Annotated in this window: 107 protein-coding genes, 1 tRNA gene, 1 other RNA gene and 3 pseudogenes (2 of these 112 running past the window's edge); 53 read left to right on the forward strand and 59 right to left on the reverse strand. The window is 64.9% G+C overall.

Annotated features, from left to right (window positions below; all coding sequences use genetic code 11):
• The 3 genes and pseudogenes from GGD61_RS15245 to GGD61_RS15255 form a co-directional block, all read right to left on the reverse strand.
• A protein-coding gene (locus tag GGD61_RS15245) for a methyl-accepting chemotaxis protein (protein WP_183230873.1) crosses the window boundary here: on the reverse strand, positions 1–980 show its start. 1102 nt of this gene lie to the left of the window's left edge; only the first 980 of its 2082 coding nucleotides appear in the window; its start codon is at positions 978–980; its stop codon lies off the left edge, out of view.
• 119 nt (positions 981–1099) lie between these two features.
• A pseudogene (locus tag GGD61_RS15250) lies at positions 1100–1870 on the reverse strand (enoyl-CoA hydratase).
• A 12-nt stretch (positions 1871–1882) separates the two neighbouring features.
• Positions 1883–2362, reverse strand: a complete 480-nt coding sequence (locus tag GGD61_RS15255) for a MarR family winged helix-turn-helix transcriptional regulator (RefSeq protein ID WP_092251857.1) — start codon at positions 2360–2362, stop codon at positions 1883–1885.
• A gap of 110 nt (positions 2363–2472) precedes the next feature.
• Here GGD61_RS15255 and GGD61_RS15260 point away from each other — a divergent pair, with 110 nt between their 5' ends.
• A complete protein-coding gene (locus tag GGD61_RS15260; protein WP_312012648.1) occupies positions 2473–3852 on the forward strand; it encodes an ATP-binding protein in 1380 nt (459 codons plus the stop codon).
• 31 nt (positions 3853–3883) lie between these two features.
• Here GGD61_RS15260 and GGD61_RS15265 read toward each other — a convergent pair whose 3' ends face one another.
• The 8 genes from GGD61_RS15265 to GGD61_RS15300 form a co-directional block, all read right to left on the reverse strand.
• Positions 3884–5545 (reverse strand): tannase/feruloyl esterase family alpha/beta hydrolase, encoded by a 1662-nt coding sequence (locus GGD61_RS15265; RefSeq protein WP_177236876.1) that lies wholly within the window; start codon positions 5543–5545, stop codon positions 3884–3886.
• 95 nt (positions 5546–5640) lie between these two features.
• A complete protein-coding gene (locus GGD61_RS15270; protein WP_092251853.1) occupies positions 5641–7095 on the reverse strand; it encodes a GntP family permease in 1455 nt (484 codons plus the stop codon).
• Between the two features lie 3 nt (positions 7096–7098).
• The gene (locus GGD61_RS15275) at positions 7099–8118 is read right to left on the reverse strand and encodes a patatin-like phospholipase family protein (RefSeq protein WP_026202509.1); all 1020 of its coding nucleotides are present in this window, start codon (positions 8116–8118) and stop codon (positions 7099–7101) included.
• 223 nt (positions 8119–8341) lie between these two features.
• Positions 8342–9586 (reverse strand): phosphoglycerate dehydrogenase, encoded by a 1245-nt coding sequence (serA, locus tag GGD61_RS15280; RefSeq protein ID WP_092251851.1) that lies wholly within the window; start codon positions 9584–9586, stop codon positions 8342–8344.
• Positions 9587–9869: 283 nt separating this feature from the next.
• Positions 9870–11102 carry a rhodanese-like domain-containing protein gene (locus tag GGD61_RS15285; RefSeq protein ID WP_183230874.1) on the reverse strand — a complete coding sequence of 411 codons (1233 nt, stop codon included), beginning with the start codon at positions 11100–11102 and terminating at the stop codon, positions 9870–9872.
• A gap of 69 nt (positions 11103–11171) precedes the next feature.
• Entirely contained in the window at positions 11172–12350 is a 1179-nt protein-coding gene (locus GGD61_RS15290) for a PepSY domain-containing protein (RefSeq protein ID WP_092251847.1), read from the reverse strand.
• A 2-nt stretch (positions 12351–12352) separates the two neighbouring features.
• Positions 12353–14677: a TonB-dependent siderophore receptor gene (locus GGD61_RS15295; RefSeq protein ID WP_092251845.1), complete on the reverse strand. Its 2325-nt coding sequence runs from the start codon at positions 14675–14677 to the stop codon at positions 12353–12355.
• A 208-nt stretch (positions 14678–14885) separates the two neighbouring features.
• Positions 14886–15770 (reverse strand): dihydrodipicolinate synthase family protein, encoded by an 885-nt coding sequence (locus tag GGD61_RS15300; protein ID WP_026202508.1) that lies wholly within the window; start codon positions 15768–15770, stop codon positions 14886–14888.
• A gap of 180 nt (positions 15771–15950) precedes the next feature.
• Between GGD61_RS15300 and GGD61_RS15305 the strand changes: the two genes are divergently transcribed.
• On the forward strand, positions 15951–17363 hold the full coding sequence (locus GGD61_RS15305) for an FAD-binding oxidoreductase (RefSeq protein WP_092251843.1): 1413 nt from the start codon (positions 15951–15953) through the stop codon (positions 17361–17363).
• Positions 17364–17372: 9 nt separating this feature from the next.
• Positions 17373–18053 (forward strand): GntR family transcriptional regulator, encoded by a 681-nt coding sequence (locus GGD61_RS15310; protein WP_092251841.1) that lies wholly within the window; start codon positions 17373–17375, stop codon positions 18051–18053.
• A 6-nt stretch (positions 18054–18059) separates the two neighbouring features.
• On the opposite strand, the gene GGD61_RS15315 is transcribed toward GGD61_RS15310, so the two are convergent.
• From GGD61_RS15315 to GGD61_RS40485, 3 genes and pseudogenes are all read right to left on the reverse strand, one after another.
• Positions 18060–18224, reverse strand: a complete 165-nt coding sequence (locus GGD61_RS15315; protein WP_177236875.1) for a hypothetical protein — start codon at positions 18222–18224, stop codon at positions 18060–18062.
• A 125-nt stretch (positions 18225–18349) separates the two neighbouring features.
• A complete protein-coding gene (locus tag GGD61_RS40480) occupies positions 18350–18859 on the reverse strand; it encodes a DMT family transporter (RefSeq protein WP_246785949.1) in 510 nt (169 codons plus the stop codon).
• Positions 18860–18873: 14 nt separating this feature from the next.
• Positions 18874–19296: pseudogene (locus GGD61_RS40485) on the reverse strand (EamA family transporter); the annotation flags it as partial.
• A 129-nt stretch (positions 19297–19425) separates the two neighbouring features.
• Between GGD61_RS40485 and GGD61_RS15325 the strand changes: the two are divergent.
• The gene (locus tag GGD61_RS15325) at positions 19426–21447 is read left to right on the forward strand and encodes a YgiQ family radical SAM protein (RefSeq protein WP_092251834.1); all 2022 of its coding nucleotides are present in this window, start codon (positions 19426–19428) and stop codon (positions 21445–21447) included.
• 18 nt (positions 21448–21465) lie between these two features.
• Here the strand turns inward: GGD61_RS15325 and GGD61_RS15330 are convergent, their stop codons facing one another.
• The gene (locus GGD61_RS15330; RefSeq protein ID WP_092251832.1) at positions 21466–21759 is read right to left on the reverse strand and encodes a DUF718 domain-containing protein; all 294 of its coding nucleotides are present in this window, start codon (positions 21757–21759) and stop codon (positions 21466–21468) included.
• 362 nt (positions 21760–22121) lie between these two features.
• Complete coding sequence (locus tag GGD61_RS15335; RefSeq protein WP_092252005.1) at positions 22122–23360, reverse strand: MFS transporter; 1239 nt, start codon at positions 23358–23360, stop codon at positions 22122–22124.
• Positions 23361–23502: 142 nt separating this feature from the next.
• On the opposite strand from GGD61_RS15335, the gene GGD61_RS15340 reads away from it, so the two are divergent.
• Together GGD61_RS15340 and GGD61_RS15345 are read left to right on the forward strand one after the other, a co-directional pair.
• On the forward strand, positions 23503–23961 hold the full coding sequence (locus tag GGD61_RS15340) for an Rrf2 family transcriptional regulator (protein ID WP_183230875.1): 459 nt from the start codon (positions 23503–23505) through the stop codon (positions 23959–23961).
• A 26-nt stretch (positions 23962–23987) separates the two neighbouring features.
• Positions 23988–24671 (forward strand): class I SAM-dependent methyltransferase, encoded by a 684-nt coding sequence (locus GGD61_RS15345; protein ID WP_177236874.1) that lies wholly within the window; start codon positions 23988–23990, stop codon positions 24669–24671.
• A 34-nt stretch (positions 24672–24705) separates the two neighbouring features.
• Here GGD61_RS15345 and GGD61_RS15350 read toward each other — a convergent pair whose 3' ends face one another.
• Positions 24706–25266, reverse strand: coding sequence for a group 1 truncated hemoglobin (locus tag GGD61_RS15350; RefSeq protein ID WP_183230876.1), 561 nt, complete (start codon positions 25264–25266; stop codon positions 24706–24708).
• Positions 25267–25922: 656 nt separating this feature from the next.
• Between GGD61_RS15350 and GGD61_RS15355 the strand changes: the two genes are divergently transcribed.
• The gene (locus GGD61_RS15355) at positions 25923–26387 is read left to right on the forward strand and encodes a hypothetical protein (protein WP_092251826.1); all 465 of its coding nucleotides are present in this window, start codon (positions 25923–25925) and stop codon (positions 26385–26387) included.
• Positions 26388–26549: 162 nt separating this feature from the next.
• On the forward strand, positions 26550–27572 hold the full coding sequence (locus tag GGD61_RS15360) for an LLM class flavin-dependent oxidoreductase (protein ID WP_092251824.1): 1023 nt from the start codon (positions 26550–26552) through the stop codon (positions 27570–27572).
• Between the two features lie 145 nt (positions 27573–27717).
• Here the strand turns inward: GGD61_RS15360 and GGD61_RS15365 are convergent, their stop codons facing one another.
• Positions 27718–29481 (reverse strand): phospholipase D-like domain-containing protein, encoded by a 1764-nt coding sequence (locus tag GGD61_RS15365; protein ID WP_092251822.1) that lies wholly within the window; start codon positions 29479–29481, stop codon positions 27718–27720.
• Between the two features lie 158 nt (positions 29482–29639).
• Between GGD61_RS15365 and GGD61_RS15370 the strand changes: the two genes are divergently transcribed.
• Positions 29640–30038: a VOC family protein gene (locus GGD61_RS15370; RefSeq protein ID WP_183230877.1), complete on the forward strand. Its 399-nt coding sequence runs from the start codon at positions 29640–29642 to the stop codon at positions 30036–30038.
• A 28-nt stretch (positions 30039–30066) separates the two neighbouring features.
• On the opposite strand, the gene GGD61_RS15375 is transcribed toward GGD61_RS15370, so the two are convergent.
• From GGD61_RS15375 to GGD61_RS41255, 7 genes are all read right to left on the reverse strand, one after another.
• Positions 30067–31386 carry an aminotransferase class V-fold PLP-dependent enzyme gene (locus GGD61_RS15375; RefSeq protein WP_092251818.1) on the reverse strand — a complete coding sequence of 440 codons (1320 nt, stop codon included), beginning with the start codon at positions 31384–31386 and terminating at the stop codon, positions 30067–30069.
• Between the two features lie 244 nt (positions 31387–31630).
• The gene (locus GGD61_RS15380) at positions 31631–32089 is read right to left on the reverse strand and encodes a hypothetical protein (RefSeq protein ID WP_092251816.1); all 459 of its coding nucleotides are present in this window, start codon (positions 32087–32089) and stop codon (positions 31631–31633) included.
• Between the two features lie 10 nt (positions 32090–32099).
• On the reverse strand, positions 32100–32270 hold the full coding sequence (locus GGD61_RS15385; protein WP_409362465.1) for a hypothetical protein: 171 nt from the start codon (positions 32268–32270) through the stop codon (positions 32100–32102).
• Positions 32271–32416: 146 nt separating this feature from the next.
• The gene (locus GGD61_RS15390; protein ID WP_246785939.1) at positions 32417–33961 is read right to left on the reverse strand and encodes a hypothetical protein; all 1545 of its coding nucleotides are present in this window, start codon (positions 33959–33961) and stop codon (positions 32417–32419) included.
• Between the two features lie 98 nt (positions 33962–34059).
• Entirely contained in the window at positions 34060–35166 is a 1107-nt protein-coding gene (locus GGD61_RS15395; RefSeq protein ID WP_092251999.1) for a glycoside hydrolase family 5 protein, read from the reverse strand.
• A 38-nt stretch (positions 35167–35204) separates the two neighbouring features.
• On the reverse strand, positions 35205–37376 hold the full coding sequence (locus GGD61_RS15400) for an exopolysaccharide transport family protein (RefSeq protein WP_183230879.1): 2172 nt from the start codon (positions 37374–37376) through the stop codon (positions 35205–35207).
• Positions 37377–37503: 127 nt separating this feature from the next.
• Complete coding sequence (locus GGD61_RS41255) at positions 37504–38160, reverse strand: LysR family transcriptional regulator (protein WP_092251812.1); 657 nt, start codon at positions 38158–38160, stop codon at positions 37504–37506.
• 151 nt (positions 38161–38311) lie between these two features.
• Here GGD61_RS41255 and GGD61_RS15410 point away from each other — a divergent pair, with 151 nt between their 5' ends.
• Positions 38312–39529: an MFS transporter gene (locus tag GGD61_RS15410; RefSeq protein ID WP_177236890.1), complete on the forward strand. Its 1218-nt coding sequence runs from the start codon at positions 38312–38314 to the stop codon at positions 39527–39529.
• On the opposite strand, the gene GGD61_RS15415 is transcribed toward GGD61_RS15410, so the two are convergent.
• Complete coding sequence (locus GGD61_RS15415; protein ID WP_092251808.1) at positions 39526–40569, reverse strand: zinc-binding dehydrogenase; 1044 nt, start codon at positions 40567–40569, stop codon at positions 39526–39528. The two genes, GGD61_RS15410 and GGD61_RS15415, sit on opposite strands and share 4 nt — an antisense overlap.
• Positions 40570–40582: 13 nt before the next feature.
• On the reverse strand, positions 40583–41248 hold the full coding sequence (locus tag GGD61_RS15420) for a class I SAM-dependent methyltransferase (RefSeq protein ID WP_177236872.1): 666 nt from the start codon (positions 41246–41248) through the stop codon (positions 40583–40585).
• A gap of 236 nt (positions 41249–41484) precedes the next feature.
• Between GGD61_RS15420 and GGD61_RS15425 the strand changes: the two genes are divergently transcribed.
• From GGD61_RS15425 to rnk, 3 genes are all read left to right on the forward strand, one after another.
• Positions 41485–41811 carry a hypothetical protein gene (locus tag GGD61_RS15425; protein WP_092251804.1) on the forward strand — a complete coding sequence of 109 codons (327 nt, stop codon included), beginning with the start codon at positions 41485–41487 and terminating at the stop codon, positions 41809–41811.
• A gap of 271 nt (positions 41812–42082) precedes the next feature.
• Positions 42083–42565 carry a GreA/GreB family elongation factor gene (locus GGD61_RS15430; protein WP_092251803.1) on the forward strand — a complete coding sequence of 161 codons (483 nt, stop codon included), beginning with the start codon at positions 42083–42085 and terminating at the stop codon, positions 42563–42565.
• Positions 42566–42575: 10 nt separating this feature from the next.
• Positions 42576–42989: a nucleoside diphosphate kinase regulator gene (gene rnk / locus GGD61_RS15435; protein WP_018321175.1), complete on the forward strand. Its 414-nt coding sequence runs from the start codon at positions 42576–42578 to the stop codon at positions 42987–42989.
• Between the two features lie 97 nt (positions 42990–43086).
• Here rnk and GGD61_RS15440 read toward each other — a convergent pair whose 3' ends face one another.
• Genes GGD61_RS15440 through GGD61_RS15450 form a run of 3 tightly spaced genes read right to left on the reverse strand, consistent with a single transcriptional unit; the run spans position 43087 to position 47017 of the window.
• Positions 43087–44112, reverse strand: coding sequence for a tripartite tricarboxylate transporter substrate binding protein (locus GGD61_RS15440; RefSeq protein ID WP_183230880.1), 1026 nt, complete (start codon positions 44110–44112; stop codon positions 43087–43089).
• 22 nt (positions 44113–44134) lie between these two features.
• On the reverse strand, positions 44135–46222 hold the full coding sequence (locus GGD61_RS15445) for an acetate--CoA ligase family protein (protein WP_092251801.1): 2088 nt from the start codon (positions 46220–46222) through the stop codon (positions 44135–44137).
• 3 nt (positions 46223–46225) lie between these two features.
• Entirely contained in the window at positions 46226–47017 is a 792-nt protein-coding gene (locus GGD61_RS15450; RefSeq protein WP_092251997.1) for an enoyl-CoA hydratase/isomerase family protein, read from the reverse strand.
• A 193-nt stretch (positions 47018–47210) separates the two neighbouring features.
• Here GGD61_RS15450 and GGD61_RS40495 point away from each other — a divergent pair, with 193 nt between their 5' ends.
• The 3 genes from GGD61_RS40495 (at position 47211) to GGD61_RS15460 (ending at position 48725) form a co-directional block, all read left to right on the forward strand.
• Positions 47211–47651: a helix-turn-helix domain-containing protein gene (locus tag GGD61_RS40495; protein ID WP_312012649.1), complete on the forward strand. Its 441-nt coding sequence runs from the start codon at positions 47211–47213 to the stop codon at positions 47649–47651.
• Positions 47642–47986 carry an IclR family transcriptional regulator C-terminal domain-containing protein gene (locus tag GGD61_RS40500; protein ID WP_246785941.1) on the forward strand — a complete coding sequence of 115 codons (345 nt, stop codon included), beginning with the start codon at positions 47642–47644 and terminating at the stop codon, positions 47984–47986. The genes GGD61_RS40495 and GGD61_RS40500 overlap by 10 nt, the downstream gene beginning before the upstream one ends.
• 307 nt (positions 47987–48293) lie before the next feature.
• Positions 48294–48725 carry a hypothetical protein gene (locus GGD61_RS15460; RefSeq protein WP_092251995.1) on the forward strand — a complete coding sequence of 144 codons (432 nt, stop codon included), beginning with the start codon at positions 48294–48296 and terminating at the stop codon, positions 48723–48725.
• A 79-nt stretch (positions 48726–48804) separates the two neighbouring features.
• Here the strand turns inward: GGD61_RS15460 and GGD61_RS15465 are convergent, their stop codons facing one another.
• The 4 genes from GGD61_RS15465 to GGD61_RS15480 all read right to left on the reverse strand — a co-directional run bounded on the left by GGD61_RS15465 (position 48805) and on the right by GGD61_RS15480 (position 52109).
• Complete coding sequence (locus tag GGD61_RS15465) at positions 48805–49707, reverse strand: hypothetical protein (RefSeq protein ID WP_092251797.1); 903 nt, start codon at positions 49705–49707, stop codon at positions 48805–48807.
• A gap of 124 nt (positions 49708–49831) precedes the next feature.
• Complete coding sequence (gene queD / locus GGD61_RS15470) at positions 49832–50188, reverse strand: 6-carboxytetrahydropterin synthase QueD (RefSeq protein WP_018321167.1); 357 nt, start codon at positions 50186–50188, stop codon at positions 49832–49834.
• An 84-nt stretch (positions 50189–50272) separates the two neighbouring features.
• Positions 50273–50349: transfer RNA gene (locus tag GGD61_RS15475), tRNA-Arg, on the reverse strand.
• Between the two features lie 260 nt (positions 50350–50609).
• Positions 50610–52109, reverse strand: a complete 1500-nt coding sequence (locus GGD61_RS15480; RefSeq protein WP_092251795.1) for a HAMP domain-containing sensor histidine kinase — start codon at positions 52107–52109, stop codon at positions 50610–50612.
• A gap of 364 nt (positions 52110–52473) precedes the next feature.
• On the opposite strand from GGD61_RS15480, the gene rpmH reads away from it, so the two are divergent.
• From rpmH to dapE, 11 genes and pseudogenes are all read left to right on the forward strand, one after another.
• Positions 52474–52608, forward strand: coding sequence for a 50S ribosomal protein L34 (gene rpmH, locus GGD61_RS15485; RefSeq protein ID WP_008542748.1), 135 nt, complete (start codon positions 52474–52476; stop codon positions 52606–52608).
• A gap of 28 nt (positions 52609–52636) precedes the next feature.
• Positions 52637–53050, forward strand: a complete 414-nt coding sequence (gene rnpA, locus GGD61_RS15490; protein WP_092251793.1) for a ribonuclease P protein component — start codon at positions 52637–52639, stop codon at positions 53048–53050.
• 16 nt (positions 53051–53066) lie between these two features.
• Entirely contained in the window at positions 53067–54920 is a 1854-nt protein-coding gene (gene yidC / locus GGD61_RS15495) for a membrane protein insertase YidC (RefSeq protein ID WP_183230881.1), read from the forward strand.
• 132 nt (positions 54921–55052) lie between these two features.
• Positions 55053–55706, forward strand: coding sequence for a ribosome biogenesis GTP-binding protein YihA/YsxC (yihA, locus tag GGD61_RS15500; protein ID WP_092251791.1), 654 nt, complete (start codon positions 55053–55055; stop codon positions 55704–55706).
• Complete coding sequence (locus GGD61_RS15505) at positions 55706–56071, forward strand: DUF423 domain-containing protein (RefSeq protein ID WP_177236889.1); 366 nt, start codon at positions 55706–55708, stop codon at positions 56069–56071. The genes yihA and GGD61_RS15505 overlap by 1 nt, the downstream gene beginning before the upstream one ends.
• Before the next feature lie 243 nt (positions 56072–56314).
• Entirely contained in the window at positions 56315–57202 is an 888-nt protein-coding gene (argB, locus tag GGD61_RS15510; protein WP_018320775.1) for an acetylglutamate kinase, read from the forward strand.
• A 155-nt stretch (positions 57203–57357) separates the two neighbouring features.
• Complete coding sequence (locus GGD61_RS15515; protein ID WP_092251993.1) at positions 57358–58344, forward strand: DUF1036 domain-containing protein; 987 nt, start codon at positions 57358–57360, stop codon at positions 58342–58344.
• 188 nt (positions 58345–58532) lie between these two features.
• Positions 58533–59225 (forward strand): annotated as a pseudogene (locus GGD61_RS15520) (pyrimidine 5'-nucleotidase).
• Positions 59226–59353: 128 nt separating this feature from the next.
• Entirely contained in the window at positions 59354–60199 is an 846-nt protein-coding gene (gene dapD / locus GGD61_RS15525; protein ID WP_092251785.1) for a 2,3,4,5-tetrahydropyridine-2,6-dicarboxylate N-succinyltransferase, read from the forward strand.
• Positions 60200–60471: 272 nt separating this feature from the next.
• A complete protein-coding gene (locus GGD61_RS15530) occupies positions 60472–61122 on the forward strand; it encodes a DUF805 domain-containing protein (protein WP_183230882.1) in 651 nt (216 codons plus the stop codon).
• The gene (gene dapE, locus GGD61_RS15535) at positions 61119–62285 is read left to right on the forward strand and encodes a succinyl-diaminopimelate desuccinylase (protein ID WP_092251782.1); all 1167 of its coding nucleotides are present in this window, start codon (positions 61119–61121) and stop codon (positions 62283–62285) included. Before GGD61_RS15530 ends, dapE begins: the two co-directional genes overlap by 4 nt.
• Positions 62286–62461: 176 nt before the next feature.
• On the opposite strand, the gene truA is transcribed toward dapE, so the two are convergent.
• From truA to def, 3 genes are all read right to left on the reverse strand, one after another.
• A complete protein-coding gene (truA, locus tag GGD61_RS15540; RefSeq protein WP_092251780.1) occupies positions 62462–63199 on the reverse strand; it encodes a tRNA pseudouridine(38-40) synthase TruA in 738 nt (245 codons plus the stop codon).
• A 6-nt stretch (positions 63200–63205) separates the two neighbouring features.
• A complete protein-coding gene (gene fmt / locus GGD61_RS15545) occupies positions 63206–64141 on the reverse strand; it encodes a methionyl-tRNA formyltransferase (RefSeq protein WP_092251779.1) in 936 nt (311 codons plus the stop codon).
• A gap of 201 nt (positions 64142–64342) precedes the next feature.
• Positions 64343–64867, reverse strand: coding sequence for a peptide deformylase (def, locus tag GGD61_RS15550; protein WP_092251777.1), 525 nt, complete (start codon positions 64865–64867; stop codon positions 64343–64345).
• A gap of 170 nt (positions 64868–65037) precedes the next feature.
• Between def and GGD61_RS15555 the strand changes: the two genes are divergently transcribed.
• The 3 genes from GGD61_RS15555 to GGD61_RS15565 all read left to right on the forward strand — a co-directional run bounded on the left by GGD61_RS15555 (position 65038) and on the right by GGD61_RS15565 (position 68076).
• Positions 65038–66234 (forward strand): DNA recombination protein RmuC, encoded by a 1197-nt coding sequence (locus GGD61_RS15555; protein ID WP_092251775.1) that lies wholly within the window; start codon positions 65038–65040, stop codon positions 66232–66234.
• A gap of 88 nt (positions 66235–66322) precedes the next feature.
• Complete coding sequence (locus GGD61_RS15560; protein ID WP_018320785.1) at positions 66323–66625, forward strand: GIY-YIG nuclease family protein; 303 nt, start codon at positions 66323–66325, stop codon at positions 66623–66625.
• 86 nt (positions 66626–66711) lie between these two features.
• Positions 66712–68076 (forward strand): AmpG family muropeptide MFS transporter, encoded by a 1365-nt coding sequence (locus GGD61_RS15565; protein ID WP_018320786.1) that lies wholly within the window; start codon positions 66712–66714, stop codon positions 68074–68076.
• A 134-nt stretch (positions 68077–68210) separates the two neighbouring features.
• Here the strand turns inward: GGD61_RS15565 and GGD61_RS15570 are convergent, their stop codons facing one another.
• From GGD61_RS15570 to ffs, 5 genes are all read right to left on the reverse strand, one after another.
• Positions 68211–68648, reverse strand: coding sequence for a hypothetical protein (locus tag GGD61_RS15570; RefSeq protein ID WP_018320787.1), 438 nt, complete (start codon positions 68646–68648; stop codon positions 68211–68213).
• A 27-nt stretch (positions 68649–68675) separates the two neighbouring features.
• Positions 68676–69278, reverse strand: a complete 603-nt coding sequence (recR, locus tag GGD61_RS15575) for a recombination mediator RecR (protein ID WP_018320788.1) — start codon at positions 69276–69278, stop codon at positions 68676–68678.
• A gap of 1 nt (position 69279) precedes the next feature.
• Positions 69280–69600 (reverse strand): YbaB/EbfC family nucleoid-associated protein, encoded by a 321-nt coding sequence (locus tag GGD61_RS15580; protein ID WP_018320789.1) that lies wholly within the window; start codon positions 69598–69600, stop codon positions 69280–69282.
• Positions 69601–69628: 28 nt separating this feature from the next.
• Positions 69629–71443 carry a DNA polymerase III subunit gamma/tau gene (locus tag GGD61_RS15585; RefSeq protein WP_092251773.1) on the reverse strand — a complete coding sequence of 605 codons (1815 nt, stop codon included), beginning with the start codon at positions 71441–71443 and terminating at the stop codon, positions 69629–69631.
• A 95-nt stretch (positions 71444–71538) separates the two neighbouring features.
• Positions 71539–71635, reverse strand: an RNA gene (gene ffs, locus GGD61_RS15590) — signal recognition particle sRNA small type.
• A 182-nt stretch (positions 71636–71817) separates the two neighbouring features.
• On the opposite strand from ffs, the gene GGD61_RS15595 reads away from it, so the two are divergent.
• The 9 genes from GGD61_RS15595 (at position 71818) to GGD61_RS15635 (ending at position 79382) form a co-directional block, all read left to right on the forward strand.
• The gene (locus tag GGD61_RS15595) at positions 71818–72663 is read left to right on the forward strand and encodes a transporter substrate-binding domain-containing protein (protein ID WP_028140845.1); all 846 of its coding nucleotides are present in this window, start codon (positions 71818–71820) and stop codon (positions 72661–72663) included.
• Between the two features lie 260 nt (positions 72664–72923).
• Positions 72924–73586 carry an amino acid ABC transporter permease gene (locus tag GGD61_RS15600; RefSeq protein WP_028140846.1) on the forward strand — a complete coding sequence of 221 codons (663 nt, stop codon included), beginning with the start codon at positions 72924–72926 and terminating at the stop codon, positions 73584–73586.
• On the forward strand, positions 73583–74377 hold the full coding sequence (locus GGD61_RS15605; protein ID WP_092251771.1) for an amino acid ABC transporter ATP-binding protein: 795 nt from the start codon (positions 73583–73585) through the stop codon (positions 74375–74377). Before GGD61_RS15600 ends, GGD61_RS15605 begins: the two co-directional genes overlap by 4 nt.
• On the forward strand, positions 74377–75132 hold the full coding sequence (locus tag GGD61_RS15610; protein ID WP_092251769.1) for an SDR family NAD(P)-dependent oxidoreductase: 756 nt from the start codon (positions 74377–74379) through the stop codon (positions 75130–75132). The genes GGD61_RS15605 and GGD61_RS15610 overlap by 1 nt, the downstream gene beginning before the upstream one ends.
• Positions 75129–76256: a muconate cycloisomerase family protein gene (locus GGD61_RS15615; protein ID WP_092251767.1), complete on the forward strand. Its 1128-nt coding sequence runs from the start codon at positions 75129–75131 to the stop codon at positions 76254–76256. Before GGD61_RS15610 ends, GGD61_RS15615 begins: the two co-directional genes overlap by 4 nt.
• Positions 76257–76476: 220 nt before the next feature.
• Positions 76477–76896 (forward strand): HIT domain-containing protein, encoded by a 420-nt coding sequence (locus tag GGD61_RS15620; RefSeq protein WP_177236871.1) that lies wholly within the window; start codon positions 76477–76479, stop codon positions 76894–76896.
• Positions 76897–76906: 10 nt separating this feature from the next.
• Positions 76907–77845: an NAD(+) diphosphatase gene (nudC, locus tag GGD61_RS15625; protein WP_092251765.1), complete on the forward strand. Its 939-nt coding sequence runs from the start codon at positions 76907–76909 to the stop codon at positions 77843–77845.
• A 6-nt stretch (positions 77846–77851) separates the two neighbouring features.
• A complete protein-coding gene (locus GGD61_RS15630) occupies positions 77852–78775 on the forward strand; it encodes a sugar kinase (protein WP_092251763.1) in 924 nt (307 codons plus the stop codon).
• 97 nt (positions 78776–78872) lie between these two features.
• Positions 78873–79382, forward strand: coding sequence for an Lrp/AsnC family transcriptional regulator (locus tag GGD61_RS15635; protein WP_018320799.1), 510 nt, complete (start codon positions 78873–78875; stop codon positions 79380–79382).
• Positions 79383–79544: 162 nt separating this feature from the next.
• Here GGD61_RS15635 and GGD61_RS15640 read toward each other — a convergent pair whose 3' ends face one another.
• The 4 genes from GGD61_RS15640 to GGD61_RS15655 all read right to left on the reverse strand — a co-directional run bounded on the left by GGD61_RS15640 (position 79545) and on the right by GGD61_RS15655 (position 85788).
• Positions 79545–81044 (reverse strand): phosphomannomutase/phosphoglucomutase, encoded by a 1500-nt coding sequence (locus GGD61_RS15640; protein ID WP_092251761.1) that lies wholly within the window; start codon positions 81042–81044, stop codon positions 79545–79547.
• Positions 81045–81234: 190 nt separating this feature from the next.
• Positions 81235–81747, reverse strand: coding sequence for a TIGR02281 family clan AA aspartic protease (locus tag GGD61_RS15645; RefSeq protein ID WP_183230883.1), 513 nt, complete (start codon positions 81745–81747; stop codon positions 81235–81237).
• A 119-nt stretch (positions 81748–81866) separates the two neighbouring features.
• Entirely contained in the window at positions 81867–84341 is a 2475-nt protein-coding gene (gene hrpB, locus GGD61_RS15650; protein ID WP_177236869.1) for an ATP-dependent helicase HrpB, read from the reverse strand.
• 130 nt (positions 84342–84471) lie between these two features.
• The gene (locus GGD61_RS15655; protein ID WP_018320803.1) at positions 84472–85788 is read right to left on the reverse strand and encodes a UDP-glucose/GDP-mannose dehydrogenase family protein; all 1317 of its coding nucleotides are present in this window, start codon (positions 85786–85788) and stop codon (positions 84472–84474) included.
• A 194-nt stretch (positions 85789–85982) separates the two neighbouring features.
• Here GGD61_RS15655 and GGD61_RS15660 point away from each other — a divergent pair, with 194 nt between their 5' ends.
• The 3 genes from GGD61_RS15660 to GGD61_RS15670 all read left to right on the forward strand — a co-directional run bounded on the left by GGD61_RS15660 (position 85983) and on the right by GGD61_RS15670 (position 91143).
• A complete protein-coding gene (locus GGD61_RS15660; RefSeq protein ID WP_092251757.1) occupies positions 85983–87050 on the forward strand; it encodes an acyltransferase family protein in 1068 nt (355 codons plus the stop codon).
• Positions 87051–87245: 195 nt separating this feature from the next.
• Complete coding sequence (gene polA / locus GGD61_RS15665; protein ID WP_092251755.1) at positions 87246–90326, forward strand: DNA polymerase I; 3081 nt, start codon at positions 87246–87248, stop codon at positions 90324–90326.
• 181 nt (positions 90327–90507) lie between these two features.
• The gene (locus tag GGD61_RS15670; RefSeq protein WP_092251753.1) at positions 90508–91143 is read left to right on the forward strand and encodes a LysE family translocator; all 636 of its coding nucleotides are present in this window, start codon (positions 90508–90510) and stop codon (positions 91141–91143) included.
• Positions 91144–91323: 180 nt separating this feature from the next.
• Here GGD61_RS15670 and GGD61_RS15675 read toward each other — a convergent pair whose 3' ends face one another.
• Positions 91324–91950, reverse strand: coding sequence for a glutathione S-transferase family protein (locus GGD61_RS15675; protein ID WP_183230884.1), 627 nt, complete (start codon positions 91948–91950; stop codon positions 91324–91326).
• A gap of 171 nt (positions 91951–92121) precedes the next feature.
• Between GGD61_RS15675 and pyrE the strand changes: the two genes are divergently transcribed.
• The gene (gene pyrE, locus GGD61_RS15680; protein WP_018320808.1) at positions 92122–92685 is read left to right on the forward strand and encodes an orotate phosphoribosyltransferase; all 564 of its coding nucleotides are present in this window, start codon (positions 92122–92124) and stop codon (positions 92683–92685) included.
• A gap of 250 nt (positions 92686–92935) precedes the next feature.
• Positions 92936–93709, forward strand: coding sequence for a DUF2865 domain-containing protein (locus GGD61_RS15685; protein ID WP_177236868.1), 774 nt, complete (start codon positions 92936–92938; stop codon positions 93707–93709).
• Between the two features lie 163 nt (positions 93710–93872).
• Here GGD61_RS15685 and GGD61_RS15690 read toward each other — a convergent pair whose 3' ends face one another.
• From GGD61_RS15690 to GGD61_RS15720, 7 genes are all read right to left on the reverse strand, one after another.
• Positions 93873–94304 (reverse strand): hypothetical protein, encoded by a 432-nt coding sequence (locus GGD61_RS15690; protein WP_092251749.1) that lies wholly within the window; start codon positions 94302–94304, stop codon positions 93873–93875.
• A gap of 301 nt (positions 94305–94605) precedes the next feature.
• The gene (pdeM, locus tag GGD61_RS15695; RefSeq protein ID WP_049815010.1) at positions 94606–95277 is read right to left on the reverse strand and encodes a ligase-associated DNA damage response endonuclease PdeM; all 672 of its coding nucleotides are present in this window, start codon (positions 95275–95277) and stop codon (positions 94606–94608) included.
• 42 nt (positions 95278–95319) lie between these two features.
• A complete protein-coding gene (locus GGD61_RS15700) occupies positions 95320–97905 on the reverse strand; it encodes a ligase-associated DNA damage response DEXH box helicase (RefSeq protein ID WP_092251747.1) in 2586 nt (861 codons plus the stop codon).
• 78 nt (positions 97906–97983) lie between these two features.
• A complete protein-coding gene (locus GGD61_RS15705) occupies positions 97984–98349 on the reverse strand; it encodes a nuclear transport factor 2 family protein (protein ID WP_092251985.1) in 366 nt (121 codons plus the stop codon).
• Between the two features lie 216 nt (positions 98350–98565).
• A complete protein-coding gene (locus tag GGD61_RS15710; RefSeq protein WP_018320814.1) occupies positions 98566–98916 on the reverse strand; it encodes a RidA family protein in 351 nt (116 codons plus the stop codon).
• Positions 98917–99050: 134 nt separating this feature from the next.
• The gene (locus GGD61_RS15715) at positions 99051–99971 is read right to left on the reverse strand and encodes a PHB depolymerase family esterase (RefSeq protein ID WP_092251745.1); all 921 of its coding nucleotides are present in this window, start codon (positions 99969–99971) and stop codon (positions 99051–99053) included.
• A 3-nt stretch (positions 99972–99974) separates the two neighbouring features.
• On the reverse strand, positions 99975–101633 hold the full coding sequence (locus GGD61_RS15720) for an FAD-binding dehydrogenase (protein WP_092251743.1): 1659 nt from the start codon (positions 101631–101633) through the stop codon (positions 99975–99977).
• A 279-nt stretch (positions 101634–101912) separates the two neighbouring features.
• On the opposite strand from GGD61_RS15720, the gene GGD61_RS15725 reads away from it, so the two are divergent.
• The 5 genes from GGD61_RS15725 (at position 101913) to GGD61_RS15745 (ending at position 106479) form a co-directional block, all read left to right on the forward strand.
• Entirely contained in the window at positions 101913–102383 is a 471-nt protein-coding gene (locus GGD61_RS15725) for a hypothetical protein (RefSeq protein WP_177236867.1), read from the forward strand.
• Between the two features lie 274 nt (positions 102384–102657).
• Positions 102658–102852, forward strand: a complete 195-nt coding sequence (locus tag GGD61_RS15730; protein ID WP_183230885.1) for a hypothetical protein — start codon at positions 102658–102660, stop codon at positions 102850–102852.
• A gap of 24 nt (positions 102853–102876) precedes the next feature.
• Positions 102877–103467, forward strand: coding sequence for an SCO family protein (locus GGD61_RS15735; RefSeq protein WP_018320819.1), 591 nt, complete (start codon positions 102877–102879; stop codon positions 103465–103467).
• Between the two features lie 249 nt (positions 103468–103716).
• Positions 103717–104652 (forward strand): transporter substrate-binding domain-containing protein, encoded by a 936-nt coding sequence (locus tag GGD61_RS15740; RefSeq protein WP_092251981.1) that lies wholly within the window; start codon positions 103717–103719, stop codon positions 104650–104652.
• A 183-nt stretch (positions 104653–104835) separates the two neighbouring features.
• Positions 104836–106479, forward strand: a complete 1644-nt coding sequence (locus GGD61_RS15745) for a lysine--tRNA ligase (protein ID WP_092251739.1) — start codon at positions 104836–104838, stop codon at positions 106477–106479.
• Between the two features lie 111 nt (positions 106480–106590).
• Here GGD61_RS15745 and GGD61_RS15750 read toward each other — a convergent pair whose 3' ends face one another.
• Positions 106591–107343: a carbonic anhydrase gene (locus GGD61_RS15750; RefSeq protein ID WP_092251737.1), complete on the reverse strand. Its 753-nt coding sequence runs from the start codon at positions 107341–107343 to the stop codon at positions 106591–106593.
• A gap of 106 nt (positions 107344–107449) precedes the next feature.
• Positions 107450–108061: a TetR/AcrR family transcriptional regulator gene (locus tag GGD61_RS15755; RefSeq protein ID WP_177236866.1), complete on the reverse strand. Its 612-nt coding sequence runs from the start codon at positions 108059–108061 to the stop codon at positions 107450–107452.
• A 115-nt stretch (positions 108062–108176) separates the two neighbouring features.
• Here GGD61_RS15755 and GGD61_RS15760 point away from each other — a divergent pair, with 115 nt between their 5' ends.
• Both GGD61_RS15760 and GGD61_RS15765 read left to right on the forward strand, forming a co-directional pair.
• Positions 108177–108620, forward strand: a complete 444-nt coding sequence (locus GGD61_RS15760) for an ester cyclase (protein WP_183230886.1) — start codon at positions 108177–108179, stop codon at positions 108618–108620.
• Between the two features lie 29 nt (positions 108621–108649).
• On the forward strand, positions 108650–109141 hold the full coding sequence (locus tag GGD61_RS15765) for a DUF3237 domain-containing protein (protein WP_092251731.1): 492 nt from the start codon (positions 108650–108652) through the stop codon (positions 109139–109141).
• Between the two features lie 51 nt (positions 109142–109192).
• On the opposite strand, the gene GGD61_RS15770 is transcribed toward GGD61_RS15765, so the two are convergent.
• Positions 109193–109843: a helix-turn-helix transcriptional regulator gene (locus GGD61_RS15770; RefSeq protein ID WP_018320826.1), complete on the reverse strand. Its 651-nt coding sequence runs from the start codon at positions 109841–109843 to the stop codon at positions 109193–109195.
• A gap of 319 nt (positions 109844–110162) precedes the next feature.
• On the opposite strand from GGD61_RS15770, the gene GGD61_RS15775 reads away from it, so the two are divergent.
• Both GGD61_RS15775 and GGD61_RS15780 read left to right on the forward strand, forming a co-directional pair.
• Entirely contained in the window at positions 110163–110507 is a 345-nt protein-coding gene (locus GGD61_RS15775) for a DUF952 domain-containing protein (RefSeq protein ID WP_018320827.1), read from the forward strand.
• A complete protein-coding gene (locus tag GGD61_RS15780; protein WP_092251729.1) occupies positions 110504–111601 on the forward strand; it encodes a quinone-dependent dihydroorotate dehydrogenase in 1098 nt (365 codons plus the stop codon). The genes GGD61_RS15775 and GGD61_RS15780 overlap by 4 nt, the downstream gene beginning before the upstream one ends.
• 47 nt (positions 111602–111648) lie before the next feature.
• Here the strand turns inward: GGD61_RS15780 and GGD61_RS15785 are convergent, their stop codons facing one another.
• The gene (locus GGD61_RS15785) at positions 111649–112974 is read right to left on the reverse strand and encodes an MATE family efflux transporter (protein WP_092251727.1); all 1326 of its coding nucleotides are present in this window, start codon (positions 112972–112974) and stop codon (positions 111649–111651) included.
• A gap of 3 nt (positions 112975–112977) precedes the next feature.
• Positions 112978–113164: the end of an MBL fold metallo-hydrolase gene (locus GGD61_RS15790; protein WP_092251725.1), read on the reverse strand. Its footprint extends 548 nt past the window's final position; 187 of the gene's 735 nt are visible here — the last part of the coding sequence; its start codon lies off the right edge, out of view; the stop codon is at positions 112978–112980.

Below are 113164 nucleotides of genomic sequence, written 5' to 3' on the forward strand. Positions count from 1 at the left end.
GCGAGCGACTGTACCATGAGGTTGGTGAGAGCCTTGGCCTGAACGGCCTCGGCACGCGCGATCGACTGATCCAGCGCCTTGGTCGCGACGCCGACAATGAGCGCGAACGGTGACTGGCAGAGCGTATTCCATTCTGCCGCAGGGAGCGCCGGTTTGCCGCTGCCGTCAAAATTTTTGGTGAGCTCGTTGATCTGCTTGAGGACGCCATCGGTCTTGGCCTTCGCGTCCGTCGCTGCCGTGACCAGCTCCGCCGACACACCGGGCGCAGCCAGCAGCTCGGCCATGCCGGCCCATGCGGAGGTGATGATGCCGTCCCATTGCGCCACCGACCGCTTCTGGGCGTCGTCGAGCGGCTTGCTGCTGTTGACGTTCGAGCGCAGCGACGAACAATGGATGCCATAGCGGTCGCGCACCTGCCAGGCGAAGCGGCGGACCTGGATCATGCGTGCGATATAGGGATCGTTCATCCAGGCGCGGTTCGACACCGCCGTGGAGGCGAGGTTCGCGGTGTCGATGACCTTGGTGACGGAATCGTACCAGGAGTTGGTTCGCTCAAGCTTGCGCTCGGCGCGCGGACGCTTGGCCTCGTCGTAGAACAGCTGGAATTGCGGCGCGGTCTCGCTCCAGCGCTGCTTCAGCGTGCCGGCGAGCTCGTCGCGGCGGGCGAAGTCGACGGTCGAAAGCGCAGCGCCGACGGCCTCATAGCCGACCTGCTCGGCCTTCTCCGCCGCTTCGAGCTTGGCGCGCGGATCGTCCTCGCCGAGCAACGCACTCTGGGCATCGCCGCGATTGGTCCGCAGCGACAGCACGCCCTGGAAGATCGCCTTATCGGCAGCGGCAAGCCGCTCGGTCTCGAGACTTTCGCTGTAGCGGCCAAAAGCCCCGGCCATCTGGAACGCCGTCGAGGCCAGCGCGCCGGCAGCAAGGAGGGCCATCAGCGTCAGGAGAAGCGAGCTTACCGATTTCTTAAACATTGCCATGGGTCGGGGGCCTACTCTTCACGAGCGGCCACCTTGCATCGCGACATGCCAAGGTTTGGTTAAGACTTTAATCAAGTGCCTGCGGTTGTGCACCGCGCCTCCTAGCGGGCCGCGTCCCCTCACGCGACCTTGGTGAAATCCGGCGGACGGCGCTCGGCAAAAGCCGTAAACGCCTCGCGCGCCTCGGCGGTGCGCAGGCGCTGCGCGAACTGCTCGCCTTCGGCCTACATCTGCGCGACCAGTGCTTCGCCGTTGCGCATCAGCTTCTTGGTCGCCGTGAGCGCACCGGCCGGCTGGCGGGCAAGGCGCTGCGCCAGCGCGAGCGCCTCGGCATCGAGCTTGTCGAGCGGCACCACGCGGTTGGCGAGGCCCCATTCCAGCGCGGCCTTCGCCGGTACGGTCTCGCCCAGCGCGAACATCTCGTAGGCGCGGGCATGGCCGATACGCGCCGGCATCAGCAGGCTCGATGCGGCCTCCGGCACCAATGCGAGGCTGACGAAAGGCGTCGACAATTGCGCGTTGTCGGCGAGCACGACGAGATCGCAATGCAGCAGCATCGTGGTGCCGACGCCGACGGCGCGGCCCTGCACGGCGGCGACCAGCGGCCGGGTGCAGCGCGCCAGCGACTGGATGAAGCGCACGACGTTGCGGCTGCCTTCGGACTTGCCGGCCGCGACCGCGGCGAATTCGCCGACGTCGTTGCCGGCGGTGAACATGTCGCCCTCGCCACGGATCAGGATCACGCGGGTCGACGGATCGAACTCGGCGGATTCGATGCTGTCAGCAAGCTTGCCGTACATCGCATCGGTCAGCGCGTTCTTCTTGTCGGGACGCGCCAGCGTGAGGGTGAGAATTCCGCCATTGTTCTCGATCCGGACGTGCTCGGTCATCGCTCTCTCCTTTTATTCGTCTGAATGTCTTGTTTCTGAAGATCTTGTATCTGAAGGCCTTGGAAACTTGTCCTGAATGCTCGTCAGCCAGCGCGCGACGATGTCGATCTCCGCCGCCGTGAATCCATCCGTCAGGGCGGCGTTGACCTCGGCCGCCCCGGCTTTCGCCTGCGCCAGGGCGGTGCGCCCCTTCGGCGTCAGAAAGATGCGCCAGGCGCGCCCGTCCTCGCGATCGGCCCGCCGCTCGATCAATTTCGCCGCCTCGGTGCGGTCGACGAGGCCGGAAATGCCCGCCGGCCCCATGTCGAGCGCCGCGCCCGCCTCGCCCATCAGCACGCCATCCTGCTTGCCGAGGATGAACAGCAGCCCTGCCTGCGCCGGCGTCACCGCGTTCTCCGGCCGCGCCGCCATCCAGCGCTGCAGCCGGCGCTGCGCGACGCTCAGCAGGTAGATCAGCCGATGATGCCGCGCGTCGGCCGGTTTATTTCGCATGCGAAGCAAATAGCGCCTGTCGGTCTCTTTGTCAAAGCGCTTGACGTTCTCGCGCGTTCATGTTCCTTATTTGTTCCAAACTCGTTCTAGTTGCAACAGAAAGGTGAGCCGTGGCGCAGAAGCTGGAGCAAGCGGAAGAGCAAGACCAAGAACACGAAACGGAAGGCGAACTCGCCTATGCGTTCGGGGTTCTGGACGCGTACTTCCATGGCGTTCCGCTCAGCAAGCTCGTCACGACCACCCGGCAGTTTCCCGGCCACATGCGAGTGGACGTCCAAGCCGCCCTCGACAAGCTGCTTGCAGCGCACGTCGACTTGTTCGGACTTGCCGAGGAACACTACGAAACGCTGTCGTTTGCGCGCCTGCTCCGCGACGATCGGAGCGCCGTGGCGATCGCCCCGCTGCAATATTCCGACGTCGATGTCGGCGAGAGCAGTCCGTCGCGGTGCCTCGACAACGGCTTGTGGCTCTGCGAGCACGACGGCGTGCGCCATGCCGTCCTGCTCTGCGCCGACCGCGACCCCCGTCGCGAGCCCGGCATCCGGATCGAAATCATGGTGTCCGCGGGAAGCACGGGGGCGGCCGTGGTGCAGCATTGCTTCGGCGCGCTCGAAGACGCCGTGCAGGCCGCGCGCACCTATCGCGGCAAGATCCTGTCGCTCGAGGAATCTTCCGACTACCGCGGCCAATCCCGCGGCATCAATGTGCACCGGCTACCGACCGTTCGACGCGACGAGGTGATCCTGCCGGAGCGGACTCTGCGGCTGCTCGATCGCAACGTGCTGAATTTCGTTGGGACGCGCGAGCAACTGCGGCGGCTCGGACAATCGACGCGCAAAGGCATCCTGCTTTACGGACCGCCCGGCACAGGCAAGACCCATACGATCCGCTATCTCGCAACGCATCTGCCTGGACATACGACCCTGATCATCACGGCCGGGCAGATCGGCCTTCTCAGCGCCTATATGGGCCTGGCACGGCTGCTGCAGCCCGCGATGGTGGTGATCGAGGACGTCGACCTGATCGCGCGCGACCGCCGCAACATGGGGCCGTGCGAAGAAACCATGCTCAACAGGCTGCTCAACGAGATGGACGGATTGAAGCCGGATGCCGACATCCTTTTCGTTCTCACCACCAATCGGCCACAGGACCTGGAAGCTGCCCTGGCCGGTCGCCCCGGTCGCGTCGACCAGGCCATCGAAGTGCCGCTCCCGGATGAAAATGGCCGCAGCAAGCTGGTGCGCCTCTATGGCAAGGGATTGCCGCTCGACGACGCGATCGTCATCGAGGCTGCCCGCCGCAGCGAGGGGACGAGTTGCGCCTTCATCAAGGAACTGATGCGGCGGCTGGCGCAAGCCAGCTTGGCGCGCGACGGCGGCAAGTCGATCGTCTCGGCCGATATCGACGAAGCCCTCGACGACATGCTGTTCTCTGGCGGCCGGCTCAATGCGCGTCTGCTCGGCGGGGCGCAGGCGATGGCAGCGGAGTGACTTCGCGGTCATCCATCCGGCCTGTGCCGCCTTACGGCGCGCAGGTGAAGCTTGCCGCCTCCGTTACCGGTCCCGCTTTGTAGTGCGGCCAGGCCGGCCAGCGGCACAGCGGCAGCGCGCGCAGCGTCGCGAATGAGGGCGCCTCGATCTTCGGCTCGCTGACTTCGAGATCGCCGGGCGCCTTGCCTTTCTCGACCCAGTCGACCAGCACGCTCAGCATGTCGACATTGGCCGGCGCACCGGAGCCGACGTGGTCAACGCCGGGTGCGGTGTAGAGCCGCGCGAACTCCGCCGTCTCGGTCTTGCCGAGCTTGCGCTCGACGCTCTCGAAATAACGGATGCCGGCATAGGGGCTCTGCGCGTAGTCGGCCATGTGCTCGAGCATGATCAGACGGCCGCCGCGGGCGTGGAAGCGGCTGAGATCGGGATCGGTCGAATCCATCAGCTTCGAAACCTCGAGCAGCCGCGCCTTGTGCTCCTCAACCTTGTAGCTGGTGACATCGAGCTTGGGATCGCGCGCAAAGACATATTGAATGCCGCCGGCGCCATAGATCCAGGCGATGCCGTTGTTGGGCGCAGGCGGCTGCGCCGGCGGCGCGGTGCCGAGCCACCACGCCACCCAGCCGCCGGTCGGGCCGATCGCCGGCGTATCCTCACCCGACACGCCCCAGCCGGGATAATCGTCGAGACCGTTGGCGAGCGCGAACGGGAATTTGTAGGTCCCGTGCAGGGTATCGATCGCCTTGATCTGTGCATCGGTCAGGCACTGATCGCCGCTCTTTCCGGCCTCACAGCGCAGCGTCTCGACCTTGAAGGCCGCCTTGCAGGCGACGGGATCCTGCACCAGCGCATCGTCGGAGCCATCGGCCTTGTCGCAAGCCGCCCGCACGGCATCGCCGACGAGCTTCACCTGCGCCGGATTGATCCAGCCCGCGCCCATGGTGACGAGGCCCGAACGCGTGCCGGCATGCTGCAGGCCGACCCAGTTGATCACGGGCACGCGTGCGAAGATCCCATCGAAGTCATCCGGGTAGCGCTGCGCCATGGTCAGGCCTTCACGGCCGCCCTCGGACGAACCCATAAAGTACAGCTTCTCAGGTCTCTTGCCGTAGGCGCGCTCCATCAGCCCAACGGCCACATCGCGCACCTTCTTGTAGGCGCGGTGAGCAAAATTCTCGAAGGCTTCGTCGTTGAGCGCGAAGACCTGTGGCGGCTCGCCTTGCTTGGTCTCGTGACCCGAGTCGGTGCCATAGGTGACGAAGCCGCGCGCCAGCGGCGACGGCTTGTCGAAGGGATAGGCCGGCGGCAGCGCAAGGCCGGTGATCAGCACACCATTGAAACCGCCGCCGCCATATTGCAGCGAGCGGCCGTTCCATTCGACGGGAAGGTTAACCTGGAATCTGATCGGCGGCGCCTTGGGATCGACAGGGTCGATATGGCCGAGCACCTTGCAGAAGGCCGGATTGGCCGGCGTGACGCGCCCTGACGGCGTCGGTCCGCGTTCGGCAACGGCGATCGGCGAGGGCGCCTGCAAGGTTGCAGAGTCGATCTTCACGGCATCGGCCCCGCCGACGAGACCCTTGCAGACCGCATCGGCGTCTTCCGCCAGCGTTGCCGCCGACGCCGTGCCCGTCCCCAGTGTCGCCACCGCGCTTACAAGCAACGCACACAGCTTCGCTCTCTTTCGCGTCATCGTTTCCACCCGGCTTTCTCGATTTGTTGCGTCGACGGCTGGCCGCATTCAATGCAACCTTCGTCCTCCCGTCAATCGCTCACGCCGAGCCGCCATCAGAATGATCCGAGCGCACTCCCTAAGGCGATCACGGCCACCAGCGCCAATAGCGACGTCACGATGCCCACCATCACAATGTCGAGATAGCTGTCGCGATGGGTCAGGCCGCAGATCGCGAGCAGGCTGACCACCGCACCGTTGTGCGGCAGGATGTCCAGCGTCCCCGAACCGATCACCGCGACGCGATGCATCAGCGCAAGGTCGATGCCGTTGCGCGCGGCGATCTCGACATAGGTCTGGCCGAGCGCGTCGAGCGCGATCGTCAAGCCGCCGGATGCCGAGCCGGTCAGCGCGGCCAGAATATTGGTCGCAACCGCGAGCGAGACCAACGGGCCACCTTCGATCGCAAGCACCCAGTCGCGCACCGTTTCGAAAGCCGGTAGCGCCGCGATGACCGCGCCGAATCCGACGAGGCTGGCGACGCTGAGCGCCGGCAGAACCGATGCATTGGCACCGGCGTCCATGGTCTGCCGCAGAGAGGGAAGCCGGGCCCAATTGAGGAAGATGGTCGTGACGATGGCGGCACCCAGCGCGGTGCTGACCGACCACACACCAGCGACCGCCGCCAACGATGTACCGCCGAAGCGCTGCTCGCTCAGATACGAGACATCGAGCCGCGGCAGCACCAGCAGCGACATCACGAGATTGACAGCAACGACGACGGCCAGCGGCAGGAGGGCACTCACCACCGGAGCAGACATTTCACCGCGCCGTCCATGCCGGATCTCGGCCGGATCGAATTCCCGTGCGGTGGTCGCGTATTCGCGGACCAGTTCGTCGTCGACGGCACGTTCGGCCGCACCCTCCATGTCCTCGCCATAGCCTTCCCCCGCTCGTCGAGCCGCGGCTTCGGCGCGGCGCAACCACCACAATCCCGCGCCAACCATGATCAGGGAGGCGATGATGCCGAGTCCGGGCGCGGCAAAAGGCGTCGTGCCGAAGAACGGCATCGGGATCGCGTTCTGGATCGATGGCGTGCCCGGCAAGGCCGACATCGTGAAGGTGGATGTGCCCAGCACGATCGCGGCCGGAATCAATCGCCGCGGAATCGCGGCGGCACGAAACAGCGAGCGGGCCATGGGGACGATCACGAAGAACGCAACGAACAGGCTGACGCCGCCATAGGTGACCATCGCACCGGCGAGCACGACCGCCAGGATCACGCGGCGCTGGCCGAGACGTCTCGCCATGAAGGCGGCAACCGAGGTGACCGCCCCGCTGTCGTCCATCAGTTTCCCGAATACGGCGCCAAGCAGAAAGATCGGGAAGAACTGCGCCAGGAATGCAGCAGCATTCACCATGAAGATCTGCGTCAGGTTCGCAAGCAGCGGCTCGCCGCCGAACAGCGCCGCGACGAGCGCGGCGAACGGCGCCAGCAGGAGGACGCTCCAGCCGCGAAAGGCGAATAGGACGAGAAGGCCAAGCCCGACGAGAATGCCGAGAAGCCCCACCTCTCAGCACTCCGACAGCAGGATGTCGAGATCGGCGGTCGAGCGCCGACCGATATCCGGGCCGTGCTCGTCGAGGAACGTTTCGGCCGCCCGACGTCCTTCGCCGTGCAGCATCGAGACGAACTCCCATTCGGCGTTGAGCTTGGACGAGGCGCCGAACTTCGCCAGCATGTCGCTCTTGACGCGGTGGGTCCGCATCTTCGCCCAGCGCGCGCCCTCGCCGCTTCCCGGGTCGGCCGCCTGACGCAGCAACGCGATCATACGCAACTCCTTCATCAACGGCGAGTTGAACGAAATCTCGTTCAGCCGATTGAGTATCTCCGCAGCCGTCCGCGGCTCTTCCGGCTTTTCAGTCGGATTGATCTGCACCAGGATGGTGTCGTGCGCGTCGCTTTCGCGAATGAGCGGTGTGATGGTCGGGTTGCCGGCATAGCCGCCATCCCAATACGGTTCGCCATCGATCTCGATCGCGCGGAACATGGTTGGCAGGCAGGCCGACGCGAGCAACACGTCAGCCGTGATCTCCGCGTTGCGGAAGATGCGTCCTCGCCCGGTGCGCACCCGCGTCGCAGTGATGAACAGCTTGATCGGCGAGCGCGCGAGGCGCTCGAAATCGATGCTCTCAGCCAGCACCGCATGCAGCGGATTGTAGCCGGTCGGATTGAGGTCGTAGGGAGAGAGCACCCGCGACATCAGGTCGGTCAGGATGTAGGCCGGCGAGGTATCAAGCGTCCAGCGCCCCATCAGCCGGTCGAGCGGCGAGCGCTGGAGCGGGCTGAAGGCCGCCGCTTTGGAAACGCGGCGCCAGTATCGTTCGAGCGCGTCACGCGCACCCTCGGCGCCACCGGCCGTCCACCCATCCGCCAGCACCGCTGCGTTCATCGCGCCCGCGGACGTCCCGGAGATCGCGGCGATCGTAAGCCGCTTCTCTTCCAGCAGGCGATCGAGCACGCCCCAGGTGAAGGCGCCATGCGAACCGCCGCCTTGAAGCGCGAGATCAATCAGTACGGTGTCCGGTTCCATCGCGGCACTCACGCAACTGAAGCTCAAATCCGACGCGATTAGTCACGTGCGCGTCGAAGTCGATGGCGTAGTGTAGAGAGCCTTGGCGAAGAAATGCAACCGGAACGTGGGCCCCGCGCCGTCTAGAGCGCGATGCGATGAGGATGAATCGTCATCGCGCTTTAGGTCGTTGTTTAAGCATGATCTTTTCGGAAAACCGCTGCGCGCTTCTCCGGATCACGCTTTAGTGCTCGAACACCAGCCGCGCGCCGACCGTGCCGTCGAGGGCGCGGATCTGCTGGAGCAACGCCGCGGAATCCTGCCCGCCGAGATCGGCATCGAGCACGACGTAACCGAGATCGCCTGATGTCTCCAGATATTGCGCGGCGATGTTGATGTCGCGCTGGAGGAAGACCTCGTTGAGCCGGCGCAACATGCCGGGGACGTTGCGATGGACATGGCTGAAGCGCGCGCCGGAGGGGCGCAAATGCAGCTGCACTTCCGGGAAATTCACCGCGCCCATGGTCGAGCCCGTGATGAAATAGTCGACCAGCTTGCGCGCGACCTCGCCGCCGATGCGCTCCTGCGCCTCCTCGGTCGAGCCGCCGATATGGGGGGTGAGGATGACGTTCTCGAGGCCCTGAATGGGGCTCTTGAAGCGATCGGAATTCGACGACGGCTCGACCGGAAACACGTCGACGGCCGCGCCGGCAAGATGGCCGTCGCGCAAAGAGCGCGCGAGCGCGTCGAGATCGACCACGGTGCCGCGGCTGTTGTTGATCAGGAACGAGCCAGGCTTCATCGCCCGCAGCTCCTTCTCGCCGATCATGCCCGCGGTCTCCGGCGTCTCCGGCACGTGCAGGCTGACGACGTCGCTCTGCGCGAGCAGCTCTTCGAGCCTCTCGACCGGCTCGGTGTTGCCGTGGCGGAGCTTGTCGGTGCGATCGAAATAGATCACGCGCATGCCGATGGCTTCGGCGAGCGTCGACAGCTGCGAGCCGATATTGCCGTAGCCGACGATGCCGAGCGTGCGACCGCGCACCTCGCGGCTGCCGGTCGCGGACTTGTCCCAGCCGCCGTCATGGGCCGACACCGAGCGCGGGAAGATGCGCCTCAGCAGCATCACGATCTCGCCTATCACGAGCTCGGCGACGCTGCGCGTGTTGGAGAACGGCGCGTTGAAGACGGGAATGCCGCGCTTGCGCGCCGCCATGAGATCCACTTGGTTGGTGCCGACGCTGAAGCAGCCGACCGCGAGAAGCTGGTCGGCGGCCGCGAGCACGTCATCGGTGATCTGGGTGCGCGAGCGGATGCCGAGCAGCGACACGCCTTTGAGCGCGCGCCGCAGATCCTCGCCGTCCAGCGCCTTGGTCAGCCGCTCGACATTGGTGAAGCCCGCGCTCTTGAAAAGGTCGACAGCGCTGTCATTGACGCCTTCGAGCAGCAGCGCCTTGGCACTCCGCTCAGGGCTTTGGCCTGGGGCTGGCATGGTATCTCCATAGATGATGAGCTTTGTCGCAGCTCATAGACCGCGGACGGTGCGCGGCACAATAGGGGTCGGATACGGGGAGAAAATGGCGGGTGGCCCATCATGCTCGCATCAGCCACTCCGTCATCCTGAGGCGTGAGCCCTGCGGTGCGAATGCACCGCTGGGCGAGCCTCGAAGAATGCACGGCCCCGATGCAGCCGCGCGGAGAGGTTGGGCCGTCGCCCTTCGAGGGCCGCTAAGAAGCGGCCACCTCAGGGTGACGGATAATCCACCCGTTCAAGGTCAAATCACAAAAAACCCGTGCGTGCCGTCGCGGCGGAGTTGCTCGACCAGCCCATATTCCCAATCGAGATAGGCCTGCATCGCGCGCTCGGCAACGTCAGTGCCTTCATAGGGGCGGCGGTAACGGTGGGCCGGATCGGGCTTGGGCAGCACGCGCGGCGGGCCGATTTCGAGCGCGGCGTCATAGCCCCCTTCCAGCACATAGACCTCCCAGCCCAATTGGGCGAGCCATGATGCGGTCATGTCGGCACGGACACCCTTGTCATCGCTCAGGAGAATGCGCGCACCACGCACGGGCGCGGCCATGTCGGTCTCCTGGACGAGCTGGCCGCCGGGATAATGGCGAAAACCCGGGAGATGGCCTCCCGCATATTCCTCGGCATCGCGCACGTCGAAACGGTAGAGCGTGCGATCGGTCCGCGCGACGAGCGCGGCCATCTCGCTTGCGCCGATATGGCGAACACCGGCGCGATAGGCGACGTCGCGCGCATTGGCCGGGCCGCTCTCGAACGAGCTGATCGCGCCACGCCTGTCGGCGCCGTGGTCGAGCGTGTGCCGCGCCAGCGTCCAGCCGATGGTGCCGTTGCGCAGCGCCCGCACCTTGTTGGGCACGCCGGCATTGATCAGCGACTGCGTGCCGATGATCGAGCGGGTGCGGCCGGCGCAATTGACGATGATGGTGGTTTCAGGGTCGGGCGCGGCCTGCCCCGCCCGCAGCACCAGCTCCGCGCCGGGCACGCTGATCGAGCCCGGAATGTTCATGGTGGCATATTCGTCGAAACGGCGGACGTCGAGGATGGCGATGTTGGCCTTGTCCGCGATGAGCTTTGCCACCTCGTCGGCGCTGAACGACGGCGTGTGCCGCCGCGCTTCGACCAGCTCGCCGAACGCCTTCGAATAGGAGTTGACGTCTTCGAACACCTGATAGCCCGCCTCGCGCCAGGCCTTCAGGCCGCCATCGAGCGCGCTGATATGGGTGTAGCCGAGCGCGGCGAGACGTTCGGCGCCGGCCTCGACCAGCCCCTCGCCGTCATCGTAAAGCACGATCGCCACGTCCTTGCGCGGCAGCCGCACCTCGGCTTCGACCTCGATCCGATCCACGGCCATGTTGGCTGCGAACAGCGGATGTCCGGTCGCAAAACCTGCCTCGTATCGGAGATCGAGCAGCGCGATTTCTTCGCGCAGCAGCAGTGTGCGGCGGATATCGGCGGGGGTGACGGTCGGAAGCTTCATGGCACGGACCTTGAGAAGAGGGCCAGAAGCTTTTGACCGATTAGAAGCGCGTTGGCTAGCCTCGTCCGCTCACTCGCCAGGAACGAGCCGCCCGAGCGGCTGCTGTGCCGGACGGCGCAGTTTGCGGCGCGACAGGTAGAGCAGGATGCCGGTGATCGCGAACAACGGCATCGACATCGCGGCAATCATGAACGCGAGCTTGCCCGGCCAGCCCAGGATCTCGCCGCGATGGATGTCGTAGATGGCCGCGATGATCTTTTCGCCGAACGTCTTGTCAGCAAAGCGCTCCGCAGAGACCAGCTGCCCGGTCACGGCGTCGATGCGGAATTCGTCGCGCGTGGTCTCCAGCAACGAGGCTTTCCCCCACGACCGGATCCGCAACGTCGTACCCTGCGCCGGCAGCGTCAGCAAAGCCCTGGAGAACCGATCGCCCTCCTCACGCTGGAACGTCATCCAGGCCTGATCGAATCCAATTGGCGCCGCCGGTTCGGAGTTGGCCGCACGCGGCAGCTTTGCGGGCATTTTCGCTGCTGTGACGTGCGGACGCGCGAGCAGCCAGGTCACGCCGTCCTTGTACCATTCGAAGGAGAAATACAGACCGGTGAGCGTCATCGTCAGATAGACCGGAAGGACCCAGGTGCCGATCACGGTGTGCAACGACCGGTGCAGAGCGCGGCCACCGAGCCCAAGATTCGGCTTCAGCCACATCTTCACGCTGCCTGCACGGCGCGGCCAGCGCAGCACGAGGCCCGAGACCAGCATGACGATCAGGCCGAGCGCGACCGTGCCGGTGATCGGACGTCCCCAGCCCTTGCCATCGCCGGGAATGAGCAGCCAGCGATGCAGCCGGCGCACAGTCGCGAAAAACGCTTCGCCGCGCGGCGAGCCGAGCACGCTAGCGTCATAGGGATCGACATAGAGCGAAGTCGGCCGGTCGCCCCGGCCGTCACGCGCAAAGCGGACATGAACCGCCGCAGACGGATCGCTCGACAGTGTGACGGCGGCGACCTTGCCGAGATCCTGCGAAGCCTTCAGCCGCGCAACCAGCTCATCAGGCATCAGCACCGGCGCCTGACGCGGCGCGACCTGCATGATGCCGGCGTTGAGATGATCGACGATCTCGTCCTCGAAACTCATGATCGCGCCGGTCAGCGCGATCAGGGACACCAGCAGAGCAAGGACCAGACCCGCGATGGAATGGACCTGGAACAGGACCGCCTTGATGGTGTGTCCGAGCCGCGCTGCCATGGCTAGAACTTCACCGTGGCAGACAGCGAGACGCGCCGCGCATCGCCGATCGCGACGTTCAGGGCGTTTCCGGTGGTGGATGTATAGTAGACCTTGTCGAACAGGTTCTTGACGTTGAACTGATAGGTCACCGGCAGATTATCGACCTTCGTGTCGTAAGTCGCAAAGATGTCTGCGACGGTATAGGCCGGCATGAAGAACGTGTTGGCGGCGTCGCCCGGCCGGTCACCGACATAGCGCGCGCCGCCGCCGAGTCGCAGACGTCCAGCGAGCGCGTCGCCGAAATCGTAGACGAGATAGAGTGAGGCCGTGTTCATCGCGACATTCAGCAATTTTGCGTTGCCGACGACGGGATCATTGATCAGGCGCGCATCCGTATAGCCGTAACTTCCGATCATGCTCCACTGGTCGGTCAGCTTGCCGGTCACGTCCAATTCGACGCCGCGCGACCGGGCCGCGCCGGAGGTGCGCGCCGCCGACTTGCCGTTGCCGATGTCATCGAGCACCAGCACGTTCTTCTTCTCGATGTCGTAGACCGCCAGGGTGCCTGACAGCCGCTTGTTGACATCGAACTTCAGCCCGGTCTCCCACTGTGTTCCCTCTTCGGGCGCAATGGTGGAGTCGACGACGAATCCGGTGGTGAAAGCCGCGATGGTCGAGGTCGGCTTCAACGACTGCGTATAGCTCACGTAATAGGAGAGCTGCTCGTTCAGCTTGACGATGACGCCGCCGAGCGGCAGCACCTTGTCGCCTGCGAGATTGGTGTTCGTGACGAAGACAGGCCGGCCCTTTCCTGCGAGCTGCTCGTATTCCATCCAGCGCACGCCCCCAACCACGGACAGCCAGTTGGTCAGATGGAAGGTGTCCTGAGCAAAGAAGCCGCGGGTGCCGAGCTTGTCGGTCTGCTCGCTGTCGGTTGCCGAAACGGTCGTTCCCGGCACGATCAGTCCGTAGACCGGGTTGTAGAAATTGAAGCTCGGCGTCGCCTGCCGAATCAAGTCGTGGCGATCGATCGTGCGATACAGCGCTTCGCCTCCGAACAGGATCTCGTGGCGGAAGCCGCCCATCCAGACGTCGCCCTGCAAATAGGCGGTGCCGTAACTGGCGTTGCTCAGCGAGTTACGGGTGCCGTCGTTGCTGCGCGTCTCGACGCCGGTCGTGGCGTTGACGTTGGTGATGCGGAGCTGATTGGCGCTGAAGGTCTCGGTATTGTAGCTGTAAGCCGCGGTGACCTTCCAATTGTCGTCGAGTTTCTGCTCGACCGAAGCCTGCATCAGGTCGGAGGTGCCCCACATATTGTTGAAGGGCTCGTCGAGCCGGCGCGTAGCCGGGATCGCCAGCGGCGCCCCCTTGACGAAGGACGTGCCGCGGTCGAACGGAGTGATGAACTCACGGTGCTCATAGGTGAGCTGAACCGTCGTGGTGTCGCCGTACCAGGCCAGCGACGGGTTCACCAGCATTTCCCTGTGGCGGCCGAAATTGCGCCAATAGTCCTCGCTGACGCCGTAGCCGATGAAGCGATAAGCGAGACCGCCGTCGCCGATCGGGCCCGTGATGTCGAGCGTGCCGTCGGCGCCTGTCTTGGACGAGCTGTAGGCCGAGCCGAGCAGCGTGATCGAACCGTGCTGATAGAGCTCCGGACGCTTGCTGATGGTGTTGACGATGCCGCCGGGGTCCATGATGCCATAGAGCAGCGAGGCCGGTCCCTTCAGCACCTCGACGCTTTCGACGGCGGCATTGAGGCTGCGCCCCTGCACCAGCGGCATGCCGTTGCGCATGATCGAGCCGTCGCGATTGTCGCCGAAGCCACGGCGGATCACGGCATCCTGGGTGCCGGCAAGCGTGTTGGTCTGGGTGATGCCGCTGATATTAATCAGCGCGTCGTCGATGTTGCGCGGCAATTGGTCCTTCAACACCTGCTCGGGCACGACGTTGACGGACTGCGAGGTGTCGAGTGGCGAGGCGCCGCTGCGCAGCGTCGTCGCGCTCGGCATCGCGCGGTAGCCGAGCTTTGCGGCCTGCTGCGCGGCGGCTTCCGCGGCCGCGCGCTCCGAGAGTGTCGGTACGGCGGGCGCAGGGTTACGATTGCGCTGGCGCGCGGCGGTCTGCGTGCGGCGTGACGCCTGATCCGACGCGCGCGCCGGCTTCGGCCGCTGCGCCGGCGCCTCCACCGTCACCGGGGGCAGGGCCGATTGCGCCTGCGCGGTCGTCATGATGGAGGGGCATTCGGCGAGCAGCACGGCCGCTCCGATGAGAAGACCTGCACGGCTCTTGCCGGCATGAGTTCGATGGCCGCAGACACGCTGGCCATCCAGATGGGCACGCACGTTCGATTCACTTCCAGGTCAGACGCAGCATTGAAGCTGGCGCGTCTAACAGCCGCGGTGCCCGAAGAGAACCGCAGGCAGAGTTGAATCGCTCTAGTGTTGAATCGTTCTAAGAAGGAGCGACATCGAACGGCAATCTCCAATTGCCGTCGTGCCGGTCGCAACACGCAACACGCGAATTCGCGGCGTGTCACGATTCTGTGCGGTCTCAGGCGATGGCAGGAGCCGTCAACTCGTCGAGCTTCCGCTTGAACGCGGAGCCGTCGGACGAGGCGCGGAGCGGCGGGCGCACGCGCTGCCAGGCCGCATCGCCGGTCTGTGCCGCCAGGATTGCTTTCAGCGTCGCAGTGAACGAGGGCGTCTTCAGCACGACGTCGATCGCAGCCTGCATGCGCGCTTCGACATCCTTGCCCTCGACCATGCCTTTGACCAGCTCGGGCACGACATTGGCCATGCCGCAGATGGTGCCGGCACCGCCGGCGGCGATCGCTCGGGTGATATCGGCTTCATTGCCGACGGTGATGGCGAGCTCGGGAGCCGCGGCACGGAACGCCTGGAACTGCTTGAAGTCGCCGCTGGAGTCCTTCAGGCCGGCAATCACCTTGCCGTAACGCTTGCGCAAGTTCGCGGCGACGGCGGTTGGGATCGCAACGCCCGACGTCTGCGGGATGTGATAGAGATAGGCGCGCAGCCGATCGTCGGCGACGCCGTCGATGATCGCGGCAAAGGCATCCTCGATGCCTTCGGGCGCGACGCTGCGGTCGAAGTAAGGCGGCAGCACCAGCACGTGGCGCAGGCCGAGGCCGAGCGCGGCGCGCGTCAGCGCGATGCCGTCGGTGATGGCGGGGAAGCCGCCGCCGATGCCGATGCGTTCCGGCGCGACACCGGCCTTGAGCACGGCTTCGATGGTCGCGATGCGCTCGGCGACATTGAAGGAGGTGCCTTCGCCGGTGGTGCCGAACAGCACGACGCCGTCGACACCTTTGCCGAAGAGCTGCTTGGCGTGAGCCGCCAGCTTGGCGGAGTCCACGCTGCCGTCGGCCGCCAGCGGCGTCGCCGATGCCACCCAGAACCCGCGAATTGCCTCTGTCATCACACCGCCCTCTAAGCTGCGATCTCGGACCAAGCCCCTGATCTCCCAATGGTCTTTAAGGAGGCTTCCGAGCCTTGTTTTTGCTTTACTTGCCGCCTTGTACCTTACATACAAGAAAGAGGCAAATCCTTTCCACCGTCACGGCGCGCATGGGCGCAGCCAGATTCAGGAAGGTCTCGCATGATCATGGTGACCCCGGTGAAGCGTCCCGACCAATTGCTCGGCGCCCTGCGCGACAAGCTCGGCGCAGCCGCCGTCCTGATCGGCACCGACGTGCCGGCGCGCAATTGCAACGACTGGAGCGCGAGCCTGCCGCAGACGCCGCTTGCGGTGATCCGTCCCGTCCATGCGCAGGGCGTGGCCGATGCGATTGCGACCTGCCGGCAGGCGCAGCTGCCGTTCGTGCCGCAGGGCGGACTGACCGGGCTGTGCCGCGGCGCTTCGCCCGAAGCCGGCTGGGTCGCGATCTCGCTCGAGCGCATGAGCGGCATCGAGGAGATCGACCGCGCTTCCGCGACGATGACGGTGAAAGCAGGCACGCCGCTGGAGACGATCCAGAAGGCCGCGGACGAAGCCGGCTTCTTCTTTCCGCTCGATCTTGGCTCGCGCGGCTCCTGCGCCATCGGCGGCAACCTCTCGACCAATGCCGGCGGCAACCGCGTGATCCGCTACGGCATGACGCGCGAGCTGGTGCTCGGTCTCGAAGTCGTGCTGCCCGACGGCACCATCATCACCAGCCTCAACAAGCTGATGAAGAACAATGCCGGCTACGATCTGAAGCATCTGTTCATCGGCTCGGAAGGCACGCTCGGCATCATCACCCGCGTGGTGCTGAGACTGTTCCCGAAGCCGCGCTCGACCATGGCGGCGCTCTGCGCGCTGAAGGATTACGCCGCGGTGATCGCGCTGCTCGATGCGGCGCGCAGCGGGCTCGGGCCGCTGCTGTCGGCGTTCGAGGTGATGTGGCCGGACTATTGGGACGTGATCACGACTCGCGCCGGCGTGAAGCCGCCGGTCGCCGCAGGTCACGGCCTCTATGTGCTGGTCGAGGCGCAAGGCACCGACGAGAGCCTGGACGCGCCGCGCTTCCAGGCCTGGCTCGAAGAGCTGATGGAGCGCGGGCTGCTGGCGGATGCCGCCGTGGCGCAATCGCTGGCGCAGACGCAAAGCTTCTGGCGGGTGCGCGACATCTGCGCCGAGTTCGGCCAGGTGCTGGGCCCGCACATCTCCCACGATATCGGCCTTGCGGTTGCGCGGATGGACGAGTTCGTCACGCGCTGCAAGGCGGCGCTTGCTTCCGGCATCGCGGGCTGCGAGAGCGTCTATTACGGCCATATCGGCGACGGCAATCTGCATCTGGTCTCCTGGGTCACCGGCCTTTCCGTCGAGCAGCAGCCGAAGGAAGAGATGGACACGATCATCTACGGCCTGGTCCGCGAGCTCGGCGGCAGCATCTCGGCCGAGCACGGCATCGGCACGCTCAAGAAGAAGTGGCTGGGCCACGCCAGGAGCGACGCCGAGATCGCGCTGATGCGGACGCTGAAAGCGGCGCTCGATCCCGACCATCTGCTCAATCCCGGCAAGGTGGTCTGAGAAACGCCAATGCGCTCGCTCAAGCTCGATACGCCGAAATCGCTGTCGCAGCGGGTGATGCAGCGGCTGCGGCAGGCGATCATCGACGGCGAGTTCGTGCTCGGCGCCGCCATCTCCGAGGAGATGGTGGCCAATTCCTTCGGCGTCAGCCGCACGCCGGTGCGCGAGGCGATGGGCCAGCTGCAGGCGCAAGGCCTCGTGGTGATCCGGCCGCAGGTTGGCAGCTTTGTCTTCACGCCGAGCGCGGACGACATCAACGCGCTCTGCACCTTCCGCATCGCGCTCGAACCCAAGGCTGCCGAGCTCGCCTATCGTCACGATCGTGACGGTGCAATCGCCACAATGAGCGAGGCCATCGCGGCGATGGAGCCGGCGGTTGCGGCAAAGGACAACATCGCCTATGGCCGCGCCGATGCCGCGTTTCACGAGGCGCTGTTCACCCATTGCGGCAACCGCTACCTCGCCGAATCCTATCAGCTGGTCTCCGGCCGCGTCGCCGCGCTCCGCACCAATCTGACCTCGCCGATCGACGTGCGCACCCGCACCTCGTTCGACGAGCATCGCAGGCTGCTCGATTTGTTCGCGCGCGGCGCGTTCGCCGCCTTCGAAGAATTGATGACCACGCATATCACCAATTCAGGCGTGGTCTATGCCAAGGCCTTGAAGGTGGAGGCGCTGAAGGTGGAATGAGCGCCTCTAGCGCCCTTCCCTCGGTCCCGGCCTGTCCAGAAAATCCAGCGCGGTATTGATCTGCTCGAGCTGGTGCTCGATCCTGTCGCGGTCCTCGACCGATGGCGCCTCTTCGAGCTGCTCCACGAGCTTCTGCTTTCGCAACAGCAGGTTCTCTATGACTGTACTCACAGCTCCCCCATCGCCAGAGGCGAACATCGCGAGTGCGCGCGAGCCGGGCTCGCGGCAACCCCTCATCAGAATGTCCGCGAAGGCCGATGGTTCCTGCGGGTGAACCCGGACCCATGCGGATGGAACTAGCGGCGCAAACTGGCCCAGACGCCGCTCAAAATCAGCAAACCACCGAAAAGATGGATCAGCTGCGGCGGTTCGCCGAGGATGGCGAAAGACAGCAGCGCGCTGGCGATCGGCCCGAGATAGAGCACGAGCGAGGTCCGCACCGAGCCGAACTTGCCGCCGAGCCAGGCAAAGCCGGCATAGGCGAGCAGACCGGGAACGATCCCGGCGAAGACATAGGCGCCGACAGCGCCTTGGTGCTGAAGACCTGTCCCGGCGTCGCCCACATCTCCATGGCCGCGAGCGGCAGCGAGAACAGGGCGCCGGCGCCCGAGAACAGGCTGATGCGTGCCAGCAGCGACGCCTTCGGCGCGGCGCGCGATTGCAGCAGCGTGTAGCCGGACCAGCCGAGCATCGCGATCACGACGAGGCCGTCGCCGGCCGCAGTCTGAAGTTCGATCAGTGTCTGCGGATGGCCGCCGGAGATGATGAGCAGCGCGCCTGCGAGCGCCAGCGCCGTGCCGAGCCATTGCAGCGGGCCGACATGCTCCATGCCGCGCAGGGCGGAGATCAGCAGCACCGTGATCGGCGACAGCGCCATGATCAGCGCGATGTGGATCGCCGTCGTCGAGACGCCCGCGGCATAGACCGGACCGCCGCACAGGAACATGCCCATGAAGCCGGCGGCGAGGATCGGCCAGACGTTTCGGCCGAGCGGCACGCGGCCGCCCTGGATCTCCTTGAGCGCGATCGGCGCGAGCCCGATTGCGACGATGCTCCAGCGGAAGAAGGCGAGCGCGAAGGGCGGGACGGAGCCTGCGAGCCCGCGCGCCAGAATCTGATTGGAGGCCTGCGCGGTCGCCACCAGGATGAAGCCGACCAGCGCAATCACGCCAAGCCAGGCATTCGCGGACGGCGATACGCTGCCCACTGCGTCATGACCGCCGTCGGAGGTTTCCTTGCCCATGGAGCAACCGGATATCCGATGTCGGCCGCGGTGAGAACCCTGACGACGCCCCGGCTGCGGCCCGGGAACCTCAACTTTCACGCGCCCGTCGGTTGAATTCGGAGGCGTGGGGACTTATCCCTTGGCGCCATGGACACCCAGATGATCACCGCCGCAAAGCCGCTGATGGCCCGGGCGCAGCCGCACAAGCCGGCACCTTTCCTCCCGATGAGCCGCGCCGAGATGGACGCGCTCGGCTGGGACGCCTGCGACATCGTGCTGGTGACCGGGGACGCCTATGTCGACCATCCGAGTTTTGGCATGGCCATCATCGGCCGGCTACTGGAGGCGCAGGGCTTTCGGGTCGGCATCATCTCGCAGCCGGACTGGCATTCGGCCGAGCCGTTCAAGGCATTAGGCAAGCCAAAAGTGTTCTTCGGCGTCACCGGCGGCAACATGGACTCCATGGTGAACCGCTACACCGCGGACCGGCGCATCCGCAGCGACGATGCCTATACGGCCGGCGGCGAAGGCGGCAAGCGGCCGGACCGCTGCACGGTCGTCTATGCGCAACGCTGCCGCGAGGCGTTCAAGGACGTGCCGATCGTGCTCGGCGGCATCGAGGCCTCGCTGCGCCGGATCGCGCATTACGATTACTGGTCGGACAAGGTGCGCCGCTCGGTGCTGGCCGACGCCAAGGCCGACCTGCTGCTCTACGGCAATGCCGAGCGCGCCGTCGTCGAGGTGGCGCAGCGGCTCGCCGCCGGCGAAGCGCCGCGCGCGCTGGACGACATCAGGGGCGTCGCGCTGTTCCGCAAGGTCCCCGAGGATTACACCGAGCTGCACGCCGACGATCTCGATTCCGCCGACGAAGGCGCGACCCGCCAGAAGGGTGCGACCGTCATCCGCCTGCCGGCGCTGGAGCAGGTCGAGCAGGACAAGGAAGCTTATGCCCGCGCATCGCGCGTGCTGCACCGGGAGAGCAATCCCGGCAATGCGCGGCCGCTGGTGCAGCGTCATGGCGACCGCGATCTCTGGCTCAACCCGCCGCCGATCCCGCTGACCAGCGACGAGATGGACGCGGTCTACGACCTGCCCTACGCGCGCGCGCCGCATCCGTCCTACGGCGAAGCAAAGATCCCGGCCTGGGACATGATCAAGTTTTCGGTGACGATCATGCGCGGCTGCTTTGGCGGCTGCACCTTCTGCTCGATCACCGAGCACGAAGGCCGCATCATCCAGAACCGCTCGGAAGGCTCGATCCTGCGCGAGATCGAAAAGATCCGCGACAAGACGCCGGGCTTCACCGGCGTGATCTCCGACATCGGCGGCCCTACCGCCAACATGTACCGGATGGCGTGCAAGGACCCGAAGGTCGAGGCGGCATGCCGGCGGCCGTCCTGCGTCTTCCCCGAGATCTGCCCGAACCTCAACACCTCGCATGACGACCTCATCAGGCTCTATCGCAAGGTGCGCGAGACCAAGGGGATCAAGAAGGTGATGGTGGCTTCCGGCGTGCGCTATGACCTTGCGGTGGAGAGCCCGGAATACATCAAGGAGCTGGTCACCCATCACGTCGGCGGCTATCTCAAGATTGCGCCCGAACACACCGAGCGCGGCCCGCTCGACAAGATGATGAAGCCGGGCATCGGCGCCTACAACAAGTTCAAGCGGATGTTCGACGAAGCGGCCGAACGGGCCGGCAAGAAATATTACCTGATCCCCTATTTCATCGCGGCGCATCCGGGCACGACCGACGAGGACATGATGAACCTCGCGCTGTGGCTCAAGAAGAACCGCTATCGCGCCGATCAGGTGCAGACCTTCCTGCCCTCGCCGATGGCGACGGCCACTGCGATGTACCACACCGGCGTCAATCCGCTGCGCGGCGTGCGCCATGGCGGCAGCGACAAGGTCGAGGCGATCAAGGGCCTGCGCCAGCGCCGCCTGCACAAGGCCTTCCTGCGCTATCACGATCCCGACAATTGGCCGGTGCTGCGCGAGGCCCTGATCGAGATGGGCCGCCGCGACCTGATCGGCTCGCAGCCGCACCAGCTCGTTCCCGCCCACCAGCCCCCCGGCACCGGTAAGGCCGCCGGCACGCGGCGACCGGTGCGGCCGGGCGAGAAGACCCAGCGGTTCACGACCAAGGGGCTGCGGGTGATGAAGTGAGCGCGCGCCGCAGCGTTGCTAGAGATCGAGCACCACCGCCCCTGAAACGGCGTCGGTCACCCCGCGTCCATTGCCCTGGTCCTCGAGCACCGACCGGAAACTGTCGAGGGTCTTGAGCATCGCGGGTCGCGCCGCGACCATCGCGTCCTGGCTGGCCCATGTGCCGATGAGGCAAAAGGTCTGCTCGCCGGTCTTGATGATGACGCCGTGCTCCAGCCCCGGCCATTTGGCCTTGCCGTTCCGATGCGCGTCGAGGAAGGCAGCTTCCTCGCCCGACTTCACCTTGAACCTGACCACATTATAAACCTGCATGATGCGCCTCCGAAAAATGGACTGATGAAAAACGGGCGCCGCGCGAGGTGAGGACGAAAAGTCTGTCCTTACGGTCGCCCTGGCTGATTGTTGTCCCCGCGCGCGGCGGCGTCACCGTGACAAATCAGCATGGTCTATCCCGGCCTTCCTGATCGCAGGACAGAATTGTGCGAAAACAACCCCATGCACAGTAGCCGGGGACAGCAAAATCAACAGCATAGGACGCGGCAAGAGAGCATGATCCTTTCGGAATTCGCGGCGAGAATTCCTGATTTTACGAGACGATCATTGATCCGTCGGGCAAAACAGGAACAGGATGACATCATCGGCGCGCCCGGTGTTGCGTGTCGGACCTGACGGCTTCAGCGCGGCGCACGGCGCCCCGCCCAGAAAGCGTAGATCGCCAATCCCTGCACCAACGCCGTGGCGACATAGAAGCCTGGCGCGGCACCAGAGGCGGCGGCCGAAAACCATTCGCGGATCAAGCCAAAGACCGCCGGCGCGAATGAATAGGCGCCTTGCGACATCGCAACGATCAGCGCGACGACACGCGGTACGTCCTCTGGTGCAAATTCGACCTGGGCGATCAACGGCGGCAGGAACGTGCCGTTGCCGAATCCGACACCGAACAGGACGACGCCAAGAATCAACAGCGGAACGTTCGTTCCAGCCGCGGCGATGAAGATCATCGAGCCCATGATTTGAACCGTGTAGCTGGCGCAGGCAATCAGCCGCCGGTCGGTGCGCTCCGGCATGAGCCAGCCCAGCAGCGTTCGACCCATGATCGCCATAGCGCCGATCAACCCGACCACCAGTCCGGCCCATTGCGTGCCGAGCGCGGGCAGCAGCAGCGAGAACAGGTGCGCGGTCAGGCCGATCTGCGCAAACAGCCCGAGGCTCATGCCGGCCGCGAGCGTCAGGAATTTTCGGTCTCGCCAGATCAGCGATCCCGGGAGCCGCCGCGCAGCGTCCGCAGGCCCGGTCGCCGCGGCTGGCTCCGCTCCGTCCGGCAGCGATCCGATCTGCGCAGGCGTGCGTGACAGCACGGTGCTTGCGAGCATCCACACCAGGATAACCATGATCACGCCGAGGACGGCCGCTGCGATGGCGAAGCCGTACATTGCAATGGCCGCGGCCCAGAGCGGCGGAAAGATGATCCCTCCGACGTTCGCGCCGTTATACGCGACGGCGAGCGCCGCAGGGCGGTGGCGGACGAACCAGGGCGACACGATGGCGTTGACGGCGGCGACGCCCATCGTCACCCAGCCCGCGCCGCTCAGCAACGTCGCGCCGAACAGCTGCCACGGCGTTGTTGCACTCGCCCATCCCAAGATGCCGACGGCCAGCGCGAGGGCGCCGGCCTTCGTCACGGCTGCAATGCCGAAGCGCCGATAAAGCGCCGGCAGATTGGCGGTCACGGTCGATCCAATCAGGAAGTGCACGGTGACGGCCATCGAGACCAACGCCAGCGGCCAACCCCTGGCTTCACAAACCGCGTTCAGGAAGATCGGCGGACCATAGAAGCCGAAACCAAGGCCGAGAACGGCGAGACCAAAGCTCGCCGCGACGACTCGCCAACCATAAAACGTGCCGTTCTGCATCTTTGTCGACAGCCTGCGCCCCGCGGCGCGATTGTGCACAAGCCTGACGGCGGGTCCTTCGCTCGCGGTCGAATTATGGGATCGGAAAGACCTGCGTGGGGCCCGCTTGACGCCGCCGCCATCATGTAACATATAAAGTTACATGAAACGAGATTCCCGACTCTCCGGCGTTCTGCACGTGCTGTTGCACATGGCGCAGCAGCCTGGGCCGTTCACGTCCGAGACGCTGGCCAAGGCCATGGACACCAACCCGGTGGTGATCCGCCGCATCATGGCGGGCCTGCGGGAGATCGGTTACGTGCGCTCCGAGAAGGGGCACGGCGGCGGCTGGACCATCGCCTGCGACCTGTCGAAGGTGACGCTGCGCGACGTCTATGCCGCGCTCGGCAATCCCCCGCTTCTGGCCATGGGCAACCGGACCGAGGCGCCCGGCTGTCTGGTCGAGCAGGCCGTCAATGCCGCCCTCGATCAGGCCTTTGACGATGCGGAGGCGCTGCTGCTGGCGCAGCTCGGCGAGGTGACGCTGGCGATGCTGGGCGAGGACCTGCGCAAGCGGCTCGGGTCCCGAAAGATCCACGACATCAGCGCGCATCGCGCGTGAACGGCTCCATTCACGGGGACAACATCATGACCGACATGCAAGCCGCATTTTCCGATCCGCAATTCGTGGCGAGATACACCGAGGGGCCGCGGCGCTTCGTGCCGGGCTATGACGCCATGCAGTCCATGACGGCGATTCTGCTCGCCGAAAGCGTCCCAAACGATGGGCAGGTGCTCGTCCTCGGCGCGGGTGGCGGCCTGGAGCTCAAAGCGTTTGCGCAAGCGCATCCCGGCTGGCGCTTCGACGGCGTCGATCCGTCCGCGGCGATGCTGGCGCTGGCCGGGCAAACCCTGGGATCGCTCGCATCCCGTGCACGCCTTCATCAAGGCTATATCGATGATGCCCCGGAGGGACCGTTCGACGGTGCCACCTGCCTCTTGACCCTGCACTTCGTCGGCGTCGAGGAGCGGCGCCGCATCGCCTCGGAGGTCCGTCGCCGCCTCAAGCCGCGCGCGCCGTTCGTGGTCGCGCATTTGAGCGCGCCCAATGGCGAGCAGGAGCGCCCGCTGTGGCTGTCGCGGTACTCGGCGTTCCTGGCCGCCTCCGGCGTCGAGCCCGAGCAGGCGGCAGCCGCGCGGAATGCCGTCACCAACCATCTGGAGATTCTGGCGCCCGCGCAGGATGAGGTGATCTTGCGCGAGGCCGGCTTCTCCGACCCAACCCTGTTCTATACCGGCTTCGCCTTCCGCGGCTGGGTCGCCTATGCGTGAGGTCGCAATTCGTCGTTCGGCATCACGGGATGCTTCAACCGCGCTTGGCTCTCGATACGTAACCGGCGGTCACCTCATCTTTGAGGCTGGCGAACGCAGCTAGTACTTCGGTCTTCTCGCGCTTCGGGACCTTGGCGAAGTCAAGTGTCCGTCCGAGTTCAGCGGCGACCTCGTCGAATTCCGCCGGAGAGATCCGCAATGTCCGGTGCGCCTCCTCAAGGCCAAGGGGCGTCGTCCCCGGCCTGGTGGCTTTGAACTGGAACGGCCCACCCGAAACGTCACAGACCCAAAGTGTTCGCATGAACTTGAGACCAGGCAAGCGTTTCAGATTTTTGGTGTGCCATTCCCTCAACTGCGGATTTTTTGACTTCTGACCGACGACGGCGTTCTTTACGACAGCGTCGCTGAAGTGATCCACGACCGCTGCAATGGCGAAGACGCCGCCAAGTCGTTCATACAGGCTTTGATCCGGAGTGGTTTGCTGGGCCTGCGCACGCGCTTGATTGGCTCCGGCCAAAGCCACGGGGGCGGCGGTCAGCGCCAGTCCTGCGACCACACTTCGTCTGCTGATGGAAGTCGAACGAGGCCTTGCCATGGGCACCTCCTTACATCGGTTTCCTGAGGCATTGCAGCCAGCATATCCCGTGCAACGGCCGCCGTGCGCGTTGCCGTCCGGAGGCCTGTCGGTGATTGCCGCGCACCCCTTGGATGGTTCGGAACGGAAATGGTTCCTGGAAATTTTTGAGCTGGACGTCGACCCATGCCCGCCGAACTGCGAAGAAACTTGGTATGAGATAATCTAGTCCGCCATGCCCTGAGAGCTGGCGTCGAGCCAAGCGTCGAACGCGGACGAAAAGGGCCAGGCCCGTGGGTTGGACCCTCTGCGATGAACTGGCTGACCGCCGATGCAACACGGCGGATCAAAATCTCGCCGGAGACTCTGGTAGAAGGGTTTACCAGCCAACGATCGATCTGACCTCGTGCCCTGCGGTCAACTAAGCTCCGCGACGAGAGGGACTTGGCGAGGCTTCGCTGCCGTCGAAGGGGAGCTTGTCTGCATTGGGTCAAAAGCAGCGGTCGCCCAATCGGTCAGGCGGTGCCCAGCTGTACGGTCTATTCTCAGCGGCCGCAGAAGCAGCACCGACGTTAACCCTGTCGGCAAATGATTCGCCGTAGGTCGGCAATCGCCGACAAGTTGCCTTATTGGCGCGGAGAATTTTCAGCGGCACTAACTTAGGTTAGAGGCGCTTTATGCTGAAAATGGCGTTGTTGGGCCTCCTCATCCTGTTGAGCGCAGGCGTGCTTTCGGCAATGGAGCTGAGCGCTCCACCGCGTCGCGCCGTCGCGATCGCTCAGCCGCTTGCCGAGCAGAGCGCTAGCGTCTCTGCGTCACATGACGCGTTGCCGAAGGCCGATCGCCTCGAGGTTGCCGCTGTGAGCAGCGCGATGCCGACACAGGACGCTCCGGTCGAGAACCCTGTTGCTCCGCAAGACATCCAAGTCGGTTCGACCGTACCGGAACCAATCGTCCGTCATCGGCGCGATACGAAGAAGATCGCGACCGCTGAACGTCCCAGGCCGAAACCAAAGGCAATTGTTGCCAAGCGAACTGCCAATGCTCAGCGTGCAAAGGCCGCCAGCGAGACCGAGCCCTGTCGACTCAAGGCGTTCGGCGGCCTGCTCAAGGCATTGAATTTGACCGGTTGCGAAATCTGAGGCCGCTTTCCGGGCACGACGGATCAAAGTCGAACGACCTGACGTCGTGGTGCGAACCCGGGCCTGCTTCCTCCTGGAGGCACTTACGGGCACACGCCTTGCCGCCACTTTTCCCTCGGCCAACGTCTCGCAAATTCTTCCGGTCATGCATACCTAGCCCTCATGAAAAAGATCGGCTTCCTCTCCTTCGGACACTGGACCCCCTCACCGCAATCGCAGACCCGCTCGGCGGCGGACACGCTGCTGCAATCGATCGAGCTTGCGGTCGCGGCCGAGCAGTTAGGGGCCGACGGCGCCTATTTCCGCGTGCATCATTTCGCGCGCCAGCTCGCCTCGCCGTTTCCGCTGCTCGCGGCGGTCGGCGCCAGAACCAGCACAATCGAGATCGGCACGGCCGTGATCGACATGCGCTACGAGAACCCCCTCTACATGGTGGAGGACGCCGGAAGCGCCGATCTCATCGCCGGCGGCCGGCTGCAGCTCGGCATCAGCCGCGGCTCGCCCGAGCAGGTGATCGACGGCTGGCGCTATTTTGGTTATCGCCCGGCCGAGGGCCAGAGCGATGCGGACATGGGCCGGCGCCATGCGGAGGTGTTTCTCGACCTGCTCCGGGGCGAAGGCTTTGCCGAGCCCAATCCGCAGCCGATGTTTCCCAATCCGCCGGGCCTCTTGCGCATCGAGCCGCACGCGCAAGGCCTGCGCGAGCGGATCTGGTGGGGCGCCGGCTCCAACGCCACCGCGGTGTGGGCGGCAAAGCTCGGCATGAATCTGCAGAGCTCGACGCTGAAGAACGACGAGACCGGCGAAGCCTTCCACGTGCAGCAGGCCGCGCAGATCCGCGCCTATCGCGCGGCGTGGAAAGAGGCCGGCCACGCCCGCGAGCCCCGCGTGTCCGTCAGCCGCAGCATCTTTGCGCTGATCGACGATCGCGATCGCGCCTATTTCGGCCGGGGCGGCGAAGGCGAGGACCAGATCGGCTTCATCGACCCGCAGACACGGGCGATCTTCGGCCGGAGTTATGCCGCCGAGCCCGATGCGCTGATCGAGCAGCTACGCCAGGACGAGGCGATCGCGGAGGCGGACACGCTGCTGTTGACGATCCCGAACCAGTTAGGGGTCGATTACTGCGCGCATGCGATCGAGGCGATCCTGAAGCACGTCGCACCGGCGCTGGGGTGGCGGTGAGCGAGTGGTCCACCTTGGCGCCACATTGGCCTGGATTCCGAGCGCTAAAGCGCGATGCCATCAGGATGAAGCGTCATCGCGCTTTAGGTTGCTGTTTAAGCATGATCTTTTCGGAAGGCCGCTGCGTACTTTCCCGGATCATGCTTTAGGCAAATAGCTCCCGGTCTCTCCTGCTGATCGGATCGTCCCAATCCTTCTGCCACCACGCCTTCTCTGAAGCCTTTTTGGGCGGCAACTGAAGCTCGAGCACCTTTTTGCTCTTGCCCTTTGCGTCCTCGCGGGCGGAGCGGAAACGATAGTGATCGTAGATGCGCAATGCTTCAATCATGTAGCTGGTCGCGACCGTGCGATCCTTGATCAGCAACAGGTTCTCGCCATTGTCAGTATCGGCGGACTCAGAGAAATTGTATGAGCCCAGATAAACGCGTGCATCGTCGGTATCGAAATCGAGCACGACGAATTTGTGATGCATCCGAGTACCCCGGTGCTGACCGTCGCTGCCGGCAAGTCCTGACGGTTCCGTACTGAACGGAGCCGGCACATTGCCGGTCAGCGCCGACGAACGAACGACGCGCTTCTTGTTGTCGGCCGTCAATACGGTGACGCCCAAATTCCCTTCCTTCACGCGCGCATCGGCGATGCCAAGCGCGAACACCGTCTTGCTCTTGATGGCGCGACCTAGGGCAGGACCGATCGGTCCATTTTTCATCTGACCCAGGAACGCCAAAGAAAAAAGAACACTGGATTTCGCCTTGGCTATGTCCTTGCCCACCACGGCCAGGAGCCCGTTCTCCTCGGTATGCGGCGAAAAAGCGACCTTTCCGCCGAGTCCGCTCACTCCCAGATCGCGCCAACCCGTCGCCACCTCGGAGTCGCGAAAGTCGCCGGCGGCTTCCGCCGAAAAATAGCTATCGAAAACCTTGAAGTAATCGTCGACAGCATTCTTGCTGTTGACAATAACCGCATTGTTCGACTGCACATAGAACCCGCGCCAGCTCATGTTCGTGGAGCCGTACACGACCTTATGCACTCCCTTGCCGGAAACCGCGATGGATTTATGGTGCTGCAGGTTCGCCATATGCTGGCGCTTGACGTTGTCAGCCCCGGCCGATTTGCGTAAGCGCTTCTCAGCGACGCTCTCGGGCGAATCCTTGGCTTTGTGCCCGCCGCCCTTGGCCGTCGAATCGTCGATGATGACCTTCAGCCTTTTTCCGAGCTTTTCGAGACGGGTCAGGATTTCGGGCATGTTGAAGTCATAAGCGATGACGCGAACATTGGCCTTGGCGGCGATCGCCTCATCCAGCACGTCGAGGATCGACGCACGCGCTTCGAAGCCCATCCACTTATAGGCTTCCTCGGCCTTCTTGTTCGTGGGCTTGAAGGTCAAACCATCCTTTGCATCATCTGGAATGAGGCTGCCGAGCTTGCGGTCGGGCGCGAACTTCTCAACAAAGGATTGCGAGGACACATAACCGCGCGTGAAAGCAACATTCAGCTTGCCCGGTAATGTCTCGCGCATCAGGGCGATCGAGGCTTCCTGCGGTTCGCCTCGACTGAGCGTTCCCAACTTGTCCATGAACATGGGTGTCACGCGATAGAGAAATTGTCCGTCCTTGTCGGCGTGCCAGGGGAAATGCACCCAGCGGAATTTTTGAATCGGCGCAATCGTACTCGGGAGCATCGGGTCGCTCGGCTTCTTGCGCTGACCCGGAAAGCCGATGCGGTTGGGCACCGGCCAAAACCGATCTTGCTTCGGCTCCTTGTACTCGATTGCAAAGCCGACGAAATCGCGCGGTGGCTTGCCCTGCCGCCAATTCATCGCGAGCAGCAACATCCCGTCGCCGCGATGAATCTTCAGGGTGAATGGCGCGTTCGCATTGGTGCCCGTGACCTGATAGGAATTCTTCATTCTGCCCCCCGCCCTGAAGTTTGGCGCAAATCCTATCAACACAATTTTTGATTGCAAGTGCGTGATGCTTGGCGCATGAGGGCTACACCGGCCGGGCCAATGCGATGCTACCCTTGTCTTCCTGACAGCGAGCTTCCCGCCATCCACCAGGTTGCGTGATGAATCAGCATCTGTCCCTCGTCACTCTCGTGGTCGCTGACTATGATGAAGCGATTGCCTTCTTCACGCGCGCGCTGAATTACGAGCTTTGCGAGGACACGCCGCTCGGTGGCGGCAAGCGCTGGGTGGTGGTGCGGCCGCGGGGCAATTTTGGCTCCAGCTTGCTCCTGGCGCGGGCGGACGGTCCGGCGCAGATGGCACGCATCGGCGACCAGACCGGCGGACGCGTCTTCCTGTTCCTGGAGACGGATGATTTCGAGCGCGATCATGCGCGCATGATCGCCGCCGGCGTGCGCTTCGTCGAGGCGCCACGGCATGAGGCCTATGGCGTGGTGGCGGTTTTCGAGGATCTCTATGGCAACCGCTGGGACCTGATCCAATCAGCCAAGCGCAGCTGACACACGAGCGACCGCGCCCCGCCCGGCCTTACCCCGTCTTCGTCCCCGTGATCACCGCCAGTGCCTCGACGAGGCGATCGAGATCGGCCTCATCGGTAAAGAGCGACGGCGTCACGCGGATGCATTGGCCCCTGGCGACGCCGGCCCGGCGCACCGTCATGACCTTGTGGCTGTCCCGCAGCTTCACCACGATGGCCTCGTTGTCGGCCTTGCTGGTCTTGCCGGTGAGACGGAACGACGTGATCGCGCCGTATGAGCCGACTTCGTCCGGCGTCAGGATCTCGATGTCCTTGAATCCGCGGGCGCGGCTCACCCAATAGTCGCGCAAATGGCGCAAGCGGGCCTGCTTTGCCGCGGCGCCGATCTGCTGATGCAACGCCACGGCCGTCGGCACCGTCAGCACCGTGGCGAAATTGACTGTGCCGGTGTGAACCCGCGAGCGGATATCGGCCTCCGCAAAATCCTCGTCACCCATGTCGCGGTCGATGGCGGCGAGGCGGTCCTTCCTGATGTAGAGGAAGCCCACGCCGAGCGGCGCGCCGATCCATTTGTGCAGATTGAAGCCGACGAAATCGGCCTCGAGTTCACCGACCCGGAAGTCGATCTGCCCCCAGGAATGCGCGGCGTCGACGATGGTGTCGATGCCCTTGGCCTTCGCCATGCGGGCGATCTCGGCGATCGGCATGACGAAGCCGGTGCGGTGGCTGACATGGGTCAGGAGCAGAAGTCGCGTCTTCGGGTTCGCCTCGATGGCGCGGGCATAGGCGTCGAGCACCGCCTGGCGGGTGGCGGGCTCCGGCACGTCGAACTTGACCACGTCGACGCCGCGGCGCCCCTTCAGCGCGTTCATCGCATACTGCATCGAATCATAGTCGAGATCGGCATAGAGCACGGCATCACCTGGCTTCAGCCTGTTGTAGCCGCCGATCAGGAGCTGCAGCGCTTCGGTCGCACCGCGGGTGAGTGCGATCTCCTCGGTCGCCGCGCCGACCGCCTCCGCCACCTTGGCGCGCACCGCCTCGAAATCCGCACCCGCGCGCTGCCGCGCGTAATAGGTGTTCTGAAAGTTGATCATGTCGGACTGGCGGATGAACTCGCGCCGCACCGGCTCGGCCATGATGCCCCAATAGCCGTTCTCGAAATTGACGACATCGGGCGTCACGGCGTAGAGCCCCTTCACTGCCGCCCAATAGGCCTTGTCGGCGGCGATCGCGGCGGCCGAACCAGCCGGCTGCGCCGGAAGGCCCTCGGCCGCCATCGCCGGCGCAGCAATCGGCGCCATGGCTGCGGCCGCGAGGCCCTTGAGGATCGACCGGCGGTCGGACGAAATGGATTTGGTCAGATGCATGTCAGTCTCCACGATGCGCGGCGAAAGGAGCAGCGATCAGTAGAGCGCGAATGACAAGGCGATGACAGTTCGATGATGCCGGGCGAGGCAATCGTGCTCCTGGCGTGACCGATTCACCTGCACGTTCGGCACAGCCCATGGCGCGAAGCCCGGCCATGGTCGCCTGCACAAACGTCAATCACCTAGCGCCAGGCTCGCAATCTGGTGCCTGAGTGAGTTCGGGCAGGTTTTTATGGCGCCCCGTCTAGTCGGCGCTCAGGCTGTGGCTGATCCGTGTGACGACGCGGTCCCATTGCCGTTTTTCGGCCGCGGGATAATTGATAAGCACGCAGTGCACATAGCCGCGCGCAAAGTTGCAGCGGTCGTACCAAATCTTGTCGCGCTTGATGCTGGAGACCACGAAGAACTTCGCGGCAACACGCTTGTAGATGATGCCGGACGGCGGACTCTTCCTGGCCAGGAATGCAGCCGGCGAAAGACCTTGGCCGTTGGAAACGGCCTGTACGGTGAGATCGGCCCTGCCGTCGGAGGTGCGAAATTGCTGGCCGTAGCCATCGGGCTTGCCGGCCATCTCCTTGAAGAGCGAAGCGGGAATGTCCACCGAGGTCCCGGTCTCGGCGATGCGGTAAGTCGTCCAGCTGTCTGCTTGGGCGGCAGACAGAGTGGCAAGCATCGCGACAATCGCAACAGAGGTCGTCCTCATGTCCGCCTCATCACTCGCGCGGCATCAGTTGCAGCTCCATCAAGGCGATCCTTTGCAGGTCGGCGACGTTGCGCTCGCCCGCGCCGGCCGTGCGCAGGATGGATTCGGCGAGCATGTTGACGTGCGACGCTTGCACCGGCTCCGGCAGGCTCGCAACCGCGGCTTCCAGGGCGCTCGTCATGATCGCGATCACCCCGGGTGAAAATTCAGCGTTGGAGAAATTCTTCATCGTGCGGACCGGCCGCTCATGCGACACACGGGACCAACGCCGGGAAAAATCGGAAGTTCCTGCGTCAGAGCGTTCAGGTGTGGGCGCCTGGCGCTGAGCTACGCCACGGGCTGGTAGCGCGTGAGGTGCCTCAACTCCGCCTGCTCGCTGGCGGCACTCTGCATTCTCACATGACTGCCGATGACGAGGCCCGTGAGCGAGAGCATGAGCCCGAGCGCGAGTGGCGCGAACAAGGCCTCTTCCTGGAACAATCCGTTGAGCAGCACGACCATGACGCCGAAGCCGGCGAGACCCTGCGTCAGATAGCCCGATGAGGCGTAGAGGCGCCATGCCCTAAGCGCCATCGCGAAATAGAAGGCCAGCAGCACGAAGGCGCCAACGCCCATCTGGTACAAGAGCACGCCGATCGCGCTCTCGACGGCGCCGTCGATCGTCCCGGCCGCCTGTGCGGCACTCCAGTCGATGGAGAAATAGCTCTCCGACAAATTGCCACCAATGCCGAGGCCCCGGCCGAAAGGTCTCTGCACGAAGCCGTCCAAACCACCCATCAGTCCAATGACGTGATAGTCGCCGATCTGCAGCCCGAGGCGGATCGCCAGAACCGCGAAGGCGGCCATGCCGAGGAAGCCGAGCAACAACGTCACCACGGCGCCGATCAGACGGGTCGCGATCCAGGCCGCGACCACGAAGATCACCACGATGAGCGCGCCCTTCACGCTACAAAAGATCAGCAGCGGCAATGCTGCGAGGGCCAGCAGCGGTCGTCCCACCGAGAACAGGAACAGGGCGAGAAAGCCGACGCCGTAAGCGAAGCTGATCGGATGCATGTTCGGACCATTGATGCGCAGCATCTTCGACAGGCCGAACCCTTCGAGCAAGGGCGTGTTCAGAAAATCGAAGCTGAAGCGGTCCTTGAGGTCGACGGGCACGTTACCGGTGGCCCGCATCTGGGCTTCCCAGACACCCGAATGGGTCGCCTTGAGCTCGTCGAAACCCCAGAACGTATAGCTGTTGGTGATGGCCAGCCAGAGATCGCGGAAGACGAGCTCGACATAGCCACACAGCAGAAGGATGACCGCGAGCATCACCAGGAACGGCGTGATGCGCACCTCATAGGTCGCGGCCGTCAGAAGCGAGAGCTGGAACAGGAACAGCGGCAGCACGATATTGCGCAGATAGACCGCCGCCGGCTGTCCGTCCTGGATGAAGCCGATCGCGAAATACAGCGACACCACGGCGAGGGTGACGACACCCCAGCGCATGATCTGGTTCACCTCGGCCGATTGTTTCCTCTGGCCCAGCGCGTAAAGGCCGAACGTCGCCAGCCACATCACTGAGCAGACGAGGAAATTGTAGCCCTTGATGAAATCGAGATCGGACCGCAGCGGGACCAGCGGCGACAGGATCGAGACGAACAGGTTCTGGAAGAACAGGACGAAGATCGCGATGGCCGGCGCATAGGTCGGGACCGCCAGCACGATAGCGATGCCGATGAGGACCTCGACCACGATGGCCAGGGCCGGATAGGCCAAATGCAGGACCGGAGCAAAGCCGATCGCTGCCACGGCGATGCAGAGGGTCGGAACCAGCTCGCGCCAGGCCGGCGGCGATGGCTCGGCCGGCACGGTCTGAACCTGGGTCAAGTCCCCGGCACCCATCAATCGTCCTTTGGCAGCGCGCGTCGAGCACGATAGCGGGGCGATGTGTAAGGATTCGTTAACGATAGCGAACCCGTGCGATGTCAGCGCCGGGCGCGCCGGGGCGCGCCGCCAAGCAGCGCCCGCATCACGTCGGGATCGGGCTTGCCCGTGCTGCGATCGACGAGGCCAAAGCCTTGCGCCAGCTCCCAATGCGTCCAGCCCCAGCAATGCTCCCTGGCATAAGCGGTGACGTCCGCCAGCCAGCGCAACCGGCTTTGTCTGGGCGCACCGGCTTTCAGCACGCCGAACTCGTTGACGATGATCGGCCGCTTGAACTGCTGCTGCCATGCGAGCGCGGGCGCGAGCCAGCGATCGGCGCCTGGCTTGTCCTTGGCGGCGGCAATTGCAGTGTCGAGCATGCCGAGCGCCTTGGTCGCGCCCCTCGCCTGCAGATCCTGGCGCAGCGCCTGCACTTTGGGATCGCCGGCGTTGATCGGATAAGGCAGATCCATGATGTCGTGCAGCGGATCCTGCGCATCCCAGTGACCCTGATGGGTGAACACCATGGGATCATAGAAGTGGATGGCATAGACGATGTCGGGATCGTCCAGCGGACGAAACCGCGGCAGCGAGTCCGCGCGCTGCCAGTTGACGGGGCCGACAATGAGAGTGGTGGCGGGAAGCAATTTGCGGACGAAGCCGGCGAGCGTATCGACCTGCCTTTGCCATGTGTCAGCGTCGATATCGGGCTCGTTGAGCAGCTCGGCGAAGACGCGATCGGCCGGATAGGAGCGAATGACTCCCGCGAGGCTGCCCCAGGCGTCCTGCATCTCACGCAGCGCCGCGTCCTGATCTTCCTTGTGCAGGCGATTGAAGCGCTCGCCGGGATGAAGATCGACGGACGTGGCATAGCCGAGCGCGGTGAGCTGCTTCAGCGCCTTCTCGAGCGCGCGCAGCGTCTCGTCGCGTTCGGCCTTCTCAGCGAACCGGGGCATCACGCGCTCGGCCGGCACCGGCAGCCGGACGTGAGTCATTCCAGCGCTGCGCAGTTGCTGCAGCAACTCGCGGCTTGGCACCTCGCCGTTGATCCAGCCGTCGGCATTGAAGCCGCGCGACAGTGCGGCGAGCCTCGCCGGCGCCACCGTCTGCGGCACGGGCACGCAAGTGTCGGCGAAGGCCGGCGCTCCGAACGAGATCGACAGCAGCATCGCAGCAGTCAGCAGACGACGGCGCGCCGCTTTCACCGTCAAACCGCAAGGCCCAATGCGCCGCCCTCGGGGTGCGGCGCCGTCGAGCCCGCAGGCGCGTGATTGACGACCAAACCCGTCGGCACGGTCTCATACCTCGACAGCGCGGCGGTCACCCGGCGCATCGCCGCCGAACCGAGCTCGCCGGCGCGCGTCACCAGGACGATCAGGTCCGCATGCGCCGCCAGCGCGATGGCGTCGGGCTGCAAGGCGAGATTGCCGGCATGGACGATGATCAGATCGAACTCCGAACGAATATCGTCCTCGGGCCTCGCATCGGCCTTTCGGCCGGCACTGAGGAGCTCGTCGATCGACTGGAGTCCTGCCGTGGTCGAGCCGTCGTTCCATTCGGTCACCGGCGGCTGGTGACCTGCGAATTCGCCCTGCAGCCGGATCAATACGCTCATCATGCCGCTGTTCACGGCGGCGCGATTGAGCGAACGCGCAACGGTGTTGCCGCCGGCGCTCTTGCCGACCGACAGCACGAGGGCGACCTTGCAACCGCGCACCGGCACGCGATCGATCCGCTTGAGCAGAGGCCGCAGATAGGCGCCGAGATCGAGCTCCACTGAGGCAGCGATCGGTCTTTGCCAGACGGTGTTGGTGTTGGTCCCGGCTCCGGACGAAAGATCGGGGATGCGGGCCCAGACAGGAAGGCGCGTCACCGCCTCGGGCCGGGGCGCGGCAGCGGCGGGCTGCTGGACTTGCGGCTGGAGCTGCTGCTGGACTTGCCCGTCTTGCGTATCCTGCGCCGCTGCGTGCACGGCAGCCTCGGCCGGCGCAGGCCCGCCGGACATGCTCGTCATCGCCGCAGTGGCGGCGGTCGATGTCAGCAGCGATCCGATCGCCAGCGCCGCCAGCAGCAGAGCGAGCGGCGGACGGGTCGAGCGCAGCGGCGGAATGGCGGGCGAAGCGATCTTGGTCTGGGAGTTCTGCAGCTGACGCTGCTCATTGGTCGTCTTGAACCGCGACAGGAACTGCTCGTAAATGTTCCTGTTGGCATCGGCGTCCCGTTGCAGCTCCTGCAGCTTCACCAGCGCCTGGCCGTCGACCAGCATCTGCGTCTCGACCGCCTTGAGCTGCTTCTCCAGCGCGTTCTGCTGCTCCAGCTGGGCCTCATATTCGGACTTCGCCGTGTCGATGTTCTTTTTCCGCTCGACCTCGATCTGCCGGTTGATATCGGCCAGCTGGCTGTAGGAGATCGCGAGGTCGGGATGGCGGTCGCCGTACACCGCCTTCTTTTGCGCAATCTGGTCGTTCAGGGTCGAGCGCTGCGCACGCAGCATGCTCAACAGGTCCTGCTTCACGGGACCTTCGACATTGGCCTTGAGATCGCGCTGCACCTGCTCGTAGCGCGCCTTGGCTTCCTCGGTGCGAAGACGAGCGGCGGAGACCTGCTGATTGAGATCGGTCACCCGCAATTGCTGCGTGGTCGAATCCTTGCCGGCATTGAGGATCTTGTGCTCGAGCCTGAAGGCGGCGACGGCGTCTTCCGATGCGCGCAGCCGCTCGTTCAACGTGTTCAGCCGGTTCTTGAGCCAGTCGGCCGCCTCGTCCGTGGCCTCGGTGCGGACGCGGCCCTGGCTGGCAACGAACGCCTCGGCGATGGCGTTGGCGTAGTAAGCGGCCCGCTCGGGGCGGTTCGAAGTGAAGGAAATCGCAATGACGTAGGTGAGCCCGCGGCGTGTGATCTCGAGGCGGTTGCGGAATTTTTCGAGCAGGCGCGTCATGTCGGTATGACCGCCCGCGATATCATCGTCATCGGCGATCTTGAGCTGCTCGATCAAGGGGCGGAGAAAGCCGTCCGATTTGGCGATCTCGATCTGGCTCTGAAGCGCCGCGGCGTCCTGGCCGATGCCCGGCAGCACCTCCTGATCCGAGGTCACGCGCAGCTCCCGGGGATCGAGCACGACCAGGGCCGTCGCGGCGTACCGGACCGGCAGAATCATCAGAACGACGACGCCGAGAGCGAACAACGCCAGCGCCAGCGTCAGAATGCGCCGGCCGTTCTCGCGCAGGAAAGACAGCACTCCGGTGACGGTCAGCGATCCCTTGATCAGCGCCGGCGCGGCGCCGTCAGGTTTGGTCCGCGCAGCCCGCGGCGCTTCCCACGAAGCCGCAGGCTCCGTCGGGGCGATACTTCGCGGAGTTGCGCGGCTACCGAACGCCATGGGCTCGACTCGAAATCAACTGACAGTCACAGTTCAGAGGCTTTCGACACCGTAAATATCCATGGTTAACCGCCGGTTACGGCCGGCGCGCGAAGCCGGTCATGGCAAAACCTGAGAACAGGCCCGTTCAGGCGGAAAAGAACGGCTTGGATGGTCTGCGTGCCGGCCCTGCCGGACTGGCAGCCAGCGGCGCCCTCGGCGTGGCCGGCCGCGCGCGCTCGACATCGCCAAGCAGGCAGGACCGCACGGTTTCGATCTCCGGACAATCGGCAGTGCCCAGCGGCCCGATCAGGAAGCCGCTCTCCAGGGGCTCGCATTTGTAGCCGGGACAGCGTTGCACCCTGTCCGCGATCACGACGTCGACCTTGCCTTCGAGCAGCTCGTGCAGCCCTGCCGGCTGACTGATGCGAATGGCGAGCTGGGGCTGGGCCCGGCGGAACTGCGCCAGGCGCGCCCGCAACGCATCGACGGCAAAACTGGCGTGGAGCCCGATATGCAGCAGGCTCGTGACGCCCTCGGGCTTGAGCTCGGCGGTGGCCTCGGCAAGGCAACGAAAGGCGTCACGGACCCGCGCCAGATAGGTTTCGCCGGCGGAGGTCAGAATGATCTGCCGTGTCCGTCGCTCGAACAGCTGCACCCCCAGCCGTTCCTCCAGCAGGCGGACTTGCTGGCTGACCGCACCGGCCGTGACGTGCAGCTCGTGAGCGGCCTGCTTGAAGCTGAGATGGCGGGCGGCGGCCTCGAAGGCGCGCAGGGCATTGAGTGGCGGCAGCAGATACGTCATGGCCGGCTCCGGGCGATGCGGGAAGGCCGGGAGGATGCATGAGTTTCGCTCGCTCGACAAAAGAGAAATCCTGCTTTGTCGCCGCTGACGGCGAGCGATACCCCAGGGCCGATCTCCATGCAGCCCCAGGAAACCCGCCGCAGTGCCTGACATGCCGTCGATCGAAAAATCGTATTCCTGGATTCGCCTCACCGCCTCCATCGCCCTCAGCGCATTGGGCTGCGTTGGCATGTGGTCGCTGATCGTGGCATTGCCGGCGTTGCAGGCCGATTTCAATGCGCCTCGCGCGGAGGCGACCCTGCCCTACACGCTCGCCATCATCGGCTTCATGATCGGTGGCATCATCGTCGGCCGCTTGGCGGATCGCTTCGGCATCCTGCCGCCACTGACCGGCGGCACGATCCTGATGAGCCTCGGCTATGTCCTGACCGCCTTTGCCCCTAACCTGTCCGTGTTCGCGACGATCTCAGGCGTCACGATCGGGCTCGGCGGCGCGGCGAGCTTCGCGCCCCTGGTGGCCGACGCATCGCTGTGGTTCGACAGGCACCGGGGCCTTGCGATTTCCCTGGCCACGGCCGGCGGCTCTCTTGCCGGCATGATCTGGCCACCCATCGTCCAGCATGCCATCGCCGCGCACGGTTGGCGGCAGACCCATATCGGCATCGGCCTGTTCTGCCTCGCAACGATGCTGCCGCTCTGTCTGGTTCTGCGGCGGCGACCGGTATTCCACAAGGTTGCGCACCAAGCGGCGAGCTGCGGCAACACAATGCAGGCCATCGGCCTGTCTCCGGGCGTCACCCAGGGCCTGCTGGCCCTGGCCGGCATGTGCTGCTGCGTCGCCATGTCGATGCCGCAGGTCCATTTGGTCGCCTATTGCGGCGACCTCGGCTACGGCTCCGCGCGCGGCGCCGAAATGCTGGCGGTGATGCTCGGCTTTGGTGTGGCGAGCCGTCTGATCTTCGGCTGGGTGTTGAACCTCATCGGCGGCCTGCCGACCTTGCTGCTGGGCTCGGCGATGCAGGCCATGGCACTCGCGCTCTATCTGCCGTTCAACGGGCTGGTCTCGCTCTACGTCGTGTCCGCCATTTTCGGCCTGGCGCAGGGCGGCATCGTGCCGAGTTATGCGGTGATCATCCGTGAGCTGTTCCCGGCAAGGGAGGCCGGCTTTCGCGTCAGCCTCGCCATCTCGGTCACGCTCGCCGGCATGGCGCTGGGGGCCTGGATGGCCGGCGCGATCTACGACTGGACCGGCTCCTACGCTTCGGCGCTGGTCAATGGCATCGCCTGGAATATCGTGAACATGGCGATCACAGCCTGGCTGCTGCAGCGCCAGCGTCGATGTGCCGTCGGCGCCTTCGCCGCGGCCTAGCTGATGTTCAGCAGGATCCGCCCCGATGTGCCGCTGCGCATCAAATCCAGTGCGTCGTTGACGTCGTCGAGCGCGAACTCGTGGGTCACGATCCCGCGGTAGCTCACCTTGCCGGCGTCGCTCAGGCGAACGAGACGTGGGATATCGCGCGCCGGCTGGCATTGCCCGCCTTCCGAGCCCTTCAGCACTTTCTCGAAGTGCAGCGGCAGCGTGTAGATCTCGGCCTTCTCGCGGGGAACGCCGACGAGGATGCAACGGCCTTTCTTCGCCGTGATCTCGTAGGCGAGCTCGATCAGATTCTTGACGCCGGTGGTCTCGACGACCTTGTCGGGTCCCTCAGTGCCGGTGATGGAGCGAACCTCGGCAGCGACATCCTTGACCGCTTCGGAATTGATAATGTGGGTGGCGCCGAAATCCTTCGCCATCGCCAGCTTGTTGTCGAGGCGGTCGATCGCAATGACAGGATAGGCGCCGACCATCGCGGCGAATTGCACGATGTTCAACCCGACGCCGCCGACGCCGAACACGACGACCGCCTCGCCGATGGCGATTTGCGCGTCGTTGTTGACGACGCCGAGCGCGGTCGTCACCGCGCAGCCGAGCAGCGGCGCGCTTGTACGATCGATCGAAGCGGGAACGGGCGTGACGCGGTTCTCCGAGACCACGGCATATTCATTGAAGGTGGTGACCCAGCCGGCATTGAGGCGCTTGCCGCGCCAGGAATAGGCCGGCGTATTGGCCTGAATGCCCTTGCCGGGCCGCCAATGCATGACGACGGTGTCGCCCTGCTTGCAGGAGACGACGCCGGGTCCGGTTTCGATGATCGTTGCCAGCGCTTCGTGCCCCAGAAGATGCGGCAGGAACTTGTCGACGCCCTTGACGGCGTCGATCTCGTTGATCTGCGCACCACAGATGCTCGACGTGTGCACATGCGCGAGCACCTGGCCGTGTTCGAGCCTATCGGGCAAGGTGAACTCGTCGACGATCAGCGGCTTGCCGGATTCGACGAGAATGGCCGCCTTGGCGGTCTTGATATCCATGAGGCGCGCCCGATCACTCGAAATAGATGAATTCGTAATCGCCGGTGTAACCGAGCTTGCCGTAGAGCCAGATCCATTCTGACGTGTGCAGGATGGACTCCGCCGTCAGCGCCCAGCATTCGAGGTTGTGCAACTCGGCGACGTTCCGGTAGCCCTCGACCATGACGTATTTGTTCTTGCCGACCCGCTCGACCTCCTTGAGCGCCGCTTCGAGCTCATAGAGCCGGAGATTGTGCAGCGTGCCGAGCGAGATGACGAGATCGAAACTGTCGTCGCCATAGGGATAGATGTCCTGGGCACGGTAATTGAAGAGGTACGGCTTCACCTGCTCGTGCGCATTTTCGAGGCCGTGCTTGGAAATATCGAAGCCGACGACCTTCAAGCCCGGCAGGATCTTCTGCATCTCGTACAGCAGGAAGCCCTTGCCGCAGCCGACGTCGAGCACGCTCGAGCCATCCTTCAGGCCATAGGTCTCGATCAGCGCCTTGGCGACCGGCGCCCAGCGCCCCTCGATGAAGCGATAGCCGCCATAGCCGAAGCGGCGGTCGCCATCCCAATAGTCGGCCTCGTATTCCCGCGCTTTCAGCGAGCAGCCGATCTTGTCGTCGTTCATGCGGCCCATGTAGTCGCGCTTGGTCGCCGTATGCAGCGGCGTCACGATATTCAGTAGTCGTCCCATTGAGCCCTCAGATTCCAGCACGCGCTGCGATTGTCGCGACCGGCTGGGAAGCCCTGAGTCGCAACTTGCGAGTCGTTCTAGCATTGGTGGTCGGGATCATCATTGCTTCAGATCAATGATGGGGAATTCCGAGACGGGACCGTCAGCAGCCGGCACAGGTTCCGCTGCCGGCAGCGACAGGGAGGCGCATGGAACGGGACTGCGAAGCACGGCGTTTCGCCCGGAAGGAGTCCACCATGCCGACCAAGCCGACCATAGCTCGCATCTGGCGCGGTCGCACCCGCCGCGATCTTGCCGATGCCTACCAAGCCTATCTGCAGTCCGAGGGCATTCCGCCGCTGCTCAAGACCGCGCTCGGTGTGCAGCAATTGCGCGAAGACCGCGATGAGGAGACGTGGTTCACGACCATTTCCTATTGGGCGGACATCAAGGACATGACGGCCTTCACCAAGGGCGAGCCGACCAAGGTCCATCATCTCGCGCGCGACGCGGAATTCCTGATCGAGCTGCCGGAGCGCATCGAGATCCACCGCATCCTGATCGACGAGCAGGGGCTGCGGTGAAAGGCCAGTGCCAAAACTGAAGCTCATATCACCGTCGAATTATGGCCGTTGCAGCGATTCGATCGCTCGCGACTGTGCGGTTTAGCCGCAATGTTGCTGGCGAAATGAATCACTATAGTCAGAATGTCATGGCATATGTCGTCGACATAGATGCGCGCACCGCGCGCTTCGGTCTTCACGCCGGCCGCCTCCAAGCAGGCGGTTAGCCGGACGGTGCTTGCACCGTCCGGGCTCTTTTCCAGCTTTCGTGACCTCGCCCTGAGAGGTCGTCTTGAAGCAGAAGGAGTGTGCCGTGCTGCCTCTTCCAAAAATCGCGCTCACCGCATCGGACTATCCGCGACTCGAACAGCTTGCCCGCCTTGCCGCCCAAAAAGGCGATTTGGACGGGATATTTCTCATCAGTGAGATCAACCGCGCTGACATCGTACCGAACGATTGGGACGATCTCCGTTCGCGGGTGACCGTTGGATCATGGGTCACCTATTGCACGAATTGGGGCGTTCCGCGTCGCGTCGTGCAATTGGTCTGGCCCGAGGAGTGTGGGTCGGATCCCGCCCGCATTTCGGTTCTGACACCTTTGGGGGCAGCCTTGATCGGCCTGCAGGTCGGCGACCAAATGCCATACATCCTCGCCGGCTGCCTGAACGTCGTCAGGGTTCAGAACGTGACCCAATCAAGCCCCAACGTCGTCCCGCTCTTCCGGGCTCATCGGCGCAAGCCGCTCGATGACGATCCCGGACCAACCGCAGCATAGGAGACATCAAATGCACAACTTCGAAACCGAGATTCGGCGAGACCAGCCGGCGTTGCCGCCGATCAAGATCACTGAAGACGAATCGCGGCGTCTCAGCTCGCTGGCGAATTCGACCATGGATCTGTTCCCTCGTGTCGCCCAGTTTCTGGCGCGCGAACTGGAACGGGCGTCGGTCGCCGCAGAGAACGATTTGCGCGGCGTGGTCAGGATGGGCTCCAAAGTAACCTATCGTGATGACGGGACAGGTGCCAGCCGGGAGATCGTGCTGGTCTATCCGCACGAGGCGAACATCGAACTCAACCGGGTCTCGATTCTGACGCCTGTTGGAGCGGCCCTGATTGGCCTCTCGGTGGGGCAGCGGATCGAGTTCGAGACGCCGGACAAGCGCACCAGGGGGCTGACCGTTCTCGCCGTCTCCGAATGAGGGCTGTCATCCGACCGAGCAAAACACTCTAGCGAGGACAGATAGCGGAGCGTGCTTGCGCAATGTTCCGGCAATGCGCAGGCGCCCTCCTGCTGTCCTATTGCACCTCGATGTTGGCGTCCTTGACCAGCTTGCGCCAGCGTTCCTCCTCCTGCCCGACATAGCGATCGAGCTGTTCCGGAGCGCCGCCGACCATGATGAGGCCTTCGTTGGCCTCCAGCTTCTTGAACGCGCCGGACTGAACCGCCTTTGCGATTGCCTGATTGAGACGCGCAATCACCGGCGCGGGCGTCTTGGCCGGAGCGTACAATCCGTACCAGGATTCGGCGGCATAGCCGGGCACCCCGGCCTCGGCGACAGCAGGCAATTGCGGAAATGCCGCCGAACGTTCGGCGGACGTGACAGCCAGCGCCCGGAGCTGGCCCGCAGCCACCAGCGAGGCCGCGCTTGCCACGGTGGTGAACATCACGTCGATCTGGCCGCCCAAGAGATCGCTGATCGCGGGCGCCGCACCCTTGTAGGGCACCGCCGTCATCTTGACCTTGGCCATCGCATTGAACAGCTCGCCGGCGAGATGGGCCGAGGTGCCGGTGCCGAATGTCCCGAAATTGAGCTTGCCCGGATTGGCCTTGGCTTCTGCGATCAAATCGGAGATCGAGTTGATCTTGGAGGCCGGGTTGACGACGACAATATTGAAGGATCGCGCGATCAGCGATACCGCCGCGAAATCCTTGTGCGGATCGAACGGCAGCTTTTTGTACAGGCTCGGATTGACCGCGTGCGCGAAGGTCGCCATCAGGAGCGAATAGCCGTCGGGCTCGCTGGTCGCCACCGTCTGGGTCCCGATGATGGTTCCGGCGCCGGGCTTGTTCTCGATGATGACGGACTTGCCGAGATCCGTCTGGATCTCCTGCGCCGTCGTTCGCGCCATGATGTCGGTCCCGCCGCCGGCTGCGAAGGGCACCACGATCTTGATGATCTTGTCGGGATATTCGGCGCGCGCCGGCGTCAGTCCGAGCCCCGAGACGACAGCACAGGCGAGCACGACGAGACCTCGCCGGCGCCGCACGACGACACCCTTTCCGCGCGCGCGATCATGATTGATGATTTCGCCACTGGCCATAAGAAGCTCCATCCGATTTTGTTCAGACATTGAGAACAACCAATCCGTCTGCCGCCTTCACGCCCCGGCCCGCCGGCAGCACGAAGACCGGATTGATTTCGGCCTCGACGAGGCGATCACCGAGCTGCGCAACCATGCGCGAGAAAGCGACGACCGCTTCTGTGAGCGCTTCGACATCGCATTTCGGCCGGTCCCGAAAACCGTCCAGCAACGGCCAGGTGACGAGATCACGCACCATCGCGAAGGCCTCGGCCTGGCCGAGGCTGCCGTCCGGTGGCAGCAGGCGCATCGTCGTGTCCTTGAACAGTTCGGCCGCGACGCCGCCCATTCCGAGGAGGATGGCCGTTCCCAAGGGATCGCGATGCATTCCGAGAATGATCTCGACGCCATCGGAAACCATCTCCTGAACCAGGAATTGGTCGGGCCGCGTCCCGACCCTGGCCTCGACCTCGTCTGCCATCGCCGTCAGGCGGCCACTGATCGTCTCGGCAGTCAGGTTGACCGCGACGCCACCGACATCGCTCTTGTGCGCGATCTCGCGAGAGAGAATCTTGAGCACGACCTGGCCGCCGAAGTCTCGTGCGGCCTGTTCCGCTTCGCTCGCCGTTGCGACCATTTTCTCCGCCACGACCGGAACACCAAAGCGGGCGAACAACGCCTTGGCTTGAGCCTCATCCAGCGATCCCGCCGGGAAGTCGCTGACATCGGCCGCCGTCAGGGGCAAGGTGGGTCTCTGGACCTGCTCCGGCACTCCGGCCCGCAAGAGCCCGTCGAGCGCAGCGGCGCAGCTTTCGGCGGACGTGTAGGCCGGGACGCCTCGGCGGGTGAGGACGGAAACCACCTCGGGCGCGTAGGGGCTCACATAGGCAATGACGGGCTTGTCGCTCAGCGGCAGGCAGTCGTGGATGGCATCGGCCATCAGGCTCGGCGATCCCACAGCCGACGAGCCGGCAATGACGACCAGCGCATCGTAGGAGGGACTTGCGAGCAGAATGCGGATGGCGGCGCGCAGCAGATCCGGCTGCAGGCCGGCGAGGGTCACATCGATCGGGTTGCGATCGAGGTTGGCTTGCGGTCCCGACTGCAGCGCGCGCAATTGCGCGGCCGTCTCAGCATCGGGGGCGGGTGTCACAAAGCCGGCGACGCCGAGACTGTCTGATACGATCGTGCCGGCGCCGCCGGTCGAGGTGAGGATCGCAACACGCCGGCCGGACAGCTTCCGTCCCGCACCAAGGGCTGCGGGAATATCGAGCAGGTCTTCGAACGTTTTGGCGCGGATCACGCCGACTTGCCTGAACAAGGCGTCATACATGCGATCGGAGCCGGCCAGCGCGCCGGTGTGCGAGACCGCCGCCTGTGCGCCCGCTTCCGATCGACCGATCTTGAAGGCGACAATTGGTTTGCCGGCGCGGCGCGCTTTCAAAACCGACTCGCGAAAGCGAGCCGGATTGCGGATCGCCTCGACATAGAGCGCGATGACCTTGGTTGCGCTGTCGTCGGCGAGAAAATCGATGAAATCAGCGAGGTCGAGATCGGCCTCGTTGCTGGTCGACACCAGCTTCGACAGACCGACCCCGCGCGCCGCGGCGCGCGACAGCAAGGCGCCGAGAATGCCCCCGCTTTGCGAGATCAATCCGATGGATCCCGCCGGGAAGTCATCCATCGCCAGCGCGCCCGACGCCGACAGCACGATATTGTCGGTGAGATTGACGAGGCCGATCGTGTTCGGCCCGAGGATCCGCATGGAGCCGGCGGCCTGCATGAGCTGCTTCTGCCGCTCGGCGCCTTCCGCCCCTGTTTCAGTGAAGCCACTGGCAAGGACGATCGCCGCGGCGGCGCCCCGCTCGGACAATTCGCGCACCGCGACGTGCGCGCGCTCGGCACCGAGCAGGACAAGGCCGACGTCAGGCACATCGGGCAGCGAGGCGATGTCGGGGTAGCAAGTCAGACCGCCGATGCTCGCGACTCTCGGATTGACGGGATAGATCGCGCCCGCAAAGCCATGCTGCCGGAGATAGGACACCGGCCGCCCCGACGTCTTGCTCGGGTCCGCTGAAGCGCCGATGATGGCGACGCTGCGGGGCCGGATCAGGCGTTCGATCGCATCCATGGCTCAATCCTTCGACGCGGATTGCGCAAGGAACGCGGTCACCGCGTCGCGATGCTCCGCGCTGGTGTAGCAGATGGCCTGCGCCTGGCTGCCGAGACTGAAGATGTCGTTGGCGGAATGCTCGAACGTCTCGTTCAGGATCTTCTTGCCCAGCGCCAGCGCGGTGGGAGAGCCTTGAGCCAGTTCGGCCGCCCAGGCCTGCGCGGCCGGCAGGAGCTCGCTCGAGGCCACCTTGCGATCGACGATGCCGAGCGCGAGCGCTTCGTCAGCCTCGACGACGCGTCCGGTGAAGATCAGCTCCTTGGCCTTGGGAAGCCCGACCCGGCGCGGCAGGAAATACAGGCCGCCGCCGTCGGGGATCAAACCGCGCTTGATGTAGGACCAGGTGAATTTCGATCGCTCCGTTGCCATGACGAAGTCGCAGGCCAGCGCAGTGTCCGCGCCGAGACCCGCCGCGGCGCCGTTGACGGCGGCGATCGTCGGTTTCGGCAGGCCCAGCAGCAGCGACTGCACGTGATGCACGCCCTGCTGACGGCTCCATCCGTTGAATGCGACGTCGCCCTGCGGCGCCTCGAGCCGGCGCTTCATTCCGCTGATGTCGCCGCCGGCGCAGAACGCACTGCCGCGCCCCGTCAGCACCAGAGCCTTGATCGCTTTGTCCCGGGCCACGGTTTCGAGCGCAGCGACCAACTCCGAGCGCATGTCGTCGCTCATGGCGTTGCGTCGGTCCGGCCGGTTGAATGCAATCGTCGCGACACCCGCCGCGACTGAAAATTCGATGAGCTGATAGGACATGGCAAGCTCCTTGGTTCGAGTCGGATCGATCACCGCGACGCATTGCGGATGTCGAATGCCGATTTCGGCGGTGCCGTTTCCTCGTTGAGCCCCAGCACGGCCGGGCATTCTTCTTCCCGGTGCTGATAGCGGCTTGCGCCCGCCGGAACATCCCCCTAATTCCACTTAGTGGAAACGCCGGACGGAGGCTGATGTGGCGCAGCTGCGCACATATGCGGGCGGGGTTGACGGCAACCGGTCGCTCGAACGGGGCATCGAAATCCTCCGGGCGTTCCGGCCCGGCGTCGACACGCTGGGCAACGGCGAGATTGCGGAGCGAACAGGACTGCCGCGATCGACGGTCAGCCGGCTGACGCGAACGCTGGTCAATTCCGGGATGCTCGACGAAGTCCGCGCGATGCGGACCTACCGGCTTGCCGCGTCCGTCATCAGCATCGGTCACGCCATGCGGACGGGATCACCGGTGCTCAACGCGATCGGACCGATGATGCGGGCCGAATCGGCCAAGCGCCGGCTCAACGTGGGCCTCGCGACGGCGGATCGAGCCATGATGGTTACCTGGAGTCGATCCGCTACAGCCCCCGAGCGGCACTGCGGAACGTCGTCGCGGGTCAGCAGGTCCCGATGGAGTTGACGTCGCTCGGGCGCGCTTATCTGGCCGGCATTGCCGAGGCCGAGCGCGAGCGATTGCTGAGGCAGTTCAAGCGGCGTAGCGCGGCGGCCACGAAGGCGCTGCTTGCGGACGTCAGGGCATCGATACGCTCAGTCGAACGCAACGGTTATTGCGCAGTGTCGTGGCAACCCGGCGTTCTCGCCGTTGCCACACCCATCGTGCTGGCCGGGCTTCCGGTCTACGCCCTCAACATGAGCCTGCAAAATGTCGAGCGGTCCGATGCGCTGGCCGGCGAACTTGGCGCGTACCTCAACGCGTTTGCGGCAAAGTGCAAGGAGGTGCTGGCGGGCCAGTGAAGCCGATTGGCCGCCGCTTCGCTACCGACTGGCCCTACGCGCCCTTGGCTTAAGCTCGCGGCAACTTTCCGTTTCAAGATGCGTTGAGCTTCAACACGATCCGGAGAAGACGGCGGCAACGTCAAGATCGGGGACCTCTAGCTGCGATCGCCGTCGGTGAGTGCTGACTCGCCGGGACGGCAAATGGCTGATCAAGGCGCTCGACAACGTAACCTTGACGAACCCACGCACGGCGAGCTGGTCCTGCGAAAGTGACGTCAGCGGAGACTTCCGATCCCGACACGCGTTGGAGGCGACTATGAAGACGATGGAGACGAACGTCAGGAAGCTGTTCGAGCGATATGAGAGTATCTCCAAGGCGTCTCTGCGCGGCGACGTGAACATGGATGAAGTCGCCGCGCTCTACGCCTCGGAGTTCATCGCGGCCACACCCGCCGGCGTGATGACTGGGAAGAACGACGAGCATCTCAAGCAGGTCCTTGCTAAGGGCTATGCCCACTACCGCGCTATCGGAACAAAGGCGATGGAGATGCGGGGGCTCCGCATCGCGCCATTGGACGAACACCATTGCGTCGCCCACGTCTCCTGGAGAGCGATGTATGTCCGCAAGAACCAATCCGACGTCGTGATTGATTTCGACGTCCACTACCTCGTCCAGCATTTGGGCGCAGAGCCCAAGGTCTTCGGATGGGTGTCGGGGGACGAGCAGACCCTTCTGAGGGAGCGCGGCGTCATTTGACGCTGGCCAGCGTCCTACGGGCTAATCTAGGACGGTGAGCCAAAGGCGCATCTCTCGCCGGCAATGTCGTACGCCGCCGCTACAATTTCCCATAGACCCGCCCGGCGACCGCCTTCAGGCGCTCGACCGAGCCGGATTCCGGATGCGGCTTGACCGGGGCAAACACGATCGAAGCCTGCCTGCCGTTCTTCCAGACATAGATGGTGACGGCGTTGCCGTTGCCCTTGGTGCAGGAATGCTCACCGAACGCTTCACCACCGAGCTCTTGTATCGCCACGTGCTTGCAGGGACCTGCGCGCTTCATCATGCCGATGGCGGTGTCCCGCGAGGTCGCGATCACCGCGACGATCATGGTGTTGGCGTCGCGATCGAACATCATGCAGCTGCCCGCGCCGGTGCGCTGGACCGTCAGCGTGCTCTTGTCGAGAAAGCCGTCGGCATCCGCGGCCGTGAGCCACTCGCAATTGCCGAACCGCTCGCTGCTCTTGCTCACGCTGGCGATGGCCACGCGCGCGGCTTCGGTGACCGGCCCGAGCAGCGCGTCGTCGGCACGCCGGCCGACCGGATAGACGGTGATCTGCAGAATGTAATCGCCGGACAAGGCGACGACCGAGGCCTCCTGGCGCTCTGCGCCGGCCGCGCTCGTTCCGCCCTGGCCTTCGTCGCCGATCCCGGCGACTGCGTTAAGCGGCATGCGCTCGCCAAGCGTCTTGACGAAGGTCGCGTACAATTCCCTGGCGCGGTCCTTGTCCGGGTTGCGGAACACGGAGAGCATCATCGTGTCGCCGCGCCCGGCCTGGTAGATGCAGCCACGGCCGTCCTGATTTGAAATCAGCGACCATTTGAGCGCCGGCATCGCGGCGGCGAGATCCTTGGCGCTGATGAACGGGCAGGTTTCAGCCGCGCGCGCGGGAAGCGCGGGGATGGCTGCGATTGCAAGGAACAGAACGAGGCAGGAGAGCAGGCGATCGATGGTACGCATGGGACGTACTTACTACCGAAACGGTGCGCCCGGAACAATTCGAACGCCCCCCTCAGATCCGTCCTTTGATGCTCTATCCAGCCGAGCCAAGGACGGCCCGCGCCGGATCAGCGCAGGGCCATCGCTACTGCCCGTTATATTCGGCCCAGCAGTCCGCCGTTTCATAGACACGGACCGCCGACAGCTGTCGAAGGCTCGGCTTCAACCGGTCCCAGATCCAGATCGCGATATTCTCGGCGGTCGGGTTCTCGAGGCCTTTGACCTCGTTCAGGCAGTGGTGATCCAGCGCGCCCAGGATGTCGGCGAAGCTTTTTTCGATGTCGAAGAAATCCGCGACGAAGCCGGTATGCGGGTCGACCGGCCCGTCCAACTGGACCTCGACCCGGTAGGAATGACCGTGCAGCCGGCGGCATCGATGGGTCTCGGGCACGTTCGGCAGCCGATGCGCCGCCTCGAACTTGAACGCTTGCGATATCTTCATTCCGCTCCTCACACGGCGTCACCATCCGGTCTCGGGCCCGTCTGGCGACCAGATGCTGCTAGGTCCTGACCTTTCGGCGAAGAATGGCGCGCCCGGAACGATTCGAACGTCCGACCCTCAGATTCGTAGTCTGATGCTCTATCCAGCTGAGCTACGGGCGCGTTTTTCGCAAACAGCGCGGGCTTGGCCCGCAGGCAGCCCCCGGCAAAGCCGGAGGGGGTGCGAAAGAGCGCTCTGACTAACCGCTCTTGCCCCGATTGGCAAGGTCCGGGATGGGGAGATTTTGCAGGGAAATGACGGTTTGGATGTCATTCCGGGGCGATGCGCAGCGCCGAACCCGGAATCTCGCGCCAATGCTCGGGATTCCGGGTTCTCGCTACGCGAGCCCCGGAATGAAGGGAGATTATAGGCCTCTGGCCGACTACGCCCTCTGCCGCTCGTTGCGGATGGAGAGGAGCTCGACGGGGCGGTCGGGAATGACGATGCGGAAGGTGGCGCCGATGGTGCCTTCGACCAGGTGGATATCGCCGCCATGGGCGCGGACCAGCTCGGCGGCGATGGCGAGGCCAAGGCCGCTGCCGCCGGGGCGGCCGGAGGTCTGGAACGCCTCGAACAGGTGCTCCCGGGTCTTCGGGGGGACACCGGGGCCGGTGTCGGAAACCTCGAGAATTGCGACCGCGCCCTCGCGTTTTCCCGTGATCCGGATCTGCTGCACCCCGCCCTCGCCGGAGGCGTGACTTTCCAGCGCCTGGGCGGCATTGCGGACGAGGTTGAGCAGCACCCGGAACAGCTGATCGGGATCGGCATCGACCGCAAGACCGCGATCGATCGCGGCGACCCAGGCGATCGAGGCGTCGGAGGCGAGGCCCGCGGTCTCGCGCACCTCCAGCACGACAGGCTCGATCAGGATCATGCGACGGTCCGGTGCGGCCTCCTGGGCGCGGCCGTAAGACAGCGTCGACTGGCAGAAGGCGATGGCGCGCTCGAGCGAGCGCACCAGCTTTGGCGCGAAGCGCTGCACCCGCGGGTCCGGCACGCTGGCGAGTTGGTCAGACAGCAGCTGGGCCGAGGCCAGAAGATTGCGCAGATCGTGGTTGATCTTGGACACGGCGAGGCCAAGGGCGGCGAGCCGGCTCTTCTGATGCAGCATCGACATCAAATCGCGCTGCATGTCCGACAATTCGCGCTCGGCGACCCCGATCTCGTCGCTGCGCTGGCTCGGCACGATGATCCCCGCTGAGCTTTCGGGGTTCTCGTGGAAGCCGACCAGGCTCGCGGTCAGCCGCCGCATCGGGCGCACGAAGAGATAATGAAGCGCGAGGTAGACGAGGCCCGCGGTCAGCGCCGCGATGATCAGCGCGACCACCACGACGTTGCGGGAGAACCGGTACATCTGCTGCCGCAGCGGCAGCTCGTCGGTGACGATCTCGATGAACTGGGCATTGCCGACGCCGGGCCCGACGATGCGGATGGCCTGATTGCCGGTCTCCAGCATCATCCGGAACGAGCCGGTGATCGCCTCCCATGCCGTCATGTCGCGCAGGTCGATGTCATGCTCGATGGCAGCCGGAATGTTGTCGCTGGCGAGCAGCCGGCGCTGCTGGCCCATCTTGATGGCGACGGCGCGAGCATTGATGCTCTTCAGGATCTGCCGCGACAGCGAATCAGGAACCATGCCGAGCGGCGCCGCATCGAGCACCAGCGCCGCGGTGTTGGCGGCGGCGACGCGGTCGTTCAGCCGATTGACCCAGAAGTTGGCGATGGCGGGCACATAGAGCAGGCTGGCCGCGATCATCACCAGGGGAACGGTGAGCAACAACAGCTTGCCTGACAGCCCGAGGCCGCGCGTCCCGCGGGGGCGCATCGCCGGCTGGTCCGGCTGATCCTGATCCTGGATCGGCTGGAGGTCTGTCGCTGCCACGAAAGTCGCCCTCGCTGCCTTTGGCCGGTAAAGGATTGGCGGTATGAAGATGCGACCCGACCCCGGTCCGGTCAAATTACGGATCGCTAATCTGCCGAGGTGGGATGTAAGCGCTGATATCGCGAGTCGCCACCTCAAGGGTTAAAAACCCCGCACAAACAGCGATATTCACCGGAATCGTGCGCTTGTGCGGCGTTGACGAAAAGAAGGCACTCCCTTATAAGCCGCGCAAATTGTCCGCGATGACCCGGTGCGACACCGGGAGCGGCTCTCTTGGGGCCGGAAACGGCTCGTTTTGGGCCGCATCTTCCGGACTTTACCATCAATTCTACAGGCAAATTGCCCGGTCAGCGGAGAAAAACCCGTGAAGCGGACTTATCAACCCAGCAAACTGGTGCGCAAGCGCCGTCACGGCTTCCGTGCTCGTCTCGCCACTGCCGGCGGCCGCAAGGTTCTCGCCGCCCGCCGCGCCCGCGGCCGCAAGCGTCTGAGCGCCTGAGCCGGACCCCCTTTTCCGGGATTTCATCATGGATCGGCTGAGGCAGCGGGCGGATTTCCTCGCCGTTGCCAATGGCGCGCGGGTTAACAGTCCCGCGTTCGTCCTGCAAAGCCGCCCCCGCGATGACGGCGGCCCGATCCGGATTGGCTTCACCGTTACCAAAAAGAACGGCAACGCCCCCGCGCGCAATCGTATCCGGCGCCGGCTTCGCGAATTGGTGAAGCGGCTCGATCCGGTGTCGATGCAGCCCCATCATGATTATGTCCTGGTCGGACGAAGCGGCGCGCTCTCGCGCGACTTCGCCACCATGCTCGACGATCTGCGCATGGCGTTCACGAAGCCGGCGCGGCATACGGCCAAGGGACCTGCGAAGGGACGCGGCCCGAGGACTGACCGTACCGGGCCCCGCCCCGCTCCTGCTGCCAGCCGCAAACCGGATTGATGACGAGACCCCAGAGATGACCGACAATCGCAATACCATCCTCGCCGTCATTCTGTCGGGCCTCGTCCTGATCGCCTGGCAATATTTCTACAATGTTCCGCAGATGGAGAAGCAGCGCGCCCAGCAGCAGACGCAGGCCGAGCTCCAGAAGACCACGCCGCAGCCGTCGGCCTCCGCGACGCCGGGCGCGGCGCCGCAGCAGCCGGGCAACGCCGCTCAGCCGGCAACGCCGGGCGCGAACCAGCAGGCCCAGCCCGTGGTGGCGCGCGAGGCCGCCATTGCAGCCAGCCCGCGCGTGAAGATCGACACGCCGCGGATTGCCGGCAGCATCGCGCTGAAGGGCGGCCGCATCGACGACATCGCGCTGGTGCAATTCCGCGAAACGGTCGATCCGAAGTCGCCGCCGATCATCCTCTATTCGCCCTCGGGCACCGCGGAGCCCTATTACGCCGAATTCGGCTGGGTGGCGGCGACAGGCGTGACGGCGAAGATGCCTGATGCCCAGACCGTCTGGCAGCAGGACGGCAGCGGCAGCCTGACGCCGACGACGCCGGTGGTGCTGAAATGGGAGAGTGGCGATGGCCTCACCTTCCGCCGCACCATCGCAGTCGACGACCATTATCTCTTCACCATCAAGGACGAGGTGAGCAATGTCGGCAATGCGCCGGTTACGCTCTATCCGTTCGCGCTGATCTCGCGCCACGGTGCGCCGCAGGTCTCCGGCTACTACATCCTGCATGAAGGTCTGATCGGCTATCTCGGCGACCAGGGCCTGCAGGAATATGCCTACAAGAAGATCGACGAAAGCAAGAAGGTGGACTTCAAGGTCACCAACGGCTGGCTCGGCATCACTGACAAGTACTGGGCCTCGGCGCTGCTGCCCGATACCAATGCCCAGCTGCAGGCGCGCTTCTCGTCGAACCCATCCGGCAACGTCCACACCTACCAGACCGATTACCTGCTCGACCCCGTCACCGTCGCGATCGGCGGCACTGCGACCGCGAACGCGCGGCTGTTCGCCGGCGCCAAGGAAGCCGGCGTGGTCGGCGTATTTCCGTTCGCCGGCCTCGGCGGCTACAACAAGGAGCTGGGGCTGAACCATTTCGATCTCTTGATCGACTGGGGCTGGTTCTACTTCATCACCAAGCCGATGTTCCTCGGCCTCGACTTCTTCTACCGCTTCTTCGGCAATTTCGGCATCTCGATCCTGCTCGTGACCGTGATCGTGAAGCTGCTGTTCTTCCCGCTGGCGAACAAGTCCTACGCCTCGATGGCGAAGATGAAGTCGGTTCAGCCGCAGCTGCAGGCGCTCAAGGAGCGCTACCCCGACGACAAGGTGAAGCAGCAGCAGGAGATGATGGAGATCTACCGCAAGGAGAAGATCAATCCAGTCGCCGGCTGTCTTCCCGTGCTGATCCAGATCCCCGTGTTCTTCTCGCTCTACAAGGTGCTGTTCGTCACCATCGAGATGCGGCACGCGCCGTTCTACGGCTGGATCAAGGACCTCTCGGCGCCGGATCCGACCAACCTCTTCAACCTGTTCGGGCTGATCCCGTTCGATCCGACCACGATCCCGGTGTTCGGCCACTACCTCGCGCTCGGCATCTGGCCGATCATCATGGGCATCACGATGTGGTTCCAGATGAAGCTGAACCCGACGCCGCCGGACCCGACGCAGCAGATCATCTTCAACTGGATGCCGCTGATCTTCACCTTCATGCTGGCGGGCTTCCCGGCGGGCCTCGTGATCTACTGGGCCTGGAACAACCTGCTCTCGGTGATCCAGCAGAGCTACATCATGCGCCGCAACGGGGTGAAGGTGGAGCTGTTCGACAATCTCAAGGCGACGTTCGCGAAGAAGGCGACGTAAGTCTCACACTCTGTCATTCCGGGATGGTGCGAAGCACCAGACCCGGAATCTCGAGATTCTCAAGTGCGCAATAGCGCACCAGAGCTCGATGCTTCGCATCGCCCCGGAATGACAGGAAGCAAAGAGCTTCGCATGACCGACGACAAAGATGCGAAGCTGATCGAGGCCGGGCGGAAGCTGTTCGCGCGCGACTGGCAGTTCATCTGGGCCTCGCCCTCGATCCAGACGCTGCCGCCGATGGCGGGGCTTGAGGTCGCCTTTGCCGGGCGCTCCAATGTCGGCAAGTCGAGCCTGATCAACGCGCTGACAGGGCGCAACGCGCTGGCGCGCACCTCGCATACGCCGGGACGCACCCAGGAGCTGATCTTCTTCGAGGTCCCCGGCAAGACCGACCTGCGCCTGGTCGACATGCCCGGCTACGGCTATGCCAAAGCGCCCAAGAGCCAGGTCGCGTCCTGGACCGAGCTGATCCACAAATTCCTGCTGGGACGCGCATCGCTTGCGCGCGTCTACGTGCTGATCGACGCGCGGCATGGCCTCAAGGAGGTCGACCTCGAGGTCCTCAAGACGCTCGACCGCTCGGCGGTCAGCTACCAGATCGTGCTGACCAAGGCCGACCAGGTGAAGGCCTCCGAGCTGCAATCGCGCATCGCCGAGACCAAGGCGGCGCTGGCCAAGCATCCGGCCGCGTTCCCGAACGTGCTCGCGACCTCGTCACGCAGCTCGACCGGCATGGAGAGCTTGCGCGCCGCGATGGCCAAGCTGCTGGAAGAGCGGGCCTCGTGATGGTGGCGCAGCGCCTGCTGATCGGGCTTGCCGGCTTGATGGGCGCCGCCGGCGTCGCGCTGGCCGCCGCCTCGGCGCATGGCGGCGATGCGAGCCGGCTGGCCTCGGCCAGCGCGATGCTGCTGTTTCATGCAACTGCCATACTTGCAGCTGTCGCCTTGCTCGCGCGCGGCCTTCTGCACGGCGGAATTGGCCTGATCGGCGCATTCGGCTTCGTGATCGGCGCCATGCTGTTCGCGGGCGACCTCACCTTGCGGCAATTTGCCGGACACTCGCTGTTTCCGATGGCGGCGCCGACGGGCGGGACGGTGATGATTTTGGGCTGGCTGGCGGTGAGTGCGGCGGCGGTGGCGGCGAGGAAGTGATACGCCTTCTTACCCTCCCCTGGAGGGGGAGGGTCGCTAGGCATGCAGCGAAGCGAAATGCGTAGCGGGGTGAGGTGACAGTCTCTCCATAGAAGTAATGCCCGTGTGGAGAGATCACCCCACCCCGCTCGCGCTACGCGCGATCGACCCTCCCCCTCCAGGGGAGGGTAAGACCACTTTGCGCCACGCCCGCCAATCGGATAGAACGCAGGCCGCTCCAGTCCCGCCAGCGAGATCCGCGACATGACCGACATCTCCCCGCTCGACCAGGCCCGCATCCTGTCGGAAGCGCTGCCGCATATGCAGCAGTATGACGAGGAAACCATCGTCATCAAATATGGCGGCCATGCCATGGGCGACGAGGAGACCGCGAAGAATTTTGCCCGCGACATCGTGCTGCTGGAGCAGACCGCGATCAATCCGGTGGTGGTGCATGGCGGCGGGCCGCAGATCGCGACCATGCTCAAGCGCCTCGGCATCGTCTCGGAATTCGCCGCCGGCCTGCGCATCACCGATGCGGCGACCATCGAGATCGTCGAGATGGTGCTCGCCGGCTCCGTCAACAAGCAGATCGTCGGCTACATCAACGAGGCCGGCGGCAAGGCCGTGGGGCTGTCCGGCAAGGACGGCAACATGGTGAAGGCGTCGAAGACGACGCGCACCATCATCGATCCTGGTTCGAACATCGAGAAGGCAATCGATCTCGGCTTCGTCGGCGACCCCGAGAAGGTCGACCTCACGCTGCTCAACCAGCTGATCGGCTACGAGCTGATCCCGGTGCTGGCGCCGCTCGCAACCTCGAAGGAAGGCCAGACGCTGAACATCAACGCCGACACTTTTGCCGGTGCGGTTGCCGGCGCGCTGAAGGCCAAGCGGCTGTTGCTGCTCACCGACGTGCCCGGCGTGCTCGACAAGTCGAAGAAGCTGATCCCGCAATTGTCGGTGAAGGATGCCCGCAAGCTGATCGCCGACGGCACCATTTCCGGCGGCATGATCCCGAAGGTCGAGACCTGCATCTATGCGCTCGAGCAGGGCGTCGAGGGCGTCGTCATCATCGACGGCAAGATGCAGCACGCCGTGCTGCTCGAGCTCTTCACCAACCAGGGCACGGGAACACTGATCCACAAGTGAGAGACGAGCGGACAAAGAAAACCGTCATGGCCGGGCTTGTTCCGGCCATCCACGATCTTTCGATCCGCGCCAAGAACGTGGATGGCCGGGACAAGCCCGGCCATGACGAGCGGAGAGAGCGGAGAAATCGCCGCTCGCCCGTGACCCGCTTCCTGATGGCGTTGCCGGCGGCGGCCGTCTCGTTCCTGTTCTCCTCGGTGCCGGCCTTCGCCGATCTGAAGATCTGCAACCGCATGTCCTACGTCGTCGAGGCAGCGATCGGCATCGACGACAAGGCGGCGACCGCGACGCGCGGCTGGTTCAGGGTCGATCCCGCCACCTGCCGCGTGGTCGTGCAGGGCACGCTGACCGCCGACCGCATCCTGCTCAATGCCCGCGCGCTCGGTGTCTATGGCGCCTCGCCGATTCCGCAGAACGGCAGCGACATGCTCTGTGTCGCGCAGGACAATTTCGTCATTGCTGCGGCCCGGCAATGCCGCAGCGGCCAGACCCAGGCCGCGTTTACGCAAGTCACCCCGACGCAAAGCGCGGACGGCAACCTCATTGCCTATCTCGCCGAGGATTCCGAATATGACGACGAGCAGGCCCGCCTCGCCGGCATCCAGCGGCTTTTGGTCATCGCGGGCTACGACGCCGCGCCGATCGACGGCGTCGACGGGCCGAAGACGCAGGCAGCCCTGGCCGCGTTCCTGAAGAGCCGCGGATTGTCCTCGGACATCGTGGGCTCGCAAAACTTCTTCAAGACCATGGTCGATGCGGTGCAGACGCCGTCCGCGACCGGCCTCACCTGGTGCAACGATACGCCGCACAAGGTGATGGCGGCGATCGCGACCGACGACGGCAAGTCCGTGACCAGCCGCGGCTGGTATCGCATCGATCCCAAGACGTGCCTGCATCCTGACGTGACCGGCCAGCCGAAGCAGATCTTCAGCTTCGCGGAGGCCGTTGACGCCGACAACCGCGCCGTCAAGCTGAAGGACCGGCCACTGAACTGGGGCGGCGACAGGCAGCTCTGCACACGCGAGACCAAGTTCGAGACCGTTGAGCAGACCGATTGCGGCGCGCGCGGTTTCGGGGCGACGGGATTTGGCGCGGTGGACATGTCGAGCGGCGGCAAGACGCTCCGCTTTGCGGTGCCGTGATGGTGTTGCTGTGATGGTGGCGGCGCCACAAACTCCGCTGTCGTCCCTGCGAATGCAGGGACCCATAACCACAGGGAGTGGTTGTGGCGCGAAGCTGGTCACCCCGAATCTTCGCCAAACCACTCCCTGTGGTGATGGGTCCCGGATCGCGCTTCGCTTGTCCGGGACGACGAGCTGAGAATGTTGATATGAACCAACCCCGCACCTTTGCCCATGTCGACACCTGGGTATTCGACCTCGACAACACGCTGTATCCGCATCACGTCAATCTGTGGCAGCAGGTCGATGTGCGGATCACCGAGTTCGTGTCGAGCTGGCTGCAGGTGACGCCGACGGAAGCGCGATAACTGCAGAAGGATTATTACCTACGTTTCGGCACCACGATGCGCGGCATGATGACCCTGCATGGCGTGTCCGCCGACGACTATCTCGCCTACGTCCACAAGATCGACCATTCGCCACTGGAGCCGAACCCTGCGCTCGGCGAGGCCATCGCAAAATTAACGGGGCGCAAGCTGATCCTGACCAATGGCTCGGTCGACCATGTCGATGCCGTGCTGGCGCGTCTCGGCCTGGCAACGCATTTCGACGGCGTGTTCGACATCATCGCCGCCCAGTTCGAGCCGAAGCCGGCGGCGCAGACCTATCAGAAATTCCTCGCCGACCACGCGGTCGATCCGACCCGCGCCGCCATGTTCGAGGACCTCGCCCGCAACCTCACCGTCCCGCACCAGCTCGGCATGACCACCGTGCTGGTGGTGCCGGACGGAACGAAGGAGGTGGTGCGGGAGGACTGGGAACTGGAAGGCCGGGATGCTGCCCATGTCGACCACGTCACGGATGATCTGACGGGGTTTTTGGCGGGGTTGTCGCCCAAATAGCCACTGTCGTCCCGGGCTCGCTTCGCGCCCCGGGACGACAGCGGAGTATGCCTTGACTCTCCCCCGCCAAATCCCGAAAAAGCGCTCCAATTCACACGAAACCACGCCTTCCCCCAGAGGAAATCCCGATGTCTCTTGCAGCCCTCGAATCCACCATCAACAGTGCCTTCGACGCGCGTGACGGCATCTCGACGTCGACCAAGGGTGAGGTGCGCGAAGCCGTGGACCAGGCGCTGGAGACCCTGGACAGGGGTGAGGCACGCGTTGCCGAGCGCGGGGCCGACGGCAAGTGGAAGGTCAATCAATGGCTGAAGAAGGCGGTGCTGCTGTCGTTCCGCCTCAACGACATGGACGTCATTCCCGGCGGCCCCGGCCAGGCGAGTTGGTGGGACAAGGTGCCCTCGAAGTTCGAAGGTTGGGGCCCGAACCGCTTTCGCGACGCCGGTTTTCGTGCGGTGCCTGGCGCCGTCGTCCGCCGCTCGGCCTTCATCGCCAAGAACGTCGTGCTGATGCCGTCCTTCGTCAATCTCGGCGCCCATGTCGATGAGAGCACCATGGTCGACACCTGGGCCACGGTCGGCTCCTGCGCCCAGATCGGCAAGCGCGTGCACATCTCCGGCGGCGCCGGCATCGGCGGCGTGCTCGAGCCTCTCCAGGCCGAGCCCGTGATCATCGAGGACGATTGCTTCATCGGCGCGCGCTCCGAGGTCGCCGAGGGCGTGATCGTGCGCAAGGGCGCGGTGCTGGCGATGGGCGTGTTCCTGGGCGCCTCGACCAAGATCGTGGACCGCGAGACCGGCGAGGTCTTCATCGGCGAAGTGCCCGAATATTCGGTGGTGGTGCCCGGCGCGCTGCCCGGCAAGCCGATGAAGAACGGCCAGATTGGCCCGAGCACCGCATGCGCCGTCATCGTCAAGCGCGTCGACGAGCGCACGCGCTCCAAGACCAGCATCAACGAGCTGCTGCGGGATTGAGTTAGAGCGACGATCCCAGACCCATCCCCGTCACCCTGAGGTGGCCGCTCCTTCAGCGGCCCTCGAAGGGCGACGGCCCGGCTGGCGGCGACATCGCGGGCCGTTCATCCTTCGAGGCTCACCATGGGACGCGTCGCGTCCCATGCTTCGCACCTCCAGCGACAACGGCTTCGCCGTTGCGCGGGGATGACGGGTCTTAGAGCCCTATCGAACCCACCCTTCTTCCATCGCGACCAATCTTCGGGCGGCTCCTCCCGCCCGGAGCCGTTCGCATGGACTGGACCTGGTATCTGTTCCGCTTCGACGGTCGCATCAACCGCGCCCTGCTGTGGCAGGCGCTGCTGATCGTCGCGCTGCTGGCGGGCTTGCTCGGCGTGATCGGTCAGGTGATCCACCTCCTCAATGCCGACGGATCGTTGAAGCTATCCATCAAGCTCGATTTCGACTTCGGGCTCGACGACCTCTTCAAGCTGGTCGATCCCCGGACCTATCGGTCGCTGGCCTCCTTTGACCGCACGGATCTGATCCTGAAGTCGTCCGGCCTTTCGCTGTTCTTATGGATTTTCCTGGCGACGGCCATCAAGCGGCTGCACGATCGCGACAGGAGCGGCTGGTGGATCGTTCTGTTCTTCTTCGTGCCCGGGCTGTTCAGCCAGTTCTCGGACCTGCTGCCCGACGCCAGTTGGGTGCTTCCCTTCAGCCTCGCCGCGTCCGCTCTGTGGCTGTGGGGAATCATCGAGCTGTTCATCGTGCCCGGCACTGCGGGCCACAACCGGTTCGGCCCCGATCCGCTCGCCGACTTCGACGATGGCTCCGCATCCGCCGCTCCCCCTGCGAAAAGCTGGGACCAGAGCCGCGAGATCGAAATTGTCCCGCCCCGCGCTAGCCCACCCGGCGGCATGCATGTTAAGCGGGGCGCATGACCGATGCTCTGTCCATTGCCCGCGATCTGATCCGCTGCCCCTCGGTAACCCCTGAAGATGCCGGTGCGCTCGGGGTGCTCGAAAAAGCCCTCACCGCCGCCGGCTTCACTTGCCACCGCGTGACCTTCAGCGAGGAAGGCACTGCCGACGTCGACAATCTCTATGCGCGGATCGGCACTGAAGGCCCGCACATCACCTTTGCCGGCCACACCGACGTGGTACCAGCAGGTGACGAGAGCGCCTGGAGCGTCGGCGCGTTCTCCGGTGAGGTAAGGGACGGCGTCCTGCACGGCCGCGGCGCGGTCGACATGAAGGGCGGTATCGCCTGCTCGGTGGCCGCGGTGCTGGAGCATCTCGCCGCCAACGGCGGCCAGCCGCGCAGCGACGGAAAGGGCTCGATCTCGTTCCTGATTACGGGCGACGAGGAAGACGTCTCCATCAACGGCACCATCAAGCTGTTGAAATGGACGGCCGAGCGCGGCGAAAAATTCGACCATTGCGTGCTGGGCGAGCCCTCCAATGTCGAGACGCTCGGCGACACCATCAAGGTCGGCCGCCGCGGCTCGCAATCCGGCACGCTGTATGTGGATGGCGTGCAGGGCCATGTCGCCTATCCGCACCGCGCCTCCAATCCGGTGCCTGACATCGCCAGGCTGATCGTGGCGATCTCCGGCGAGCCGCTCGACCATGGCAGCGCACAATTCCAGGCCTCCAATCTCGAGTTCACCTCGGTCGACGTCGGGAACAAAGCTAACAACGTCATCCCCGGCGAGGCTCGCGCCAAGTTCAATATCCGCTACAACGACAACCACACCCAGGCCTCTTTGCGCGAGCTGGTCGAGACGCGGCTGACAAAGGCCTGCGGCAACCGCATCAAGGCCCGCATTGTCTGGGAGCCCTCGAACTCCAACGTGTTCGTCACCAAGCCCGGCCCGTTCACCGATCTCGCGGTGTCCGCGATCGAGGAGGTGACGGGGCGGAAGCCCGAGCTGTCGACGTCAGGCGGCACGTCGGACGCGCGCTTCATCTCGAGCTATTGCCCGGTGATCGAGTTCGGGCTGGTCGGCCAGACCATGCATCAGGTCGATGAGCGGGTGCCGGTTAAGGATCTGGAGAAGCTGACGCAGGTCTATCGCGGGATTTTGACGCGGTATTTTGCTTAATACTCCGCTGTCATCGCCCGGCCAGTGCGCAATTGCGCACTAGGACCGGGCGATCCAGTATTCCAGAGACGATAGTGATCGAACCGAAAGGCCGCGGCGTACTGGATGCCCCGGTCAAGCCGGGGCATGACAGCGAGGGTGTGGAGAGAGCGCGCAGCCTTTGCGCTCTCACACCTCTAATAATCCACCTTCATCAGATACAGCCCATCCGGCGGGGCGACGATGCCGCAGGCGGCGCGGTTGCGCGCCTCCAGCGCTGCGGAGAGATCGTCAGCGGTCCAGCGGCCCTCGCCGACCCAGACCAGCGAGCCCACCATCGAGCGCACCTGGCTGTGCAGGAACGAGCGCGCCGAGGTGACAATGGTGATGTCGCGGCCGTCACGCAGCACGTCGAGCTGGTCGAGCGTCTTCTCCGGCGACTTGGCCTGGCACTCGGTGTCGCGGAACGTGGTGAAATCGTGCTTGCCGAGCAGGCGCTGTGCCGCCGCATGCATCGCATCGGCATCGAGCCGGCGCGGCACGCGCCACGCGTGGCCGATGTCGAGCGCGAGATTGGCGCGGGTGTTGACGATGCGGTAGCGGTAGTGGCGCTTCACCGCCGAGAAGCGCGCTTCGAAGGTGTCAGGCACGATCTCCGCCTCCAGCACCGCGATCGGATGCGGGCGCAGATGCGCGTTGAGCCCGTCGCGAAACCGGCCCGGCGGAAACTGCTTGTCGATGTCGACATGCGCGACCTGGCCGCGCGCGTGCACGCCGGCATCGGTGCGGCCGGCGCCATGCACGCGCAAATCCGCGCCGGTCATCGCCTTCACGGCCGCCTCCAGCGCGCCCTGCACCGAGGGCAGCGTGTCCTGCACCTGCCAGCCGAAAAACGGCGCGCCGTCATATTCGATGGTGAGCTTGTAGCGGGGCATCGCTGATTAGTTGAACCTCGCTCCCGCCTTCAACGGCACGCCGCGCAGGAAGTCCGCGGCCTGCATCCGGCCCTTGCCCTCGCGCTGGAGCTCGATGATGCGGATGGCGCCCTCGCCGCAGGCGATGGTGAGCTTGTCATCGAGCACTTCGCCCGGCGCGCCCGACCCCTTTACCAATTCACACCGCAGGATCTTGACGCGCGCATTCTCGCTGACGCCGCCAAGCTCGGCCCATGCGCCGGGAAACGGCGACAGGCCGTGGATGTGGCGCAGCACGGCGCGCGCCGGCCCCGTCCAGTCGATTCGCGCCTCGGCCTTGTCGATCTTGGCGGCGTAGGTGACGCCGTCCTCGCTCTGCTTCTTGAGCTGGAGCCCATCGCGGGCGAGTGCGGCCATCGCGCGCACCATGAGATCGGCGCCGAGGCGGGAGAGACGATCGTGTAAATCGAGTGCAGTCATGTTGTCGGTGATGGCGAGGCGCTCGGCCATGGCGACATCGCCGGTGTCGAGGCCGACATCCATCCTCATCACCATCACGCCGCTCTCGGCATCATCAGCCATGATCGCACGGTTGATCGGCGCTGCGCCGCGCCAGCGCGGCAGCAGCGAGGCGTGCAGATTGTAGCAGCCGAGTTTTGGCGCATCGAGGATCGCCTGCGGCAGGATCATGCCGTAGGCGACGACCACGGCGGCATCGGCATCGAACGCGCTGAACTCGTCGAGCGCTTCCTGGGTCTTCAGCGTCTTCGGCGTCAGCACGGGAATGCCGAGCTTTCGCGCGGCCTCCTCGACCGGCGTCGGCTGCAATTGCAGCCCGCGCCGCCCGCCGGGCTTCGGCGCGCGGGTATAGACGGCGACGATCTCATGGCCGTGCGCGACCAGCTCGAGCAGCGTCGGCACGGAGAAATCGGGCGTGCCCATGAAGATCAGGCGGAGGGGCATGACAAGGACTCGATGCGTTCCCTCCCCCTTGTGGGGGAGGGCTAGGGAGAGGGGTGCCACACGACGCGCTCTTTCGGCACGAGCGTTCGCGGCACGCACTCGATTCAGATGACGGATAGACTTCCGCCTGGGCTACCCCTCTCCCCCGCCCTCCCCCACAAGGGGGGAGGGAGCGCAGGGGAATGCGGGCAGCACCAAAACTCACTCCGCGCGCTTGGCGGCTTTCTCGAACTTCTTCATGACGCGGTCGCGCTTGAGCTTCGACAGATAGTCGACGAACAGGACGCCGTTGAGGTGGTCGATCTCGTGCTGGATGCAGGTGGCATAGAGGCCTTCTGCGTCCTCCTCGTGCACCTTGCCGTCGAGATCGGTGAAGCGGACGCGCACCTTCGCAGGGCGCTCGACCTCCTCGTAGTATTCGGGGATCGAGAGGCAGCCTTCCTCGTAGACCGAGAGTTCCTCGGACGAGGCGATGATCTCGGGGTTGATGAAGACGCGCGGAAGCGGCGTGGTCTCGCCGTTCTCGTCGCGCTTGGCGAGGTCCATGGTGATCAGCCGCAGCGGCTGCGCGATCTGGATCGCGGCGAGGCCAATGCCGGGCGCGTCGTACATGGTCTCGAACATGTCGTCGGCAAGCTTGCGGATCTCCGAGGTGACCTTCTCGATCGGCTTGGAGACCAGACGCAGCTGCCTGTCGGGCAGGATGATGATTTCTCTGAGGGCCATGGCCGCGATTTAAGCCCCGCGCCGGGTGCGGTCAATGCGGCCGGGAACCCCGTTAACTCTCCGCTAACCATAAAACTTCGCTTTTCATTAACCATGAAAATTAGGGGACCATTAACCGTCAACGTTCCCTCTTCGTTCGCGGGAGCCAGCGAATCGGCTAGAAGGGCGGCATGAATGAGATCATTTTCATGTTGGGCGACTGGCCGGTGCGCACGATCGATGCGCTGATCGGCTTCGGCGCCCTCGTCCTCATCCTCCTGGTGGTCATCGCCGTCGTGATCGCCCGCTCGGGCCGACGCGGCGCGGAACTCGCGATGGCGCATGCGATCCGGGCCGACGAGCTCGAGGAGCGCCTCAGCGAGGTGCTGCGCGCCCAGAGCGAATCCTCAGGGCGGGTCGACGCCATGACCCAGGCGCTGGCGGGACGCCAGGCCGAGATGGCGCGCGCGGTCAACGAGCGGCTGGATTCGGTGACCCATCGCGTCGGCCAGTCGATGGAACATTCGACCCGCAACACCATGGAGAGCCTGCGCGCACTGCACGAGCGGCTCGGCATCATCGACAGCGCCCACAAGAACCTCACCGATCTCACCACCCAGGTCACGACCCTGCGCGACGTGCTCGCCAACAAGCAGTCGCGCGGCGCCTTCGGCCAGGCGCGGATGGAGGCGATCGTCCAGGACGGTCTTCCAAAGGGCGCCTACGAGTTCCAGTTCACGCTCTCGACGGGAAAGCGGCCGGACTGCGTCGTGTTCCTGCCCGACCAGCGCCCGCTCTGCATCGACGCGAAATTTCCGCTGGAGGCGATGACGGCGCTGCACGACGCCCGCACCGACGAGGAGCGGCGCGTCGCCACGCAGCGGCTGCGCGGCGACGTGATGAAGCATGTCAGCGACATCGCGGAAAAATATCTCGTCACCGGCGAGACCCAGGAGATGGCGCTGATGTTCGTGCCGTCGGAATCGGTCTACGCCGAGATCCATGACGGTTTCGACGACGTGATCCAGAAGGCCTATCGCGCCCGCGTCGTGCTGGTGTCGCCCTCGCTCTTGATGCTCGCGATCCAGGTGATGCAGCAGATCATGAAGGACGCGCGCATGCGCGATGCCGCCGACCAGATTCAGACTGAAGTGATCAAGCTCGGCGACGATCTGGGCCGTCTTCGCGACCGCGTGGTCAAATTGCAGAAACACTTTTCCGATGCGAACGAGGACGTCCGCCAGATCCTGATCTCCGCCGACAAGATCGAGAAGCGTGCCGGAAGGATTGAGGAGCTCGATTTCAGCAAGAGCGATGCGGAAGGGCCGCGGCTGGTGGCGACGGGCGCAAGTGAGCTGTTCCCGCGGAAGCTCCAGGCGGGGGAGTGATTCTCTTCTGAGATCAGGTACGCTGCCGGCCCAATTTCACTGTCGTCGCCCGGCTTGACCGGGCGACCCAGTATCCCAGAGACGGCAGATGAGCCCTCGCTGCTACTACGTGTACATTCTCGCCAGCAAGATTGGCGGAACACTCTACATTGGCATCACCAACGACCTCATCCGCCGGGTCGCACAACACAAGCTGAAGCTCATCGAGAGCTTCACGAAAGACTACGGCGTCGTGAGGCTGGTCTACTTCGAGCAGTTCGATGACCCCGAGAATGCGATCAAGCGGGAAAAGCGCCTGAAGAAGTGGAAGCGTGATTGGAAGATCGCGCTGATCGAGAAGGACAATCCGGACTGGAACGATCTCTATCCGGAGATTGCAGGTCCTCCATAACTCCGGCCTCTGGAATACTGGGTCGCCCGGTCGAGCCGGGCGACGACACCTCACTTGTGGCCCCCAGAATCTGCTAACACCGTCCCATGACCGCTCCCGACGCGACCTCCCCCGCCGCGACCTCCGCTCCCGCCGCCTCCTGGCGCGACAGCCTTGCCGTTTACCTGCAGCCGCGGGTGCTGATCGTGCTGTTTCTCGGCTTCTCCTCCGGCCTGCCGCTGGCGTTGTCGGGCTCGACGCTGCTGGTGTGGATGCGCGAGGCTGGGGTTGACCTGAAGACGATCGGGCTGTTCGCGCTGGTCGGCACGCCCTACACGCTGAAATTCTTGTGGGCGCCGCTGGTGGATGCGCTGCACGTGCCGCTGTTCACCCGGGCGTTCGGGCGGCGGCGCGGCTGGCTGGTGTTTTCGCAACTACTGCTGATCGTCGCGATCCTGCTGCTGGCGATGACCGACCCGGCCAGCTCGCCGTTCTACGTCGCGCTGGGCGCGCTGCTGGTGGCGACGACGTCGTCGACGCAGGACATCGTGGTCGACGCCTTCCGCGTCGAGAGCCTGCCGGAGAGCGAGCAGGCCGCCGGCATGGCGGCTTACGTTGCGGCCTACCGCATCGGAATGCTGGTCTCGACCGCGGGCGCGCTGTTCATCGTCTCGGGCTTCGAAGGCACCGGCATAGCCCGCACGTCTGCCTGGATGTGGGGCTATGTGGTGATGGCCGCGATGGTGCTGATCGGCACGATCACCGCGTTGGCCGCGACCGAGCCGGCGCAATCCGCACAGGCGGAAGCTGCGACACAAACCGAGACCGCATTTGCGCGTGTGTTGAGCGCGGCGATCGGCGCGTTCTCCGAATTCCTGTCGCGCAAGGACGCACTCGCCGCGCTCGCCTTCGTCGTGCTGTTCAAGTTCACCGATGCCTTCTCGGGCACGATGACGGCGCCGTTCGTGATCGACCTCGGCTTCACCCGCAACGATTATGCGGCGATCGTGAAGGGCGTCGGCCTCGCCGCCACCCTGATCGGCGGGTTTGCCGGCGGCTTCGTCGCGCGGCGTTATTCGCTCGCGACCAGCCTCTGGATCGGCGGCGTGGTGCAGGCGCTGGCCAATTTGTCCTTTGCCTGGCTCGCAATGGTCGGCACCAATCAATGGGCGCTGGCGCTCGCGATCTGCGCCGAGAACTTCACCAGCGCGATCGGCACCGTGATCTTCGTGGCCTACCTGTCGGCGCTCTGCCAGAACCCGCTGCACACGGCGACGCAATATGCGCTGCTCACCGCGCTCGCGGCGGTGGGGCGGACCTATCTGTCGTCGAGTGCGGGCTATGTCGCGGAGACGACGGGCTGGCCGCTGTTCTTCGTGATCTGCGTGCTGGTGGCGATCCCGAGCCTGCTGCTGCTCGCCTGGTTGCAGAAGCGCGGGCATTTTGAGGCGCTGGGGCCAGTCAGGGTGTGATGGTCTCGTAGTTTGAAGGTCTCGTAGGGTGGGCAAGGGCGCGACGCGCCGTGCCCACCATCGCGCCAGGAATTCGAAAGAGGTGGTGGGCACGCTTCGCTTTGCCCACCCTACGGCATCTCGCCTCGCCGCCCCTACTGCTTCTTGATCAGGCTCCACTTCGTGATCACGGCTTCGCTCATCTGGCCGGGGTCGCTGGCGCAGGCGACTTCGTCGACCTTGACCGAGATTTCCTTGCCGACGAACGTCTTCAGCTGCGCCGCTTGCGCATCGCCGCTCGGAACGAGCTGGAAGGTCTCGGGCCCGGTCTCGAGATTGCACAATCCGTTCGGCGGCGGCAGGCGGCGCGGCTCGGACGTGATCTGGTAGGTCGCAACCCGCTTGCCGGCATTCTTGACGTCGCGCACTTTCAAGGCGTTCAACTCGCCGGACAACACCTCGCCGGCGTTGATCGGCTTGCCGGGCTTGGACGGCGGCGGCGCCCCGTCGTCCTGCTGCGCGGAGATGGCCGGGCTCGCCAGCAGCATCATCGTCGCGACCAAAGCCAAGCGTGTGGCGAAAAGTTTCGTCATGTCGTCCGTTCCGTAAAGTCTGGATGGCTAGAACAGGGTACGCTGCCGCATCGCGGCCGATAGCGTACCTTCATCGAGATAATCAAGCTCGCCACCGACAGGCACACCATGGGCCAGCCGGGTTACTTTTACGTTGGCGTCCTGAAGCAGGTCGGTGATGTAGTGCGCCGTGGTCTGGCCGTCTACCGTCGCATTCAGCGCCAGGATGATTTCATGCACCCGAGAATCATGTGCGCGCGCGACCAGCGCGTCGATGGTCAGATCCTGCGGGCCGACGCCGTCGAGCGGCGACAATGTCGCGCCCAGCACATGATAGCGACCCTGGGTCGCATTGGCGCGCTCCAGCGCCCAGAGATCGGCGACGTCGGCGACGACGACGATGATGGCGTCATCGCGCTTGGGATCGGTGCAGACGGTGCAGGGATTTTGCGTATCGATGTTGCCGCAGGTCTTGCAGACCTGGACCTTGTCGAGCGCGACCTGCATGGCCGAGGCCAGCGGCATCATCAGCGCTTCGCGCTTCTTGATCAGATGCAGCGCCGCGCGCCGCGCCGAGCGCGGACCGAGGCCCGGCAGTCGCGCGAGAAGCTGCACCAGCCGCTCGATTTCGGGACCTGCAACCGCGCCCATCTTACTGGCCGAACAACCCCGGCGGCAGGCCGAGACCGCCGGTCAGCGACTGCATCTTCTCCTGCATCGCGGTCTCCGCCTTGCGGCGGGCATCACTGAGCGCGGTGACGAGCAGATCTTCGAGCACTTCGCGCTCTTCCGGCTTCATCAGCGAGGGGTCGATCTTGATGCCCTTCACGTCCATCTTCGCGGTCATGCGCACGGCGACGAGGCCGCCGCCGGAGATGCCCTCGACTTCCACATTGCCCAGCTGCTCCTGCATCTCCTGCATCTTGGATTGCAGCTGCGCCGCCTGCTTCATCATGCCGAGAAAATCAGCCATCGGTGCTCGTCCTTGGAAAAAGATGGGCTCAGAGATCGTCGCCGTCGGAACCGTCGGGCGGATCGTCACTGCCATAGTCAGCGTTTATATTGGCTTCCGGCGTCTCGGGGGCAAGCCTGCGGACCTCGACAACCTTGGCACCGGGGAATCGCGACAGCACCTCCCGCACGCGCGGATCGGCCTCCGCGGTACGGGCATGCTCCTGCTTCGCCGCCTGGTTCACCGAGCGCAGCGTCGGCTGGCCCTGCTCGTTGGAGACAATCACTGTCCAGCGGCGGCCGGTCCACAGCTCGAATTTCCTCGCGAGCTCGGAGATCATGGTCTTGGAGGCGTTCGGCTCGAGCGCGACCTCCAGCCGGCCCTCCTCGAAACGGACGAGGCGCATGTCGCCTTCGAGCGCGCTCTTGGTCATGATGTCGCGCTTCTGCCCGGCCAGCGCGACGAGCTGGGTGAAGCTCGTGATGCGCAACGCCGGCGCCGCGCCTTGCGGATCCGGCGCAGGTGCGGCCATCTGCGGCCGCGCACCACCACCGCCAAATGAAGGCGACGAGGTCGGCATGCGAACAGGCGCTGCGGAGGCCGTCGGCGCGGCCGGTACGCTGCGTGCAGCGCCGCCGCCGCTCGCGGCCGGCGAGCCGCCGCCGTTCTGCTCCAGCATCCTGATCGCTTCGTCCGGCGTCGGCAGGTCGGCGACATAGGCGATGCGCACCAACACCATCTCGGCGGCCGCAGCCGGGCGCGTTGCGGCCTGCACCTCGGTGATGCCCTTGAGCAGCATCTGCCACATCCGCGACAGCACGCGCATCGAGATTTTCGAGGCGAACTCCTTGGCGCGAACCCGCTCGGTCTCGCCATAGGCGACGTTGTCGGCAATCGCCGGAATGACCTTCACGCGGGTGACGAAATTGACGAATTCGGCAAGGTCCGAGAGCACGACGATGGGATCGGCGCCGACGTCGTACTGGTCGCGGAACTCCTTGAAGGCGGCGGCGATATCGCCGCGCGCCAGCGAATTGAAGAGGTCGATGACGCGGGTGCGGTCGGCGAGCCCCAGCATCTGCCTGACCGCGTCGGCCTTCACCGTGCCTGCCGCATGGGCAATGGCTTGATCGAGCAGCGACAGCGAATCACGCACCGAGCCTTCGGCGGCGCGCGCGATGATGCCGAGCGCCTCCGGCTCGATCTCGACGCTTTCCTTCGCGGCGATATTGGCGAGGTGCTTCATCAGCACGTCGGCCTCGACGCGGCGCAGGTCGAAACGCTGGCAGCGCGACAGCACGGTGACGGGAACCTTGCGGATCTCGGTCGTCGCGAACACGAATTTGGCGTGCTCCGGCGGTTCCTCCAGCGTCTTCAGGAAGGCGTTGAACGCCGCCGTCGACAGCATGTGGACTTCGTCGATGATGTAGACCTTGTAGCGCGCGCTGGCCGGCGCGTAGCGCACGCTGTCATTGATCTGGCGGACGTCGTCAACGCCTGTGTGCGAGGCCGCGTCCATCTCCAGCACGTCCATGTGCCGGCTTTCCATGATCGCCTGGCAATGCACGCCCAGGGTCGGCATGTGGATGGTCGGGCCCTTCACCGAACCATCCGGCATCTCGTAGTTGAGTGCACGGGCCAGGATGCGCGCAGTGGTGGTCTTGCCGACGCCGCGGACGCCGGTGAGGATCCAGGCCTGCGGAATTCGCCCGGTCTCAAACGCATTGGAGACGGTGCGGACCACCGCTTCCTGGCCGATCAGATCGTCGAAACTGGAGGGACGGTATTTGCGCGCCAGCACCCGGTAGGGCGCGTTGCCCGAGCCGGCGCTGTCGGGGTTGGGAGGGGCGCCAGCGTCGGTCATCGGTCGATCCGCAATGAAATGTCTCTTGGCCGGCTTTTGCGGAAAGGAGCGCGCTGGCGGCCGGTGCCGCCGGCGCTGGTTCGCTCGAAAAACAGGTAGGAGACTGACGAGCGACCCGATCCGGACCTCGTTAGGGCTGCTTCCTTCCGGACCTGACCCGGTTGGCGAGTGGCTCGTCCACCGCCAATCTCCCGGTCCCTATTTGGGGCCAAAAGGGGCGGAAAGCAAGCGGCGATCGCCCTTGATCGACGACGCCTGCCCAGCATCCGGGCAATTGCCGATCTGCCCAGCCGATAGGCTGTGCTTTCACTGAAAGTGCGACCTTGGTATGAACCTGCCGGAACCTGCCCCAACCAGAAAAGCGATTGATCCCAATGGTTACACGTCGTGATGTTGCATCGATTGTCGGACTTGGCGCGATGACCGCGGCCGCGCTGGCTTCGCCCGCCGTGGCCCAGACCGCCGATCCGAACGAATCGACCTTCGCCCGGATCCGCCGGACCAAGAAGATGCGGATCGGCGCGGTCGGCGGCGGCGCGCCCTATTACATGAAGGATCTCTCCAGCGGTCAGTGGAAGGGCTTCTACATCGACATCGCCAAGGGGCTCGCCGACGACATGGAGGCCGAGCTCGAGATCACCGAGACCACCTGGGGCAATTCGGTGCTCGATCTACAGGCCAACAAGATCGACATCTTCTTCGGCCTCAACCCGACCCCGAAGCGCGCGCTGGTCGTCGACTTCTCGGTGCCGGTGTTCAACAACGCCTTCGCCATCCTCTGCAAGAAGGACTTCAAGCCGAAGAGCTGGGCCGAGCTGAACTCGCCCGACATCAAGATCGCGGTCGACCAGGGCTCCTCGCACGATCAGGTCGTCAGCCGCCTGACACCGAAGGCGCAGATCACGCGGCTGAAGACCGCGGACGATGCCACCGCCGCGCTGCAGACCGGCCGCGTCGACGCGCAGTGCCTGATCACCATGCTGTCCTTGACCGTGCTGAAGAAGAACCCCTCGCTCGGCCAGCTCGTGTTGCCGACGCCGATCTTCGCGACGACGTCGAATGCCGGCTTCCGCCGCGAGACCGACAAGACCTGGCGCGACTACGTCAACACCTGGATCGACTTCAACAAGGGCCTCGGCTTCATCCGCAACGCGATCATCACAAACATGGAGCTAGTGGGCGTGACCGAAGCGGACATTCCGCCGGGCGTTTCGCTGTAACAACCGGTAAGGTTAGGCTGGCTATCTCCGCGCACTCCGCTCTGCCCCCTCTCCCGCTTGCGGGGGAGGGTTGGGGTGGGGTGGGGTGGGGTGGGGGTCTCTCCACAAAGAGACTCCCCCAGAGGAGAGAGCCCCCACCCGCCGCGCTCTGGCGCGCAAGTGCGCTGCCGAGCGCGTCGACCTCCCCCGCAAGCGGGAGAGGTGCACCCAGAACGACGCGACACCGTTCCAAGCTTTTCGCCGGCTGAGTAAAGACACACATGTATCAGTGGGACTTCGGCATCCTCTGGAGCTATCGCTGGCTCTTTCTCAACGGGCTTGGCGTCACCGTCGGCTTCACCGTGGTCATCGTCGTGTGCGGGCTGCTGTTCGGCCTGTTTGGGGCGTTCGGCACCCTGTCGCGTTTCAAGGCGCTGCGCCTGCTCGCCCTCACCTTCATCGAGGCGTTTCGCTGCACGCCGATCCTGGTGCAGCTGATCTGGTTCTATTACGCGCTGCCGATCCTCGCCGGCGTCGAGATGACACCGATCACGGCCTCGGCGCTGGCGCTCTCGCTCTATGGCGGCTCGTTCTATTCGGAAATCATCCGCGGCGGCATCATCTCGATCGACCGCGGGCAGTCCGAAGCCGGCGCCGCGCTGGGCATGACGCCGATCCAGACCATGCGGCGCATCGTGCTGCCGCAGGCCATCAAGCGCATGATCCCGGCGCTGATGAACCAGTCGATCATCCAGTTCAAGAACACCTCGCTGGTCTCGGTGCTGGCGGTGCCTGACCTCGTCTATCAGAGCCAGGTCGCCGCCCATGACAGCTACCGGCCTCTGGAGACCTACACCGCGGTCGCGGTCGCCTATGCGGCGATCCTGATCCCGCTCACCATCCTCGTCCGCCGCGGCGAGAAGCGATTGGCGGTCAGCGAATGAGCGAGACGCAAAAGATCGAGATCCGGAGCCTGCGCAAGAGCTTCGGCAGCAACGAGGTCTTGAAGAACATCAATCTCGGCGTCGCCAAGGGCGGTGTCGTCGCGCTGATCGGGCCATCAGGCTCGGGCAAGTCGACTCTGCTCCGCTGCATCAATCTGCTGGTCGTGCCCGATGGCGGCAGCGTTCGTGTCGGCGACACCCACTTTGCGTTCGGTGACGGTGCGAAGCCGCCCGACGTGAAGACGCTGGCAAAATTCCGCGCCACCACCGGCATGGTGTTCCAGCATTTCAATCTGTTCCCGCACATGACGACGCTTGAGAACGTGATGGAGGGACCGGTCACGGTGCGGCGCATGGCCAAGGCCGACGCCGAAAAGCTTGCGCGGACGCAACTCGCCAAGGTGGGGCTTGCGGAGAAGGCCGACCAATATCCGGCGACGCTGTCCGGCGGACAGAAGCAGCGCGTCGCGATTGCGCGCGCGCTCGCGATGGAGCCTGACGTGATGCTGTTCGACGAGGCGACCTCGGCGCTCGATCCCGAACTGGTCGGTGAGGTGCTGAATGTGATCCAGCAACTGGCCTCCGAAGGCATGACCATGGTGATCGTAACCCACGAGATCGCTTTTGCTCGCGAGGTCGCCGACCGCCTCATCTTCATGCGCGATGGCGTCGTGGTCGAAGAAGGCCCCGCGCGGCAGGTGATCGACAATCCCAGGGAAGCCGCCACCCGCGCTTTCCTCAGCCATTTCCACCGCACCGGCGCGCTGCCGCCAGCCACAACGGCATCGTGATGTCCGATATCAACCGCGTCTATCTCGTCACCGGTGCCGCCAGCGGCATCGGCCGCGCCACCGCCAAACTGCTCGCCGCGCCGGGCGTAGGGCTTCTGCTCCAGACGCGATCGAACGCAGAAGGTCTTCAAGCCACCGCGGCGGACATTGAAGCGAAGGGCGCCGTGGCGGCAAGTTGCCTTGGCGATCTCGCCGAGGAGAGCGCGGCCACCGACGCCATCGCCGCTGCGAAAGCCGCCTTCGGCCGGCTCGACGGATTGATCCTGGTCGGCGGCCATGCCCGCCGCGGCAGCGCGATCGGCACGCCGGCCGATCAATTCCGGCAGGCGATGGATGAGTCAGCGCTGGCCTTCACGCGAATGGTCGAAGCGGCGCTCCCACTGCTGCGCGCAGGGGAAGATGCACGGATCGTCGCCGTGTCCTCCTTCGTTGCGCACGCGATCCGGCCCGAATTCGCGCCGTTCGCGGCAACGGCCGCAAGCCGTTCCGCGCTGGAAGCCTTGGTGCGACTGACCGCGATCGAGCTCGCCAGCGACGGCATCACCGTCAACGCGGTGTCGCCCGGCCTCATCGTCAAGGACAAGCCGAGCGAGAGCCGGCTGTCGCCCGAGCAGATCGCCGCGACCGAAGCGCTGATCCCGATGCGCCGCCGCGGGCGACCGGAAGAGGTCGCCGAGATCATCGCCTTCCTGGCATCCCCAAAAGCATCCTACGTCACCGGCCAGGTCTGGCACGTCAATGGAGGCCTGACATGAGCGAAGCAACCGTCGAACGTCTCAGGCTGTTCCTGATCGAGAGCCCGATCAAGATGGCGCGCCTGCAGGGCGTCGGCAACGTCAAGGGCACGGTGAAGCGCGTGCTGATCGAGCTCACCGCGAGCGACGGCGTGGTCGGCTGGGGCGAGGCGGCGCCGTGGGAAGTGTTCACGGGAACGCCGGAAGCCGCGTTCGCCGCGCTCGATATCTACTTGCGTCCCATCGTCCTCGGCACGCCGGTGCGCCGCATCCGCGCACTGATGGCCGAGCTCGACCGCGCGCTGGTCGGCCATGCCGAAGCCAAGGTCGCCATCGAGATGGCGCTGCTCGACATCGTCGGCAAATCGTCGGGGCTCTCGGTCGCCGACCTCCTCGGCGGCCGCGTGCGCGACACCATTCCCCTCTCCTTCTCCATCGCCGATCCGGATTTCGCCGCCGATCTCGAGCGCATGCGAAAGATGGTTCCGGACGGCAATGTCATCTACAAGGTCAAGACCGGCGTGAAGCCGCATCGTGAGGATCTCGATCATCTCGAAGCGATCCGAAAGGAGTTCGGCGACAAGGTCGATCTGCGCGTCGACTACAACCAGGCTCTCGCGCCATTCGGCGCCATCAAGATTTTGCGCGACGTCGAAGAGTTCGCGCCGACCTTCATCGAGCAGCCGGTGCCGCGCAAATATCTCGACGTGATGGCCCAGCTCACCGCGGCGCTGGAAACGCCCGTGCTTGCCGACGAAAGCTGCTTCGACCGCCGCGACATGATGGAAGTGGTGCGCCGCGAGGCGGCCGACGCCGTTTCGATCAAGCTGATGAAGGCCGGCGGCCTGTTCGAGGCGCAGGCGATCATGGCCATCGCCGACATCGCCGGCCTGCCCGGCTATGGCGGCACGCTGTGGGAAGGCGGCATTGGCCTAGCCGCCGGCACGCAGCTGATCGCGGCAACGCCGGGCATTTCGCTCGGCTGCGAATTCTACATGCCCCATCATGTGCTGACCGAGGACGTGCTGGAGGAGCGCGTCGCCAACCGCGCCGGCCATGTCGTGGTGCCCGACGGTCCCGGCCTCGGCATTCGCGTCAGCGAGGCCTCGATCCGCGCCAATGCAAGGGTGCTGGCGGAGGCGTGAGCCTGCGGTCGCAGCTACAAACTCCGCTGTCGTCCCGGCGAACGCCGGGACCCGTACCGCGTGATCTAACGATGAACATAGGTCGTTGTACCGCGGAACGACGCTTCAAACGACGACCGTGTATGCAGCAAGAGCGGGGCGCCATCCTTCCCCTTGCCAACTCCCTATCGTATGGTCGGGCCAAACACGCCCGACCCCATCGGGCCATCCGGAAACCTTCATGCCCGAACCCGCCTGGACGCTGCACTCCCGCCTGAAAGAGGACACCATCGACATCGGCGATCTGCCGCTGTCGAAGGTGCTGGTCATCAAGGACGCGCATTATCCCTGGCTGCTGCTGGTGCCGCGGCGGCCCGACGCGGTCGAGATCATCGATCTCGACGAGGTACAGCAGGCGCAGCTGATGACGGAGATCTCCCGCGTCTCGCGCGCGCTGAAGGAGATCACCAGGTGCGACAAGCTCAATGTCGCGGCGCTCGGCAACCTCGTGCCGCAGCTTCACGTCCACATCATCGCGCGGCGCACCAGCGATGCGGCCTGGCCGCGGCCGGTCTGGGGCGTGATGCCGCCATTGGCGCATGACGCCGCAGAGGTTCAGAATTTCATCAGCGCGCTTCGCCGCAAGATCTGGTTGGGTTGAAAGAACGATAATGTCAGCATTCAACGCATTTCCGCTGGGACAGCCGGCCTTCGTCACCAACATCCTCGATCGCGCCGCGCATCTGCGCCGCGACGACCAAAAGCTGTTCGCGATGGAGCAGAAGCCCTCCTCGCGCGCTTATGTCGTTTACCGTGACTCGCTCCTGATCAAGCGCGAGGGCGACAAGATTCGCGCGCTGCTCTCGATCGACGAGGCGCTGAAGTGCGGCGCCAATCCCGGCACGATCTTCCTGGGGCTGCGGGACGGCGCCGCGATGTTCGGCATGGGCCTGTCGCAGGCCGCGGCCGAGAAGCTGGTCGGACGCGAGGACTACACCGTGACCGAGCTGCGCGGCATGGCGATGCAGGGCGCGATTCCGCCCGAGGAGCTGTCGGCGATCGCGATGGCGAAGTCGATGGTCGGTTGGCACCAGCGCCATGGCTATTGCGCCAATTGCGGCTCTCGCAGCGCGATGAAGGAAGGCGGCTGGAAGCGCGAGTGCCCGGCTTGCAAGGCCGAGCATTTTCCCCGGACCGACCCTGTCGTGATCATGCACGTCGCCTCCGGCGACAAGTGCCTGCTCGGCCGCCAGAAGCAGTTTCCGGCAGGGATGTATTCGTGCCTCGCCGGCTTCGTCGAGGCCGCCGAGACCATCGAGGACGCGGTGCGCCGCGAGATCCTGGAAGAATCCGGGATCCGCTGCACCGACGTGCAATATTACATGACGCAGCCCTGGCCCTATCCGTCGTCGCTGATGATCGGATGCAGCGCGCGGGCTGTGAGCGAGGACATCGTCGTCGATCACTCGGAGCTGGAGGATGCGCGCTGGTTCACGCGCGAGGAGGCCGCCCTGATGCTGACGCGGACGCATCCGGACGGGCTCGCCGGCCCGCATCCCTTCGCCATCGCCCATCATTTGCTCGGCCGCTGGGTGCACGACAAGAGCTGACCGCCGATGGCCGCATCCGGAATCGCGCCGCGCATCCTCTGCATCGGCATTCCCGTGCGCGACCTCACCTTTCGGGTCGAGGCCGTGCCGGCGCGCGGCAGCAAGGCCAACGCCAGCCATCTCGCCGAGATCTGCGGCGGCAACGCGCTCAATGCCGCGATTGCGATTGCGCGACTTGGTGGCCGCGTCTTTTTCGCTGGCCCCATGGGCGATGCGCGAGAGACGTCGAGCGGCTTCATCCTCGACCAAATGGCGCAGGAGGGCATCGACACCACGCACATCGTGCGCATGCCTGATGTGGCCACGCCGGTCTCGGCGATCATGATCGAGCCCTCGGGCGAACGGACGCTCACGATCTATCGCGATCCCGGCCTGTGGAGCGTGAAGTTGCCCAATGCCGACGAATTGCTGACCGACTGCCGCGCCGTCCTCGTCGAAAGCCGTTGTGCCTCATTCTGCGTTGATCTCTGCGCCGAGGCGAGGCGACGCGGCATTCCAGTCATCGTCGGCGTCGATCGCGCGATGTCGTTGCAGGACGGCCTGCTGACCGCCGGCTCGCATCTGCTGTTCGCCAGCGAGCAGGTGCAGGAGACCGCCGGCATCGCCGACGACGCCGAAGCGTTGCAACGCCTGGCCAGGCTGACGCCGGCCTTACTTGCCGCAACCCGCGGCCCGCTCGGTACCATCTGGCTGAACGAGACAGGCGAGCTGGAAGAGACCGCGGCCTTCCCGGTCCAGGCGGTCGATACGCTCGGGGCCGGCGACGTCTTTCATGGCGCCTTCACGCTTGGCCTCGCTGAGAGCGGCGACGTGCGGCAGGCGCTGCGATTCGCCGCGGCCGCGGCAGCACTGAAATGCACTCGCCATGGCGGTGGCATGGTTGCACCCCAACGCATTGAAGTTGAAGAGTTTTTGCGAGGAAGGCCCTAGAGCAATTCCATTGATGAGCCGAGATTATGGGCTTGCTGGGGAAAGATTTTCTCTATATCAGGGAAATCAGCCTCTTAAATGGAACAAAGTTCTTCAAATGACCGACGTCGCCGTCCAGATCCCCGAGACCAGCCGCCGCCTCGATGCCATCGACCGCAAGATCCTGATGGTTCTGCAGGAGGATGCCTCTCTGTCCGTCGCCGAGATCGGCGACCGCGTCGGGCTGTCCTCGACCCCCTGCTGGAAGCGCATCCAGCGCCTGGAGGCTGACGGCGTGATCCTGAAGCGGGTGGCCCTGGTCGACCAGAACAAGATCGGGCTCGGCATCTCCGTGTTTGTCTCGGTGGAAAGCTCCGATCATTCCGACGCCTGGCTGAAGAAATTCGCCGAAGCGGTCAGCGCCATGCCCGAGGTGATGGAGTTCTATCGCATGGCCGGCGACGTCGACTACATGCTGCGCGTCGTGGTCGCGGACATGCAGGCCTATGACGTGTTCTACAAGAAGCTGATCAGCGCCGTGCCGCTGAAGAACGTCACCTCGCGCTTCGCGATGGAGAAGATCAAGTCGGTCACCGCGCTACCGATCCCGGCGGTGGTGGCGGCGTAGGTCGCGCCACACAGACGCTGTCATCGCCCGGCGAAGACCGGGCGATCCAGTATTTCAGAGACAGCGATTGGATACGGAGAAGCTGCGGCGTACTGGATTCCCCGCTTTCGCGGGGAATGACAGCGGAGAGACAGGCACGGATCGTGCCTCACTCGAGCAACCTCAAATCTTCTGATTGTACTCGCCGACCTCGGGATGCGTGCGCAGCACGCTGTTCACCATCTCGAACATGTCGTGCATGCGCTGCTCGGAGACCGGGCTCTCGACCACGACGACGAGCTCGGGCTTGTTGGAGGAGGCGCGCACCAGGCCCCAGCTGCCGTCCTCGACCGTGACGCGCACGCCATTGACGGTGACGAGATCGCGGATTGCCTGCCCGCCGATCTTGGCGCCCTTGGCCTGCAAGCCTTCGAAGTGCTTCACCACCTGGTCGATGACGCCGTATTTGGTCTCGTCGGCACAATGCGGCGACATGGTCGGCGACGACCATGTCTTCGGCAGCGCGTTCTTCAGGTCCGCCATCGACTTGCCCGGCGCGCGGTCGAGCATGTCGCAGATCGCGATCGCCGACACCAGGCCGTCGTCATAGCCGCGTCCATACGGCTTGTTGAAGAAGAAGTGGCCGGACTTCTCGAAGCCTGCCAGCGCGCCGGTCTCGTTGGTGCGGCGCTTCATGTAGGAATGGCCGGTCTTCCAATAGGCGACCTTCGCGCCCTGCTTCTGCAGCACCGGATCGGTGACGAACAGGCCGGTCGATTTCACGTCGACGATGAACTGCGCGTCCTTGTGGATCGCCGACATGTCGCGCGCCAGCATCACGCCGACCTTGTCGGCAAAGATCTCCTCGCCGGTATTGTCGACGACGCCGCAGCGGTCGCCGTCGCCGTCGAAGCCGAGGCCGACATCGGCCTTGTGATGCAGCACCGCATCGCGGATCGCGTGCAACATCTCCATGTCTTCGGGATTTGGATTGTATTTCGGGAAGGTGTGGTCGAGCTCGGTGTCGAGCGGGATCACCTCGCAGCCGATCGCCTCCAGCACCTGCGGCGCGAAGGCGCCGGCGGTGCCGTTGCCGCAGGCCGCAACGACCTTGAGCTTGCGCTTCAGCTTCGAACGAGAGGTGAGATCGGCGATGTAGCGCGCCGGATAGTTCTCGTGGAATTGGTAGGAGCCGCCGGCCTTGTTCTTGAATTCGGCGCCCAGCACGATCTCCTTCAGCCGCGTCATCTCGTCGGGGCCAAAGGTCAGCGGACGGTTGGCGCCCATCTTCACACCGGTCCAGCCATTGTCATTGTGCGAGGCGGTCACCATCGCAACAGCGGGCACGTCGAGATCGAACTGCGCGAAATAGGCCATCGGCGTCACAGCGAGGCCGATGTCGTGCACCTTGCAGCCGGCCGCCATCAGGCCGGAGATCAGCGCGTATTTGATCGAGGCCGAATAGCCACGGAAGTCGTGGCCAGTGACGATCTCCTGCTTGATGCCGAGTTCGGCGATCAGCGCGCCCAGCCCCATGCCGAGCGCCTGCACACCCATCAGGTTGATTTCCTTCTGGAACAACCAGCGCGCGTCGTATTCGCGAAAGCCCGTGGGCTTCACCATCGGCTCGGATTCGAAGGCGTAGGTGTTGGGCAGCAATACGGATTTCGGCTTGGGGAACATTGAGACGGTCTCGTGAAAAAGGGCAGGAATTGATGCAGCCTTAGCGAATGCCAGGCCGCAGCGGAAGGCGGGAATGAAGGCTTATGGCCGATAATTGCGGCAGTTTGGTAACGAAGAAACGTTACCGCGAGGGCGGTCGAGGCAAATAGCTATCTTGAAATGGAACGCGCTTGATCGCGAAAGGCTCCGCCTATTGCTCCAGCACCATCTGGCCGTTGGAATATTCGAAGCGCTTCAGGCGGGAGAGGAAGGAGAGGCCGAGCAGGTTCTCCGACAGCGCCTCGTCGGGCAGCACCATGGCATCGACGTCGCGCACGACCAGACCGCCGACCTCGAGCATCGCGATACGGGTGCGCGCGGCCTTGATGGTGCCGTTCGCGGTGGAGACGGTGGCGTTGTAATCGCCGCGCGAGGGACGCAGGCCGAAGCGGGCGGCCGAGGTCTCATTCAGCGCAACCACGGAGGCGCCGGTGTCGAGCATAAAGCCGATGCGCTGGCCGTCGATCCGGCCCTCGGTCTGGAAATGACCGCGGCCATCGCGGGAAATGGCAAGGCTGCGGCCCCCGGCGGGTGCAGTCGCCGCGACGGCGACTGTGGTGCGCGGCACCGAGCTTGCGGAGGCGGAGCTCATCTTGTCCGCCATCTGCGCCATGAAGGTGCCGAGGCCGATCATGACGGCTGCGATGATCATAATGTTACGCATCACACCACTTCCGTGCCGGAAAGCCCGATTTCAACACGCGACACGCCAGGCCGCGAGCATTGCTGCGGCCAGAGCGATGCTATTTTGACGAAAAGGATGAGCGGACGGTTAACGCGCCCTCACGTTCCGCGCGGCTTGGCGCGTCGGGTCGGCACTGCGCTGGCCGGATCGTCCGGCCAGGGATGACGGGGATAGCGGCCGCGCAGGTCGGAACGGACCGCGGCATAGCTGCCGCGCCAGAAACCGGGAAGGTCGCGCGTCACCTGCACCGGGCGCTGCGCCGGCGACAGCAATTCCAGCACCAGCGGCACCTTGCCGGCCGCGATCGAGGGATGGCTGTTGAGGCCGAACAATTCCTGCAGCCGCACCGCGATGGTCGGCCCCTGCTCGGCCTCGTAGTCGATCGCGAGCACGCTTCCTGTCGGCGCCTCGAAATGCGTCGGCGCCTCGCGCTCGAGCCGCGCGCGCATCTCCCACGGCAGCAGCGCCATCAGCGCGTCGGAGAGATCGCCGGGCGAGACGTCCTTGAGTGCGATCTTGTCGTAGAGCGCCGGCACCAGCCAGTCGTCGCGGCGCGCGATCAATCCCTCGTTGGACAGGTCTGGCCAGCTGTCGCCCTCGGCCTTGCGCAGGAACATCACCCGGTCGCGCCATTGCTTTGCAGCCTTCGACCAGGGCAACCGATCAAGGCCGGCGGCGATCAATCCATCCGCGAAAATGCGCGCGGTGTCCTCGGAGGGCGACACGGCCAGTGTCGCCTCGGACAGCGTGATCGCGTGCAGCACGCGCTTGCGCCGCGCGCGCAGCGCCATCGCCCCGCGATCGAACGAGATCTCGTCGGCGCTCTCGATATGCTCGGCGAAATGCCGCTCGATCTCGCTCTCAGTGATCTGCGCAGCGAGCAGGATGCGCCCGCTCGCCGCCGTTCCCGTCATCTCGCCAATCGCGATATAGGGCGCGCGGGCGAGCGAGGAGGTCTGCTCGACGGCAGCGCCACGACCGTTGGCAAGCACGAAACTGCCATTGCCGCGATTGCGCGCGACGCGGTCCGGGAACGCATAGGCGAGCATCAAACCCGTCGAAAGATCATCCTGCGGTCCCGCCTTCTCCGAAGCCGCCACTTGCGAGGCCCAGCGCCGTGCCAGATCGCGGGCGCTGCCGGCGCGCGGCGAGCGGTCGCGGCGGAATTGATCGCGCCGGTGCTCGAGATCGACGCTGTCACCGCCAAGCCCGCGCTCGGTGATGATGGCCGCGATCTCGGCGGCGGCTTCGCCCTCGCCTGCGCGATGCGAATCCACGATCATGCGCGCCAGCCGCGGCGGCAGCGCCAGTGCACGCAGGCTTTTTCCCTCTGCGGTGATGCGGCCATCGCCATCGAGTGCGTTGAGCTCGGAGAGCAGGCTTTTTGCCTCCTTCCAAGCGGGCGCCGGCGGCGGATCGAGGAACGACAGCGCGGCAGGATCGCTGACGCCCCATTGCGCGAGATCGAGCACCAGCGAGGAGAGATCCGCGCTGAGAATTTCCGGTTGCGTGTACGGCGCGAGTGAAGCCGTCTGCGGCTCGTCCCAGAGCCGGTAGCAGATACCTGGCTCGGTACGGCCGGCGCGACCGCGGCGCTGATCCACTGCCGCGCGCGCGGCGCGCACGGTCTCGAGCCGCGTCAACCCGATGTCAGGCTCATAGCGCGGCACGCGGGCAAGCCCGGAATCGACCACGATGCGCACGCCTTCGATCGTCAACGAGGTCTCCGCGATCGACGTCGCCAGCACCACCTTGCGCGTGCCCTTGGGCGCGGGCGCGATGGCGCGATCCTGCACGGCGGCATCGAGCGCGCCGAACAGCGGCACGATCTCGATGCTGGCGTCCTGCACGCGCTCGCTGAGGAAATTCTGGGTGCGACGGATTTCGGCGGCGCCGGGCAGGAACGCCAGCACGGAGCCGCTGTCGGCACGCAGCGCGGATGCAATCGCATCCGCCATCTGCCGCTCGATCGGCACATCCGCCTTGCGGCCGAGATAGCGCGTCTCGACGGGGAAGGCCCGACCCTCGCTCTCGACGACGGGCGCATCGCCAAGCAGCTTTGCAACGCGCGCGCCATTGAGCGTGGCCGACATCACGAGGATGCGCAAATCTTCGCGCAGGCCGGTTTGGGCGTCACGGGCGAGCGCCAGGCCCATGTCGGCATCGAGCGAGCGCTCGTGGAATTCGTCGAACAGGACGGCGGCAACGCCTGACAGCTCGGGATCGTCGAGGATCTGGCGGGTGAAGATGCCTTCGGTCACCACCTCGATGCGCGTGGTGCGCGAGATCTTCGAGCCGAACCGGACGCGGTAGCCGACGGTCTCGCCGGCGCGCTCGCCCAGCGATTTGGCCATGCGGTCGGCGCTGGCGCGCGCCGCGATGCGCCGCGGCTCCAGCACGATGATCTTCTTGTCCTTCGCCCAGGGCGCATCGAGCAGCGCCAGCGGCACGCGCGTGGTCTTGCCGGCCCCGGGCGGCGCCACCAGCACGGCGGCATTGTTGGACTCCAGCGTGCGCGACAAATCGTCGAGCACGGCATCGATCGGGAGGGGCGTGTCGAAACTGCGGGGCAAGATCTCGCATCCGTCATCACCCGCCTTGCGCGCCGGGCGGGTGATCCAGTCAACTCAGATCCCGATCATCACGAAGATCGGGATTACTGGATACCCCGCCTTCGCGGGGTATGACAATCGTGTGTGGCGATCAGCCCTGCACAGGCGGCCGGCCGATGCTGTCATAGGTGAAGCCGGCGGCTTCCATGTCCTCGGGGCGGTAGATGTTGCGCAGGTCGACGACCACGGGCTGCGCCATGACGCTCTTCAGCCGGTCGAGATCGAGCGCACGGAACTGCACCCATTCGGTGACGATGACGAGCGCATCAGCGCCTTGCGCGCAGGAATAGGCGTCCTCGCAATAGGTGATATCGGGCAGCTCGCCCTTGGCCTGCTCCATGCCGACGGGATCGAAGGCTTTGACCTTCGCGCCCATGTCGATCAGGCCCGTCACCAGCGGGATCGACGGCGCATCGCGCATGTCGTCGGTGTCTGGCTTGAAGGTGAGGCCGAGCACCGCAATGGTCTTGCCGCGCAGCGAGCCGCCGAGCGCCTGGCTCACCTTGCGCGCCATCGCGCGCTTGCGATTTTCGTTCACGGCCAGCACGGATTCGACGATGCGCAAGGAGACGTCGTAATCCTGAGCGATCTTGATCAGGGCCTTGGTGTCCTTCGGGAAGCACGAGCCGCCGAACCCGGGACCGGCATGCAGGAATTTGGTGCCGATGCGGTTGTCGAGGCCAATGCCGCGCGCGACCTCCTGGACGTTGGCGCCGGCCTTCTCGGAGAGATCGGCGATCTCGTTGATGAAGGTGATCTTGGTCGCGAGGAATGCGTTCGCGGCATATTTGATCATTTCGGCGGTGCGACGCTCCGTGAACATCAGCGGCGCCTGGTTCAGCGACAGCGGACGGTAGATATCGCCCATCACCTTGCGGCCGCGCTCGTCGGAGGTGCCGACCACGACGCGATCGGGAAACTTGAAGTCGCGGATCGCCGCGCCTTCGCGCAGGAACTCGGGGTTCGAGGCGACCACGACGTCGGCGTTGGGATTGGCCTCGCGGATGATGCGCTCGACCTCGTCGCCGGTGCCGACCGGCACGGTCGACTTCGTCACCACGACGGTGAAACCGGTGAGCGACCGCGCGATCTCTTTCGCTGCGGCGTAGACATAGGAGAGGTCGGCGTGGCCATCACCGCGGCGCGACGGCGTGCCGACCGCGATGAACACGGCATCGGCATCGGCGACCGGCTTGGACAAATCGGTGGTGAAGTCGAGCCGCTTGGCCTTGACGTTGGTCGCAACCAGCTCGTCGAGCCCGGGCTCGTAGATCGGGATCTCGCCGCGATGGAGCGCCGCGATCTTCTTCTCGTCCTTGTCGACGCAGGTGACGTCGTGACCGAAATCAGCAAAGCAGGCTCCGGACACCAGTCCCACGTAACCCGTGCCGATCATCGCGATGCGCATGAAAATCCCTGTTTTAGATTGGTTAACGAAACCCCGACACGGGGCGGTTTAGCATTTTCCCGAGGGGAGGGAACAGTCCGCAGGCAAAAAAGCGGCATGGGAATTGAACCGGTAAAGAAGTCGGAAACCGTGCAGGCCCCACACTGCCCCGCCCCCGAACAGGACGGGCGGAACGCGCCTCGAAAAGAGACACCATGGCACCATCTGGCACAATCGCAGGGAGCGGAGGCAGCCAAGCCCCTTCTGCCGCGCGTGTCGACTGGATCGACTACGCTAAAGGCATTTGCATCATCATGGTCGTGATGATGCATTCGGTGCTGGGGGTCGAGCTCGCCGCCGGCGAGACCGGTTTCATGCATGTCGCCGTGGCCTTCGCAAAGCCGTTCCGGATGCCGGATTTCTTCCTGATCTCGGGCCTGTTCCTGCCGCTGGTGATCGATCGGGACTGGCGAACCTATCTCGACCGCAAGGTGGTGCATTTCGCCTATTTCTATGTCGTCTGGGTGACGATCCAGTTCGGCTTCAAGGCGCCGGCTTTCGCGGCGGAGTCCAGCTGGCATCACGTTGGCCTCCTGTATCTTGAATCCTTCATCGAGCCGTTCGGCACGCTGTGGTTCATTTATCTGCTGCCGGTCTTCTTCATCGTCACAAAACTGACACGCAAATTCCCGCCGCTCGCGATCTGGCTGGTCGCCGCCGCCCTGGAGACGGCCCGGATCTCGACCGGCTGGACCGCGATCGACGAGTTCTGCTCACGCTTCGTCTATTTCTATTCGGGCTATCTGTTCGCACCTTACGTGTTCGCGCTGTCCGATCGCGCGCGGAAACATCCCGCCCTTGCGCTCGCAGCGCTCGCGACCTGGGTGCTGGTCAATGCCGGCCTGGTCGGGTCGGGGGCCAGCGAATGGAAGATCGTCTCGCTCGTGCTCGGCTTTGCCGGTGCCTGCGCCATCATCACGATGGGCACGCTGCTCGCGCGCGCGCAATGGCTAAACTTTTTCCGCTTCTGCGGCGAGCATTCGATCGTGATCTATCTCGCTTTCTTCCTGCCGATGGCGGCGACGCGGACGCTGCTGCTGCGCACCGGCATCATTCCCGATATCGGCACGGTGTCGCTAATCGTCACCATTGTCGGCGTGGTCGGAGCGCTCGCGATCTGGCGGGGCGCCTTGCTGTTCAATGCCCGCTTCCTGTTCGAACGGCCGGACGCCTTCTGGATCGCGCCAAAGAAGGCTGGCGTGCGATTGCAGGCGGCGGAGTAGTCACGCTCTCGCAGTCGTCGCCCGGCTTGACCGGGCGACCCAGTATTCCAGAAGCAGTCGTTGTCGACCGATAGGCCGCGGCGTACTGGATTCCCCGCTTCCGCGGGGAATGACAGCGGGGGATAGTGGCACCAGCAAGCCAAAAATCCCCCTCCCAAGGCTGTCAAAGCCCGCAAAAATTCATACATTGCGGCCATGCCCAAAACATCCCCGAAGACGACCGCCAAAGCTGACACCAAGGCTGCCGCGCCCAAGGCCGGCGCCGACACCAAGCCCGCCGCGCCAGCTGCTGCCAAACCGGTTGCAGCAAAGGCGGCCGGCAAGGGCGACCACGTCTTCCTGGTCGACGGTTCCGGCTACATCTTCCGCGCCTATCACGCGCTGCCGCCGCTGAACCGCAAGTCCGACGGCCTGCAGGTCAACGCCGTACTCGGTTTCTGCAACATGCTGTGGAAGCTGCTGCGCGACATGCCGGAAGACAACCGGCCGACGCACCTCGCGATCATCTTCGACAAGTCGGAGGTCACGTTCCGCAACAAGATCTACCCCGAGTACAAGGCCCACCGGGCGCCGGCGCCTGACGATCTCATCCCGCAATTTGCGCTGATCCGCGAGGCGGTCCGCGCCTTCGACCTGCCCTGCCTGGAACAAGTGGGCTTCGAGGCCGACGACCTGATCGCAACCTATGTGCGACAGGCCTGCGAGCGCGGCGCCAGCGCGACCATCGTGTCCTCCGACAAGGATTTGATGCAGCTCGTCACCGATTGCGTCACCATGTACGACACCATGAAGGATCGCCGCATCGGCATCCCCGAGGTGATCGAGAAATTCGGCGTGCCGCCGAACAAGGTCGTCGAGGTGCAGGCTTTGGCCGGCGATTCCACCGACAACGTGCCCGGCGTGCCCGGCATCGGCATCAAGACGGCGGCGCAGCTGATCACCGAATATGGCGACCTCGATCAACTGTTGTTCCGCGCCGGCGAGATCAAGCAGCCCAAGCGGCGCGAGGCGCTGCTCGAGAATGCCGAGAAAGCGCGGATCTCGCGGCAGCTCGTGCTACTCGACGACAAGGTCGACCTCGAGGTGCCGCTGGACGACCTCGTGGTCCACGAGCCCGACGCACGCAAGCTGGTCGCCTTCCTGAAAGCCATGGAATTCACGACGCTGACGCGGCGCGTCGCCGAATATTCGCAAATCGATCCCGCCAATGTCGATGCCGACCCTGGCTATGCCAGCGGCGCCAGCGTGTTCACGACGCTGCCGCCCTCGGATGTCGTGCCTGCGCCGGGCGGCGATACGTCGGCGCAAGCCCGGGCGAAAGAGCCCAACAAGTCAGCGGGCAAGGAGGACAAGGCTGCGAGCGCGAAGGGCGCCCCGATCTCGCTGGCCGCCGCGCGCGAAGAGGCGCTGCGCAAGCTTCCGGTCGATCGCGCCAAATATCAAACGATCAAGTCGCTCAAGGAGCTCAACGCCTTCATCGCGCGCATCCACGATACCGGTCATGTCGCGGTCGAAATCCGCGGAAACTCGATCGATCCGATGCAGGCCGATTTCTGCGGCATCGCGCTGGCGCTGGCGCCGAACGAGGCCTGCTATCTGCCGCTGGCGCACAAGCAGTCCGGCGGCGGCGCCGGCCTGTTCGACGCCGGCCTTGCGCCGGATCAGATCAAGCACACGGATGCGATCGAAGCGCTGCGGCCGGTGCTGGAATCGGCGGGCATTATCAAGATCGGCTTCGACCTCAAATTCACCGCCGTCATGCTGGCGCAGCACGGCATCACCTTGCGCAACACCGACGATGCGCAGCTGATCTCCTACGTGCTCGATGCCGGCCGCGGCTCGCATGCGATCGAATCGCTGTCCGAGCGCTGGTTCGGACACGCCATGCTGAAGGAGAGCGAGCTGCTCGGCAGCGGCAAGGGCAAGATCACCTTCGACCAGGTGCCGATCGACAAGGCCGCGGCGCTGTCGGCCGAAAGCGCCGACGTCGCCTTGCGCGTCTGGCGCGTGCTGAAGCCGCGCCTCGTCGCCGAGCACATGACCGCGGTCTACGAGACGCTGGAGCGGCCGCTGGTCGCGGTGCTTGCGCGCATGGAGCGGCGCGGCATCTCGATCGACCGCCAGGTGCTGTCGCGCCTGTCCGGCGACTTTGCCCAGACCGCAGCGCGCGTCGAGGCCGAGATCCAGGAGATCGCGGGCGAGCCGGTCAATGTCGGCAGCCCGAAGCAGATCGGCGACATCCTGTTCGGCAAGATGGGACTGTCAGGCGGCACCAAGACCAAGACCGGGGCCTGGTCGACCACCGCGCAGGTGCTCGACGAGCTCGCCGAGCAGGGCCACGACTTCCCGAAGAAGATCCTGGAGTGGCGCCAGGTCTCGAAGCTGAAATCGACCTACACCGACGCGCTGCCGACCTACGTCAATCCGCAGACCCATCGCGTGCACACGACTTACGCGCTGGCTGCGACGACGACGGGCCGGTTGTCGTCGAACGAGCCGAATTTGCAGAACATTCCGGTGCGCACCGAGGATGGCAGAAAAATCCGCCGCGCCTTCATTGCGACACCGGGACACAAGCTGGTGTCCGCCGATTATTCGCAGATCGAGCTGCGGCTGCTGGCGGAGATCGCTGACATTCCCGTGCTGAAGCAGGCGTTCCGCGACGGTCTCGACATTCACGCCATGACGGCGTCGGAAATGTTCGGCGCGCCGATCAAGGGCATGCCGAGCGAGATCCGCCGCCGCGCCAAGGCGATCAATTTCGGTATCATCTACGGCATCTCGGCCTTTGGCCTCGCCAACCAGCTCGGCATCGCCCGCGAGGAGGCCTCGGCCTACATCAAGAAATATTTCGAGCGCTTCCCCGGCATCCGCGCCTATATGGACGAGACGCGCGATTTCTGCCGGCAGAATGGCTACGTCACCACGCTGTTCGGCCGCAAATGCCACTATCCCGACATCAAGGCCTCAACCGCCTCGGTGCGCGCCTTCAACGAGCGCGCCGCGATCAACGCGCGGCTGCAGGGCACCGCGGCCGACATCATCCGCCGCGCCATGACGCGGGTGGAGGATGCCCTCGCCGAGAAGAAGCTGTCGGCGCAAATGCTGCTGCAGGTGCATGACGAATTGATCTTCGAGGTCCCCGACGCCGAGGTCGAGGCGACGCTGCCGGTCGTGCAGCACGTGATGCAGGACGCGCCGTTCCCGGCGGTGCTGCTGTCGGTGCCGCTGCATGTCGATGCGCGCGCCGCGAATAATTGGGACGAGGCGCATTAGTTCTTCTTTTACTTCTCCCCGCTTGCGCTCGCTGACGCCACACAGTCGGTGTCGTCCCCGCGTTCGCGGGGACGACGTTGGAGTGACATGCGAGAACCTGAATTGTCCTCCGAGCAATTGCGCGATGGCCCCACCTCGCCTCGCATATTAGAACCGTCGCATCTCCCGCACCGGTTCACCCATGCCCCACACCTCTGCCCTGCTCGGCTTCGCCCTCGTCTGCCTTGGCCTCGTGCTCACGCCGGGGCCGAACATGATCTACCTGATCTCGCGCTCGATCACGCAGGGGCCGGCGGCGGGCATCGTCTCGCTCGGCGGCGTCGCGCTCGGCTTCGTGTTCTACATGCTGTGCGCGGCGTTCGGCATCACGGCGCTGCTGCTCGCCATTCCCTTCGCCTATGACGCGCTGCGCTTTGCCGGCGCGGGCTATCTGTTCTGGCTTGCCTGGCAGGCGGTGAAGCCGGGCGGACGTTCGCCATTCCAGGTGAAGCAGCTCGCGGTCGACAGCCCGCGCAAGTTGTTCGCGATGGGTTTTGTCACCAACCTGCTCAACCCGAAGATCGCGATGCTGTATCTCGCGCTGCTGCCGCAGTTCATCGATCCCACCGCCGGCAGCGTGCTGACGCAGTCGGTCGTGCTCGGCGCAATCCAGATTGCGATCAGCGTCAGCGTCAACGCGATGATCGCGCTCGCGGCGGGATCGATCGCGCTATTCCTGGCGAACCGGCCAAGCTGGATGCTGGTGCAGCGCTGGCTGATGGGCACGGTGCTGGCCGGCCTCGCGGTGCGGATGGCGGTCGAAGCGAAGAAAGTGTGATGTTCTTTCTTCACCCTCCCCTGGAGGGGGAGGGTCGGCTCACGTGGAGCGGAGCGAAACGTGAGACGGGGTGGGGTGACGGTCTCTTCCCATCCAACGGTGCCCGAGCGGAGAGACCACCCCACCCCGCTCGCGCTGCGCGCGATCGACCCTCCCCCTCCAGGGGAGGGGAAGCGAAGATCAATCCAGCTTCGCGTCCATGCCCCGCTTCACCGCCGGGCGGGCCATCAGGGTCTCGTACCAGCGCTTGACGTTGGGGAAGTCGGTCAGCTCAACCTTGTGGCGAGGGTGGCGCCAGGCCCAGCCCAGGATGGCAAAATCGGCAATCGAGAGCTCGCCGGCGACGAAGTCGCGGCCGTCCAGCTGGCGGTCGAGCACGCCGTAGAGCCGGCGCGTCTCCGCCATGTAGCGCTTCAGGCCGTAGGCACGGTCCTGCTCGTTCTCGAGTGCGATGAAATGGTGCACCTGGCCCGGCATCGGGCCGAAGCCGCCCATCTGCCACATCAGCCATTCATAGACCGGGATGCGGGCGCCCAGCGATTTCGGCAGGAATTTGCCGGTCTTTTCACCGAGATAGAGCAGGATCGCGCCTGATTCGAAGATGCTGACGGGCTTGCCGTCCGGGCCTTCAGGATCGACGATCGCCGGGATCTTGTTGTTCGGGGAGAGCTTGAGGAACCCCGGTGCCATCTGCTCGCCCTTGGTGATGTTCACCGGGATCACCTTGTAGGGCAGCCCCATCTCCTCCAGCGCGACTGAGATCTTGCGGCCGTTCGGCGTGTTCCAGGTGTGCAGCTCAATGGTCATTCCCATGTCCTTCCCCAACAGATTGGCATTCCACCTACTCCAGAAGGTCGCGCCCCCACAACCGGCGGTCCGGGATGGCCGATCCCTGTTGACTAGGGACGCCCCCTCTGGAATGTCGCGGCCGTCGCGGATAAATTCCGCCTCCTCCAAAAACGCTCCCGAGGGACCGCCGTGTCGAAATCAGCCTCCCGCGCCCGCCTGTTCGAAATCATCCGCCGGCGCTCATTCGGTCGCGGCGAGGTGACGCTCGCGTCGGGCCGCAAGAGCGATTTCTACTTCAACCTCAAGCCGACCATGCTCGACCCCGAGGGGGCGACCTTGCTCGCCGAGCTGACCTATGAGGCACTGAAGGACGACAATCTCGATTTCATCGGTGGCCTCGAGATGGGCGCGGTGCCGCTCGCCGGCGCGCTGGCGCAGATCTCCTGGATCAAGGGCCATCCGATCGCGGCGTTCTTCGTGCGCAAGAAGCCGAAGGAGCATGGCGCGAAACTCGCGATCGAGGGCCTGCCCAAGGGCGAGACGCTCGCCGGCAAACGTGTCGTGATCGTCGAGGACGTCACCACGACAGGCGGCTCGGCGATGAAGGCGGTGGAATCGGTGCGCGAGACCGGCGCCGAGGTGGTGCTGGTGCTGACCATGGTCGACCGCGAGGAAGGCGCCACCGACACGTTCGGTGCGGCCGGCCTGCCGTTCCGCTCGCTGTACAAGGCCTCGGAATTCTTGAAGGCCTGACGCGGCGAAACATCCCTTGCCGTCATGCCTCAGTGTGCCCCGGAAGCAACCATCCGTCCAAAGCTGCGCCCGGCCCTAAAGAGGCCACCGCCTCGTCTTGAAACCGCCTCCGCTCAACTGCTCATTTACCATCGCGCCTTATGGTGAATCATGTGCTGAGACCCCTTGAGGTCCCAGCCGGTTCGGAAGCGTCGGGTGGAGTAAGCGTTTGCGTACAGTCCTGTCCCATGCGCGCCGGCGGCGTCGCGCGATGCTTGTGGCCGCCACCCTTGGAGCACTTGCGGCTCCGGCCCCGGTTTCGGCCGAGGGCCTGTTCGATTTCTTCTTCGGCGGCATGCAGCAGCAGCGGCCGCAGCGCGAGGTGCCGCAGCAGGCGAGCCCCTACGCCGATCCCTTCACCGGGCAACAGAATGCCGCAACTCCGCAATATGTGCCGCCGACCCGCGCGGCGGCGGCCGGCGGCTCCGGTCCGGCCTTCTGCGTACGCAGCTGCGACGGCAAATATTTTCCGCTGATGCGCGGCCTCGCCTCGCCGGCCCAGATGTGTCAGGCGTTCTGTCCTGCCAGCGCGACCAAGGTCTATTTCGGCTCCTCGATCGACGGTGCCGCCTCGCAAACCGGCGAGCGCTACGCCGACAGCGAGAACGCGTTCGCCTATCGCAAGGCGCTGCGCGCCGACTGCACCTGCAACGGCCGCGAGCCGGTCGGCCTTGCCCCGGTCGATCTCGCGCTGGACTCCTCCCTGAAGGCCGGCGACGTGATCGCCACCACCGACGGCCTCGTCGCCTATACCGGCATCCGCGTCGGCAACGACCAGGCTGCGGACTTCACCCCGGTCGCCTCCTATCCCGGCCTCACCGCGCAAGTCCGCGCCCGCCTCGGCGAGATGAAGGTGGCCCCGGTGCGGGCAGAGACGGTGTCGGCAGATGCGCCGACTGCGGAGATCGTGCGGGAGACACTGCCCGATGTGACGGTGCCGAAGACGGCGGCGCAGAAGCCGGCGAAGCGGGCGGGGCTGGATTAAAGTCGCTTTCGTGTCCCGGACGCGCTGCAACGCTCAATGACGTTGCTGCGCAGAGCCGGGACCCAGAATGCCGCGAGCATGGGCCCGGCTCTGCAGCGCACCGCTGAACCGGACGATGCTTCGCATCGCCGGGAGAGCGCTGCGCTGCGTCCGGGGCACGAGACTATCGTCCGATGATCACCCCGATCACGTTCGGCGCCGCCAGATATTTCTCCTCGATCGCCGCGCGCGCGGCGGCGCGGTTTTCCGGCGTCAAGAGGCCGCGCTTCTCGGCCAGGATCATCCAGCAGAAGCCCCACCAATCCGTCAGCATGCCCTGATCGCCGACGAGGTCGTAGCCCTGCTCGGCCGCGAAGATGCGCGCCTGCGCTTCATCCAGCGTGTCCAGAAACAGATGATCCTCGGCCGAGAACAGATCGTCGCTGACGTCGTCGATGGTGTAGCCCCAGATCGACTGGCACACCGCGTTGAACTCGCGGTCGAACTGGTCGTCGTCGACCCTCTGGCGTCGTGCCGCCTGATGCAGGCGCGACAGCGAGCGCGCGAAATCGGCGATCCGGGTGAGGGCAAATTGATCGAAGGCGATGGTGGACATGTAGTCCTCGCAAAGTCTGACAGACGCTAGATATTGTGTCGGCGACGCGCCGAATCACAATGATATATCAAAGACTTGCTAAAGTGTTCTTAATTCGTTCTATGGCGGAGCGGGAGACAGCCCCGAAGCCGGCTACGGGCTGCCAGAATCGAAAGGGGCCGCTTCGCAGCGGCCCCTCGCCGGTTACAATTCTTGTTCGGGATGAGAAATTCCAGCCCCGGCAAGCGTAACGTTAGAACCGGCAACGGGCTTGGGCGATTCCGGAAAACTACTGAACGTAGTGCTGTCCCAATTTTTGGCGTCAGAAGCAGCGTGAGGCCGCGATGGCGTGGACGCGGCGGTCGCCCAGCAAATGGGCGACAAAACCATTGGCCGGAAAGATCTTTGCGAAGGCAACGTCGCGGATGCTGAGGCCGCCGGCATAGGCGCCGAACGCCGGCATCACCGCACGCATCCCATCGGAGGCGAAGCAGCGGCGCTCCAACGAGCGGCCGCGCGCGGAGACGCGCGCCTTGGGATGGAGATGGCCGGCGATCTCGCCGCACGCACCGGTCGGCTCGTGACGGAAGGTGATCGGGCCGATCGCGACCTCGTCCGCGACGGTGCCGCCGAGATCGCGCGGCAGCATGGGATCGTGATTGCCGGAAATCCAGATCCAGTCGCGGCCGGTCTGGAGCGCGGCGACGGCATCGCGATCGTCGGCCGACAACCGCTCATGCGCCGTGCGGTCGTGAAAGCTGTCGCCGAGTGCGATGACGGTGCGCGGATCATGGCGGGAGATGACAGCAGCGAGACGGCTCAGGGTCGCGAGCGTATCGTAAGGCGGCAGCAGCACGCCGCGGGTGGCGAAGCTGGAGCCTTTTTCCAGATGCAGGTCGGAGACCACGAGCAGACGCTGCTCGTCCCAGAACAGCGCGCCGGAGAGATCGGCGGCGAAGGTTACATCGCTGATGGTGACTGTGGACACGCGCATGTCGTCGACATCTCCTGAAACCTGCGCGCCAATCGTCACGTCTTACCCGCTTCTATCCATCGCCTCTTTGACGAGCTCATCGGCGGCTTCGGCCAAGAGCTCGTCTGCAGCTTCGCCATAAACTGACTCGCGGCCGATTTCCAGCATCACGGGCACGGCGAGCGGAGAGACGCGGTCGAGTTCCCGGTGGGTGATGCGACCGTGGATGCGCATCAGCATGTCGCTGAGGCGGCGCAGATCGAGCAGGCCGGTGGCGGCATCGGCGCGGGCGGCGCGCAGCAGCACGTGATCGGCCTGGTGTTTTCGCAAGACATCGTAGACCAGATCGGTCGAGAACAGCACCTGGCGGCGGCTCTTCTCCTCGCCGGTATGCCGGCGCGCGATCAGCCCGGAGATGATCGCGCAGTTGCGGAACGTGCGCTTCATCAGGGCGGACTCGGCAAGCCAGGCCTCGAGATCGTCGCCGAGCATATCAGGATCGAACAGCGCGTTGAGATCGATCCGGCCATCACGGATCATGAAGGAGAGATCACCGAGCGCCCAGATCGCGACCGCATATTCGTTGGCGACGAAGCCGAGCGGCCGGGCGCGGGCGCGCTCCAGCCGGCGCGTCAGCAGCATGCCGAGGGTCTGATGCGCGAGACGGCCCTCGAACGGATAGCAAACGATGTAGTGCTTGTTGGCGCGCGGAAAACTCTCGACCAGCAGCTCGCGCACCGCCGGCACGCGCGAGACGTCCTTTTGCAGCGACAGCCAGTCGCGCACCTGCTCCGGCAAGCCGCCCCAGGCGCGGCCGTCATCGAGCAGCCGGCGCACGCGCTCGGCGAGATAGGTCGAGAGCGGAAACTTGCCGCCCATATAGGACGGCACTTTCGGGTCCTTGTCGTTGGCGCGGGAGACATAGACCTGGTCCTCGACCAGCGTTTCATAGCGCACCACCTCGCCTGAGAACACGAAGGTGTCGCCGGGGCTCAAGCCCTCGATGAAGGCCTCCTCGATCTCGCCGAGCAACCGCCCCCCGCGCGCGATGACGCCGGTCGAGCCCGCTCCGCCGCCGCGCGAGCGCACCAGGCGCACCTTCAGCATGTCATCCTCGACGATGGTGCCGACATTCATCCGGTAGCTCTGCCGCACCTTGGGATTGGCGACGCGCCAGCGCCCCTCCTTGTCCTGCTTGATGCGGGCAAAGCGTTCATAGGTCTTCAGCGCGTAGCCGCCGGAGGCGACGAAATCGACGACGTCGTCGAAATCCGGCCGCGACAAGTCGGCGTATGGCGCTGCGGTGCGCACTTCGGCATAGAGTTCATCGGAGAGGAACGGCTCGCCGCAGGCACAGCCGAGCACGTGCTGGGCCAGCACGTCGAGCGCACCGGTGCGCAGGGGCGGCGTGTCCTGCGCGTTCTCGGCAATGGCATCGATAGCGACGCGGCACTCCAGCACTTCGAAACGATTGGCCGGCACCAGCACCGCGCGCGAAGCTTCGTCGAGACGGTGATTGGCGCGGCCGATCCGCTGCATCAGGCGCGAGGAGCCCTTTGGCGCGCCGATATTGACGACGAGATCGACATCCCCCCAGTCGACGCCGAGGTCGAGCGAGGAGGTGCAGACCACGCCGCGCAGGCGCCCCGCCGACATCGCGTCCTCGACCTTGCGGCGCTGGGCGACGTCGAGCGAGCCGTGATGCAGCGCAATCGCGAGGCCGTCGTCGTTCATGCTCCAGAGATTCTGGAACAGCATCTCGGCCTGGCTGCGGGTGTTGACGAAGACCAGCGTGGTCTTGTTCGCCTTGATCAGCTCGTAGATCTCAGGGAGCGCGTGGCGCGCGCTGTGGCCGGCCCAGGGCAGGCGCTCGCGCGTATCCAGCATCTCGACCAGCGGTGGCGCCGCGCCGCCGGCGATAACGATGTCGGCTGCTCGCTCCTCGCCGTCGGGCTGCGGCACCAGGAAGCGCGCGAGCTGATCCGGCTCGGCGACCGTCGCCGACAGGCCGATCGCGCGCATCTGCGGGGCCAGCCGCCACAGCCGCGCCAGCCCGAGCGAGAGCAGATCGCCGCGCTTGGACGTCACCAGCGCATGCAGCTCGTCGAGCACAATGCGCTTCAGCGAGGAGAACAGGAACGGCGCGTCATCCGAGGACAGCAGCAAGGCAAGCTGCTCGGGCGTCGTCAGCAACACATCAGGCGGATAGCGCCGCTGCCGCTGCCGCCGCGACACCGGCGTGTCGCCGGTGCGGGTCTCGACCTTGATCGGCAGCGCCATCTCCGCGATCGGCCGCTCCAGATTGCGCGCGATGTCGACGGCAAGCGCCTTCAGCGGTGAGATATAGAGCGTATGCAGGCCGCCGGTGCGCTGCACGCTGCGGCCGGTGGAGACGAGGCTCTGTTTCTCACCCGCCTTCCGTTCGGCCGCCTCGGTCGAAAGCTCCACCAGCGTCGGCAGGAATCCCGCCAGCGTCTTGCCGGCGCCGGTCGGTGCGATCAGCAGCGCGCTAGCGTCCTCGCGCGCCTTCTCCAGCAGCGCCAATTGATGCGCGCGCGGCGACCAGCCGCGGGCTGCGAACCATTGCTGGAAGCGGCTCGGCAGCAGCGTGGCCGGCTCGGCCGATGTTTGGAGGATACGGGGCGGCACGGCATGACAGGTAAGCCGTGAAGATCGCTTCGTCGAGGGGTGCCGCCCTCCCCGCCTGCGCGAGGAGGGCCAGCGGTCTCACGCCCCGGCCGGCACCTGATCCAGAAATCCGGTCACGCTTCTGATGCGGCCGTCCTTCAGCACGACGAAATCCGTGCCCTTGATCGGGCTGTCGGTGCCATCGGGACCAAGTCCCCATGAAAAGCGGATGTGATCGCCGTAGCCGTTGGGCTCGCCGATCAGCTTGAACCTGAAATCGGGAAAGCGCTGCTGCACGCCTGCGATCAGCGCCTCGATGCCGTCGCGGCCGTCGCCCTTCATCAGGGGATCGACATAGCTCGCATCGCTCGTCCAGTTTTCGCTGAGCAGCTCGCGGCGCCGGCCGGCGGCGCGCTCGTTCCAGAGCTCGATGTAGCGGCGGGCGATGGTGATGGGGTCGGTCATGGTGCTCTCCTTCAATGACGCCGTGGTTGGCTGTCCCTGACTATCGAAGGATCGCGCGCGCCGATCGATTACCTCGTAGGTCATGCGCATGATCCGGAAAAGTGTAGAGCGGTTTTCCGGCCAAATCATGCGCAAAAAGAACTGAGTCGCGCGAAAAAAATGGAGCGCGATGATGTTGTCATCGCGCTCCATTCGCATGCGAATTGATCGTGAAGATTACTTCGCGGCCGTGACCATGATCTCGACGGTGTATTGCGGCGCCGCCAGCTTGGCTTCGACGGTGGCGCGGGCGGGGGTATTGCCGGCCGAGACCCAGGCGTCCCACACTGCGTTCATCTCGCCGAACGTCTTCATGTCGGTGATGTAGATCGTGGCCGAGAGCAGCTTCGACTTGTCGGTGCCGGCCTTGGCGAGATGGCCGTCGATGGTCGCCAGGATGTCCTGGGTCTGCTTCGTCACGCTTTCGCCGGCGGCCTTGTTGGCGACGACGCCGGCGAGATAGACGGTGTTGCCATGCACGACGACCTGGCTCATGCGCGGGCCGGTTTCGAAACGCTGAATGCTCATTTACGGATCTCCTCACTGGAATGGCGGCCCTGTCTAGCCCAGCACCTCGCGCCGTGCCACCCCGGGCACGCATGCGTTGCCTGCGGCGCATGCGTTGCCGGGCACGCATGCCGTCAACGCCGAGCATGTGCGCCTCATGGAAACTGACTGAAAAAAGCCCAGATCGTCTCGGCGCCATCGATGTCGCCGTTCTGCGGCCCGAGCAGGCCGGCTGCGACCCTCGGGAAGCGGGCATCCGGAGAAAATCCAGGCATGCGGTGGCCGCCATGGTTGATGCGATAGAGCACGACGTCGTGTCCCCTCGGGCAGCGCGATGAGATCCGGGTCACTGTCGATTGGTCTGCAGGCGCCTTGTCGGGCAAGTCGGTCACGCTGGCATCGTCGGTCTCACAACCATTGAGCTTGCGCCAGAACGCCAGCGTCTCCTCGGTCGACCAGAACCCGTCCGCGGCAAAATAGCTCGATCCGCGACCGCCCTCATACGGGACCAGCTGGTCGGCCGTTCCGTTCATGAGCAGCATCGGCAGAGGCCTTGACGGATGGCAGGTGACGGCGGCCTCGTCGGTGAGATTCATGATCACGCTCGCGCCGGCCGCAAACAGATCGGCGCGGGCGCAGACCATGGTCATCGCCATGGCGCCGCCATTGGAGACGCCCGCGACGAAGACGCGCTTTGCATCGGCCGTGCCGTCGGCCACCAGCTTCTCGACGAGCTTTGCGAGGAAGGCGACGTCGTCGGTGCCCGCGGGCGGTCCGCGCAGCGCAGGCCCCGCCTTGGTTCGCGCGTCCGCCCAGGCATTGTTGAGCCCGTCCGGAAAAATCACGGCCAGGCCCTCGCGCTTTGCGACCTGCGGCCAGGCCGTCCGTGTGACCATGTCGGCGCCGCGCTGGGTCTTGCCGTGCAGCACGATCACGAGCGGTGCCGGCTTCTTCGCGGGAAGCTGCGCGGTGTAGGACCGCTTCACGCCGTTGACGTCGACCGTCTCGGCGGATGCGACTGACGCGGCGGCCAATGCCGCGACCAGCGCGCCGATGCGCAGCATCCACCGCCGCATGACCTACCCCACCGCTTTCGCCGCGGCCCGGCCGGCATTGCGGCCCGAGAACAGGCAGCCGCCGAGGAAGGTGCCTTCCAGCGAGCGATAACCATGCACGCCGCCGCCGCCGAAGCCGGCGGCCTCGCCGACCGCATAGAGGCCGGGAATGACGGCGCCCTCGCCGCCGAACACACGCGAGTCGAGATCGGTCTCGAAGCCGCCCAGCGTCTTGCGGGTGAGGATGTTGAGCTTGACCGCGATCAGCGGCCCTTGCGCGGGATCCAGGATCCTGTGCGGGGAGGCGGTGCGGATCAGCCTGTCGCCGATATAGCGGCGCGCATTGTGGATGTTCATCACCTGCGCGTCCTTGACGTAAGCGTTGGCGATCTCGCGGTCGCGCGCCTCGATCTGCATCCTGATGTGCTCGAGCTTGAGAAGGTCGCTGCCGGCAAGCTTGTTCATCTCCGCAACAAGGTCCTCGATCTTGTCGCGCACGATGAAGTCGACACCATGGCTTTTGAATGCTTCGACCGGCGCGGGGGCGCCCTTGTTGGTAGCGCGGCGCAAGGTCATGCGCCAGCTCTTGCCGGTGATGTCGGGATTCTGCTCCGAGCCCGACAGCGCAAACTCCTTCTTGATGATGCTCTGGGTCAGGATGAACCAGGAATAATCATAGCCGGTCGACATGATGTATTTGAGCTGGCCGAGCGTGTCGGAGCCCGGGAACAGCGGCGCCGGCAGCCGCGTGCCTGTGGCGTCGAACCACATTGAGGACGGGCCAGGCAGGATGCGGATGCCGTGGCGCGGCCAGATGGGATTCCAGTTCTGGATACCCTCGACATAATGCCACATGCGGTCGCGATTGATCAGCCGCGCGCCTGATTTCTCGGTGATACCGATCATGCGGCCGTCGACATGTTCGGGCACGCCGGAGATCATGAACTTCGGGGGATCACCGAGCCGCTTCGGCCAGTTCTGCCGCACCAGCTCGTGATTGCCGCCGATGCCGCCGGACGCCACGATCACGGCCTGCGCCTTCAGCGCAAACTCGCCGACGACGTTGCGCGAGGAGCTCTTGCCGCGCTCGATCGTGTCGGGGGCGAGGACAGCGCCGCTGACGCCATCCACCGTGCCGTTGGTGATCGAGAGCGCATCGACGCGGTGGCGGAACCTGAAGCTCAGCCGGCCGCTTTTCATCGCCTCGCGCGCACGGCGCTCGAACGGCTCTACGAGCCCGGGCCCGGTGCCCCAGGTGACGTGAAAGCGCGGCACCGAATTGCCGTGGCCCATCGCGTCATAGCCGCCGCGTTCGGCCCAGCCGACCACCGGGAAGATGCGATGGCCCATCGCCCGCAGCCAGGCGCGCTTCTCGCCGGCCGCGAATGCCACATAGGCCTCGGCCCATTGCCGCGGCCAGAAGTCCTCGTCGCGGTCGAAGCCGGCGGCCCCGATCCAGTCCTGCATGGCCAGGTCGAAGGAATCCTTGATGCCGAGCCGGCGCTGCTCCGGCGAATCGACCAGGAACAATCCGCCGAACGACCAGAACGCCTGGCCGCCGATCGACTGCTCGCCTTCCTGGTCGACCACGATCACGCGCTTGCCCGCATCCGCGATCTCGGTTGCGGCAACCAGTCCCGATAGGCCCGCGCCGACAACGATGACGTCAGTCTCTTCAGCCATGTGTTTCCCCCTCCATGATTCCCCCGCCACAGGTTCCTCCCTGTAGTCGCCCGGATTGAAGCCAGCGGTTGTAACTGAGATCAAGGGTGTGGCGCATAAGACATCATTAACTTGTTCCACTTTGGGATAGAGACCCATCGGGTGCAGCGCGGACGCAACACTGGATTTGAATTTGTTTTGAGCGAGCCGGCCTGCCTAGACAAAACCGCGGTTACGACAGACGCTAGTCGCGCATCACCACCGAACACGCAGATTCGAATTCGACTGGGGCGGGGGACAATGAAGTTTCTGACGGGGTTGCTTGCGGCGATTCTCCTGATCGCTTGCATGGGGGCTTCTCACGCGGTGGTTCGGATCGCGGATGACCGCGGTGGCCGGATCGGAACCTATGTCGACAAATACCAGGACCTGCGGCAGTCAGGTGACACCGTCATCATCGACGGCCTCTGCGCCTCGGCCTGCACCATTGTCCTCGGCGCCATCCCGCACGACCGCATCTGCGTGACCTCGCACGCGACGCTCGGCTTCCACGCCGCGTGGGATTTCGGCACCAACGGCCGCGCCGTCACCAACGCCGAAGCCACCCAGATGCTCTACGCGATGTATCCGTCGCAGGTGAAACGCTGGATCAGTCAGCGCGGCGGCCTCACCCCGCACATGCTGTTCCTGAAGGGCAAGCAGCTCCAGGCCATGTACAAGCCCTGCTACCTGGACGCGCAAGCCTCGGCCAACAAGCCGTCGTCGCGGTAGGCGCACATTCGTCCCTTCCAGCGCTGCTCTTTCGTCATGGCCGGGCTTGTCCCGGCCATCGACGTTTTTGGGCTCGGTGAAAAGCGCATGGATGCCCGGCCCTTCGCCGCGCCGAAGCGGCTTCGGACGCGCAGGCGGGACAAGCCCGGGCATGACGAGAATGGGACGTACTTCCGCACCCCGTGATCCCCCTCCCGGCCGCCGCGCTTGCCGGGCCACGCCCCAGCGCCTATTTGAAAGGCAGGGAACCCCGACCTTCGCCCCGATCGTTGTCATGGCTCAACCGCTGCACCCCTCGCATCCGCTACAGGACGATTCGCCCACTGCCGGCCGCACGCCGTTCGTGCTGCTGTTGGCGGGCGCGGGGCTCGGCGGATTGCTCGTGCTCGGCGCGCTGGCGCTGTGGTTCCACTACGGCACGCAGATGTTCTTCGAAATGATCAGGACCGGTTTCGCCGCCTGCTTCTGATCCGCCACAGGAAGTTTTTCGCTCATGAGTTCCGCCGCCCGTCCGCTGGTGATTGCGACCGCCTTCGCCGCAAGCCTCGTTGTCGGCCTCCTGATCATGTTCTGGGCCATGGGCGGGGTCAGCAAGGTGGCGCAGCCGGCCGCGATCGGCGGCCCGTTCCAGCTGACCGACCAGAACGGCAAGGCCGTCACCGACAAGAGCCTGAAGGGCAAGCCGACCCTGATCTTCTTCGGCTACACCCATTGCCCAGATGTCTGCCCGACCTCGCTGTTCGAGATCTCGGAAGTGCTGCGCGCGATGGGCAAGGATGCCGACAAGGTCAATGCCGTCTTCATCTCGGTCGATCCCGAGCGCGATACCCCGGCGACCATGAAGGAATATCTGTCGAGCTTTGATCCGCACCTCGAGGGCCTGTCCGGCGATCCCGCCGAGACCGCCAAGGTCATCACCTCCTACCGGGTCTACGCCAAGAAGGTCCCGACCAAGGACGGCGACTACACCATGGACCACACCGCGCTGATCTATCTGATGGACCGCGACGGCCGGTTCGTCTCGCCGTTCAATTTGAAGCGGACGCCGGACGAGGCGGCGGCGGATTTGAAGAAGTATCTCTGAGAAGAGCGCAGGATCGAGCGGCATTCTCGGTGCAACCTCTCCCGCTTGCGGGGGAGGTCGGCGCGCACAGCGCGCCGGGTGGGGCTCTCTCCACATTGGGGCTCGCCCGCGGAGATACCCCCACCCCGGCCCTCCCCCGCAAGCGGGAGAGGGAGCGCACCTCGACTTGGCTGCATTCCATGCTCGCGTTCCCGTCGGGATGGTCTATAACGCCCTCCGATCCCAATGAAATTCGTTCATTTCCGGCCGATGGCTCCATCGCAACAGGCGAAATCGCCCAAATCTGCCCGTAGCTTGCTGGCGGGGCTGGCCGTCGGCGCCTGCCTGCTCATGGGCTTGCCCGACGCCCAGGCCCAGGCGCCCGCCAAGCGGCCCCCGGCGGCGCCTCAGGCCACGCCGCAGGTCGCGCCCCAGGCCGCCCCGCAGGCCGTGCCCGGGTTCTGGGACCCGCGGCGGCGACCGGAGCGGCCGGACCTGTCGCGCCTGACCGTGATCCGCTTCCTGACCGAGACCGACTATCCGCCGTTCAATTTCACCGGCGCCGACGGCAACCCGGCCGGCTTCAACGTCGATCTGGCCCGCGCGCTGTGCGAGGAGATCAAGGTCACCTGCACCGTGCAGATGCGCCGCTTCGAGACGCTGGTCGACGCGCTCTCCTCCAACCGCGGCGATGCCATCATCGCCTCGATGGCGGTCAGCCCGCAGCTGCGCGCCCGCGTCGACTTCACCGACCCCTATTACCGCGTGCCGGCGCGCTTCGCCTCGCGCAAGGACGCGGTGATGCCGGAGATCCGCCCGGAATATCTCGAGGGCAAGAAAGTCGGCGTCATCGCCGGCTCCGCGCACGAGGCCTATCTCAAGGCGATGTTCACCGACGCCGAGCTGCACCCGTATCCCAACGACGACGCAATGCGCGCCGCCCTTCGCAAGGGTGAGGTCGATTTCATCTTCGGCGACGCCATCTCGCTGGCGTTCTGGATCAACGGCACCGATTCCGGCGATTGCTGCGCCTTCTCCGGCGGCCCCTTCGTCGAGAGCCGTTTCTTCGGCGAAGGCATCGGCATCGCCGTGCGCAAGGGCAACGACGTGCTGCGCCAGGCCCTGAACTGGGCCCTGTTCCGCGTCTGGGAAAAAGGCCGCTACACCGATCTGTGGCTGCGGTATTTCTCGGTGAGCCCGTTTTAGCCCTGCGCTCGCGACGAGCAAACTGCCGTTGGGTGGGCAAAGGCGCGTCAGCGCCGTGTCCCACGTCTTTGAGGTGGTGGGCACGCTTCGCTTTGCCCACCCTACGATCCCCGCGATAGTTGCTCCGCAACTTTTGCATTCTGCCCGGAAATCGCTATTTTCCGCGGCCCGGAGGCCCCCTTGATGTCCGTTATCGATCCCAACATGAGCCCGAGCGATTTGCGCGCGCTCGCCGAACAATCCAACGCCTGGCCGTTCGAACAGGCGAAGGCCATCGTCGCGCGGCTGAAGAAAAGCCCGAAGAACGAGGTGCTGTTCGAGACCGGCTACGGACCATCCGGCCTGCCGCATATCGGCACGTTCGGCGAGGTCGCGCGCACTTCGATGGTGCGGCATGCCTTCCGCGTGCTGACCGAGGACAAGGTCAAGACGCGCCTCCTCGCATTCTCCGACGACATGGACGGGTTTCGCAAAGTGCCGGACAACGTCCCCAACAAGGAGATGCTGGCCGCGCATCTCGGCAAGCCGCTGACGCGGGTGCCGGATCCGTTCTCCAACGAGTACCCCTCGTTCGGTGCGCACAACAACGCGCGCCTGCGCGCGTTTCTGGATCATTTCGGCTTCGACTATGAGTTCGCGAGCTCGACCGACTATTATACGTCCGGCCGCTTCGACGCGACGCTGCTCAAGATGTTGGCTGCCTACGACAAGGTGATGGCGATCATTCTGCCGACGCTGGGACCCGATCGCCGCGCGACCTATTCGCCGTTCCTGCCGATCAGCAAGACCAATGGTGTCGTGCTGCAAGTGCCGATGATCCGCCGCGATGTCGCCGCCGGCACCGTGACCTATGTCGACCCCGACACGAACCAGGAAGTGGAGACGCCCGTCACCGGCGGCAACGTCAAGTGTCAGTGGAAGGCCGACTGGGCGATGCGCTGGGTCGCGCTCGGCGTCGACTACGAGATGGCCGGCAAGGATTTGATCGATTCGGTGAAGCTCTCGGGCGCGATCGCCAGGGCGCTCGGCGGCACGCCGCCCGAAGGTTTCAACTACGAGCTCTTCCTCGACGAGCAGGGCCAGAAGATCTCGAAGTCGAAGGGCAACGGCCTCACCATCGACGAGTGGCTGCGCTACGCCTCGCCGGAATCGCTGTCGCTGTTCATGTATCGCGAGCCCAAGGCGGCCAAGCGGCTGTATTTCGACGTCATCCCGCGCAACGTCGACGATTATCAGCAGTTCATCGACGGCTTCGCCAGGCAGGATGGCAAGCAGCAGCTCGGCAATCCGGTTTGGCACATCCACAACGGCAAGCCGCCGCAGGGCGACATGCCCGTCACCTTCCAGCTCCTGCTGACGCTGGTGTCGTCGTCGAACGCGGAGAATGCCGAGACGCTGTGGGGTTTCATCGGCCGTTATCGTCCGGGCGTCTCGCCGCAGACGCATCCCAAGCTCGATGCGATGGTCGGCTACGCCATCAATTACTACCGCGACTTCGTCGCGCCGACGAAGCAGTTCCGCGTGCCCTCGGACACCGAGCGCAGCGCGCTGCAGGACCTGCGCGATGCGCTGTCACAGCTTGCGCAGGACGCATCGGCCGAGGACATCCAGAACGTCGTCTACGAGATCGGCCGCCGCGAGCCGTTCCTCGATCAGGTCAAGAAGGGCAAGGACGGCCGTCCCGGCGTCACGCTGGACTGGTTCAACATGCTCTATCAGGTCCTGCTCGGCCAGGAGAAGGGCCCGCGCTTCGGCTCCTTCGTCGCGGTGTACGGGGTGCAGAACGCGGTCAACATGATCGACGGCGCGCTGGCGCGGAGCGCGTGAGGCAAGAGGTAGCCCGGATGGAGCGAAGCGCAATCCGGGGTTCTCGCAAATTGCACGCCTGGTCCCGGATCACGCTGCGCTCCATCCGGGCTACGGACCGTTTGCTTCAGCTCAAATCGATTTCAGCACGTAGCGCCGGTTGTCCTTCTGCACTGGGCGCGCGTTCATCGGATAGAGTTTTGCGAACGCGGCGACGTCAGCGGCGGACACCTGAATCGGCGTGGTCAACAGCAGCCATTCGACCACTTCCGAACAGGGCGGAGTCGTCAGCGAGCCGGGATAGCGGAAGTAGCTCAGCTTTTGCGGCAGCATGGCGTGCGGATCGATGCTCGCATCCGCCTTCACCGCCGGGCCTTCCGCCGCCGGCATGGTCTTGACGATCTTGCCGAACGCCGGGTTCGGCCTGCCCTCGGCCATCAGCACGCCGACCACGGCGAGGCCGCCGGCTTCGTTGCGATGGACGAAATGCGCCTCCATCGGAAAATTCTTGCCGCCGATCATGTGCTCGCTCGGCCGGTGGAAGTGCACCTGAAGCAGCTTGTACTTGACGTCGCCGAGCATCAACGTGCTGCCCTCGGCGAAGTTGAGCTGGATCGTGTGTCCGTTGTTGACGATCGTGTCGGCGCTCTTGCCCCAGTTCAGCTTCAGAACCGGCAATTGCGACTTGATCGTCCCCTCGATGTCGATCGGCGACTGCTGCAGGCCGACCGCGCAGGCCTTGTTGGCCGCATCGAGATCGCCCCATTTGGCCGGACCGCCGACGCCCTCATAGCTCCAATGCGCGCCTTCGGCTGCGAAGGCCGGCTTGCAGAGCGGACAAAGCGCAAGACCCGCGAGAGCCTTCAATGCGCGACGGCGATTCATCGTATTCCCCTAGAGATGAATTTGACTGGCAATATCGGCCGCAACCTATGCGAGAGCGGCGGTGAGTCGCAATGGCGATGCAAGAGTGACGCGAGCCGGAAGCGATTCAGACCTTCTGGCGAAAGGTCTCCAGCATGGCCGCGACGATCTTCTGCCCGTTTCTGCGCAGCTTCCTGGAATCCTCGGCGTGGGGCAGCAGCAGTCCGATCTTGCAGATCATGGCGTCGATCATCCGGCTGAGCAGATCGACATCGTCCACGTGCAACTCGCCATCGCGCTTCAGCGCCCGCAGCGTCGCGATCAGGAGCGCGGTCGGGTAGGTCTCCTCGATCTCGCGATAGCGCGGCTCGCCGAGCACGGCCTGCGCTTCCTGGATGACGATGCGCGCGTAGTCCGGCTCTTCGCAGGCGTCGAGATAGGCGTCGATGCCGGCGCTGAGTCGATCCCAGATCTTGCGCTCATTGCGCGCCGCGATCTCGATTCTGCCGGCCGCCTCGCGCTGCATGGCGACGACGACGGCGTCGAACAGCGCCTTCTTGTCCTCGAAGTGATGGTAGAACGCGCCGCGCGTGACCCGCGCCGCCCGCGAGATCGCCTCCATGCCGGCGGCCTGAAATCCGTGGGCTGCAAACGCTTCGCGGCCGGCATCGAGCAGCGCCTGCCTGGTGGCCTCGCTGTACTCTTCCCGACGACTTCTCGGAGGATCCTTCGCCCGCATCGCGCGCAACCTAACGCTTGACGCGTCGGTATCAAACCGCATATAATATACATGATGTATGTATTAGACGAACAGAATGTAAAAATTGTCGAGGTAGCCATGGACGGCAAAACGCATGTTCGAGCTGGCGGAAGGGCTGGCGATCGCGAAGAGCCGGCAGGATGTCGCTGCGGCGCTGGAGGTTCTGCATCCCGACATGGTGCTGGAGACGCCGGCCTTCGGCACGAGGGCGCAGGGTCTTGCCGAAAACAAGCGCATCCTGACAAGCTTTTTCAAGTCCTTCCCGGACTATCACGTCACCCTCGACGGCCACGCCAATTCCGCCGGCACGCTGGTCTGCTGGGGCACCGCGCGGATGACGATGACGGGGGATCGCTTCGGGGCCGTGCCGAACGGCCGTCGCGCCGAGCTGCCGGTGTTCATCGCCTTCGCCTTTCGCGACGACAAGATCGCGTATGAGCGCTTCGTCTTCGATCTCTCCGAGCTCTGCGCCCAATCCGGCGTCTCGACCGACGCGGTCAGGCGCAAGCTGTTCGGCGAAGCGACGCAGGCGGCGTAACTCCATCCACGCAACAGGAGCGTCAGATCATGGCCGATCCCCGCATCAAGCCCGTCGGTGACCTCGCGACCAGACTTCTCTTCGACATCGTTGTCGACCTCGATCCGCGCCTTAATTTCGGCGCCGGGCCGGTCGGGCAGCGCGTGCTGTTCGGGGCGGCCAAGGGCTCGTTCGAAGGCCCGCGCCTGCGCGGCGAGGTGCTGCGGGGCGGCGGCGACTGGGCCTTGTTCCGCGCCGATGGCACCATGACGCTCGATGTCCGCCTGTCGCTGCGGACGCATGATGGCGAGCTGATCTACATGACCTATGGCGGCCGCTGGGTGACGCCGCAGGCTTTGCGCGCTGAGATGGCGGATCCCGCGCGACGCACCAAGGTCGATCCCGCCGGATATTACTTCCGTACCAATCCGCTGTTCGAGACCGGCTCGCAGACCTACGCCTGGGTCAATGACATCGTCTGTGTCGGCAAGGGTTATCTCGTCGAGGGCGCCGTCGCCTACAAGGTCTTCGAGGTGCTGTGAGAGCTTCCGTGGATCCGTTGAGTACGTTGCACGTGAGCAGTCCCCTCGCCTTCACTGGCTCGCCCACATGATGCGCGCCATCCACGCCACATCGCTCGCCGCCATGGTGCGCCCGGCCTGCGACGCATCGAGCGATTGAAGCTCCAGCGCCTTCGCGGTGCGGCGCCCCAGCGTCGCGACCATCACCTCGCCCGCCCTGGTCTTCACCACCACGCGATCGCCTTTGCGGATCGGTGCGCCGGGTGAGACCAGGATGAGGTCGCCGTCGCGATAGGCGGGTAGCAGCGCATCGCCGGAAATCTCCAGCGCAAAGGTGTGGCTGTCCTCGGTGGGAAGCGCGATTTCGGTCCAGCCCTTGCCGGATGGAAAGCCGGCCTCATCGAAAGCGCCGCTCGCGCCGGCCAGCGCGAAGCCGAGCAGCGGTACCGAGCGGCCGTCGCCGGCGTCATCGTCGATCAGCCGCGCAAAGCTCTCGATCGAGGACTCGGCCGCGGCCAGCGCCTTTGCGATCGATTCGGTCGAGGGCCAGCGCTCGCGGCCGTCGGAGGTGACGCGCTTGGACCTGTTGAAGGTGGTGGGATCGAGCCCGGCGCGCTTGGCAAGACCGGACGGCGACAGACCGGCGCGCGCCGCCAACCGATCCAGGGCGACCCAGATCTGGTCGTGCGTCAGTATCCTCTGCGCTTTGGCCTGCCTGACCATGCAAGGTCCAGCCCGTCGCAACTCAGGAAAACTATCCTCAAATCAACCGGTTTTCCGTTTTTCGCGCAAGAGGCAGCGGGGCAGCCGCCCTCAAGCGAAATGGATACCGGCTGGCCCCAGGAAAACGCCGCAAGAAAACGCGCCAAAACAGGAATTTAGAGACCCGTTCCGATTTCATCGGAGCGGAATAGGCTCTAAGCCTTGAGTTCGGAAGGGGCGGCCTTTACGGTCGCGCCCGGGTTTCGGGGGCCCGCACGCGGCGAAAAAACCCAAGAAACTCAAAGAGCTGACTCAAAGAGCAAACAGGGCTGCGCAAGCGGTGGTCAAGATCTACAAAATCTGTCCGGCCTCGGCCTGGCGTGAGGCGGAACGGCAGGGTGTCTACCGGGGCAGCGCGGACGATGCGCGCGACGGCTTCATCCATTTCTCGACCGCTGCTCAGGTTCCCGAGACCTTGCGCAAGCACTATGTCGGACAGCGCGCGCTGTTCCTGGTCGAGGTCGACGGCGACGCGCTCGGCAGCGAATTGCGCTGGGAGCGCTCGCGCAATGACGAGCTGTTTCCACATCTCTATGGCGAGCTCGACCTCGGCGCGGTGCTGTCGGTGATGAACCTCAACATCCGCTCGGACGGCGGCCACGACACTCCGGAGCTGCTGCCGTGATCCGCGCTTTCGACGCCTTTTCGCTGCCGGTGCTGCGCTGGCTCGATCCGGAAGACGCCCATCGCCTCGCGATCCAGGGCCTGCGCTTCCTGCCGCCGGTCAAGCCGCGCGCTGACGATCCCAAGCTTGCGATGCGCGCTTTCGGGCTCAACTTTCCCAATCCGATCGGCATGGCCGCGGGCTTCGACAAGAGCGCCGAGGTGCCGGACGCGTTGCTGCGGCTCGGCTTCGGCTTCGTCGAGATCGGCTCGGTGACGCCGAGGCCGCAGAGCGGCAATCCGCGGCCGCGGCTGTTTCGTTTGGAGCGCGATGAGGCCGTCATCAACCGCATGGGTTTCAATAATGACGGGGCGGACGTCGCCTTGCGCCGGCTCGCCGCGCGCGCGCAGCATGGCGGCATCGTCGGCGTCAATGTCGGCGCCAACAAGGATTCGCCGGACCGCGTCGCCGATTACGTCAAGCTGATCGAGACCTTTGCGCCGGTCGCGAGCTATTTCACCGTCAACGTCTCCTCGCCGAACACGCCGGGCCTGCGCAATTTGCAGGAAGGCGCCCTGCTCGACGATCTCCTGGCCAGGGTGATCGACGCGCGCGAGCGTGTGCGTCAGAAGGCCGGCGACACGCCGGTGCTGCTCAAGATCGCGCCGGATCTGAGCCTCGCCCAGCTCGACGACGTCGTGCAGGTGGCGCGCTCGCGCCGGGTCGACGGCATGATCGTGTCGAACACGACGATCGCGCGGCCGAGCACGCTGCGGGAGGGGATGCGCGCCAAGGAGCAAGGCGGCCTGTCCGGCCGGCCGCTGTTCCGCCTGTCGACGCGCATGGTCGCGGAGACCTATGTGCGCGTCGAAGGAGCGTTCCCGCTGATCGGCGTCGGCGGCGTGGATTCGGGCGGTGCCGCGCTGACCAAGATCCGTGCCGGCGCGAGCCTGATCCAGCTCTATTCGTCGCTGATCTACAAGGGCCTCGGCCTCGTCGACGAGATCAAGCGCGACCTCACCTCGACGCTGCTCCGCACCGGCCGGGATTCGCTGTCCGAGATCGTTGGCGCCGATGCGGCGACGCTCACAGCGGAAGACTGGCCGGGGATGTAGGAAAGTCTCGTGCCCCGAACGCAGTCATCGTCCGGGCTACGGTTCTTCTACGATTTCGAAAACGTCGCCCTGAACTGCGCGGGATAGCGTGCGGCCTGCAAGCCGCCGCGCGAGAGGTAGGAGGCCATCAGCGCCGACCACAGCCCGGCATTGCCGAGCGATTGCAGCGCCCACCAGGCGGCGAGGAAGATCAGCAGCGAAGCCAGCATCAGATTGCGCATCTCGCGCGCCCAGGTCGCGCCGATATAGATGCCGTCGAAGCCGAAGGCGAACACGCCGGGGATGGGCACGAGCACGACGAACGGCAGAAATTCGCGCGCGGCACGGCGGACGTCGTCACTCGCCGTCATGAAATCGATCAAGGCGGGCCCGAACAGCGCGAACAGTCCCGACACCACCAGCGCGAAGCCGAGCCCCCATAGCAGCACCAGCCGGGTCGAATCCGCAAAGCCCTTTGCATCGCGCGCGCCAACGGCGCGGCCGCAGAGCTGCTGCGCTGCGTTGGCGAGACCGTCAAGGAAGAAAGCGCTGACCAGCAGGAAATTGTTGAGCACGGAGTTGGCGGCCAGCGTGACGTCGCCGGCCTGCGCGCCCTTGGCGGTGAAGAACAGGAATACGGCGATCAGCGCCGCAGTGCGGATCAGGATGTCGGTGTTCACCGCCAGCATCCGCAACAGCTTGTCGCGGTCGAGCAGGGTCGCGTACGGCACGGCGAAGCCGCCATCGGCATAATGGCGGCAGACGATCACGCCGAGGGCGAACCCGACCGCTTCCGACAACAGCGCGGCGATCGCGGCACCGGCGATGCCGGAGTCGTAGACCAGCACCAGCAGGATCGTCGCCGCCATGTTGACGAGGTTGATGACGACCTGAAGCATCAAGGCCGAACTGGCGCGCGCCTGGCCGATCAGCCAGCCGAGGATGACGTAATTGGCGAGCGCGAACGGCGACGACCAGATCCGGACCTTGAAGTAGGTCTTCGCGGCCTGCGTCACACCTTCGCTGCCGCCCATGAGGTCGAACAGCGCGGCGGCCAGCGGCAGTTGCAGCACGATCAGCGCGGCGCCGATCAGGCCGGCAACGATGAAGCCGCGCGCCAGGATCGCGGTCGGCTCGCGCGTGTCGCCCGCGCCCAGCGATTGCGCGGTGAAGGCGAGCGTGCTCATCCGCAGGAAGCCGAACAGCCAGAACAGGCAGTCGAAGATCACCGAGGCCATCGCGACGCCGCCAAGCAGCGCGGCATCGTCGAGGCGGCCGATCGCCGTGGTCGAGACAATGCCGATCAGTGGCGTGGTCAGGTTCGCGACCATCGCCGGCCCGGCGATGGCGAACACTTCACGTGTGCTGACTTTGGGATGGACGGGCGCGTGCATGGTTCAGAACACGACGACCATGCCGTCCTCGGCCGCCATATGGGGCAGCGTGTCGAGGCGCGACAGCATGTCGTCGCTCATATGGGTGAGGACGAGCCGCTTGGCGCCGATGTCGGGCAGATGCTGTTCCAAGGTCTTCAGGCTGAGATGGTTCTTCACCACCTTCTCGTACATATAGGCCTCGGCAATG

The sequence above is a fragment of the Bradyrhizobium sp. SBR1B genome (assembly GCF_014198205.1).
In the GTDB taxonomy this organism is placed as follows: domain Bacteria; phylum Pseudomonadota; class Alphaproteobacteria; order Rhizobiales; family Xanthobacteraceae; genus Bradyrhizobium.

Bases quoted from the DNA above. Each gene is read 5' to 3' on its own strand.
- GGD61_RS15255 (WP_092251857.1), bottom strand. From the start codon at position 2,362: ATGCGAAATAAACCGGCCGACGCGCGGCATCATCGGCTGATCTACCTG.
- GGD61_RS15265 (WP_177236876.1), bottom strand. From the start codon at position 5,545: ATGACGCGAAAGAGAGCGAAGCTGTGTGCGTTGCTTGTAAGCGCGGTG.
- GGD61_RS15275 (WP_026202509.1), bottom strand. From the start codon at position 8,118: ATGGAACCGGACACCGTACTGATTGATCTCGCGCTTCAAGGCGGCGGT.
- serA (WP_092251851.1), bottom strand. From the start codon at position 9,586: ATGCCAGCCCCAGGCCAAAGCCCTGAGCGGAGTGCCAAGGCGCTGCTG.
- GGD61_RS15285 (WP_183230874.1), bottom strand. From the start codon at position 11,102: ATGAAGCTTCCGACCGTCACCCCCGCCGATATCCGCCGCACACTGCTG.
- GGD61_RS15290 (WP_092251847.1), bottom strand. From the start codon at position 12,350: ATGGCAGCGCGGCTCGGACACACCATCAAGGCGGTCCTGTTCCAGGTC.
- GGD61_RS15300 (WP_026202508.1), bottom strand. From the start codon at position 15,770: ATGACAGAGGCAATTCGCGGGTTCTGGGTGGCATCGGCGACGCCGCTG.
- GGD61_RS15305 (WP_092251843.1), top strand. From the start codon at position 15,951: ATGATCATGGTGACCCCGGTGAAGCGTCCCGACCAATTGCTCGGCGCC.
- GGD61_RS15310 (WP_092251841.1), top strand. From the start codon at position 17,373: ATGCGCTCGCTCAAGCTCGATACGCCGAAATCGCTGTCGCAGCGGGTG.
- GGD61_RS40480 (WP_246785949.1), bottom strand. From the start codon at position 18,859: ATGGCTCGGCACGGCGCTGGCGCTCGCAGGCGCGCTGCTCATCATCTC.
- GGD61_RS15325 (WP_092251834.1), top strand. From the start codon at position 19,426: ATGGACACCCAGATGATCACCGCCGCAAAGCCGCTGATGGCCCGGGCG.
- GGD61_RS15330 (WP_092251832.1), bottom strand. From the start codon at position 21,759: ATGCAGGTTTATAATGTGGTCAGGTTCAAGGTGAAGTCGGGCGAGGAA.
- GGD61_RS15335 (WP_092252005.1), bottom strand. From the start codon at position 23,360: ATGCAGAACGGCACGTTTTATGGTTGGCGAGTCGTCGCGGCGAGCTTT.
- GGD61_RS15340 (WP_183230875.1), top strand. From the start codon at position 23,503: ATGAAACGAGATTCCCGACTCTCCGGCGTTCTGCACGTGCTGTTGCAC.
- GGD61_RS15345 (WP_177236874.1), top strand. From the start codon at position 23,988: ATGACCGACATGCAAGCCGCATTTTCCGATCCGCAATTCGTGGCGAGA.
- GGD61_RS15350 (WP_183230876.1), bottom strand. From the start codon at position 25,266: ATGGCAAGGCCTCGTTCGACTTCCATCAGCAGACGAAGTGTGGTCGCA.
- GGD61_RS15355 (WP_092251826.1), top strand. From the start codon at position 25,923: ATGCTGAAAATGGCGTTGTTGGGCCTCCTCATCCTGTTGAGCGCAGGC.
- GGD61_RS15360 (WP_092251824.1), top strand. From the start codon at position 26,550: ATGAAAAAGATCGGCTTCCTCTCCTTCGGACACTGGACCCCCTCACCG.
- GGD61_RS15365 (WP_092251822.1), bottom strand. From the start codon at position 29,481: ATGAAGAATTCCTATCAGGTCACGGGCACCAATGCGAACGCGCCATTC.
- GGD61_RS15370 (WP_183230877.1), top strand. From the start codon at position 29,640: ATGAATCAGCATCTGTCCCTCGTCACTCTCGTGGTCGCTGACTATGAT.
- GGD61_RS15375 (WP_092251818.1), bottom strand. From the start codon at position 31,386: ATGCATCTGACCAAATCCATTTCGTCCGACCGCCGGTCGATCCTCAAG.
- GGD61_RS15380 (WP_092251816.1), bottom strand. From the start codon at position 32,089: ATGAGGACGACCTCTGTTGCGATTGTCGCGATGCTTGCCACTCTGTCT.
- GGD61_RS15385 (WP_409362465.1), bottom strand. From the start codon at position 32,270: ATGACGAGCGCCCTGGAAGCCGCGGTTGCGAGCCTGCCGGAGCCGGTG.
- GGD61_RS15395 (WP_092251999.1), bottom strand. From the start codon at position 35,166: ATGCTGCTGTCGATCTCGTTCGGAGCGCCGGCCTTCGCCGACACTTGC.
- GGD61_RS15400 (WP_183230879.1), bottom strand. From the start codon at position 37,376: ATGGCGTTCGGTAGCCGCGCAACTCCGCGAAGTATCGCCCCGACGGAG.
- GGD61_RS41255 (WP_092251812.1), bottom strand. From the start codon at position 38,160: ATGACGTATCTGCTGCCGCCACTCAATGCCCTGCGCGCCTTCGAGGCC.
- GGD61_RS15410 (WP_177236890.1), top strand. From the start codon at position 38,312: ATGCCGTCGATCGAAAAATCGTATTCCTGGATTCGCCTCACCGCCTCC.
- GGD61_RS15415 (WP_092251808.1), bottom strand. From the start codon at position 40,569: ATGGATATCAAGACCGCCAAGGCGGCCATTCTCGTCGAATCCGGCAAG.
- GGD61_RS15420 (WP_177236872.1), bottom strand. From the start codon at position 41,248: ATGGGACGACTACTGAATATCGTGACGCCGCTGCATACGGCGACCAAG.
- GGD61_RS15425 (WP_092251804.1), top strand. From the start codon at position 41,485: ATGCCGACCAAGCCGACCATAGCTCGCATCTGGCGCGGTCGCACCCGC.
- rnk (WP_018321175.1), top strand. From the start codon at position 42,576: ATGCACAACTTCGAAACCGAGATTCGGCGAGACCAGCCGGCGTTGCCG.
- GGD61_RS15440 (WP_183230880.1), bottom strand. From the start codon at position 44,112: ATGGCCAGTGGCGAAATCATCAATCATGATCGCGCGCGCGGAAAGGGT.
- GGD61_RS15445 (WP_092251801.1), bottom strand. From the start codon at position 46,222: ATGGATGCGATCGAACGCCTGATCCGGCCCCGCAGCGTCGCCATCATC.
- GGD61_RS15450 (WP_092251997.1), bottom strand. From the start codon at position 47,017: ATGTCCTATCAGCTCATCGAATTTTCAGTCGCGGCGGGTGTCGCGACG.
- GGD61_RS40500 (WP_246785941.1), top strand. From the start codon at position 47,642: ATGGAGTTGACGTCGCTCGGGCGCGCTTATCTGGCCGGCATTGCCGAG.
- GGD61_RS15460 (WP_092251995.1), top strand. From the start codon at position 48,294: ATGGAGACGAACGTCAGGAAGCTGTTCGAGCGATATGAGAGTATCTCC.
- GGD61_RS15465 (WP_092251797.1), bottom strand. From the start codon at position 49,707: ATGCGTACCATCGATCGCCTGCTCTCCTGCCTCGTTCTGTTCCTTGCA.
- queD (WP_018321167.1), bottom strand. From the start codon at position 50,188: ATGAAGATATCGCAAGCGTTCAAGTTCGAGGCGGCGCATCGGCTGCCG.
- rnpA (WP_092251793.1), top strand. From the start codon at position 52,637: ATGGATCGGCTGAGGCAGCGGGCGGATTTCCTCGCCGTTGCCAATGGC.
- yidC (WP_183230881.1), top strand. From the start codon at position 53,067: ATGACCGACAATCGCAATACCATCCTCGCCGTCATTCTGTCGGGCCTC.
- yihA (WP_092251791.1), top strand. From the start codon at position 55,053: ATGACCGACGACAAAGATGCGAAGCTGATCGAGGCCGGGCGGAAGCTG.
- GGD61_RS15505 (WP_177236889.1), top strand. From the start codon at position 55,706: ATGGTGGCGCAGCGCCTGCTGATCGGGCTTGCCGGCTTGATGGGCGCC.
- argB (WP_018320775.1), top strand. From the start codon at position 56,315: ATGACCGACATCTCCCCGCTCGACCAGGCCCGCATCCTGTCGGAAGCG.
- GGD61_RS15515 (WP_092251993.1), top strand. From the start codon at position 57,358: ATGGCGTTGCCGGCGGCGGCCGTCTCGTTCCTGTTCTCCTCGGTGCCG.
- dapD (WP_092251785.1), top strand. From the start codon at position 59,354: ATGTCTCTTGCAGCCCTCGAATCCACCATCAACAGTGCCTTCGACGCG.
- GGD61_RS15530 (WP_183230882.1), top strand. From the start codon at position 60,472: ATGGACTGGACCTGGTATCTGTTCCGCTTCGACGGTCGCATCAACCGC.
- dapE (WP_092251782.1), top strand. From the start codon at position 61,119: ATGACCGATGCTCTGTCCATTGCCCGCGATCTGATCCGCTGCCCCTCG.
- truA (WP_092251780.1), bottom strand. From the start codon at position 63,199: ATGCCCCGCTACAAGCTCACCATCGAATATGACGGCGCGCCGTTTTTC.
- fmt (WP_092251779.1), bottom strand. From the start codon at position 64,141: ATGCCCCTCCGCCTGATCTTCATGGGCACGCCCGATTTCTCCGTGCCG.
- def (WP_092251777.1), bottom strand. From the start codon at position 64,867: ATGGCCCTCAGAGAAATCATCATCCTGCCCGACAGGCAGCTGCGTCTG.
- GGD61_RS15555 (WP_092251775.1), top strand. From the start codon at position 65,038: ATGAATGAGATCATTTTCATGTTGGGCGACTGGCCGGTGCGCACGATC.
- GGD61_RS15560 (WP_018320785.1), top strand. From the start codon at position 66,323: ATGAGCCCTCGCTGCTACTACGTGTACATTCTCGCCAGCAAGATTGGC.
- GGD61_RS15565 (WP_018320786.1), top strand. From the start codon at position 66,712: ATGACCGCTCCCGACGCGACCTCCCCCGCCGCGACCTCCGCTCCCGCC.
- GGD61_RS15570 (WP_018320787.1), bottom strand. From the start codon at position 68,648: ATGACGAAACTTTTCGCCACACGCTTGGCTTTGGTCGCGACGATGATG.
- recR (WP_018320788.1), bottom strand. From the start codon at position 69,278: ATGGGCGCGGTTGCAGGTCCCGAAATCGAGCGGCTGGTGCAGCTTCTC.
- GGD61_RS15580 (WP_018320789.1), bottom strand. From the start codon at position 69,600: ATGGCTGATTTTCTCGGCATGATGAAGCAGGCGGCGCAGCTGCAATCC.
- GGD61_RS15585 (WP_092251773.1), bottom strand. From the start codon at position 71,443: ATGACCGACGCTGGCGCCCCTCCCAACCCCGACAGCGCCGGCTCGGGC.
- GGD61_RS15595 (WP_028140845.1), top strand. From the start codon at position 71,818: ATGGTTACACGTCGTGATGTTGCATCGATTGTCGGACTTGGCGCGATG.
- GGD61_RS15600 (WP_028140846.1), top strand. From the start codon at position 72,924: ATGTATCAGTGGGACTTCGGCATCCTCTGGAGCTATCGCTGGCTCTTT.
- GGD61_RS15605 (WP_092251771.1), top strand. From the start codon at position 73,583: ATGAGCGAGACGCAAAAGATCGAGATCCGGAGCCTGCGCAAGAGCTTC.
- GGD61_RS15610 (WP_092251769.1), top strand. From the start codon at position 74,377: ATGTCCGATATCAACCGCGTCTATCTCGTCACCGGTGCCGCCAGCGGC.
- GGD61_RS15615 (WP_092251767.1), top strand. From the start codon at position 75,129: ATGAGCGAAGCAACCGTCGAACGTCTCAGGCTGTTCCTGATCGAGAGC.
- GGD61_RS15620 (WP_177236871.1), top strand. From the start codon at position 76,477: ATGCCCGAACCCGCCTGGACGCTGCACTCCCGCCTGAAAGAGGACACC.
- nudC (WP_092251765.1), top strand. From the start codon at position 76,907: ATGTCAGCATTCAACGCATTTCCGCTGGGACAGCCGGCCTTCGTCACC.
- GGD61_RS15630 (WP_092251763.1), top strand. From the start codon at position 77,852: ATGGCCGCATCCGGAATCGCGCCGCGCATCCTCTGCATCGGCATTCCC.
- GGD61_RS15635 (WP_018320799.1), top strand. From the start codon at position 78,873: ATGACCGACGTCGCCGTCCAGATCCCCGAGACCAGCCGCCGCCTCGAT.
- GGD61_RS15640 (WP_092251761.1), bottom strand. From the start codon at position 81,044: ATGTTCCCCAAGCCGAAATCCGTATTGCTGCCCAACACCTACGCCTTC.
- GGD61_RS15645 (WP_183230883.1), bottom strand. From the start codon at position 81,747: ATGCGTAACATTATGATCATCGCAGCCGTCATGATCGGCCTCGGCACC.
- GGD61_RS15655 (WP_018320803.1), bottom strand. From the start codon at position 85,788: ATGCGCATCGCGATGATCGGCACGGGTTACGTGGGACTGGTGTCCGGA.
- GGD61_RS15660 (WP_092251757.1), top strand. From the start codon at position 85,983: ATGGCACCATCTGGCACAATCGCAGGGAGCGGAGGCAGCCAAGCCCCT.
- polA (WP_092251755.1), top strand. From the start codon at position 87,246: ATGCCCAAAACATCCCCGAAGACGACCGCCAAAGCTGACACCAAGGCT.
- GGD61_RS15670 (WP_092251753.1), top strand. From the start codon at position 90,508: ATGCCCCACACCTCTGCCCTGCTCGGCTTCGCCCTCGTCTGCCTTGGC.
- GGD61_RS15675 (WP_183230884.1), bottom strand. From the start codon at position 91,950: ATGACCATTGAGCTGCACACCTGGAACACGCCGAACGGCCGCAAGATC.
- GGD61_RS15685 (WP_177236868.1), top strand. From the start codon at position 92,936: ATGCTTGTGGCCGCCACCCTTGGAGCACTTGCGGCTCCGGCCCCGGTT.
- GGD61_RS15690 (WP_092251749.1), bottom strand. From the start codon at position 94,304: ATGTCCACCATCGCCTTCGATCAATTTGCCCTCACCCGGATCGCCGAT.
- pdeM (WP_049815010.1), bottom strand. From the start codon at position 95,277: ATGCGCGTGTCCACAGTCACCATCAGCGATGTAACCTTCGCCGCCGAT.
- GGD61_RS15705 (WP_092251985.1), bottom strand. From the start codon at position 98,349: ATGACCGACCCCATCACCATCGCCCGCCGCTACATCGAGCTCTGGAAC.
- GGD61_RS15710 (WP_018320814.1), bottom strand. From the start codon at position 98,916: ATGAGCATTCAGCGTTTCGAAACCGGCCCGCGCATGAGCCAGGTCGTC.
- GGD61_RS15715 (WP_092251745.1), bottom strand. From the start codon at position 99,971: ATGCGGCGGTGGATGCTGCGCATCGGCGCGCTGGTCGCGGCATTGGCC.
- GGD61_RS15720 (WP_092251743.1), bottom strand. From the start codon at position 101,633: ATGGCTGAAGAGACTGACGTCATCGTTGTCGGCGCGGGCCTATCGGGA.
- GGD61_RS15725 (WP_177236867.1), top strand. From the start codon at position 101,913: ATGAAGTTTCTGACGGGGTTGCTTGCGGCGATTCTCCTGATCGCTTGC.
- GGD61_RS15730 (WP_183230885.1), top strand. From the start codon at position 102,658: ATGGCTCAACCGCTGCACCCCTCGCATCCGCTACAGGACGATTCGCCC.
- GGD61_RS15735 (WP_018320819.1), top strand. From the start codon at position 102,877: ATGAGTTCCGCCGCCCGTCCGCTGGTGATTGCGACCGCCTTCGCCGCA.
- GGD61_RS15740 (WP_092251981.1), top strand. From the start codon at position 103,717: ATGGCTCCATCGCAACAGGCGAAATCGCCCAAATCTGCCCGTAGCTTG.
- GGD61_RS15745 (WP_092251739.1), top strand. From the start codon at position 104,836: ATGTCCGTTATCGATCCCAACATGAGCCCGAGCGATTTGCGCGCGCTC.
- GGD61_RS15750 (WP_092251737.1), bottom strand. From the start codon at position 107,343: ATGAATCGCCGTCGCGCATTGAAGGCTCTCGCGGGTCTTGCGCTTTGT.
- GGD61_RS15755 (WP_177236866.1), bottom strand. From the start codon at position 108,061: ATGCGGGCGAAGGATCCTCCGAGAAGTCGTCGGGAAGAGTACAGCGAG.
- GGD61_RS15760 (WP_183230886.1), top strand. From the start codon at position 108,177: ATGTTCGAGCTGGCGGAAGGGCTGGCGATCGCGAAGAGCCGGCAGGAT.
- GGD61_RS15765 (WP_092251731.1), top strand. From the start codon at position 108,650: ATGGCCGATCCCCGCATCAAGCCCGTCGGTGACCTCGCGACCAGACTT.
- GGD61_RS15770 (WP_018320826.1), bottom strand. From the start codon at position 109,843: ATGGTCAGGCAGGCCAAAGCGCAGAGGATACTGACGCACGACCAGATC.
- GGD61_RS15785 (WP_092251727.1), bottom strand. From the start codon at position 112,974: ATGCACGCGCCCGTCCATCCCAAAGTCAGCACACGTGAAGTGTTCGCC.